General features: G+C 55.7%; 95 protein-coding genes, 1 pseudogene and 1 riboswitch (1 of these 97 running past the window's edge). Of the genes and pseudogenes, 56 read left to right on the forward strand and 40 right to left on the reverse strand.

Annotation, left to right across the window (positions count from 1 at the left end; all coding sequences use genetic code 11):
- Positions 1-175: 175 nt before the first annotated feature.
- From dnaK to nhaR, 4 genes are all read left to right on the forward strand, one after another.
- Positions 176-2089: a molecular chaperone DnaK gene (dnaK, locus tag ELK40_RS04000; protein ID WP_008502041.1), complete on the forward strand. Its 1914-nt coding sequence runs from the start codon at positions 176-178 to the stop codon at positions 2087-2089.
- Between the two features lie 87 nt (positions 2090-2176).
- Complete coding sequence (gene dnaJ, locus ELK40_RS04005; protein ID WP_014830600.1) at positions 2177-3322, forward strand: molecular chaperone DnaJ; 1146 nt, start codon at positions 2177-2179, stop codon at positions 3320-3322.
- 171 nt (positions 3323-3493) lie between these two features.
- Complete coding sequence (gene nhaA / locus ELK40_RS04010; protein WP_115876467.1) at positions 3494-4669, forward strand: Na+/H+ antiporter NhaA; 1176 nt, start codon at positions 3494-3496, stop codon at positions 4667-4669.
- Between the two features lie 58 nt (positions 4670-4727).
- Entirely contained in the window at positions 4728-5627 is a 900-nt protein-coding gene (gene nhaR / locus ELK40_RS04015) for a transcriptional activator NhaR (protein WP_032660752.1), read from the forward strand.
- A gap of 57 nt (positions 5628-5684) precedes the next feature.
- Here the strand turns inward: nhaR and rpsT are convergent, their stop codons facing one another.
- On the reverse strand, positions 5685-5948 hold the full coding sequence (rpsT, locus tag ELK40_RS04020) for a 30S ribosomal protein S20 (protein WP_003856458.1): 264 nt from the start codon (positions 5946-5948) through the stop codon (positions 5685-5687).
- 101 nt (positions 5949-6049) lie between these two features.
- On the opposite strand from rpsT, the pseudogene ELK40_RS22845 reads away from it, so the two are divergent.
- From ELK40_RS22845 to folA, 13 genes and pseudogenes are all read left to right on the forward strand, one after another.
- Positions 6050-6268: pseudogene (locus ELK40_RS22845) on the forward strand (DUF2575 domain-containing protein).
- Between the two features lie 7 nt (positions 6269-6275).
- Positions 6276-7202 (forward strand): bifunctional riboflavin kinase/FAD synthetase, encoded by a 927-nt coding sequence (gene ribF, locus ELK40_RS04035; protein ID WP_032644021.1) that lies wholly within the window; start codon positions 6276-6278, stop codon positions 7200-7202.
- Positions 7203-7247: 45 nt separating this feature from the next.
- Entirely contained in the window at positions 7248-10064 is a 2817-nt protein-coding gene (gene ileS / locus ELK40_RS04040; protein WP_115876466.1) for an isoleucine--tRNA ligase, read from the forward strand.
- Positions 10064-10564: a signal peptidase II gene (gene lspA, locus ELK40_RS04045; RefSeq protein WP_127729576.1), complete on the forward strand. Its 501-nt coding sequence runs from the start codon at positions 10064-10066 to the stop codon at positions 10562-10564. The genes ileS and lspA overlap by 1 nt, the downstream gene beginning before the upstream one ends.
- 52 nt (positions 10565-10616) lie before the next feature.
- Positions 10617-11066, forward strand: coding sequence for an FKBP-type peptidyl-prolyl cis-trans isomerase (fkpB, locus tag ELK40_RS04050; protein ID WP_003856450.1), 450 nt, complete (start codon positions 10617-10619; stop codon positions 11064-11066).
- 1 nt (position 11067) lies between these two features.
- Complete coding sequence (gene ispH / locus ELK40_RS04055) at positions 11068-12018, forward strand: 4-hydroxy-3-methylbut-2-enyl diphosphate reductase (protein WP_115876464.1); 951 nt, start codon at positions 11068-11070, stop codon at positions 12016-12018.
- Positions 12019-12223: 205 nt separating this feature from the next.
- Complete coding sequence (gene dapB, locus ELK40_RS04060) at positions 12224-13045, forward strand: 4-hydroxy-tetrahydrodipicolinate reductase (protein WP_127729578.1); 822 nt, start codon at positions 12224-12226, stop codon at positions 13043-13045.
- Between the two features lie 454 nt (positions 13046-13499).
- On the forward strand, positions 13500-14648 hold the full coding sequence (gene carA, locus ELK40_RS04065; RefSeq protein ID WP_032642612.1) for a glutamine-hydrolyzing carbamoyl-phosphate synthase small subunit: 1149 nt from the start codon (positions 13500-13502) through the stop codon (positions 14646-14648).
- Positions 14649-14666: 18 nt separating this feature from the next.
- Positions 14667-17891 (forward strand): carbamoyl-phosphate synthase large subunit, encoded by a 3225-nt coding sequence (carB, locus tag ELK40_RS04070; protein ID WP_111964067.1) that lies wholly within the window; start codon positions 14667-14669, stop codon positions 17889-17891.
- A gap of 139 nt (positions 17892-18030) precedes the next feature.
- On the forward strand, positions 18031-18264 hold the full coding sequence (locus tag ELK40_RS04075) for a YgdI/YgdR family lipoprotein (RefSeq protein ID WP_003856439.1): 234 nt from the start codon (positions 18031-18033) through the stop codon (positions 18262-18264).
- A gap of 103 nt (positions 18265-18367) precedes the next feature.
- Positions 18368-18898 carry a glutathione-regulated potassium-efflux system oxidoreductase KefF gene (gene kefF, locus ELK40_RS04080; RefSeq protein ID WP_047173708.1) on the forward strand — a complete coding sequence of 177 codons (531 nt, stop codon included), beginning with the start codon at positions 18368-18370 and terminating at the stop codon, positions 18896-18898.
- The gene (gene kefC, locus ELK40_RS04085) at positions 18891-20756 is read left to right on the forward strand and encodes a glutathione-regulated potassium-efflux system protein KefC (RefSeq protein WP_127729580.1); all 1866 of its coding nucleotides are present in this window, start codon (positions 18891-18893) and stop codon (positions 20754-20756) included. Before kefF ends, kefC begins: the two co-directional genes overlap by 8 nt.
- 114 nt (positions 20757-20870) lie before the next feature.
- Entirely contained in the window at positions 20871-21350 is a 480-nt protein-coding gene (folA, locus tag ELK40_RS04095; protein WP_008502023.1) for a type 3 dihydrofolate reductase, read from the forward strand.
- A 39-nt stretch (positions 21351-21389) separates the two neighbouring features.
- On the opposite strand, the gene apaH is transcribed toward folA, so the two are convergent.
- From apaH to lptD, 6 genes are read right to left on the reverse strand one after another with little or no spacing between them, the layout of a single operon-like run.
- Complete coding sequence (apaH, locus tag ELK40_RS04100; RefSeq protein WP_115876460.1) at positions 21390-22238, reverse strand: bis(5'-nucleosyl)-tetraphosphatase (symmetrical) ApaH; 849 nt, start codon at positions 22236-22238, stop codon at positions 21390-21392.
- 4 nt (positions 22239-22242) lie between these two features.
- Positions 22243-22620 (reverse strand): Co2+/Mg2+ efflux protein ApaG, encoded by a 378-nt coding sequence (apaG, locus tag ELK40_RS04105; RefSeq protein ID WP_008502021.1) that lies wholly within the window; start codon positions 22618-22620, stop codon positions 22243-22245.
- Positions 22621-22623: 3 nt separating this feature from the next.
- A complete protein-coding gene (gene rsmA, locus ELK40_RS04110) occupies positions 22624-23445 on the reverse strand; it encodes a 16S rRNA (adenine(1518)-N(6)/adenine(1519)-N(6))-dimethyltransferase RsmA (protein WP_023310362.1) in 822 nt (273 codons plus the stop codon).
- Positions 23442-24428 (reverse strand): 4-hydroxythreonine-4-phosphate dehydrogenase PdxA, encoded by a 987-nt coding sequence (gene pdxA, locus ELK40_RS04115; protein ID WP_032660737.1) that lies wholly within the window; start codon positions 24426-24428, stop codon positions 23442-23444. The genes rsmA and pdxA overlap by 4 nt, the downstream gene beginning before the upstream one ends.
- Entirely contained in the window at positions 24428-25714 is a 1287-nt protein-coding gene (gene surA / locus ELK40_RS04120; RefSeq protein ID WP_115876459.1) for a peptidylprolyl isomerase SurA, read from the reverse strand. Before surA ends, pdxA begins: the two co-directional genes overlap by 1 nt.
- A gap of 53 nt (positions 25715-25767) precedes the next feature.
- Positions 25768-28119 (reverse strand): LPS assembly protein LptD, encoded by a 2352-nt coding sequence (gene lptD, locus ELK40_RS04125; protein ID WP_127729582.1) that lies wholly within the window; start codon positions 28117-28119, stop codon positions 25768-25770.
- Positions 28120-28358: 239 nt separating this feature from the next.
- Between lptD and djlA the strand changes: the two genes are divergently transcribed.
- Complete coding sequence (djlA, locus tag ELK40_RS04130; protein WP_008502016.1) at positions 28359-29174, forward strand: co-chaperone DjlA; 816 nt, start codon at positions 28359-28361, stop codon at positions 29172-29174.
- 28 nt (positions 29175-29202) lie between these two features.
- On the opposite strand, the gene rluA is transcribed toward djlA, so the two are convergent.
- The 6 genes from rluA to araB all read right to left on the reverse strand — a co-directional run bounded on the left by rluA (position 29203) and on the right by araB (position 39349).
- Complete coding sequence (rluA, locus tag ELK40_RS04135; RefSeq protein WP_008502014.1) at positions 29203-29862, reverse strand: bifunctional tRNA pseudouridine(32) synthase/23S rRNA pseudouridine(746) synthase RluA; 660 nt, start codon at positions 29860-29862, stop codon at positions 29203-29205.
- Positions 29863-29874: 12 nt separating this feature from the next.
- Positions 29875-32781 (reverse strand): RNA polymerase-associated protein RapA, encoded by a 2907-nt coding sequence (gene rapA / locus ELK40_RS04140; protein WP_127729584.1) that lies wholly within the window; start codon positions 32779-32781, stop codon positions 29875-29877.
- Positions 32782-32909: 128 nt separating this feature from the next.
- Positions 32910-35267: a DNA polymerase II gene (polB, locus tag ELK40_RS04145; RefSeq protein WP_127729586.1), complete on the reverse strand. Its 2358-nt coding sequence runs from the start codon at positions 35265-35267 to the stop codon at positions 32910-32912.
- 74 nt (positions 35268-35341) lie between these two features.
- Complete coding sequence (gene araD / locus ELK40_RS04150) at positions 35342-36037, reverse strand: L-ribulose-5-phosphate 4-epimerase (RefSeq protein ID WP_127729588.1); 696 nt, start codon at positions 36035-36037, stop codon at positions 35342-35344.
- 89 nt (positions 36038-36126) lie between these two features.
- Positions 36127-37629, reverse strand: coding sequence for an L-arabinose isomerase (gene araA / locus ELK40_RS04155; protein ID WP_032649842.1), 1503 nt, complete (start codon positions 37627-37629; stop codon positions 36127-36129).
- Between the two features lie 10 nt (positions 37630-37639).
- Positions 37640-39349 (reverse strand): ribulokinase, encoded by a 1710-nt coding sequence (gene araB, locus ELK40_RS04160; RefSeq protein WP_127729590.1) that lies wholly within the window; start codon positions 39347-39349, stop codon positions 37640-37642.
- 337 nt (positions 39350-39686) lie between these two features.
- On the opposite strand from araB, the gene araC reads away from it, so the two are divergent.
- Together araC and ELK40_RS04170 are read left to right on the forward strand one after the other, a co-directional pair.
- Entirely contained in the window at positions 39687-40532 is an 846-nt protein-coding gene (araC, locus tag ELK40_RS04165; protein WP_023293301.1) for an arabinose operon transcriptional regulator AraC, read from the forward strand.
- Between the two features lie 128 nt (positions 40533-40660).
- A complete protein-coding gene (locus ELK40_RS04170) occupies positions 40661-41428 on the forward strand; it encodes a DedA family protein (RefSeq protein ID WP_127729592.1) in 768 nt (255 codons plus the stop codon).
- A gap of 31 nt (positions 41429-41459) precedes the next feature.
- Here ELK40_RS04170 and thiQ read toward each other — a convergent pair whose 3' ends face one another.
- The 4 genes from thiQ to sgrR form a co-directional block, all read right to left on the reverse strand.
- Positions 41460-42161: a thiamine ABC transporter ATP-binding protein ThiQ gene (thiQ, locus tag ELK40_RS04175; RefSeq protein WP_127729594.1), complete on the reverse strand. Its 702-nt coding sequence runs from the start codon at positions 42159-42161 to the stop codon at positions 41460-41462.
- On the reverse strand, positions 42145-43755 hold the full coding sequence (gene thiP / locus ELK40_RS04180) for a thiamine/thiamine pyrophosphate ABC transporter permease ThiP (RefSeq protein WP_127729596.1): 1611 nt from the start codon (positions 43753-43755) through the stop codon (positions 42145-42147). Before thiP ends, thiQ begins: the two co-directional genes overlap by 17 nt.
- On the reverse strand, positions 43731-44714 hold the full coding sequence (thiB, locus tag ELK40_RS04185; protein WP_127729598.1) for a thiamine ABC transporter substrate binding subunit: 984 nt from the start codon (positions 44712-44714) through the stop codon (positions 43731-43733). The genes thiP and thiB overlap by 25 nt, the downstream gene beginning before the upstream one ends.
- Before the next feature lie 31 nt (positions 44715-44745).
- Positions 44746-44846: riboswitch (TPP riboswitch) on the reverse strand.
- A 36-nt stretch (positions 44847-44882) separates the two neighbouring features.
- Positions 44883-46538, reverse strand: a complete 1656-nt coding sequence (gene sgrR / locus ELK40_RS04190; protein ID WP_127729600.1) for an HTH-type transcriptional regulator SgrR — start codon at positions 46536-46538, stop codon at positions 44883-44885.
- Positions 46539-46626: 88 nt separating this feature from the next.
- Here sgrR and sgrT point away from each other — a divergent pair, with 88 nt between their 5' ends.
- Positions 46627-46779 (forward strand): glucose uptake inhibitor SgrT, encoded by a 153-nt coding sequence (gene sgrT / locus ELK40_RS04195; protein ID WP_023334488.1) that lies wholly within the window; start codon positions 46627-46629, stop codon positions 46777-46779.
- Between the two features lie 119 nt (positions 46780-46898).
- Entirely contained in the window at positions 46899-48077 is a 1179-nt protein-coding gene (locus tag ELK40_RS04200; protein WP_111964051.1) for a sugar efflux transporter, read from the forward strand.
- A 48-nt stretch (positions 48078-48125) separates the two neighbouring features.
- Here ELK40_RS04200 and ELK40_RS04205 read toward each other — a convergent pair whose 3' ends face one another.
- From ELK40_RS04205 to leuA, 6 genes are all read right to left on the reverse strand, one after another.
- Entirely contained in the window at positions 48126-48707 is a 582-nt protein-coding gene (locus ELK40_RS04205) for a cytochrome b/b6 domain-containing protein (protein ID WP_111964050.1), read from the reverse strand.
- A gap of 106 nt (positions 48708-48813) precedes the next feature.
- Complete coding sequence (locus tag ELK40_RS04210; RefSeq protein ID WP_127729602.1) at positions 48814-49704, reverse strand: cation diffusion facilitator family transporter; 891 nt, start codon at positions 49702-49704, stop codon at positions 48814-48816.
- 162 nt (positions 49705-49866) lie between these two features.
- Positions 49867-50472 (reverse strand): 3-isopropylmalate dehydratase small subunit, encoded by a 606-nt coding sequence (leuD, locus tag ELK40_RS04215; RefSeq protein WP_029741219.1) that lies wholly within the window; start codon positions 50470-50472, stop codon positions 49867-49869.
- 10 nt (positions 50473-50482) lie between these two features.
- A complete protein-coding gene (gene leuC / locus ELK40_RS04220; RefSeq protein ID WP_127729604.1) occupies positions 50483-51883 on the reverse strand; it encodes a 3-isopropylmalate dehydratase large subunit in 1401 nt (466 codons plus the stop codon).
- 2 nt (positions 51884-51885) lie between these two features.
- Positions 51886-52977, reverse strand: coding sequence for a 3-isopropylmalate dehydrogenase (gene leuB / locus ELK40_RS04225; RefSeq protein ID WP_115876446.1), 1092 nt, complete (start codon positions 52975-52977; stop codon positions 51886-51888).
- Positions 52977-54548 (reverse strand): 2-isopropylmalate synthase, encoded by a 1572-nt coding sequence (gene leuA, locus ELK40_RS04230; protein WP_127729606.1) that lies wholly within the window; start codon positions 54546-54548, stop codon positions 52977-52979. Before leuA ends, leuB begins: the two co-directional genes overlap by 1 nt.
- Before the next feature lie 766 nt (positions 54549-55314).
- On the opposite strand from leuA, the gene leuO reads away from it, so the two are divergent.
- From leuO to mutT, 23 genes are all read left to right on the forward strand, one after another.
- Entirely contained in the window at positions 55315-56277 is a 963-nt protein-coding gene (gene leuO / locus ELK40_RS04240) for a transcriptional regulator LeuO (RefSeq protein ID WP_274242016.1), read from the forward strand.
- A gap of 380 nt (positions 56278-56657) precedes the next feature.
- The gene (ilvI, locus tag ELK40_RS04245; protein WP_115876442.1) at positions 56658-58382 is read left to right on the forward strand and encodes an acetolactate synthase 3 large subunit; all 1725 of its coding nucleotides are present in this window, start codon (positions 56658-56660) and stop codon (positions 58380-58382) included.
- A 1-nt stretch (position 58383) separates the two neighbouring features.
- On the forward strand, positions 58384-58875 hold the full coding sequence (gene ilvN / locus ELK40_RS04250) for an acetolactate synthase small subunit (protein ID WP_045907792.1): 492 nt from the start codon (positions 58384-58386) through the stop codon (positions 58873-58875).
- A gap of 179 nt (positions 58876-59054) precedes the next feature.
- The gene (cra, locus tag ELK40_RS04255; protein ID WP_008501993.1) at positions 59055-60062 is read left to right on the forward strand and encodes a catabolite repressor/activator; all 1008 of its coding nucleotides are present in this window, start codon (positions 59055-59057) and stop codon (positions 60060-60062) included.
- Positions 60063-60661: 599 nt separating this feature from the next.
- Positions 60662-61120, forward strand: a complete 459-nt coding sequence (gene mraZ / locus ELK40_RS04260) for a division/cell wall cluster transcriptional repressor MraZ (protein WP_021240528.1) — start codon at positions 60662-60664, stop codon at positions 61118-61120.
- Between the two features lie 2 nt (positions 61121-61122).
- On the forward strand, positions 61123-62064 hold the full coding sequence (rsmH, locus tag ELK40_RS04265; protein ID WP_021240527.1) for a 16S rRNA (cytosine(1402)-N(4))-methyltransferase RsmH: 942 nt from the start codon (positions 61123-61125) through the stop codon (positions 62062-62064).
- Positions 62061-62426 (forward strand): cell division protein FtsL, encoded by a 366-nt coding sequence (ftsL, locus tag ELK40_RS04270; RefSeq protein ID WP_008501989.1) that lies wholly within the window; start codon positions 62061-62063, stop codon positions 62424-62426. Before rsmH ends, ftsL begins: the two co-directional genes overlap by 4 nt.
- 15 nt (positions 62427-62441) lie before the next feature.
- Positions 62442-64208 carry a peptidoglycan glycosyltransferase FtsI gene (locus ELK40_RS04275; RefSeq protein WP_111964042.1) on the forward strand — a complete coding sequence of 589 codons (1767 nt, stop codon included), beginning with the start codon at positions 62442-62444 and terminating at the stop codon, positions 64206-64208.
- The gene (gene murE, locus ELK40_RS04280) at positions 64195-65682 is read left to right on the forward strand and encodes a UDP-N-acetylmuramoyl-L-alanyl-D-glutamate--2,6-diaminopimelate ligase (RefSeq protein ID WP_048979011.1); all 1488 of its coding nucleotides are present in this window, start codon (positions 64195-64197) and stop codon (positions 65680-65682) included. The genes ELK40_RS04275 and murE overlap by 14 nt, the downstream gene beginning before the upstream one ends.
- Positions 65679-67037, forward strand: coding sequence for a UDP-N-acetylmuramoyl-tripeptide--D-alanyl-D-alanine ligase (gene murF / locus ELK40_RS04285; RefSeq protein ID WP_127729608.1), 1359 nt, complete (start codon positions 65679-65681; stop codon positions 67035-67037). The genes murE and murF overlap by 4 nt, the downstream gene beginning before the upstream one ends.
- Positions 67031-68113, forward strand: coding sequence for a phospho-N-acetylmuramoyl-pentapeptide-transferase (gene mraY, locus ELK40_RS04290; protein ID WP_008501985.1), 1083 nt, complete (start codon positions 67031-67033; stop codon positions 68111-68113). The genes murF and mraY overlap by 7 nt, the downstream gene beginning before the upstream one ends.
- A gap of 2 nt (positions 68114-68115) precedes the next feature.
- Positions 68116-69432, forward strand: a complete 1317-nt coding sequence (gene murD, locus ELK40_RS04295) for a UDP-N-acetylmuramoyl-L-alanine--D-glutamate ligase (protein WP_111964039.1) — start codon at positions 68116-68118, stop codon at positions 69430-69432.
- The gene (gene ftsW, locus ELK40_RS04300; RefSeq protein WP_115876438.1) at positions 69432-70676 is read left to right on the forward strand and encodes a cell division protein FtsW; all 1245 of its coding nucleotides are present in this window, start codon (positions 69432-69434) and stop codon (positions 70674-70676) included. Before murD ends, ftsW begins: the two co-directional genes overlap by 1 nt.
- Entirely contained in the window at positions 70673-71737 is a 1065-nt protein-coding gene (gene murG / locus ELK40_RS04305; RefSeq protein ID WP_127729610.1) for an undecaprenyldiphospho-muramoylpentapeptide beta-N-acetylglucosaminyltransferase, read from the forward strand. Before ftsW ends, murG begins: the two co-directional genes overlap by 4 nt.
- A gap of 56 nt (positions 71738-71793) precedes the next feature.
- Positions 71794-73269, forward strand: coding sequence for a UDP-N-acetylmuramate--L-alanine ligase (gene murC / locus ELK40_RS04310; RefSeq protein ID WP_115876437.1), 1476 nt, complete (start codon positions 71794-71796; stop codon positions 73267-73269).
- Entirely contained in the window at positions 73262-74182 is a 921-nt protein-coding gene (locus tag ELK40_RS04315; protein ID WP_127729612.1) for a D-alanine--D-alanine ligase, read from the forward strand. Before murC ends, ELK40_RS04315 begins: the two co-directional genes overlap by 8 nt.
- A 1-nt stretch (position 74183) precedes the next feature.
- Positions 74184-75026 (forward strand): cell division protein FtsQ, encoded by an 843-nt coding sequence (gene ftsQ / locus ELK40_RS04320; protein ID WP_111964036.1) that lies wholly within the window; start codon positions 74184-74186, stop codon positions 75024-75026.
- Positions 75023-76279, forward strand: coding sequence for a cell division protein FtsA (ftsA, locus tag ELK40_RS04325; RefSeq protein ID WP_023334508.1), 1257 nt, complete (start codon positions 75023-75025; stop codon positions 76277-76279). The genes ftsQ and ftsA overlap by 4 nt, the downstream gene beginning before the upstream one ends.
- A 63-nt stretch (positions 76280-76342) precedes the next feature.
- Positions 76343-77494: a cell division protein FtsZ gene (gene ftsZ, locus ELK40_RS04330; protein WP_008501978.1), complete on the forward strand. Its 1152-nt coding sequence runs from the start codon at positions 76343-76345 to the stop codon at positions 77492-77494.
- 101 nt (positions 77495-77595) lie between these two features.
- Positions 77596-78513 carry a UDP-3-O-acyl-N-acetylglucosamine deacetylase gene (gene lpxC / locus ELK40_RS04335; RefSeq protein ID WP_008501977.1) on the forward strand — a complete coding sequence of 306 codons (918 nt, stop codon included), beginning with the start codon at positions 77596-77598 and terminating at the stop codon, positions 78511-78513.
- 278 nt (positions 78514-78791) lie between these two features.
- Entirely contained in the window at positions 78792-79295 is a 504-nt protein-coding gene (gene secM / locus ELK40_RS04340) for a secA translation cis-regulator SecM (protein ID WP_164850615.1), read from the forward strand.
- Between the two features lie 58 nt (positions 79296-79353).
- A complete protein-coding gene (secA, locus tag ELK40_RS04345) occupies positions 79354-82059 on the forward strand; it encodes a preprotein translocase subunit SecA (protein ID WP_111964034.1) in 2706 nt (901 codons plus the stop codon).
- Between the two features lie 57 nt (positions 82060-82116).
- Positions 82117-82509, forward strand: a complete 393-nt coding sequence (gene mutT / locus ELK40_RS04350; protein WP_045401031.1) for an 8-oxo-dGTP diphosphatase MutT — start codon at positions 82117-82119, stop codon at positions 82507-82509.
- Between the two features lie 34 nt (positions 82510-82543).
- Here mutT and yacG read toward each other — a convergent pair whose 3' ends face one another.
- The 3 genes from yacG to coaE are packed head-to-tail and all read right to left on the reverse strand — an operon-like array spanning position 82544 to position 84111.
- Positions 82544-82738, reverse strand: coding sequence for a DNA gyrase inhibitor YacG (yacG, locus tag ELK40_RS04355; protein WP_127729614.1), 195 nt, complete (start codon positions 82736-82738; stop codon positions 82544-82546).
- A gap of 9 nt (positions 82739-82747) precedes the next feature.
- Positions 82748-83491: a cell division protein ZapD gene (gene zapD / locus ELK40_RS04360; protein WP_047173318.1), complete on the reverse strand. Its 744-nt coding sequence runs from the start codon at positions 83489-83491 to the stop codon at positions 82748-82750.
- Complete coding sequence (gene coaE / locus ELK40_RS04365; protein WP_127729616.1) at positions 83491-84111, reverse strand: dephospho-CoA kinase; 621 nt, start codon at positions 84109-84111, stop codon at positions 83491-83493. The genes zapD and coaE overlap by 1 nt, the downstream gene beginning before the upstream one ends.
- A 228-nt stretch (positions 84112-84339) precedes the next feature.
- On the opposite strand from coaE, the gene ELK40_RS04370 reads away from it, so the two are divergent.
- Entirely contained in the window at positions 84340-85383 is a 1044-nt protein-coding gene (locus tag ELK40_RS04370; protein WP_127729618.1) for a GMP reductase, read from the forward strand.
- Positions 85384-85424: 41 nt separating this feature from the next.
- Here ELK40_RS04370 and hofC read toward each other — a convergent pair whose 3' ends face one another.
- The 4 genes from hofC to nadC all read right to left on the reverse strand — a co-directional run bounded on the left by hofC (position 85425) and on the right by nadC (position 89497).
- Positions 85425-86609, reverse strand: a complete 1185-nt coding sequence (gene hofC, locus ELK40_RS04375; protein ID WP_127729620.1) for a protein transport protein HofC — start codon at positions 86607-86609, stop codon at positions 85425-85427.
- Entirely contained in the window at positions 86599-87981 is a 1383-nt protein-coding gene (gene gspE / locus ELK40_RS04380) for a type II secretion system protein GspE (RefSeq protein WP_127729622.1), read from the reverse strand. The genes hofC and gspE overlap by 11 nt, the downstream gene beginning before the upstream one ends.
- 10 nt (positions 87982-87991) lie before the next feature.
- On the reverse strand, positions 87992-88429 hold the full coding sequence (ppdD, locus tag ELK40_RS04385) for a prepilin peptidase-dependent pilin (RefSeq protein ID WP_111964028.1): 438 nt from the start codon (positions 88427-88429) through the stop codon (positions 87992-87994).
- 174 nt (positions 88430-88603) lie between these two features.
- Positions 88604-89497, reverse strand: coding sequence for a carboxylating nicotinate-nucleotide diphosphorylase (nadC, locus tag ELK40_RS04390; RefSeq protein ID WP_127729624.1), 894 nt, complete (start codon positions 89495-89497; stop codon positions 88604-88606).
- 87 nt (positions 89498-89584) lie between these two features.
- Between nadC and ampD the strand changes: the two genes are divergently transcribed.
- Both ampD and ampE read left to right on the forward strand, forming a co-directional pair.
- Positions 89585-90136: a 1,6-anhydro-N-acetylmuramyl-L-alanine amidase AmpD gene (ampD, locus tag ELK40_RS04395; protein WP_127729626.1), complete on the forward strand. Its 552-nt coding sequence runs from the start codon at positions 89585-89587 to the stop codon at positions 90134-90136.
- A gap of 9 nt (positions 90137-90145) precedes the next feature.
- Entirely contained in the window at positions 90146-91000 is an 855-nt protein-coding gene (ampE, locus tag ELK40_RS04400) for a beta-lactamase regulator AmpE (RefSeq protein ID WP_127729628.1), read from the forward strand.
- Positions 91001-91018: 18 nt separating this feature from the next.
- Here the strand turns inward: ampE and ELK40_RS04405 are convergent, their stop codons facing one another.
- The 4 genes from ELK40_RS04405 to ELK40_RS04420 all read right to left on the reverse strand — a co-directional run bounded on the left by ELK40_RS04405 (position 91019) and on the right by ELK40_RS04420 (position 95186).
- The gene (locus ELK40_RS04405; RefSeq protein WP_127729630.1) at positions 91019-91969 is read right to left on the reverse strand and encodes a family 43 glycosylhydrolase; all 951 of its coding nucleotides are present in this window, start codon (positions 91967-91969) and stop codon (positions 91019-91021) included.
- A gap of 10 nt (positions 91970-91979) precedes the next feature.
- On the reverse strand, positions 91980-93377 hold the full coding sequence (locus tag ELK40_RS04410) for an MFS transporter (RefSeq protein ID WP_115876428.1): 1398 nt from the start codon (positions 93375-93377) through the stop codon (positions 91980-91982).
- Between the two features lie 164 nt (positions 93378-93541).
- Positions 93542-94912 (reverse strand): aromatic amino acid transporter AroP, encoded by a 1371-nt coding sequence (gene aroP, locus ELK40_RS04415; RefSeq protein WP_127729632.1) that lies wholly within the window; start codon positions 94910-94912, stop codon positions 93542-93544.
- 46 nt (positions 94913-94958) lie between these two features.
- Positions 94959-95186, reverse strand: coding sequence for a hypothetical protein (locus tag ELK40_RS04420; protein ID WP_127729634.1), 228 nt, complete (start codon positions 95184-95186; stop codon positions 94959-94961).
- A 263-nt stretch (positions 95187-95449) separates the two neighbouring features.
- Here ELK40_RS04420 and pdhR point away from each other — a divergent pair, with 263 nt between their 5' ends.
- The 4 genes from pdhR (at position 95450) to lpdA (ending at position 102511) form a co-directional block, all read left to right on the forward strand.
- Positions 95450-96214, forward strand: coding sequence for a pyruvate dehydrogenase complex transcriptional repressor PdhR (gene pdhR / locus ELK40_RS04425; protein WP_008501960.1), 765 nt, complete (start codon positions 95450-95452; stop codon positions 96212-96214).
- A gap of 123 nt (positions 96215-96337) precedes the next feature.
- Entirely contained in the window at positions 96338-99001 is a 2664-nt protein-coding gene (aceE, locus tag ELK40_RS04430) for a pyruvate dehydrogenase (acetyl-transferring), homodimeric type (RefSeq protein WP_028015529.1), read from the forward strand.
- A gap of 14 nt (positions 99002-99015) precedes the next feature.
- On the forward strand, positions 99016-100911 hold the full coding sequence (aceF, locus tag ELK40_RS04435; protein WP_111964021.1) for a pyruvate dehydrogenase complex dihydrolipoyllysine-residue acetyltransferase: 1896 nt from the start codon (positions 99016-99018) through the stop codon (positions 100909-100911).
- A gap of 175 nt (positions 100912-101086) precedes the next feature.
- Positions 101087-102511 (forward strand): dihydrolipoyl dehydrogenase, encoded by a 1425-nt coding sequence (lpdA, locus tag ELK40_RS04440; protein ID WP_003856313.1) that lies wholly within the window; start codon positions 101087-101089, stop codon positions 102509-102511.
- A gap of 52 nt (positions 102512-102563) precedes the next feature.
- Here lpdA and ELK40_RS04445 read toward each other — a convergent pair whose 3' ends face one another.
- Positions 102564-103355, reverse strand: a complete 792-nt coding sequence (locus ELK40_RS04445) for a DUF2950 family protein (RefSeq protein WP_127732731.1) — start codon at positions 103353-103355, stop codon at positions 102564-102566.
- 10 nt (positions 103356-103365) lie between these two features.
- Positions 103366-104925, reverse strand: coding sequence for a DUF3300 domain-containing protein (locus ELK40_RS04450; RefSeq protein ID WP_127729636.1), 1560 nt, complete (start codon positions 104923-104925; stop codon positions 103366-103368).
- 398 nt (positions 104926-105323) lie between these two features.
- On the opposite strand from ELK40_RS04450, the gene acnB reads away from it, so the two are divergent.
- Both acnB and yacL read left to right on the forward strand, forming a co-directional pair.
- Positions 105324-107921, forward strand: a complete 2598-nt coding sequence (gene acnB, locus ELK40_RS04455; RefSeq protein WP_032645211.1) for a bifunctional aconitate hydratase 2/2-methylisocitrate dehydratase — start codon at positions 105324-105326, stop codon at positions 107919-107921.
- A 190-nt stretch (positions 107922-108111) separates the two neighbouring features.
- Positions 108112-108474 (forward strand): protein YacL, encoded by a 363-nt coding sequence (gene yacL / locus ELK40_RS04460; protein ID WP_115876426.1) that lies wholly within the window; start codon positions 108112-108114, stop codon positions 108472-108474.
- A gap of 31 nt (positions 108475-108505) precedes the next feature.
- Here the strand turns inward: yacL and speD are convergent, their stop codons facing one another.
- The 3 genes from speD to ELK40_RS04475 all read right to left on the reverse strand — a co-directional run bounded on the left by speD (position 108506) and on the right by ELK40_RS04475 (position 110632).
- Complete coding sequence (gene speD / locus ELK40_RS04465) at positions 108506-109300, reverse strand: adenosylmethionine decarboxylase (protein ID WP_008501953.1); 795 nt, start codon at positions 109298-109300, stop codon at positions 108506-108508.
- On the reverse strand, positions 109301-110170 hold the full coding sequence (speE, locus tag ELK40_RS04470) for a polyamine aminopropyltransferase (RefSeq protein WP_039265690.1): 870 nt from the start codon (positions 110168-110170) through the stop codon (positions 109301-109303).
- 114 nt (positions 110171-110284) lie between these two features.
- Complete coding sequence (locus ELK40_RS04475; protein ID WP_014882582.1) at positions 110285-110632, reverse strand: YacC family pilotin-like protein; 348 nt, start codon at positions 110630-110632, stop codon at positions 110285-110287.
- A 145-nt stretch (positions 110633-110777) separates the two neighbouring features.
- Here ELK40_RS04475 and cueO point away from each other — a divergent pair, with 145 nt between their 5' ends.
- Complete coding sequence (gene cueO, locus ELK40_RS04480) at positions 110778-112346, forward strand: multicopper oxidase CueO (RefSeq protein ID WP_127729638.1); 1569 nt, start codon at positions 110778-110780, stop codon at positions 112344-112346.
- 87 nt (positions 112347-112433) lie between these two features.
- Here cueO and ELK40_RS04485 read toward each other — a convergent pair whose 3' ends face one another.
- Positions 112434-114824, reverse strand: coding sequence for a glucose/quinate/shikimate family membrane-bound PQQ-dependent dehydrogenase (locus ELK40_RS04485; protein ID WP_115876424.1), 2391 nt, complete (start codon positions 114822-114824; stop codon positions 112434-112436).
- 208 nt (positions 114825-115032) lie between these two features.
- Here ELK40_RS04485 and hpt point away from each other — a divergent pair, with 208 nt between their 5' ends.
- Positions 115033-115343: the 5' portion of a hypoxanthine phosphoribosyltransferase gene (gene hpt, locus ELK40_RS04490; protein ID WP_008501948.1), read on the forward strand. 226 nt of this gene lie beyond the right edge of the window; 311 of the gene's 537 nt are visible here — the first part of the coding sequence; the start codon lies at positions 115033-115035; its stop codon lies beyond the right edge, outside the window.

The following is a 115343-nucleotide window of genomic DNA, read 5'->3' on the forward strand; positions in this document are numbered from 1 at the left end:
ATTAAAATTTTTTTTATGCTTGCCCCTTGATGGATGCCGTCGCGACCCCATCTTGTAGTCAACCGCAGTGTGTGGACCTGAAAAAAATCAAATCTGGGCAGTTGAAAAAGCACGTTCTGCCCTTATTACAGGTACACAACCACATGTTGACTGAATTTTTAGTGGAGACGTTTAGATGGGTAAAATTATTGGTATCGACCTGGGTACTACCAACTCTTGTGTAGCGATTATGGATGGCACTACTGCACGCGTGCTGGAGAACGCCGAGGGCGATCGCACCACGCCTTCTATCATTGCTTATACCCAGGATGGTGAAACTCTGGTTGGTCAGCCGGCTAAACGTCAGGCAGTGACAAACCCGCAAAACACCCTGTTTGCGATTAAACGCCTGATCGGTCGCCGCTTCCAGGACGAAGAAGTTCAGCGTGACGTTTCCATCATGCCTTACAAAATCATCGCGGCAGATAACGGCGATGCATGGCTTGATGTGAAAGGCACCAAAACTGCACCACCGCAGATTTCTGCTGAAGTGCTGAAAAAAATGAAGAAAACCGCTGAAGATTACCTGGGTGAGCCGGTAACTGAAGCTGTTATCACCGTACCTGCCTACTTCAACGATGCTCAGCGTCAGGCAACCAAAGATGCTGGCCGTATCGCAGGTCTGGAAGTAAAACGTATCATCAACGAACCAACCGCGGCTGCACTGGCTTACGGTCTGGATAAAGAAGTCGGCAACCGTACTATCGCGGTTTACGACCTGGGTGGTGGTACCTTCGATATCTCTATTATCGAAATCGACGAAGTTGACGGCGAAAAAACCTTCGAAGTTCTGGCAACCAACGGTGATACCCACCTGGGTGGTGAAGACTTCGATACCCGTCTGATCAACTACCTCGTTGACGAGTTCAAGAAAGATCAGGGCATTGACCTGCGTAACGACCCGCTGGCTATGCAGCGCCTGAAAGAAGCCGCTGAGAAAGCGAAGATCGAGCTGTCTTCTGCTCAGCAGACCGACGTTAACCTGCCGTACATCACTGCAGACGCGACCGGTCCTAAACACATGAACATCAAAGTGACCCGTGCGAAACTGGAAAGCCTGGTAGAAGACCTGGTGAACCGTTCTATCGAGCCGCTGAAAGTTGCTCTGCAGGACGCTGGCCTGTCCGTGTCTGATATCAACGACGTTATCCTCGTTGGTGGCCAGACCCGTATGCCAATGGTGCAGAAGAAAGTGGCTGAGTTCTTTGGTAAAGAGCCACGTAAAGACGTTAACCCGGACGAAGCAGTGGCTATCGGTGCTGCGGTTCAGGGTGGCGTACTGACCGGTGAAGTTAAAGACGTACTGCTGCTGGACGTTACCCCGCTGTCTCTGGGTATCGAAACCATGGGCGGTGTGATGACTGCGCTCATCAACAAAAACACCACCATCCCAACCAAGCACAGCCAGGTGTTCTCTACCGCTGAAGACAACCAGTCTGCGGTAACCATCCATGTGCTGCAGGGTGAGCGTAAGCGTGCGGCGGATAACAAATCTCTGGGTCAGTTCAACCTGGACGGTATTAACCCGGCACCGCGCGGCATGCCGCAGATCGAAGTCACCTTCGATATCGATGCTGACGGTATCCTGCACGTGTCTGCGAAAGACAAAAACAGCGGTAAAGAGCAGAAGATCACCATCAAGGCATCTTCTGGCCTGAACGAAGCTGAAATCGAAAAAATGGTTCGCGATGCCGAAGCTAACGCGGAATCCGACCGTAAGTTCGAAGAGCTGGTTCAGACCCGTAACCAGGGTGACCATCTGCTGCACAGCACCCGTAAGCAGGTTGAAGAAGCAGGCGATAAACTGCCAGCGGAAGACAAGACTGCTATCGAAGCTGCACTGAGTGCGCTGGAATCCTCACTGAAAGGTGAAGATAAAGCGGACATCGAAGCGAAGATGCAGGAACTGGCACAGGCTTCTCAGAAGCTGATGGAAATCGCTCAGCAGCAGCACGCTCAACAGCAGGCGGGCGCTGACGCTTCGGCGAACAACGCGAAAGACGACGACGTTGTCGACGCTGAGTTCGAAGAAGTTAAAGATAAAAAATAATCGCCCTGATGCAGGGTAATTAATCGGCACGGGCGTAGGAGAACTCTCCACGCCCGTGCTCGCATGTTAAGGGGCTTAAAAAAACCAATGGCAAAGCAAGACTATTACGAGATTTTAGGCGTTCCGAAAACTGCGGAAGAGCGTGAAATCAAAAAGGCGTATAAGCGCCTGGCCATGAAATTCCACCCGGACCGTAATCAGGGTGACAAAGAGGCTGAAGCCAAATTTAAAGAGATCAAAGAAGCCTACGAAGTCCTGACCGATGCACAAAAACGTGCGGCCTATGACCAGTACGGTCACGCAGCCTTTGAACAGGGCGGCATGGGCGGCGGTGGATTCGGCGGTGGCGGCTTTGGCGGCGGCGCTGACTTCAGCGATATCTTTGGCGATGTGTTCGGCGATATCTTCGGCGGCGGCCGTGGTCGTCAGCGCGCGGCGCGCGGCGCGGACCTGCGCTACAACATGGAGCTGACGCTGGAAGAGGCCGTTCGCGGCGTCACCAAAGAGATCCGTATTCCAACGCTGGAAGAGTGTGACGTTTGCCACGGCAGCGGTGCGAAAGCGGGTACGCAGCCACAAACCTGTCCAACCTGTCACGGTTCGGGTCAGGTACAGATGCGTCAGGGCTTCTTTGCGGTGCAGCAGGCCTGTCCGCACTGTCACGGTCGCGGTACGCTGATCAAAGATCCGTGCACCAAATGCCACGGCCACGGTCGCGTTGAGAAAACCAAGACCCTGTCCGTTAAGATCCCGGCCGGCGTGGATACGGGCGACCGCATCCGTCTGGCAGGTGAGGGCGAAGCAGGCGAGCACGGCGCACCGGCAGGCGATCTGTACGTCCAGGTGCAGGTGAAACAGCACGCTATCTTTGAGCGTGAAGGGAACAACCTGTACTGCGAAGTGCCGATCAACTTTGCGATGGCGGCACTGGGCGGTGAAATCGAAGTACCGACGCTGGATGGTCGCGTCAATCTGAAGATCCCGGGCGAGACCCAGACCGGTAAGCTGTTCCGCATGCGCGGCAAAGGCGTTAAATCCGTTCGTGGTGGTGCGCAGGGCGACCTGCTTTGCCGCGTCGTCGTGGAAACGCCGGTTGGCCTGAACGACAAGCAGAAACAGCTGCTGAAAGAGCTGCAGGAGAGCTTCGGCGGCCCGACGGGTGAGAAAAACAGCCCGCGCTCCAAAAGCTTCTTCGATGGCGTCAAAAAATTCTTCGATGATTTAACCCGCTAATCGATCAGCTGGTTTTCATCCGCAAAAGCCCGGAAGCGATTCCGGGCTTTTTTATTTGCGCGTATAGCTCGGTTAAACTGAGTTTATACTCAATATTAATCTGTTTTTGCCGAGCTATTAGGCTTGGTATTATGGTTTTATCGAGGTATTGTTGTAAAAGAGAGAACTTAAATGAAATTACTACACCGTTTCTTTAGCAGTGAGGCGTCCGGTGGCGTGATCCTGATTATTGCCGCAGCGGCCGCGATGGTGCTGGCTAACCTTGGCATCACGCAGGATCTCTACCATGCATTTCTGGAAACGCCCGTTGAGCTGAAGGTCGGGGCGCTGGAAATTAACAAGAACATGCTGCTGTGGATCAACGATGCGCTAATGGCGGTGTTCTTCCTGCTGGTGGGGCTTGAGGTTAAGCGTGAGCTGGTACTGGGCTCGCTAGCCAGCCGCCAGCGCGCGGCGTTCCCGGTCATTGCCGCGCTCGGTGGGATGGTGGTGCCGGCGCTGCTCTTCCTGGCATTCACCTGGCAGGATCCGATTGCACGTCACGGCTGGGCGATCCCGGCTGCGACGGATATCGCCTTTGCGCTCGGTGTCTTAGCCTTACTCGGTAGCCGCGTGCCGGTAGCCCTGAAAATCTTCCTGATGGCGCTGGCGATCATCGATGACCTGGGCGCCATTGTGATTATCGCGCTGTTCTACACCAGCGATCTGTCGATCCTGTCCCTGAGCGTCGCTGCCGGGGCGATTGCGGTGCTGGCGCTGCTGAACATCTTCAATGTTCGCCGCATCGGTATCTATATCCTGGTGGGGATGGTGCTGTGGACGGCGGTGCTGAAATCGGGCGTGCACGCTACGCTGGCAGGTGTGATCGTCGGCTTCTTCGTGCCGCTTAAGCCGCAGGACGGCAAGTCGCCTGCCAAACAGCTGGAGCACGTGCTGCACCCGTGGGTTGCCTTTATGATCCTGCCGCTGTTTGCGTTTGCCAACGCGGGCGTTTCCCTCGGCGGCGTGACGCTGGACGGGCTGACGTCCGTGCTGCCGCTAGGCATTATTGCCGGGCTGTTTATCGGTAAGCCGCTGGGCATTAGCCTCTTCTGCTGGCTGGCGACGAAGCTGAAGCTGGCGTCATTGCCGCACGGCACAACCTTTGGTCAAATTATGGCCGTCGGCGTGCTGTGTGGAATCGGGTTTACGATGTCGATCTTTATCTCGACCCTTGCGTTTGGCGCGCATGCGCCTGAGCTGATCGTCTGGGCGAAACTCGGCATTCTTATTGGGTCATTACTGGCCGCGGTAATCGGTTATACCTTGCTGAAGGTAAAATTGTCCGGACAGGCCGTCCGGGCATAACGGAACACCGGGAGGAGGCGATCCTTCTCCCGATACACACTCAGGGAGAGAAGACGCGATGTCTCATTTAAATTACAACCATCTGTACTACTTCTGGCACGTCTATAAGCAGGGCTCGGTGGTAGGAGCGGCAGAGGCGCTCTATCTGACGCCGCAAACCATCACCGGGCAAATCAAGGCGCTGGAAGAGCGTTTGCAGGGCAAGCTGTTCAAGCGTAAGGGGCGTGGGATTGAACCCAGCGAACTGGGCGAGCTGGTGTTTCGCTACGCGGACAAGATGTTCACCCTGAGCCAGGAGATGCTGGATATTGTCAACTACCGCAAAGAGTCGAACCTGCTCTTTGACGTGGGCGTGGCGGATGCGCTGTCCAAACGGCTGGTGAGCGGCGTGCTGGACGCGGCGGTGGTTGAAGATGAACAAATTCATCTGCGCTGCTTTGAATCCACCCACGAGATGCTGCTGGAACAGCTAAGCCAGCACAAGCTGGATATGATTATCTCGGATTGTCCGATTGATTCCACCCAGCAGGAAGGGCTGTTCTCGGTAAAAATTGGCGAATGCGGCGTGAGCTTCTGGTGCATTAATCCGCCGCCGGAAAAACCGTTCCCCGCGTGCCTTGAAGAGCGCCGCCTGCTGGTGCCGGGAAGGCGCTCAATGCTGGGACGCAAGCTGCTGAACTGGTTTAACTCGCAGGGGCTAAAGGTCGAAATTCTCGGAGAGTTTGACGATGCGGCGCTGATGAAAGCCTTTGGCGAAGCGCATAACGCCATCTTCGTTGCGCCGACGCTGTACGCGCACGATCTCTATTCGGACGATAAGATTACGGAGATAGGCAGAGTGGATAACGTGATGGAGGAGTATCACGCCATATTTGCCGAAAGGATGATTCAGCACCCGGCGGTGCAGCGAATCTGTAACCGTGACTACTCGGCGCTGTTTACGCCACCGGCAATCTGAAGGCATAAAAAAACCCGCGTTAAGCGGGTTCTTTAAACAAGCAACAACAAGTAGCGATTAAGCCAGTTTGTTGATCTGCGCGGTCAGGTTTGCTTTATGACGCGCTGCTTTGTTTTTGTGGATCAGACCTTTAGCAGCCTGACGATCCACGATTGGTTGCATTTCGTTAAATGCGTTCTGCGCTGCAGCTTTGTCGCCTGCTTCGATTGCTGCGTATACTTTCTTGATGAAAGTACGCATCATAGAGCGACGGCTTGCGTTGTGCTTACGAGCCTTTTCAGACTGAACGGCACGTTTCTTAGCTGATTTGATATTAGCCAAGTCCAACTCCCAAATATGTTCTATGTGGACAATTCAAAGGCCGAGGAATATGCCCTCTTTGCCTTCTTTTGTCAATGGATTTGTGCAAATAAGCGCCGTTAATTAGCGACGCTACGTTACGTAGTGATGGCGCAGGATTCTACCAGCTTGTCTTCCCTGAATACAGCCTTTCGGCATAAAAATCGCAGTTCACGAGCAGATTTTTTCGCTGCGAAAGGTCAGCCTGATGAAATCATTACGGCTTTCTGTTTTGCGCGAACAATCGCCGGTTAACCTTAACCGCTGTACAAGGTATACTTTGGCGATTTTCACTGTTTTGAGCCAGACATGAAGCTGATACGCGGCATACATAATCTCAGCAGCGCACCGCACGGGTGCGTGCTGACTATTGGTAATTTCGACGGCGTGCATCGTGGTCATCAGGCGCTGTTGCAGGGATTGCGTAAAGAAGGGGAGGCCCGCGGCCTGCCTGTTGTAGTGATGATTTTCGAGCCGCAGCCGCTGGAGCTGTTCGCGGGCGATAAATCTCCCGCCCGCCTCACTCGCCTGCGCGAGAAGTTGCGCTATCTGGCGGAGTCCGGCGTGGACTATGTATTGTGTGTACGTTTCGATCGCCGCTTTGCCGCGCTGACAGCACAAAATTTCGTCAGCGACCTGCTGGTTAAGCGCCTTGGCGTGCAGTTTCTCGCCGTGGGCGATGATTTCCGCTTTGGCGCTGGTCGTCAGGGCGATTTCTTGCTATTACAGAAGGCTGGTCTGGAGTACGGTTTTGACGTCACCAGCGCGATGACCTTCTGCGAAGGCGGCGTGCGCGTCAGCAGCACGGCGGTTCGCCGGGCACTGGCCGATGATGAACTGGATACGGCTGAAACCCTGCTGGGGCATCCGTTTACTATCTCTGGTCGCGTGGTCCATGGCGATGCGCTGGGCCGCACGATAGGCTTCCCGACGGCGAATATACCGCTGCGTCGTCAGGTTTCCCCGGTTAAAGGGGTTTATGCGGTGGAAGTGGCAGGACTGGGCGATAAGCCGTTCTACGGCGTCGCCAACATTGGCACGCGTCCGACCGTCGCGGGTGTGCGTCAACAGCTAGAAGTGCACCTGCTGGACGTTGTAATGGACCTGTATGGTCGCCATATAGATGTGATACTGCGTAAAAAAATACGCAACGAGCAGCGATTTGGTTCGCTGGATGAACTAAAAGCGCAAATTGCGCGAGATGAATTGACGGCCCGCGAGTTTTTTGGGCTTTGAACCCGGCTTAACTGCCTACGTGATAAATACGGAACCGAGAATCTGATGAGTGACTATAAATCAACCCTGAATTTGCCGGAAACAGGGTTCCCGATGCGCGGCGATCTCGCCAAGCGCGAACCGGGAATGCTGGCGCGTTGGACCGATGATGACCTGTACGGCATCATTCGTGCAGCCAAAAAAGGCAAAAAAACCTTCATTCTGCATGATGGCCCTCCATATGCGAATGGCAGCATTCATATTGGTCACTCGGTTAACAAGATTCTGAAAGACATTATCGTGAAGTCCAAAGGGCTCACGGGCTATGACTCGCCTTACGTTCCAGGCTGGGACTGCCACGGTCTGCCAATCGAGCTGAAAGTGGAGCAAGAGTTCGGCAAGCCGGGTGAGAAGTTCACCGCCGCCGAGTTCCGTGCGAAGTGTCGCGAATATGCAGCCACGCAGGTCGACGGTCAGCGCGCTGACTTCATCCGTCTGGGCGTGCTAGGCGACTGGTCGCACCCGTACCTGACCATGGATTTCAAAACTGAAGCCAACATTATCCGTGCGCTGGGCAAAATCATCGGTAACGGTCACCTGCATAAAGGCGCTAAGCCGGTGCACTGGTGCGTGGACTGCCGCTCTGCGCTGGCAGAAGCGGAAGTGGAGTATTACGACAAAACTTCCCCATCTATCGACGTGGCGTTCCATGCCGTCGATCAGGATGCGGTGAAGGCTAAATTTGGCGTCTCCTCGGTAAACGGCCCGATCTCTCTGGTGATCTGGACCACCACTCCGTGGACTCTGCCTGCCAACCGTGCGATCTCCCTGTCCGGTGAGTTCGAATACGCACTGGTGCAGATTGACGGTCAGGCGGTTATCTTGGCGAAAGATCTGGTTGAGAGCGTGCTGAAGCGCGCGCATATCAGTGACTACACCGTGCTGGGCACCGTGAAAGGTGACGCCCTGGAGCTGATGCGCTTCAAGCACCCGTTCCTGGACTTCGACGTTCCGGCGATCCTGGGCGATCACGTGACGCTGGAAGCGGGTACCGGTGCGGTGCATACCGCCGGTGGCCACGGTCCTGACGACTACAACATCAGCCTGAAGTACGGTCTGGAAATCGCTAACCCGGTCGGCCCGGACGGTTCTTACCTGCCTGGCACCTACCCGGCGCTGGATGGTATCAACGTCTTCAAAGCGAACGACATTATCGTCGACATGCTGCGTACCAGCGGCGCGCTGCTGCACGTAGAAAAAATGCAGCACAGCTATCCGTGCTGCTGGCGTCACAAAACCCCAATCATCTTCCGTGCGACCCCGCAGTGGTTCGTCAGTATGGATCAGAAAGGCCTGCGCGAGCAGTCTCTGAAAGAGATCAAAGGCGTGCAGTGGATCCCTGACTGGGGCCAGGCGCGTATCGAATCCATGGTAGCTAACCGTCCTGACTGGTGTATCTCCCGTCAGCGTACCTGGGGTGTACCGATGTCTCTGTTCGTGCACAAAGAGACGCAGGAGCTGCACCCGAACACCCTGGAACTGATGGAAGAAGTAGCGAAGCGCGTCGAAGTTGACGGCATTCAGGCGTGGTGGGATCTCGACGCCCGCGACATCCTGGGCGCTGATGCAGATAACTACGAGAAAGTGCCGGATACCCTGGACGTGTGGTTCGACTCCGGGTCGACCCACTCCTCCGTGGTTGACGTGCGTCCGGAATTCGCCGGTCACGCTGCCGATATGTATCTGGAAGGGTCGGACCAACACCGCGGCTGGTTCATGTCATCTCTGATGATCTCCACCGCCATGAAGGGTAAAGCGCCTTACCGTCAGGTACTGACTCACGGCTTCACCGTGGATGGTCAGGGCCGTAAGATGTCCAAATCTATCGGTAACACCGTTTCTCCGCAGGATGTGATGAACAAACTGGGCGCAGACATCCTGCGTCTGTGGGTGGCGTCGACCGACTACACCGGCGAAATGGCGGTGTCTGACGAGATCCTGAAGCGTGCTGCCGACAGCTATCGTCGTATCCGTAACACCGCGCGCTTCCTGCTGGCGAACCTGAACGGGTTCGATCCGGCAAAAGACATGGTGAAACCGGAAGAGATGGTGGTGCTGGACCGCTGGGCGGTAGGCTGTGCGAAAGCGGCGCAGGACGATATCCTGAAAGCCTATGAGTCTTACGACTTCCACGAAGTGGTGCAGCGCCTGATGCGCTTCTGCTCCATCGAGATGGGCTCGTTCTACCTCGACATCATCAAAGACCGCCAGTACACCGCGAAAGCGGACAGCGTGGCGCGTCGTAGCTGCCAGACCGCGCTGTTCCACATCGCAGAAGCGCTGGTACGCTGGATGGCGCCGATCATGTCCTTCACCGCGGATGAAATCTGGGGCTATCTGCCTGGCGACCGTGAGAAGTATGTCTTCACGGGTGAGTGGTACGAAGGTCTGTTCGATCTCTCCAGCACCGAAGCGATGAACGATGCCTTCTGGGACGAGCTGCTGAAGGTGCGTGGCGAAGTGAACAAGGTTATCGAGCAGGCGCGTGCAGACAAGAAAGTCGGCGGCTCTCTGGAAGCGGCAGTCACGCTGTACGCTGAACCGGAGCTGGCGGCGAAGCTGATCGCGCTGGGCGATGAATTACGATTTGTCCTGTTGACCTCCGGTGCGAAAGTTGCAGATTATGCCGAGGCTTCTGCTGATGCTCAGCAGAGCGAACTGCTCAAAGGACTGAAAGTCGCGCTGAGCAAAGCCGACGGTGAGAAATGCCCGCGTTGCTGGCATTACACTACCGATGTCGGTCAGGTGGCGGAACACGCAGACATCTGCGGACGCTGTGTAAGCAACGTCGCCGGTGACGGCGAAAAACGTAAGTTTGCCTGATGAGTAAAACTCTCTGTTCAACAGGACTGCGCTGGCTGTGGCTGGTTGTGGTGGTGCTGATTATCGATCTGGGCAGCAAATTCCTGATACTCCAGAATTTTTCTCTGGGGGAGACGGTCCCGCTGTTCCCGTCGCTTAACCTGCACTACGCGCGTAACTACGGCGCAGCGTTTAGTTTCCTTGCCGACAGCGGTGGCTGGCAGCGCTGGTTCTTTGCAGGTATCGCTCTCGGTATCTGCGTGATCCTGGCGGTGCTGATGTACCGCTCGAAGGCCACGCAAAAGCTGAATAACATCGCCTACGCGCTGATCATTGGCGGCGCGCTGGGCAACCTGTTTGACCGCCTGTGGCACGGCTTTGTGGTCGATATGATTGACTTCTACGTCGGCGACTGGCATTTCGCGACCTTTAACCTGGCCGATACGGCAATTTGTATCGGTGCGGCGTTAATCGTGCTGGAAGGCTTCTTGCCTAAACCGGCTGCGAAAGAGCAGGCGTAACACACTCGCCCGGTGGTGTAATGCCACCGGGCAAAACAAGCGAGCAATTTGCATGTCTAAATCCGTACAGAGCAACAGCGCGGTTCTCGTTCACTTCACGCTGAAGCTGGATGACGGCTCTACGGCCGAATCCACCCGCAACAACGGCAAACCGGCCCTGTTTCGTCTTGGTGATACCTCCCTGTCTGAAGGTCTTGAGCAGCAGCTTCTCGGTCTGAAAGAGGGTGAGAAAAAAGCCTTTTCGCTGGAGCCGGATGCCGCGTTTGGCGTGCCGAGTCCGGACCTGATCCAGTATTTCTCGCGCCGCGAATTTATGGACGCAGGTGAACCGGAAATCGGCGCGATTATGCTCTTTACCGCTATGGACGGCAGCGAAATGCCTGGCGTGATCCGCGAAATCAACGGCGACTCTATTACCGTTGACTTCAACCATCCGCTTGCCGGGCGTACCGTTCATTTTGATGTTGAAGTGCTGGAAATCGATCCTGCGCTGGAGGCCTGAAATGCAGATCCTGTTGGCTAACCCGCGCGGCTTCTGCGCCGGTGTAGACCGCGCTATCAGCATTGTTGAAAACGCGCTGGAGATTTACGGCGCGCCGATTTATGTGCGTCACGAAGTGGTTCATAACCGCTATGTGGTCGACAGCCTGCGCGAGCGCGGCGCAATTTTTATTGAGCAGATCAGCGAAGTACCGGACGGTGCGATTCTGATCTTCTCCGCGCACGGTGTCTCTCAGGCGGTCCGTAACGAAGCAAAAAGCCGCGACCTGACCGTCTTCGATGCTACCTGTCCGCTGGTGACAAAAGTGCATATGGAAGTGGCGCGCGCCAGCCGTCGTGGTGAAGAGTCGATTTTGATTGGCCATGCCGGTCATCCGGAAGTCGAAGGCACCATGGGCCAGTACAGCAACCCGGAAGGGGGGATGTATCTGGTTGAGTCGCCTGAAGATGTCCTTACGCTGAACGTGAAAAACGAAGCGCGTCTGTCGTTTATGACCCAGACGACGCTCTCCGTAGACGATACCTCAGACGTGATTGACGCCCTGCGTCAGCGCTTCCCGAAAATCGTCGGCCCGCGTAAGGATGATATCTGCTACGCAACCACTAACCGTCAGGAAGCGGTGCGCGCGCTGGCTGAACAGGCGGATGTGGTGCTCGTGGTCGGCTCCAAAAACTCATCTAACTCCAACCGTCTGGCCGAACTGGCGCAACGCATGGGGAAAATGGCTTTCCTGATTGATGACGCGTCGGATATTCAGGAAGCGTGGGTTAAAGACGCGGCCTGTGTCGGCGTGACGGCCGGGGCGTCTGCGCCAGATATTCTGGTTCAGAACGTCATTTCCCGTCTGCAGGAGCTGGGCGGTGGCGAAGCGGTGCCGCTGGAAGGTCGTGAAGAGAACATCGTTTTCGAAGTCCCGAAAGAACTGCGCATCGACGCCCGCGAAGTTGAATAGTCCTTTTTCTGATGAAAGGCCAGCACCTCCTGTGCTGGCCTTTTTTTTACCCGTTACTTTATCGTGACGACAAAATCATGTCTTTTACTGATATTTAAGTCGGTTTCACGTTAAATTCTAATTATCGGTGTTTTCAGTTGGCAGTGCTTCTCAAGGCTGGTTAATCTGAAAACGGTTTACATCATTTTAACGTAAGAGAATAACTATGCATGATGCACAGATCCGTGTCGCCATTGCGGGCGCGGGTGGACGTATGGGCCGTCAGCTTATTCAGGCGGCACTTCAGATGGATGGCGTAGCGCTTGGCGCGGCACTGGAGCGAGAAGGTTCTTCGCTTCTGGGGACCGATGCCGGTGAGCTGGCGGGCGCTGGCCACACGGGTGTTACCGTGCAAAGCAGTCTGGAAGCGGTAAAAGAGGACTTCGATGTATTCATCGATTTTACCCGCCCGGAAGGGACGCTCACGCATCTGGCGTTTTGTCGTCAACACGGCAAGGGGATGGTGATCGGCACCACCGGTTTTGACGATGCGGGCAAACAGGCTATCCAGGATGCATCAAAAGAGATTGCGATTGTCTTCGCGGCAAACTTCAGCGTGGGCGTTAACGTCATGCTGAAGCTTCTGGAGAAGGCCGCGAAGGTGATGGGCAATTATACCGATATCGAGATTGTAGAAGCTCACCACCGTTACAAGGTTGATGCGCCATCTGGCACGGCGCTGGCGATGGGCGAAGCGATTGCTCATGCACTTGATAAAGATTTAAAAGACTGCGCGGTCTATACCCGCGAAGGTTACACCGGCGAACGCGTGCCTGGCACCATTGGTTTCGCAACCGTGCGAGCGGGTGACATCGTCGGCGAACACACGGCGATGTTCGCCGATATTGGCGAACGTGTCGAAATTACGCATAAAGCCTCAAGTCGAATGACGTTCGCCAACGGCGCCGTACGTTCCGCTTTGTGGCTTAAAAGTAAGAAAAGCGGTCTTTTTGATATGCGAGATGTGCTCGATCTCAACAATTTGTAAGCATTATTACCCATCGTGATGTGGTTATTGCAGTCGTAATTGTTTGATTGCATAGGGCAATATTTTATTGCCCTTTTATTTTATCTGTTTCATGTGTTATTTTTAATTAAGCCTCTAAATTTCTTTATCTTGTAGCGTTTTAACGTTGCTGAAATGTAAATTTTGACCATCCAGTCCACTTTTTCATGCTCCAACACGACATTTTTTATTAAACCAGGCGCGCAAGCGTTTTCCGCGGTGATTTACATGATCTTTTTGTCGCTTAAGCTGCAATACCCTCGCCAGGGCTGCAAAACACTAAACAAAATATCCGTTTTAAGTTGACTTTTACCCACCAAATCTCCAGAATGCCGCCGTTTGCCAAAAATCCGCTGGCAACACATTTGCATTGATTCATGACACGGTTATGAATTAATATGCAAATAAAGTGAGTGAATATTCTCTGGAGGGTGTTTTGATTAAGTCAGCGCTATTGGTTCTGGAAGACGGAACCCAGTTTATCGGTCGGGCCATAGGGGCAACGGGTTCGGCGGTTGGGGAAGTCGTTTTCAATACTTCAATGACCGGTTATCAAGAAATCCTCACTGATCCTTCCTATTCTCGCCAAATCGTTACTCTTACTTATCCTCATATCGGCAATGTCGGCACCAATGCGGCTGACGAAGAATCCTCTCAGGTACATGCGCAAGGCTTGGTCATCCGCGACCTGCCGCTGATTGCCAGCAACTTCCGCAATACCGAAGATCTTTCTTCTTACCTGAAGCGCCATAACATCGTGGCGATTGCCGATATCGATACCCGTAAGCTAACGCGTCTGCTGCGCGAGAAGGGTGCACAGAACGGCTGCATCATCGCGGGTGATAACCTCGATGCGGCGCTGGCGCTGGAAAAAGCGAAAGCCTTCCCTGGCCTGAACGGCATGGACCTGGCGAAAGAAGTGACTACTGCTGAAGCCTACAGCTGGACTCAGGGTAGCTGGACGCTGGAAGGCGACCTGCCGGAAGCGAAAAAAGAGAGCGAGCTGCCGTTCCACGTGGTGGCCTACGATTTCGGCGCCAAGCGCAACATCCTGCGCATGCTGGTTGACCGCGGCTGCCGCCTGACGGTGGTTCCGGCACAAACGTCTGCCGAAGACGTGCTGAAGATGAATCCGGACGGTATTTTCCTGTCCAACGGTCCTGGCGACCCGGCGCCGTGCGATTACGCCATCGCCGCCATCAAGTCCTTCCTGGAAACCGACATCCCGGTATTCGGCATCTGCCTCGGCCATCAGCTGCTGGCGCTGGCGAGCGGTGCGAACACCGTTAAGATGAAGTTCGGCCACCACGGTGGTAACCACCCGGTGAAAGACATCGATAACAACACGGTGATGATCACCGCGCAGAACCACGGCTTTGCCGTCGACGAAGCCTCAATGCCGGCTAACCTGCGCGTGACCCATAAGTCGCTGTTCGATGGCACCCTGCAGGGTATCCACCGTACCGATAAGCCAGCATTCAGCTTCCAGGGCCACCCTGAAGCCAGCCCGGGCCCACACGACGCCGCGCCGCTGTTCGATCACTTCATCGAACTTATCGAGCAATACCGTAAGACAGCTAAATAATCAGGAGCCGAGAAGACAATGCCAAAACGTACAGACATAAAAAGCATCCTGATCCTTGGCGCTGGCCCGATCGTGATCGGCCAGGCCTGCGAATTCGACTATTCCGGCGCGCAGGCGTGTAAAGCCCTGCGCGAAGAGGGTTACCGCGTTATCCTGGTGAACTCCAACCCGGCAACCATCATGACCGACCCGGAAATGGCAGATGCAACCTACATCGAGCCGATTCACTGGGAAGTCGTGCGTAAAATCATCGAGAAAGAGCGTCCGGACGCGGTGCTGCCAACCATGGGCGGCCAGACGGCGCTGAACTGTGCGCTGGAGCTGGAGCGTCAGGGCGTGCTGGAAGAGTTCGGCGTGACCATGATCGGCGCGACCGCCGACGCCATTGATAAAGCAGAAGACCGTCGCCGCTTCGACGTGGCGATGAAGAAAATCGGCCTCGACACCGCGCGTTCCGGTATCGCACATAACATGGAAGAAGCGCTGGCCGTTGCCGCTGAAGTGGGTTATCCGTGCATCATCCGTCCATCGTTCACCATGGGCGGCACCGGCGGCGGTATCGCCTACAACCGTGAAGAGTTCGAAGAGATTTGTGAGCGCGGTCTTGATCTCTCCCCAACCAAAGAGCTGCTGATTGACGAGTCGCTGATTGGCTGGAAAGAGTACGAGATGGAAGTGGTGCGTGATAAAAACGACAACTGTATCATCGTCTGCTCCATCGAAAACTTCGATGCGATGGGTATTCACACCGGTGACTCCATCACCGTTGCGCCAGCCCAGACCCTGACCGACAAAGAGTATCAAATCATGCGTAACGCCTCGATGGCGGTACTGCGTGAAATCGGCGTGGAAACCGGCGGTTCTAACGTGCAATTCTCGGTTAACCCGAAAACAGGCCGCCTGATTGTTATCGAAATGAACCCGCGCGTGTCCCGTTCCTCCGCGCTGGCCTCTAAAGCGACCGGCTTCCCGATTGCGAAAGTGGCGGCGAAACTGGCGGTGGGTTACACCCTCGACGAGCTGATGAACGACATCACCGGTGGCCGCACGCCTGCGTCCTTCGAGCCGTCCATCGACTACGTTGTGACCAAAATTCCTCGCTTCAACTTCGAGAAATTCGCGGGCGCGAACGACCGTCTGACCACCCAGATGAAATCTGTCGGTGAAGTGATGGCGATTGGCCGCACCCAGCAGGAATCCCTGCAGAAAGCGCTGCGCGGCCTGGAAGTGGGCGCGACCGGCTTTGACCCGAAAGTGAGTCTGGACGACCCGGAAGCGCTGACTAAAATTCGCCGCGAGCTGAAAGACGCGGGCGCAGAGCGTATCTGGTACATCGCCGATGCCTTCCGTGCGGGCCTGTCCGTGGACGGCGTGTTCAACCTGACCAACATCGACCGCTGGTTCCTGGTGCAGATTGAAGAGCTGGTCCGTCTGGAAGAACAGGTTGCCGAGCTGGGCATCACCGGTCTGGACGCTGACTTCCTGCGCGTGCTGAAGCGTAAAGGCTTCGCCGACGCGCGTCTGGCTAAGCTGGCGGGCGTGCGTGAAGCAGAAATCCGCAAGCTGCGCGACCAGTACAACTTGCACCCGGTCTACAAGCGCGTGGACACCTGTGCAGCTGAATTCTCGACCGACACCGCGTACATGTACTCCACCTATGAAGACGAGTGCGAAGCGAACCCGTCAGTCGACCGCGACAAGATTATGGTGCTGGGCGGCGGTCCAAACCGTATCGGCCAGGGCATCGAGTTCGACTACTGCTGCGTACACGCCTCGCTGGCGCTGCGCGAAGACGGTTACGAGACCATCATGGTCAACTGTAACCCTGAAACGGTTTCTACCGACTACGACACCTCTGACCGCCTCTACTTCGAGCCGGTTACCCTGGAAGACGTGCTGGAAATCGTGCGCATCGAGAAGCCAAAAGGCGTTATCGTGCAGTACGGTGGCCAGACTCCGCTGAAGCTGGCGCGCGCGCTGGAAGCGGCGGGCGTACCGGTTATCGGCACCAGCCCGGATGCGATTGACCGCGCGGAAGACCGCGAGCGTTTCCAGCAGGCGGTTGACCGTCTGAAGCTGAAACAGCCGGCGAACGCCACCGTGACCGCTATCGAACAGGCCGTTGAGAAGGCGAAAGAGATTGGCTACCCGCTGGTGGTGCGTCCTTCCTACGTGCTGGGCGGCCGCGCGATGGAAATCGTTTATGACGAAGCCGACCTGCGTCGCTACTTCCAGACCGCAGTGAGCGTTTCCAACGATGCGCCAGTGCTGCTTGACCGCTTCCTCGACGACGCGGTGGAAGTAGACGTTGACGCCATCTGCGATGGCGAAATGGTGCTGATTGGCGGCATCATGGAGCATATCGAGCAGGCAGGCGTGCACTCCGGCGACTCCGCCTGTTCTCTGCCAGCGTACACCCTGAGCCAGGAGATTCAGGACGTGATGCGCCAGCAGGTGCAGAAGCTGGCCTTCGAGCTGCAGGTTCGCGGCCTGATGAACGTCCAGTTCGCGGTGAAAGACAACGAAGTCTACCTGATTGAAGTCAACCCGCGTGCGGCACGTACCGTACCGTTCGTCTCCAAAGCCACCGGCGTACCGCTGGCGAAAGTGGCGGCGCGCGTGATGGCGGGCCAGACGCTGGCGCAGCAGGGTGTGACCAAAGAGATCATTCCACCGTACTACTCGGTGAAAGAAGTGGTGCTGCCGTTCAACAAATTCCCGGGCGTTGACCCGCTGTTAGGGCCAGAAATGCGCTCTACCGGTGAAGTGATGGGCGTGGGCCGCACCTTTGCCGAAGCGTTCGCGAAGGCGCAGCTGGGCAGTAGCTCTACCATGAGAAAATCAGGCCGTGCGCTGCTCTCCGTTCGCGAAGGCGACAAAGAGCGCGTGGTTGACCTGGCCGCCAAGCTGCTGAAACAGGGCTTCGAGCTGGACGCAACCCACGGTACGGCGATTGTGCTGGGTGAAGCCGGTATTAACCCGCGTCTGGTGAACAAGGTGCATGAAGGCCGTCCGCACATCCAGGACCGTATCAAGAATGGCGAATACACCTACATCATCAACACCACCGCAGGCCGCCAGGCGATTGAAGACTCCAAGCTGATTCGCCGCAGCGCGCTGCAGTACAAGGTGCACTACGACACCACCCTGAACGGCGGTTTCGCAACGGCTATGGCGCTGAACGCGGATGCTACCGAGAAGGTGATTTCAGTGCAGGAAATGCACGCGCAGATTAGCAAGTAAGTACAAATGCCCGGTGCCGTTCGGCTGCCGGGCATTCTCCCCATCTTCAGAACCTTCTGGTTTTTCATCCGGTTTCAGTCAGTTAACCTAAAATGGTTAGGTCGATAACGAAATTCAACTGAGAGCAGGGGAAAACACCATGCAAAATAAATTACTGATCGCTTCCGTTCTGGCTGCTACGGCAATGTTTACCGTTGCGGGCTGTTCGTCTAATCAGGCCGTAAAAACCACCGATGGCAAAACCATTGTCACCGACGGCAAACCGCAGGTGGATGACGATACCGGTCTGGTGTCGTACAAAAACGCCGAAACCGGTCAAACCGAGCAGATTAACCGCGACCAGGTGAAATCCATGGGCGAGCTGGATAACTAATTCAGAATTCTGACGTAAGCCCGTCAATAATATTCACTATTAGCCTGTTGAATTACTGACTACACTCTTTTGTTAAAAGAAAGCAGTAACAACAGGCTAATCAATGATTCTGATAATTTATGCCCATCCTTATCCGCAGCACTCGCATGCGAATAAGCGGATGCTTGAGCAGGTAAGGACGCTTGATAACGTAGAGATACGTTCCCTCTATCAACTTTATCCCGATTTTAATATCGATATCGCCGCCGAGCAGGAGGCGCTTTCTCGTGCCGATCTGATTATCTGGCAGCACCCCATGCAGTGGTACAGCACGCCCCCGCTGCTGAAACTGTGGATTGATAAAGTCTTCTCCCACGGCTGGGCGTATGGACACAACGGCCATGCGCTAAAAGGGAAAAGCCTGATGTGGGCGGTCACCACCGGCGGTGGGGAAAGCCATTTTGATATCGGTTCCTTCCCGGGTTTTGACGTCCTGGCGCAGCCGCTGCAGGCGACAGCGCTCTATTGCGGTTTGAACTGGCTCCCGCCTTTTGCGATGCACTGCACGTTTGTTTGCGACGATGAAACGCTACAGGCGCAGGCTCGCCATTATAAACAACGCTTACTTGAGTGGCAGGAGACGCACCATGGATAGCCATACGCTGATACAGGCGCTGATTTACCTCGGCGCGGCGGCGCTGATTGTGCCCGTGGCGGTACGCCTGGGGCTGGGCTCTGTTCTCGGCTATCTGATTGCGGGCTGCGTCATTGGGCCGTGGGGCTTTCGACTGGTCACGGATGCCGAGGCGATTCTCCATTTTGCTGAAATCGGCGTTGTGCTGATGCTGTTTGTGATTGGCCTGGAGCTCGATCCCCAGAGGTTGTGGAAGCTTCGCGCCTCGGTATTTGGCGGAGGGGCACTGCAGATGGTGGCCTGCGGCCTGCTGCTGGGTGGGTTCTGCATCCTGCTGGGTATGGGCTGGAAAGTGGCAGAGCTCATCGGCATGACGCTGGCGCTCTCCTCAACGGCTATTGCCATGCAGGCGATGAACGAGCGAAATCTGACGGTATCCCAGATGGGACGTAGCGCGTTCTCGGTGCTGCTGTTCCAGGATATTGCCGCTATTCCGCTGGTGGCGATGATCCCGCTGCTGGCAGCCAGCGGTTCCTCTACCACGCTGGGCGCTTTCGCGCTGTCGGCACTGAAGGTGGCGGGCGCGCTGGCGCTGGTGGTGCTGCTTGGCCGTTACGTGACCCGCCCGCTGCTGCGGTTTGTTGCCCGTTCAGGCCTGCGCGAAGTGTTCAGCGCCGTGGCGCTGTTCCTGGTGTTTGGCTTTGGTTTGCTGCTGGAGGAAGCCGGGCTGTCGATGGCGATGGGGGCGTTCCTGGCAGGCGTCCTGCTGGCGAGCTCGGAATACCGTCACGCGCTGGAAAGCGATATCGAGCCGTTTAAAGGCTTGCTGCTGGGGCTGTTTTTCATCGGCGTCGGGATGTCCGTCGACTTCGGCACGCTGGTGACGCACCCGCTGCGGATCGTCATCCTGCTCGTCGGCTTCCTGATCATTAAAATGGTAATGCTGTGGCTGATTGCGCGTCCGCTGAAGGTTCCAAATAAGCAGCGCAGCTGGTTTGCGGTTCTGCTGGGGCAGGGGAGCGAATTTGCGTTTGTGGTTTTTGGCGCTGCGCAGATGGCAAACGTGCTCGATCCCGAGTGGGCGAAAGCGCTGACGCTGGCGGTCGCGCTCTCGATGGCCGCAACGCCCGTTCTGCTGGTGGTGCTGACGCGTCTGGAAAAATCGGGTAGCGAGCAGGAGCGCGAAGCCGATGAAATTGACGAAGAACAGCCGCGCGTCATCATTGCCGGATTTGGCCGCTACGGGCAGATCGTTGGCCGTCTGCTGCTGTCCAGCGGGGTGAAGATGGTTATCCTCGATCACGACCCCGACCATGTCGATACTCTGCGTAAATTTGATATGAAGGTATTTTACGGCGATGCGACCCGCGTCGATCTATTGGAATCCGCCGGTGCGGCCAAAGCGGAGGTATTGATTAACGCGATTGACGATCCGGAGACCAGCATGCAGATGGTGGAAATGGCGAAAGAACATTTCCCGGATCTGACCATTATTTCCCGTGCCCGCGATGTGGATCATTATATCCGTCTCAGGCAAGCGGGCGTAGAAGCCCCTGAGCGTGAAACCTTCGAAGGCGCGCTGAAATCCGGCCGTATGGCGCTGGAAAATCTGGGGCTCGGCGCGTATGAAGCGCGTGAGCGTGCGGACCTGTTCCGCCGCTTTAACACCGAGATGGTCGAAGAGATGGCGGCGATGGCCGGGAGTACGGCCACCGAGCGCGCGGCGGTGTTTAAACGCACCAGCGCCATGCTGACGGAAATCATTAACGAGGACCGTAATCACCTGTCGCTGATCCAGCGTCACGGCTGGCAGGGCACGGAAGAGGGCAAGCATACCGGCGATCCGTCTGACGAACCGGAGAGTAAACCTTCCGCGTGAAGTGGAGTTGCCAGCAATATTAAAAAATTTCTTTATCTTTACTCTGCCGCCAGTCGACGAAAGATTAAGCTTTCCGTATAGTGGCGGCAATTTTTTGCATCCGGGAAATTTTCAATGATCAGTCTGATTGCAGCGCTGGCGGTGGACCGCGTTATCGGTATGGAAAATGCCATGCCGTGGAACCTGCCTGCCGATCTCGCATGGTTTAAACGTACTACGTTAAACAAGCCGGTAGTGATGGGCCGCCTGACCTGGGAGTCGATTGGTCGTCCATTGCCGGGCCGTAAGAATATCGTTATCAGCAGCCAGCCGGGCACTGACGATCGCGTCGAATGGGTAAAATCAGTCGACGAGGCGATTGCTGCATGCGGCAATGCCGAAGAGATCATGGTGATCGGCGGTGGGCGCGTGTACGAGCAGTTCCTGCCAAAAGCGCAGAAGCTGTATCTGACCCACATTGATGCAGAAGTGGAAGGGGATACTCATTTCCCGGACTACGATCCGGACGAGTGGGAATCGGTATTCAGTGAATTCCACGACGCGGATGCACAGAACTCCCACAGCTACTGCTTCGAGATTCTGGAACGTCGTTAAGTGATTTTCCCTCTCCCGGCCGGGAGAGGGAATAGCGTATCAGGAGGCGACTGCCTCGCCTTCTCCTAAGTCCAGCTGTCGGTTGGACGGCTGCACAAAGTAAGCTTTATCTTCCCAGCGTAAACAGGTTAACTCTCCGCCCCAGCAGCATCCGGTATCCAGACCGTAAATCCCTTCCGGCGTTCCTTTTCCTTCCAGTGCCGCCCAGTGACCAAATACCACGCTGTACTCGCTTGTCACCGGCCCCGGAATGGCAAACCACGGTTTCAGCGGAGCGGGCGCACTTTCCGGCGTCTCTTTGGAATACATGTCCAGCTGTCCGTTCGGGAAGCAGAAGCGCATGCGGGTAAAGGCGTTGGTGATAAAGCGTAGACGGGCCAGACCGCTGAGATCCTCGCTCCAGTGGTTCGGCATATCGCCGTACATGGCATCGAGGAAGAAAGGATACGAGTCGCTTGCCAGCACCGCCTCAACGTCGCGCGCGCAGGTTTTCGCCGTCTCAAGATCCCATTGCGGGGTGATCCCGGCATGCGCCATGACCAGCTTTTTCTCCTCGTCGACCTGCAGCAGCGGCTGACGGCGAAGCCAGTTAATCAGATCGTCCGCGTCCGGCGCATCCAGCAGCGGAGTGAGGCGATCTTTAGGTTTGTTGCGGCTGATCCCGGCGAACACCGCCAGCAGATGTAAATCGTGATTGCCCAGCACCATGCGGACGCTGTCGCCCAGAGATTTGACGAAACGTAATACTTCAAGGGAGCCGGGGCCACGCGCGACTAAATCGCCCGTCAGCCAGAGCGTGTCCTGTCCTGGCGTAAAGTCGACCTGTTTTAATAATGCGATCAGTTCATCGTAGCAACCGTGAACGTCGCCAATCAGATATGTAGACATTAGATTAATGAATAAGTGTGGTTACGGCGAGACGGAACACGGGAATGGCAACGCGGAAATCATTGCCATCGACATCGACCATTTCATAATGGCCCTGCATCGTACCCATCGGCGTTTCAATCACCGCGCCGCTGGTGTACTGGTACTCTTCGCCAGGTGCGATGTGGGGCTGTTCACCGACCACACCTTCACCCTGAACTTCGATTTCGCGGCCATTGCCGTTGGTAATAAGCCAGTAGCGTCCGCGCAGCTGCACGGGCGTCCGCCCCAGATTGCGAATGGTCACGGTGTAAGCAAAGACAAAACGTTCTTCGTCCGGTGATGACTGTGATTCAACATAGACGCTTTGTACATGGACACATACGCGGGGCGAATCAATCATGGCTTAACTCTCCTTCGGCGGCGCATTATCGCTGATGTAATTAGCCAGCTTGCAGTATTGCTCTACGGAAATGTTCTCCGCACGCATTGCCGGGTCGATTCCCAGTTCGGCTAGCACCTCAACGGTAAAGGAATTGCTGAGGCTGTTACGGATCGTTTTACGACGCTGGTTAAAGGCTTCAGTGGTAATGCGGCTCAGTACACGCAGATCTTTAACCGGATACGGTTTCGTTTTGTGCGGTACAAGGCGCACAACCGCTGAATCCACTTTCGGTGGTGGTGTGAACGCTGACGGCGGTACTTCGAGTACCGGGATCACGTTGCAGTAATATTGTGCCATCACGCTTAAACGACCATACGCTTTACTGTTCGGGCCTGCAACCAGACGGTTAACAACCTCTTTTTGCAACATGAAGTGCATGTCGGCAATGGCATCAGTATAGCTAAAGAGGTGGAACATGAGCGGCGTGGAGATGTTGTACGGCAGGTTGCCGAAGACGCGCAGCGGCTGGCCCATTTTTTCCGACAGTTCGCCAAAGTTCATGGTCATGGCGTCCTGCTGATAGATGGTCAGCTTCGGCCCGAGGAACGGGTGCGTTTGCAGGCGAGCTGCCAGATCGCGGTCCAGTTCGATGACGGTCAGCTCGTCAAGGCGTTCGCCTACCGGCTCGGTCAGCGCGGCAAGACCCGGGCCGATTTCGACCATCGCCTGACCTTTTTGCGGATTAATAGCCGAGACAATGCTTTCGATCACGAACTGATCGTTAAGGAAGTTTTGCCCGAAACGTTTACGGGCTAAGTGGCCCTGATGGACTCGATTAGTCATTGAGTATTAACAATCATTTTGATGGCGAGATTAAGCGCCGTAATAAAACTGCCGACATCCGCTTTCCCCTGGCCTGCCAGATCCAGCGCAGTACCGTGGTCAACGGACGTTCGAATAAAGGGTAAACCGAGGGTGATATTCACCCCGCGGCCAAAGCCCTGGTATTTTAGCACGGGCAGGCCCTGATCGTGGTACATCGCGAGCACGGCGTCGGCATTATCCAGGTATTTCGGCTGGAAAAGAGTATCTGCAGGGAGCGGCCCGCTGAGGTTCATCCCCTTCGCCCGCATTTCGTTGAGCACCGGAATAATGGTGTCGATCTCTTCGGTGCCCATGTGCCCGCCTTCGCCGGCGTGCGGATTCAGGCCACAGACCAGCACATGCGGCTGCGGTATCCCAAACTTTGTCTGCAGATCGTGGTGCAAAATCCCGATGATCTCGCGCAGGAGTTCAGGGGTGATCGCATCCGGAATGGCTTTGATCGGCAGATGGGTGGTCACCAGCGCAACGCGCATTTCCTCCGTCGCCAGCATCATCACCACTTTCGGGCTACGTGAGCGCTCTTCGAAGAACTCCGTATGCCCGGTAAACGGTATACCCGCTTCGTTGATGACGCCTTTATGGACGGGACCGGTAATAAGGGCGGCAAATTCGCCCTTCAGGCAACCGTCGCAGGCGCGCGCCAGGGTTTCCACGACATAGTGGCCGTTTTCCGTGCTGAGTTGTCCCGGAATAACCGGTGTACGAAGCGGAACAGAAAGAAGGGTGAGTGTACCGGCTTGCTGCGGTGCAGGCTGTTGGCCTTCAACGTAAGGGATAAGCGTTAAAGGCAGACCGAGCAGCGTTGCCCGGTCTTGTAACAGTGTTGCATCGGCGCAGACAACAAGTTCTACAGGCCAGCTGCGCTGGGCGAGCTGGACAACGAGGTCAGGCCCAATCCCGGCGGGTTCGCCGGGCGTGATCACAACACGATGCTGTTTCATTAGTTGCTCAGAATTTTCACGTATGCGCTGGCGCGTTGTTCCTGCATCCAGGTGGCTGCTTCTTCAGAGAACTTGCGGTTAAACAGCATACGGTAGGCTCTGTCTTTCTGTGCCGCATCCGTTTTATCAACGTTACGGGTGTCCATCAGCTCGATCAGATGCCAGCCAAACGAAGAGTGGACAGGCGCACTGATCTGGCCTTTGTTCAGCTTCATCAACGCATCGCGGAAGGCAGGATCGTAAATATCCGCAGCCGCCCAGCCCAGATCGCCGCCCTGGTTAGCAGAGCCTGGATCCTGAGAGAACTCTTTTGCTGCCTTCTCAAAAGAGGTTTTACCGCTCTTAATGTCTGCTGCAATCTGTTCCAGTTTCGCACGCGCCTGATCGTCAGTCATGATCGGTGACGGTTTCAGAAGAATGTGGCGAGCGTGAACTTCGGTGACGGAGATATTTTGGCTCTGGCCACGCAGATCGTTCACCTTCAGAATGTGGAAGCCCACGCCTGAACGGATTGGACCCACGATATCCCCTTTCTTCGCCGTGCTCAGGGCCTGGGCAAAGATGGATGGCAGCTCCTGAATACGTCCCCAGCCCATCTGGCCGCCTTTCAGCGCCTGTTGGTCAGCGGAGTAGGTGATAGCCAGCTTGCCAAAGTCTCCGCCGTTACGCGCCTGTTCGACAATAGAACGCGCCTGGCTTTCAGCTTCCGCAGCCTGATCGGAAGTTGGGTTCTCTGGCAGTGGGATCAGGATGTGGCTCAGGTTCAGCTCTGTGCTCGCATCGTTCTGGTTACCCACCTGTTTTGCCAGCGCGTCCACTTCCTGAGGCAGGATAGTCACGCGGCGACGCACTTCGTTGTTACGCACTTCCGAAATCAGCATCTCTTTACGGATCTGATTACGGTAGGTGGCGTAGCTGATGCCGTCATAGGCCAGACGGCTGCGCATCTGGTCTAAAGACATATTGTTCTGCTTCGCGATGTTAGCGATCGCCTGATCGAGCTGCTCGTCAGTGATCTTCACACCCATTTTCTGCCCCATCTGCAGAACGATCTGATCCATGATCAGACGCTCCAGGATCTGGTGGCGCAGCGTGGCGTCATCCGGAAGCTGTTGACCGGCTTCACCCGAATTGAGCTTCACCGATTTCATCAGACCGTCAACGTCACTTTCAAGCACGACGCCGTTGTTAACCACAGCAGCGACTTTATCAACAACCTGGGGGGCGGCGAAGCTGGTATTCGCAACCATAGCGACACCGAGCAGCAGCGTTTTCCAGTTCTTCATACTTTTTCCATTTCAATTAACCGCAAAGCGGATTACGTTGCAAATCAAGCACATTACAAGGCGCTACTGTACGGCAGAATATTCGAGCGCAGCATTTTCTGCGTACCCAGACCGTAGTTGGAACTCAGGCCGCGTAACTCGAAGTTAAAGCCAATCACGTTGTCGTATTTGCTCTGATTGTTTTCACTGTTCCAGCCGTTAAGCTTACGTTCGTAGCCGAGACGCAGCGCGTAACAGCAGGAGTTATACTGCAGGCCCACCATCTGGTCAGCAGGTTTACTGGTGTTGGTATCAAAGTAGTAAGCCCCTACGATTGACCAGCGGTCGGCGATTGGCCAACTCGCTGCGCCACCCACCTGCGAAATACCGTCTTTATACTGCTCGGCAGTACCATAGTTCGGTAGCGTCGCCTGAATATATTCCGGGCTGGCATAACGATAGGTCAACTGCACCATACGATCTTCATCCCGGCGATACTCAATCGCCGCCGTACTGTTGGCGATATTGTCGAGACGGGTGTCATATTGGACGCCGCCGCGCAGACCCCAACGATCGGTCATACGCCAGTAGGTGTCACCAGCCCAAATCAGCGAACCTGTCTTGTTATCTTTCTCCCACTTAATATTGTCATCGCCCGTGCGAGACTCGGTGAAATAGTAGATTTGACCAACAGAAACGTTAAAACGTTCAACGGCAGCGTCATCATAAACGCGCGATGTGACCCCGGTCGTTAACTGGTTCGCTGAGGCGATGCGGTCAAGGCCGCCGTAGGTACGATCGCGGAACAGGCCGCTATAGTCAGATTGCAGTAAAGAGGAGTCGTAGTTATTGATGTTGCTCTGGTCGCGATAAGGCACGTACAGGTACTGCATACGTGGCTCCAGCGTCTGGGTATAGCCATCCGCCAGAAGTGCCATATTGCGTTCGAAGATCAGCTTACCGTCCATTTTGAACTGCGGAAGCGTACGGTTTACGGATTCCTCAAGATGGGCGTTGTTGCTGGTATTGTAATCATCAATATTTTTTTGCTGATAATGGGTCGCCATCAGCTTGGCTTCCGTATTCAGGCTTGCCCAGTCATTCGACCATGGCAAGTTGATAACGGGCTCCAGGTGAACACGGGTGGCTTCCGGCATATTGGAATTGGTGTTCACAAAATGCACGGCCTGGCCATAAATACGAGTGTCGAACGGACCCACGTCATTCTGGTACCAGTTAACGTCCAGCTGAGGCTCGGCGCCATAGGTACTTGCCGTCTGGCTGGAGAATACCTGGAACTGTTTGTTGGTTACCGTCGCATCGAAGTTCTGAACCGCGTAGCCAACGCTGAAAATCTGTGTGGCATAGCCATCGGTACTCGAACCGTATTTGGATGAGAAATCATTGAAGTAGTTCGGGTCACTGACTTTGGTGTAGTTGACGTTGAAACGCCAGACCTTGTCCATCACCCCGGAATGCTGCCAGAAATACATCCAGCGGTGCTTATCGCCTTCGGTTGGATGCTCGTCCTGGAAAACTTTATCCGACGGCAGATAATCCAGCTCCATCAGACCCGCACCAGCCTGGGTCAGATAGCGGAACTCATTCTCCCACATGATGTTGCCGCGCTTGTGGATATAGTGCGGCGTGATCGTCGCATCCATGTTTGGCGCGATGTTCCAGTAATACGGCAGGTAGAACTCAAAGTAGTTCGTGGTGCTGTATTTGGCATTCGGGATCAGGAAACCGGAGCGACGTTTGTCACCCACGGGAAGCTGCAGATAAGGGCTATAGAATATGGGCACCGGACCCAGCTTGAAGCGGGCGTTCCAGATCTCTGCGACCTGTTCTTCGCGGTCATGGATAACCTCGCTCCCGACCACGCTCCAGGTATTTGAACCCGGCAGACATGACGTGAACGTACCGTTTTCCAGGATCGTATAGCGGTTTTCACCGCGCTGTTTCATCAGGTCTGCGTCACCGCGCCCCTGGCGACCCACCATCTGGTAATCACCTTTCCAGACGTTGGTATCTTTCGTATTCAGGTTTGACCAGGCTTTCGGACCTTTCAGGATGACCTGATTGTCGTCATAGTGCACATTACCCAGCGCATCCACCGTTCGTACCGGCTCGGCCGCACCTTCCGGTTGTTTCTGGTGCAGTTGCACTTCATCTGCCTGCAGGCGGCTATTGCCCTGGTTAATATCGACATTGCCCGTAAACGTGGCATTGTCAGGGTAAGTCCCTTTTGAACTGTCGGCAGTAATAGTTACCGGCAAGCTATTTGTATCGCCACTCACCAGTGGGCGATTATAACTTGGGACGCCAAGCATACACTGCGAGGCGAGATCGGCCGCCAGACCCTGTTGACTGTACAGGGCGGAGCCAATCATTGTGGCCAGGAGGGTGGGGATACGTTTTTTCATACGTTGTATTTTATTGTTCCGTCATCAGTGGCTACGGCTTATAAACGCTCAGAGACTATCTTACTCATCTGCGCAGTACCAGCGTTAATCCTGCCCGTTTGCGTGCCAGAGTGTTAGGCTCGCTATCGAATGACGAGTATGATAAAGCAAATTATAGGCGATGTCCTTCAATTGACCGTGACTTGAACACAGTGATGATGACGTTGCGTCGGCAAGGAATATGACTATCCGGGGAGTATATGCAGTATTGGGGTAAAATAATCGGCGTTGCGTTCGCCATCATCATGGGTGCCGGGTTCTGGGGAATTGTGCTGGGGCTTATTATTGGCCATATGTTTGATAAGGCGCGCAGCCGCAAAATGGCCTGGTTTGCCAATCAGCGCGAGCGTCAGTCACTCTTTTTCTCCACCACCTTTGAGGTCATGGGGCACTTAACCAAATCCAAAGGGCGTGTCACAGAAGCCGATATTCAGATTGCCAGCGTTTTTATGGATCGCATGAATCTGCACGGCGACTCCCGTCTGGAAGCGCAAAATGCGTTTCGCATCGGGAAATCCGATAACTATCCGCTTCGCGAAAAAATGCGTCAGTTCCGCAGCATCTGTTTTGGACGTTTTGATTTAATTCGGATGTTTCTGGAAATTCAAATCCAGGCGGCCTTCGCGGACGGTTCACTACACCCTAATGAGCGTGACGTGCTCTACGTCATTGCGGAAGAGCTGGGCATCTCCCGTATGCAGTTCGACCAGTTCCTGCGCATGATGCAGGGCGGGGCACAGTTTGGCGGTGGCTATCATCAGCAGTCGTCCGGCGGTGCCTGGCAGCAGGCGCAGCGTGGTCCAACGCTGGAAGATGCCTGCAATGTGCTTGGCGTTAAGCCCTCTGACGATCAGACCACGATCAAACGTGCCTATCGTAAGCTTATGAGCGAGCACCATCCGGACAAGCTGGTCGCGAAAGGCTTACCGCCAGAAATGATGGAGATGGCGAAGCAAAAAGCGCAGGAAATTCAGAAAGCGTACGAACTGATTAAAGAGAAGAAAGGTTTCAAATAGAAAAAGCCCGACGATGTCGGGCTTTTTCTTAGAAGTCCACCGGGGCTTTAAACGTCATCGCGTTACCGAAGGCCGGATGGGTGATGGTGAGCGTCTGCGCGTGCAGCTGCAGACGTGGCGCTAAGGCCAGCGCTTCAGGCGGCGCGTAAAACCTGTCGCCCAGAATCGGATGACCCAGCGCAAGCATATGCACGCGCAGCTGGTGCGAGCGTCCGGTAATCGGCTTTAGCAGGACGCGCGCGGTATTATCCGGCGCGTACTCAAGCACTTCATACTCGGTCTGCGCGGCCTTGCCGGTTTCATAACACACCTTCTGCTTTGGCCGGTTCGGCCAGTCGCAGATCAGCGGTAAATCCACCAGCCCTTCGGCCTGCGCCGGGTGACCCCAGACGCGGGCGACATACTGCTTCTTCGGCTCGCGCTCGCGGAACTGGCGCTTCAGCTCGCGTTCCGCCGCTTTGTTCAGCGCCACCACAATCACGCCGCTGGTCGCCATGTCCAGGCGATGGACAGACTCCGCCTGAGGATAATCGCGCTGAATGCGCGTCATCACGCTGTCTTTGTGCTCGTCCAGACGACCCGGCACGGACAACAGCCCGCTGGGCTTGTTGACCACCATAATGTGTTCATCCTGATACAGAATGACCAGCCAGGGATCCTGCGGCGGATTGTACGGCTCCATCACCATCTTGCGCTCCGGTTACTGATGCGTCACAACGATAAGACGCAGGGCATCCAGGCGCCAGCTAGCCTGATTGAGGCTTTCCAGCACCTGCTGACGGTTGCTTTCAATCGCTGCCAGTTCGTCGTCACGGATGTTAGGGTTCACGGCCTTCAACGCTTCCAGACGCGACAGCTCAGCAGACAGTTTCTCGTCGGCTTCCGCGCGCGCGGCATCAATCAGCGCTCTGGCCGCTTTCTCAATCTGGGTTTCGCCCTGTTGCAGAATAGCGTGCACGTCCTGCTGGACCGCGTTAACCAGCTTGCTTCCGGTATGGCGGTTCACCGCGCTCAGCTGTCGGTTGAAGCTCTCGAATTCAACCTGTCCCGCCAGGTTCGTACCGTTTTTGTCCAGCAGCAGGCGGACAGGCGTTGGCGGCAGGAAGCGGTTGAGCTGCAGCTGTTTCGGCGCCTGCGCTTCCACAACGTAGATCAGCTCCAGCAGCAGGGTACCCACCGGAAGCGCCTTGTTCTTCAACAGGGAGATGGTGCTGCTGCCGGTATCGCCGGAGAGGATCAGGTCCAGACCGTTGCGGATCAGCGGGTGCTCCCAGGTGATAAACTGGGCGTCTTCGCGGGACAGCGCCACATCGCGCTCGAAGGTGATGGTACAGCCATCTTCCGGCAGGCCCGGGAAATCCGGAACCAGCATGTGATCCGACGGGGTCAGGACAATCAGGTTCTCGCCGCGGTCGTCCTGGTTAATGCCGACGATGTCGAACAGGTTCATGGAGAAGCTGATCAGACTGGTGTCATCATCTTGTTCTTCAATGCTTTCGGCAAGCGCCTGCGCTTTTTCACCGCCGTTGGAGTGGATCTCAAGCAGGCGGTCGCGGCCCTGTTCCAGCTGCGCTTTTAGCGCGTCGTGCTTCTCACGACAGGACTTAATCAGATCGTCAAAGCCGTCGGTGTTTTCCGGCGCGGCCAGGTAGCCGATCAGATCGCCATGCACCTGATCGTAAATGGTGCGGCCCGTCGGGCAGGTATGTTCAAACGCGTCCAGACCTTCGTGGAACCAGCGCACCAGCACGGACTGGGCCGTTTTTTCCAGATACGGCACGTGGATCTGAATATCATGGGCCTGACCGATACGGTCCAGACGGCCGATACGCTGCTCCAGCAGATCGGGGTTAAACGGCAGATCGAACATCACCAGGTTGCTGGCGAACTGGAAGTTACGGCCTTCAGAACCGATTTCAGAGCAAAGCATAACCTGAGCGCCGCTGTCCTCTTCGGCAAACCACGCCGCGGCGCGGTCGCGTTCAACGATGGACATGCCTTCGTGGAACACGGCGGCGCGAATGCCTTCGCGCTCGCGCAGGACCTGCTCCAGCTGCAGCGCGGTGGCCGCCTTGGCGCAGATCACCAGCACCTTCTGGGAACGGTGCGCGGTCAGGTAGCCCATCAGCCACTCTACGCGCGGATCGAAGTTCCACCAGGTGCCGGTATCGCCTTCAAATTCCTGGTAGATTTGTTCCGGGTAGAGCATGTCGCGAGCGCGCTCTTCCTGCGTTTTGCGCGCGCCCATAATGCCGGAAACTTTAATGGCCGTCTGATATTGCGTCGGCAGCGGCAGCTTGATGGTGTGCAGCTCGCGTTTCGGGAAGCCTTTGACGCCGTTACGGGTGTTACGGAACAGCACGCGGCTGGTGCCGTGGCGATCCATCAGCATGTCGATCAGTTCTTTGCGCGCGGATTCCGCGTTGTCGCTGTCGCTGTTAGCGGCCTGCAAAAGCGGCTCGATATCCTGCTCGCCGATCAGATCGCTCAGGGTGTTGAGTTCGTCATCAGAAAGACGCTTGCCCGCCAGCAGCAGCGCGACGGCATCCGCCACCGGACGGTAGTTATTCTGTTCTTCCACAAATTGCCCGAAGTCGTGGAAACGGTTTGGATCGAGCAGGCGCAGACGGGCGAAGTGGCTTTCCAGACCCAGCTGTTCCGGCGTTGCGGTCAGCAGCAGGACGCCAGGCACGCGCTCGGCAAGCTGCTCGATAGCCATATATTCGCGGCTCGGCGCGTCTTCGCTCCAGACCAGGTGGTGCGCTTCGTCGACCACCATCAGATCCCACTCGGCATCGCACAGGTGCTCAAGACGCTGCTTGCTGCGGCGCACGAAGTCCAGGGAACAGATCACCAGCTGTTCGGTTTCAAACGGGTTGTCCGCATCATGCTGCGCTTCGGCATAGCGTTCGTCGTCGAACAGGGAGAAACGCAGGTTAAAGCGGCGCAGCATTTCAACCAGCCACTGGTGCTGCAGGGTTTCTGGCACCACAATCAGCACGCGTTCGGCAGCGCCGGAAAGCAGCTGTTGATGCAGGATCATGCCCGCTTCAATGGTTTTACCCAGCCCCACCTCATCTGCCAGCAGCACGCGCGGCGCGTGACGACGGCCCACGTCATGGGCGATGTTCAGCTGGTGGGGGATCAGGCTGGTGCGCTGGCCGCGCAGACCGCTCCACGGCATGCGGTACTGTTCACTCTGGAACTTACGCGCGCGATAGCGCAGGGAGAAGCGATCCATACGGTCGATTTGCCCGGCAAACAGGCGGTCCTGCGGCTTGCTGAACACCAGCTTGCTGTCGAGCAACACTTCACGCAGGATGACATTTGACTCGTCGGTGTCCAGGCGAGTCCCGATGTAGGCGAGCAGTCCATTCTCTTCTTTTACGTCTTCAATCTTGAGCTGCCAGCCGTCATGGCTGGTCACGGTGTCACCCGGATTAAACATCACGCGGGTTACAGGGGAGTCATTGCGAGCGTACAGACGGTTTTCACCGGTGGCAGGGAAGAGGAGGGTAACCATACGCGTATCGATTGCTACGACGGTTCCTAATCCAAGTTCGCTTTCTGTATCGCTGATCCAGCGTTGACCAAGTGTAAAAGGCATAGTTGTTCGGCTCTAATCTTTAATTGCAGGCAATAGTTCGACTACCGTCAGAAAAAACGGTCATCGAAAAATGGGTCCGGGAATGGAAAGGGCGCTATGGTACTGGATGGCAGCCATTTCGTCACGCGTCAAAATAGGCCAAGTTGCCCTGTAACCAGTGTAGCAAAATCATCGTCGATGAAGGGCAAAATTCCGTCGGCAACCGGCTGAAGCTGACGCGTCAGATAGTGTTCATAATCCAGAGGCGAGTGCTGATAATCCACAGGTTCCGGGCCGTTAATCGTCCAGACGTATTTGATGGTCCCCCGGTTCTGATACTGCGGCGCGCGGCCGCGGCGGACGTTTTCTTCATCCGCCAGGCGCGCGGCGCGGACGTGCGGAGGAACGTTACGCTGGTACTCCGCCAGCGGACGGCGCAGACGCTTGCGGTACACCAGCTGCGCGTCAAGTTCGCCCGCCATCAGGCTGGCTATCGTCTCGCGCACGTAGTCCTGATACGGCTCATTGCGGAACACCCGCAGATAAAGCGTCTGCTGGAACTGCTGCGCCAGCGGCGTCCAGTCGGTACGTACCGTCTCCAGCCCTTTGAAGACCATCCGCTGCGCGTCGCCTTCCTGAATCAGCCCGGCGTAGCGCTTCTTGCTGCCCTGATCGGTACCGCGAATGGTGGGCATTAAAAAGCGGGCAAAATGGGTTTCAAATTCCAGCTCCAGCGCGCTGGTTAAGCGCGCTTTCTGCAGATGTTCCTGCCACCAGTTGTTCACGAAGGCAACCAGCGCTTTGCCGATTTGCGCGGCGTCTTCTTCTGAATGAGTGCCCTTAAGCCATACAAAGGTGGAGTCCGTGTCGCCGTAGATGACGTCATAGCCCCGGGACTCAATCAGCGCTTTAGTCTGGCGCATGATCTCGTGTCCGCGCATGGTGATCGACGACGCCAGCCGCGGGTCAAAGAAGCGGCAGGCGCTGGTGCCCAGCACGCCGTAAAAGGCGTTCATGATGATTTTCAGCGCCTGCGATAGCGGCTTGTTGCCGTGGCGCTTGGCCTCATCTCGGCCGTGCCAGATGTTTCCCACTATCTCAGGCAGACAGTGTTTTTCCCGCGAGAAGCGTGCGCCGAGGAAGCCTTCGGTGCTGTGTTCATCATCCGGCTGGGCCAGGCCTTCCACCAGCCCGACGGGGTCGATCAGGAAGGTGCGAATTATCGACGGGTAGAGGCTTTTGTAGTCCAGCACCAGAACGGAGTCATACAATCCTGGCCGGGAGTCCATGACATATCCGCCGGGGCTGGCCTGCGGCGGCACGTCCCCAAGGTTGGGGGCGACGTATCCTGCCCGGTGCATCCGCGGAAAATAGAGGTGGCTGAAAGCCGCCACGGAGCCGCCGTGTCTGTCAGCTGCCAGGCCGTTCACCGTCGCGCGCTCCAGCAGGAACGGCATAATCTCGGTTTTATGGAATATCTGCGTGACCAGCTCGCAGTCTTTCAGGTTATAGGTGGCGAGCGCCGGTTTGTCTTCGTTAAAGCGCCGGTCGATCTCGTCCATTCTGTCCCAGGGGTTGTCGATGGATTTACCTTCACCAAGCAGCTCCTGCGCCACCGCTTCGAGGGAGAATGAAGAGAAGTTCCAGAAGGCGGATTTCAGCGCCTCAATGCCGTCGATAATCAGGCGACCGTTCGCCTGTGCGAAGAAGACGCCGTTCTTAAAACCGTGCTCGCGCCATTCCAGCTCGCTGTTGCCGCGCCCGAGCATCAGCGGAATGCGGTAACGCTCGGCGTGCTTTTGCAGCACGCGCAGATCGAACTGCACCACGTTCCAGCCGATCAGGACGTCGGGATCGTAGTCGGCAAACCACTGGTTAAGCTTTTCCAGCAGCTGCGGGCGGCTGCTGACGTACTCAAGCCGGAAATCCAGCGCGGAGGCATTACCATTCGGCGGCCCGAGCATATAGACAACCCGATCGCCGCAGCCTTCCAGACCGATGCAGTACAGTTCGCCGTGGCGGGTGGTTTCGATATCCAGTGATACCCACTTCAGCGGCGGGCGGTAGTGCGGGTTCGGCTTCAGCCGCGCATTAACGAGGCTGCCGTTATGCGCGGTGCCGTCCACCCAGACGGGCGCGGTAATAAACCGCTCCATCAGAAAGCGTTCCGGTGGGCGGATATCCGCTTCGTAGAGCGTCACGTCTGCTTCGCGCAGCAGTTTTTCATAGCGCATCAGCTGACGATGGGCGCGACAGTAGAGGCCGTAAACCGGCTGACGGTGGAAATCTTTCAGCTCAAGCGGAGTGATGCGCCAGCCGTTTTCGCCGCGCAGCAGCTCTTTCACTTTTTCGACGTGAGCTTCCGGAATAAAAGCCACGGATTCCTGCGGGGGGAGCGTCACGTGCAGCGGACCGTTGTCCGTCGCCAGCCAGAACGCGACCTCGGTGCCCTGAGGGGTATCCCGCCAGTGTCGGGTCAGTAAAAAGCCTTCTTGCACCTGCGCCACGCCGTTATCCCAGAAAACAAAACCAGGCCTGATTATAGCCTGGTTAAGATTTTAATGCTGGGTTTATATACAGTTTACTGCCCGTAGTAGGCCTTCGCGCCGTGCTTGCGCAGGTAATGCTTATCCAGCAGGGTTTGCTGCATATCCGGCAGCTGCGGCGCCAGCTGGCGACAGAAGATCCCCATATAGGCGATCTCTTCGAGTACGATGGCGTTATGCACCGCGTCTTCTGCGTTTTTCCCCCAGGCAAACGGGCCGTGGGAGTGCACCAGCACGCCGGGCATTTGCGCCGCGTCGATTCCCCGTTTTTCGAAGGTTTCAACGATCACGTTGCCGGTTTCCCACTCATACTCGCCGTTGATTTCTGCATCGGTCATCAGACGCGTGCAGGGAATAGTGCCGTAAAAGTAATCCGCGTGGGTGGTGCCGGTCGCCGGGATGGACTGGCCCGCCTGCGCCCAGATGGTGGCATGGCGTGAATGGGTATGCACGATACCGCCGATGGTCGGGAATGAGCGGTACAGCAGGCGGTGGGTTGGCGTATCGGAGGAGGGCTTTTTGTTCCCTTCCACTACTTCACCCGTTTCGATGCTGACAACGACCATATCGTCTGCGGTCATTACCGAGTAATCGACGCCGGAAGGCTTGATCACGAACACGCCTTTTTCGCGGTCAACGGCGCTGACGTTGCCCCAGGTCAGGGTCACCAGATTATGTTTCGGCAGCGCCAGGTTGGCTTCGAGCAGCTGGCGTTTGAGCTCTTCTAACATTGTTGTCTCCAGTGCCGGATGGCGCTTCGCTTATCCGGCCTACAGGATCGTAGGCCCGGTAAACGCGGCGCCATCGGGCATTCCGTGCTTTAGCGTTTTGAACCGTAATAGACTTCATTCCAGCGCAGCGCGTCCTTAAAGGCGGGCAGGCGGGTATCGTTATCAATCACGGTCAGCTCGATATCGTGCAGCTCGGCAAACTGACGCATGTCGTTCAGATCCAGCGCGTGGCTGAAGACGGTGTGGTGCGCGCCACCTGCGAGGATCCAGGCTTCTGAAGCGGTCGGCAGATCCGGCTGTGCTTTCCACAGGGCGTTGGCGACCGGCAGTTTCGGTAGAGAATGTGGGGTTTCAACCGCATCGACGCAGTTCACCAGCAGGCGGAAACGATCGCCGAGATCGATCAGGCTGGCGTTGATGGCCGGGCCCGTGCGGGTGTTGAAGATCAGACGCGCCGGATCGGCTTTCCCGCCAATACCGAGGTACTGCACGTCCAGGATCGGTTTTTCCTCTACCGCGATGGAAGGGCAGACTTCCAGCATGTGTGAGCCGAGCACCAGATCGTTGCCGTTTTCGAAGTGGTAGGTGTAGTCCTCCATAAAGGAGGTGCCGCCCTGCAGACCGGTCGACATCACCTTCATGATGCGAAGCAGAGCGGCAGTTTTCCAGTCGCCTTCGCCCGCAAAGCCGTAGCCCTGCTGCATCAGGCGTTGTACTGCCAGACCCGGCAGTTGTTTCAGACCGTGGAGATCTTCAAAGGTGGTGGTAAAGGCGTGGAAGCCGCCCTGTTCCAGGAAGCGCTTCATGCCCAGCTCGATGCGCGCCGCGTCCAGCACGTTCTGGCGCTTGTCGCCGTTGATTTGTGCCGCAGGCGTCAGGCGGTAGCTGCTTTCGTATTCGTCCACCAGCGCGCTCACGTCGCCATCGCTGATTTCATTCACCACCTGCACCAGGTCGCCCACGGCCCAGGTATTCACGGAGAAGCCGAACTTGATCTGCGCGGCCACTTTGTCGCCGTCGGTGACCGCCACTTCACGCATGTTGTCGCCGAAACGCACCACTTTCAGGTGGCGGGTATCCTGCTTAGAGACTGCCTGGCGCATCCAGGAGCCGATACGTTGTTGCGCTTTGCCATCCTGCCAGTGGCCAGTCACGACCGCATGCTGCTGACGCATACGCGCGCCGATGAAGCCGAACTCGCGGCCGCCGTGCGCGGTCTGGTTCAGGTTCATAAAGTCCATGTCGATGCTGTCCCACGGCAGGGAGGCGTTGAACTGGGTGTGGAACTGCAGCAGCGGTTTGTTGAGGATAGACAGGCCGTTGATCCACATTTTTGCGGGGGAGAAGGTGTGCAGCCACACCACCAGACCGGCGCATTTATCGTCGTAGTTGGCGTCGCGGCAGATGTGAGTGATTTCGTCCGGCGTTGTGCCCAGCGGTTTCAGCACCAGTTTGCACGGCAGCTTGGCTTCCGCATTCAGCGCGTTAACGACGTGCTCCGCGTGTTTTGTCACCTGCTGCAGCGCTTCCGGTCCGTACAGATGCTGGCTGCCAATCACAAACCACACTTCATAGTTATTAAAAATGGTCATCATCGTGTCCTTAATGGGTCAGGGTTGCCGTAGTGTCCGCGGTGCTTTTGGCCGGGGCGGCGACAGGGAGATAGTGAAGTTCGGCGCTTTTTGCCCATTGCTGGTAGCGCTGATAAAGCTGTTCAAAGCGTTGTGCCTGCTGGGCACGCGGCTGGAGCGTATTTTCGACAGCGCTCGCCATATGCTGCTGCGCGGTCGGGATATCCGCATGGACCCCTGCGGCCACGGCGGCGAAAATCGCCGCGCCCAGCGCGCAGCACTGATCGGAGGCCACAATCTGAAGCGGACGGTTCAGCACGTCGCAGCAGGCCTGCATGATCACCGGGTTTTTACGGGCAATACCGCCCAGCGCCATCACGTTATTCACGTCGATGCCCTGCCCGGTGAAGCACTCCATAATCGCGCGGGCGCCGAAGGCCGTTGCGGCAATCAGGCCGCCGAACAGCGCAGGCGCGTCGGTTGCCAGGTTGAGATCCGCGATCACCCCTTTCAGACGCTGGTTGGCGAACGGCGTACGACGGCCGTTAAACCAGTCCAGCACTACCGGGAGGTGATCGAGAGAAGGATTTTTTGCCCAGGCTTCGGTGAGCTGCGGCAGGAGCTGCTTTTTGCTCTCGGCTATCTGTGTTTTCAGTTCAGGATGCGCCGCCGCCAGCTGGTCCAGCGGCCAGCCCAGCACGCGGCCAAACCAGGCGTAGATATCGCCAAAAGCGGACTGACCGGCTTCCAGGCCGATGAAGTCCGGCACCACGCTGCCGTCAACCTGTCCGCAGATGCCTTTCACCGCGCGATCGCCGACGGTGGCTTTATCCGCCGTCAGGATGTCGCAGGTGGAAGTCCCGATGACTTTGACCAGCGTGTTTGGCTGTGCGCCCGCGCCCACGGCGCCCATATGGCAGTCAAAGGCGCCGCCGGAGATCGCCACGTTTCGCGGCAGGCCGAGGCGCGTCGCCCACTCTTCGCAGAGGGTGCCGACGGGAACATCGGCGGTGAAGGTGTCGGTAAACAGCGGGTATGTCAGGCTCTTGTTGATAATCGGGTCGAGTTCATCGAAGAAGGCTGCCGGAGGCAGGCCGCCCCAGCTTTCATGCCACAGGGATTTATGCCCGGCGCTGCAGCGACCGCGGCGGATATCCTGCGGGCGGGTGGTGCCGGAGAGCAGGGCAGGCACCCAGTCGCACAGCTCAACCCATGACGCGGCAGCTTGCGCAACGGAGTCGTCGGCACGGGTGACGTGGAGGATCTTGGCCCAGAACCATTCGCTGGAGTAAATCCCGCCGATGTAGCGCGAGTAGTCCGTTTTGCCCGGCTGATGGCACAGGCGGGTGATGGCTTCGGCCTCTTCCACGGCGGTATGGTCTTTCCACAGCACGAACATGGCGTTCGGGTTGTCGGCAAACTCCGGGCGCAGCGCCAGCACGCGTCCTTCGGCATCCACAGGGGCTGGCGTGGAGCCGGTGCTGTCGACGCCAATCCCGACAATCTCAGATCGCTGGGCGTCGGTCAGTTCGGCCAGGACGGTTTTGATCGCCGCTTCCATCGACTCGATATAGTCACGCGGGTGGTGGCGGAACTGATTGTTCGGCGCATCACAGTAGCGCCCCTCTTGCCAGCGCGGGTACCACTCAACGCTGGTTGCTATCTCCTGGCCGGACGTACAGTCCACTGCCAGCGCGCGAACCGAATCGCTGCCAAAATCGAGGCCAATCGCAATTGCCATGGTGTTGCTCCATCGAAAAAACAGGTATGGAAGAACATTAGAGACTGGGGGAAAAAGTCGTCAGGCAGGATCCGCTAATCTTATGGACTAAATTGCTGTTACAACGGAAAGTGTGACGCCGTGCAAATATTCAATGTGGACATTTCTGCCGCACTTATAGACACTTTTGTTACTGGTTATCTGTCTGCTCTGGCGGAGAAATCAGGGGGAAAGGCTGAAACATGGCGGACGTAAAAGCGGCGTGATGCTTTTTGGATCTTTTCGCGGGCCATTTTTAACCTGCATTTAGTGATATGGACAATTGGTTTCCTTCAGGACCCTTGGGAGAACTGAATCTATGGCCGAAACGCAGAACGATCCCCTGCTGCCGGGATACTCGTTTAACGCGCACCTTGTGGCGGGGCTGACCCCTATCGAGGCTGAGGGATATCTCGACTTTTACGTCGACCGACCGCTCGGAATGAAAGGGTATATCCTCAACCTGACCGTGCGGGGGGAAGGGATCATCAAGAACGGTGACCAGCAGTTCGTCTGCCGCCCGGGGGATATCCTGCTGTTCCCGCCGGGGGAGATCCACCACTATGGCCGTCATCCGGATGCCAAAGAGTGGTATCACCAGTGGGTCTACTTCCGTCCGCGCGCCTACTGGCAGGAGTGGCTTTCCTGGCCGGCTATTTTTGCACACACCGGGTTTTATCGCCCGGATGAGGTGCATCTGGCGCAGTTTCGCGAGCTTTTTGCGCAAATTATCGAGGCGGGGCAGGCTGGTGGACGCTATGCCGAACTGCTGGCGATAAACCTCCTTGAACAGCTGCTGCTGCGGCGGATGGAGGCGATTAACGCGTCGCTTAACCCACCGCTGGATAACCGCGTGCGCGACGCCTGCCAGTACATCAGCGACCACCTGGCCGATAGCCAGTTTGATATCGCCAGCGTTGCTCAGCACGTCTGCCTGTCGCCGTCGCGGCTGTCGCATCTGTTCCGCCAGCAGCTGGGCGTCAGCGTATTGAGCTGGCGTGAAGATCAGCGCATCAGCCAGGCGAAACTGTTGCTCAGCACCACCCGGATGCCCATCGCCACCGTGGGACGCAACGTAGGCTTTGAGGATCAGCTCTATTTCTCCCGCGTATTTAAAAAATGTACCGGTGCCAGTCCGAGTGAATTCCGCGCGGGATGTGAATAATCGGTAAAAAAAGATAAACAAACAGGTGAATGCGGAAAGCAACCTGTAAACTATTCAGACAATTGTTGCCTTGACGCGGTGCGGGGCGCTAAGCAGAATCGCTGATTCGTTTTCTGACCGGAATAGTTATGCAGGCATTGCTGGAACACTTTATTACCCAGTCCGTTATGTACTCGCTCATCGCCGTGGCGCTGGTGGCGTTTCTGGAATCACTGGCGCTTGTCGGGTTAATTCTGCCCGGCACCGTAATGATGGCAGGGCTTGGTGCGCTGATTGGCAGCGGCGAGGTTAATTTCTGGCAGGCGTGGCTGGCCGGGATTATCGGCTGCCTGCTCGGCGACTGGATCTCCTTCTGGCTGGGCTGGCGCTTTAAGAAGCCGCTGCACCGCTGGTCGTTCATGAAAAAGAACAAAGCCTTGCTGGATAAAACCGAGCATGCGCTGCATCAGCACAGCATGTTTACCATCCTCGTCGGACGCTTTGTCGGGCCAACGCGTCCGCTGGTGCCGATGGTGGCCGGGATGCTGGATCTGCCCGTCGCGAAATTCGTGGTGCCGAACATTATCGGCTGCGTCTTCTGGCCCCCGTTCTACTTCCTGCCGGGGATCCTCGCGGGTGCTGCCATTGATATTCCTGACGGGATGCAAAGCGGTGAGTTTAAGTGGCTGCTGCTGGGCACGGCGCTGCTGCTGTGGCTGGCGGTCTGGCTCTGCTGGCGACTGTGGCGCAGCGCGAAAGCCAGTGTCGATCGCCTGACGCGCTATCTCCCGCGTTCTCGCCTGCTCTGGCTGGCCCCGCTGACGCTGGGTGTGGCTGCGGTAGCCCTGGTCGCGCTGATTCGTCACCCGCTGATGCCGGTGTACGGTGAGATCCTGTTGAAGGTGGTGAGCCGTTAAGGTGTTTTCCCTCTCCCTGTGGGAGAGGGCATCAGGTCGCACGAATGCCCAACAGTGAAGACGCGGTAGCTTTACCACTCAGCAGTTCTTCTGTACTTCCATCCCACAAAATACGTCCTTCGGCAACCACCACCGATCTCGGCGCAATCCGTGCGGCATCTTCGATACTGTGCGAAACCATCAGCATCGTAAGCTGCTGGCGCTGGCAGACGTCCTGCACCAGGGCGAGCATCTCCTGGCGCAGCGCGGGATCGAGCGCCGAGAACGGCTCATCCAGCAGCAGCAGCGGCTGCTCGCGCACCAGACAACGCGCCAGCGCCACGCGCTGACGCTGGCCGCCGGAGAGCTCGCCCGGCAGCCTGTCGATGAATTCAGCGATCCCCATCTGTGCGGCAATCACTTCAAGTTTTTCGCGTTGGGCATCGTTCAGCCTGAGCCCCGGATGCATTCCCAGCGCGATGTTTTGCCGCACCGTCAGATGGGTGAAGAGGTTATTTTCCTGAAACAGCATCGACACAGGACGTTTAGCCGGAGGGGCGTTGGTGAAATCACGATTATCGATGGCTATCGACCCGCTGGCAGGTTGCAGAAAGCCGGCGATCAAATTGAGCAAGGTGCTTTTCCCGGCACCGCTTGGGCCAAGCACCGCAATCCGCTCGCCCTGCTGAACGGAGAGCGTGAAGCGCATCGGCAGATGCTGATAGAGCCAGGTTACATCAGTCAGTTTTAACATCACGCCCCGGGAGTTTTTCGATAACGGTAAATAAGGCAAAGCACAGCAGCAGCAGTAACAGCGCGGTAACCGCGCCATCCTGACTGCGGTAAGAGCCGATTTGCTGATAAAGCCAGTACGGCAGCGTGCGGAAATCGTCATTGCCGAACAGCGCCACGACGCCGAAGTCTCCAATGGAGAGCACGCAGGCAAACGCCAGCGCCTGCGCCAGCGGACGTTTTAGCGCGCGCAGTTCCACAACCTTCAGCCGCTGCCAGCCCTGCATGCCCAGCGACTGACACAGCAAACCGTAGCGGCTGTTGACGTCGCGCATCGGGTTTTCCAGCACCTTAAGCGCGTAGGGGATGGCCATTAAGGCGTTAGTGAAAATCACAATGCCATCGGCCCTTTCCGGCAGGCCGAGGGTGCTGTTGAACAGTAAAAAGAAGCCCGTTGCCAGCACGATACCCGGCATCGCCAGTATCAGCATGCCCGTCAGTTCCAGCATTTGTCCGGCTTTTTGCGCCTGGCGGGCGTAGAGCTCACGGCTGCTCCACAGCAGCATCATGGTCAGCATAACGCACAGCAGTCCGGCAGCCAGCGCTATGCGTACCGAGGTCCAGGTCGCCTGCCAGAGAACGGGCTGTTGTAGGACGGACATAAGATTGAGGTTCAGGCCGTCAACGATAACGGCCAGCAGCGGCGGCAGCAGCAGCAACAGCGCCAGCGCGATCAGGATAACATCGCTGATGCGGCTGTGCAGGCTGTCCTGCGGATCGCGCCAGCCGGTTATTTGATGACTACCTGCGGGAATGGCTTTACTCAGCCGCTGGCTCAACAGCACCAGCACCAGACAGCACGCCATCTGGACTATCGCCAGCAGCGCGGCGCGACCGGGATCGTAGTCGTAACTCAGCGCCTGGTAAATCGCCAGCTCAATGGTGGTGGCCTGCGGCCCGCCGCCAAGTGACAGCACGGTGGCAAAGCTGGCAAAGCAGAGCATAAAGATTAATGCCGCCACGGGCGGGAGCTGGCGGCGCAGCCACGGCCATTCGACAAAACGGAAGAACGACCAGCCGCGCATGCCGAGCTGGGCGGCAATCTGACGCTGTTCGCCGGGAATATTTTCCAGCGCCTGCAAAAAGAGGCGCGTTGCCATCGGCATATTGAAAAATACGTGCGCCAGCAGAATGCCCTGCAGTCCGTAAGGCGAGAATGACCATTCCAGACCAAGCTGACCGAACAGTGAAGCCAGCCAGCCCTGACGACCGTAAACGCTCAGAATACCAAATACCGCCACCAGCACGGGCAGGATCAGCGTCATGGCGCACAGGCGCAGCAGGGCCTGCCTGCCGGGAAATCGCCGTCGATACAGAGCGCGTGCCAGAAAAATAGCCGGGATCACCGACAGCAGGGCAGAAAGAGACGCCTGCCAGAAGGAGAACCGGATAACGTGCCAGAGGTAGCTGTCGTGCCAGAGGGCGAGCAGGTCGCTCTCTGGCGCGTTAAACCACAATGCAAGAAAAGCCCCCAGGCTGACCGCTACCATCACGGCGGCGGCGAGCAGCCCGGGAAGTAACCAGCCGGGAATCAACGGCTGACGGCGCGTTGCCATTCGCTTACCCATGCTGCACGCTGCGCGGCGACCTGCTGCGGCGTAAACTCCAGCGAGGTTTTCGGTTTGGTCAACTGCTCGAAACCTGCGGGCAGCGCAACGTTAGTAACCGGATACATCCAGTTGCCCGCTGGAATGGCTTTCTGGAACGCCGGTGAAACCATAAACTTCAGGAACTTCTCGGCCAGCTCCGGCTGTTTGCTGGCAGCGGTACGCGCGGCCACTTCCACCTGCAGATAGTGCCCTTCCGCAAAATCTGCGGCTGCATAGTTGTCTTTCTTCTCGGCGATAATGTGGTAGGCCGGGGAGGTGGTGTAGCTCAGCACCAGGTCGCTTTCGCCTTTGAGGAACAGGCCGTAGGCTTCGCTCCAGCCTTTGGTCACGGTGACGGTTTTGGCGGCCAGCTTCTGCCATGCTTCCGGTGCTTTATCCCCGTAGACCTTTTGCATCCATAGCAGCAGGCCCAGGCCCGGCGTGCTGGTACGCGGATCTTCGTAAATTACGCGCCACTTCTGATCGCTTTCGACCAGCTCTTTCAGGCTTTTTGGCGGGTTTTTCAGCTTATTTTTGTCGTAAACAAAAGCAAAGTAGCCGTAGTCGAACGGCACAAAGGTGTCGTTCTTCCAGCCGCCCGGCACGTTAACGGCATCTGCCGCGACGCCGCTTTTGGCAAACAGTTTGGTTTGCGAGGCGGCTTCCAGCAGGTTGTTATCCAGCCCGAGTACCACGTCGGCTTTACTGTTTTTTCCTTCCATGCGCAGACGGTTGAGCAGCGACACGCCATCTTCAAGCGCCACGAACTTCAGCTCGCAGTTGCAGTCCGCTTCAAAGGCTTTTTTGACAACCGGGCCAGGGCCCCAGTCGGCAGAGAAGGAGTCGTAGGTGTAGACCGTCAGGACGGGTTTGGCAAAAGCAGGCAGCGCGAACAGCGCCAGCAGGGGGAGAACTTTTTTTAACACTTTGCACCTCAGGGTTGAGTGGCAAAGGATTTTGAGCGACAGCCTCAAATCCCTTCGCCGGCGTTATCCGGATCAGGTTCGACGGGTATTATCTCAGCGCACATCTGTGATGCAGCACCCCGTTGAGAACGGCGCTATTGTAATGATTTGGTGAATATTACGAAAGCGTTATGGCTCCGGTGGCGCAAACCAGGCGGATTTAAAATCAAACCAGCCCAGGGTGTTCATCCGCAGGCCGCGCATGCTGCGCTGGCCCTGGATCATCAGCCAGTGGTGGATCAGCGGGACGATCGCCTGCTTGGCCAGCAGCTGCTGGCACCAAACGGCAAGGTTCATCTCGCCCGATCGCCATAGGGCGGCGTCCTGCTGCCAGTCCCGATCGATGCAGTGCTGGATCAGCGGGACTTCATACAGGTGTGAAAATAATGAAAAATCGAGCGGCAGGGTAAAATTAGCGCTGTTGAGCCAGATATCGCTGGCGATCTCTCCCTGATGCCATTCGTCATAGTCCACTTCTCTTACCTCTAACTTGACCCCCTCGGCTGCCAGCAGGCGGGTCATGATCCTCGCGATAAAACGATGCTCCACGTGCTCGCGGTAGTAGGTCAGGGTGATGGACTCCAGCCCTGCGGGTTTGTCGCAGTGCGACGGCCGGGCGTGGTGCCAGCGCGGAAGCAGGCCGTAGGCCGGAAACCAGTATGTCTGGTACTGCTCTTCCGCATGGTAGATCAGATTGGAAGGGGACAGCACGTGGCTGATCCACTTGCGGACGCCCTGGTTTGCCCCGCGGTGGGTGCGGCGGTCAAACAGGAGATAGTAGCATCCTTCCTCCAGGCGGCTCTCCACGGCCTTTTCTCCGGTGGTGGGGCCTTCAAGCGTCAGACCGCAGCTCAGGTCTTCATTGAGGTCAGGCAATACCCACACGTTCACTTCGTCGATCAGCGCCCGATAGCCAAAGTAGTCATCGAACGCGCGGATTTTCAGCTGGTTGCTGTTATTGCGGGACACGGAGTAGGGCCCGGTGCCAATCGGCAGGCTGGCAAAATTGTTCAATGATTCCCACTCGCCGGGCAAAATCATCGACGGTACATAGCCCAGCAGCCAGGGAAGCCACTTGTCCTGCTGCGACAGCTCAATGTCCAGCGTCCAGGCCGTGGGGGAGTGGATGCGCGAAATATGCGAGTAGAGCGGCAGCCTGCGGGCGCGTTCCAGAGAGGCGATGACGTCGTGCATCTCCAGCTCGCGGCCGTGGTGAAAGTGGATGCCGGGGCGTAAGAAGAAGCGCCAGTGGCGCGGGGAAAGCTGCTGCCAGTGATGGGCAATATCCGCCTCCAGTTCCCCGTTTTCCTCATTTATGCGCGTCAGGCCGCTGAAGATTTGTCGGGCCATGTGGGTTTCCGAGCGGCGTAACGCCGTACCGGGCAACAGATTTTTCATCGGACGGTAGTAGAGCACCCGCAGAATGTGTCGGCCCTGACGAAAGCTGCGTCCGAGATGGGAGACCAGCATCTGGCGCACGGCGGCCTTGTCGCCCACCAGCTGGACCAGCTGATCGATGCGGTCCTGTTCGAGCAGATCTTCTGCGCGCTGCTGCTGCAACGCCAGTCCGGTATACAGGAAGGTCAGTCGCGAGCGTTTGCCGCGTCCCGCTTCCGCTTCCCAGCTTAACCACCCCTGCTGCTGCATGGTGTTGAGAAGCGTGCGCATATGACGGCGGGAACAGCTAAGCAGGTCCGCCAGCTCGTTGAGCGTGGTCTCCTGCGATTGCCCCTCGCAGCACTGCCAGAGGCGGATAAACTGTTGTTGCAGACGACCGGAAGGCATAAAAGGGGAACTCCTGACAAAAAACCAGCAATTTATTTATCCCTATATTAGGCCAATAATTCTCCTCGATGAAGCGAGGAGGTAAATTATGAAGAGGTCTACCGCACGTCAGTTTTATCAGCAGTACTTTTCAGCGACAAAAGGATCGTCCTGGCTGGCCCGCCGGTGTGCAGAGCAACGGCTGAAAACGTTAGAAGAACTGATGCAGTGGGACGTTACGACACCGACCTCTTCCCGCTAACTCGCCTCGATCATGTGTGACTGAGTATTGGTGCTTATCACCCGCCAGCAAAATGTTTTTGCTGGCTTTTTTCGTTTACTATTCACCTAATTTCGATTCGCTTTCACAAGGACTTGCGCATGCTGTGGTTGATGACGATGGGGCGACGCCTGAACGGCGTGTATGCCGCTTTTATGCTGGTGGCCTTTATGATGGGCGTGGCGGGGGCGCTTCAGGCGCCGACGCTGAGCCTGTTTCTCAGCCGCGAGGTAGGGGCGCAGCCGTTTTGGGTCGGCCTGTTTTATACCGTCAACGCCATTGCCGGGATCCTGGTCAGCCTCGCGCTGGCGAAACGATCGGACAGCCAGGGCGATCGCCGCAAGCTGATCCTCTTTTGCTGCGCCATGGCCGTGGGTAACGCGCTGCTCTTTGCCTTCAATCGTCATTATCTGACGCTCATTACCTGCGGCGTGCTGTTGGCGTCGCTGGCGAACACCGCTATGCCGCAGCTGTTCGCCCTGGCCCGTGAATATGCGGATAACTCCGCGCGGGAAGTGGTGATGTTCAGCTCGGTGATGCGTGCCCAGCTCTCGCTGGCGTGGGTCATTGGTCCGCCGCTGGCCTTTATGCTGGCGTTGAACTATGGCTTTACCACCATGTTCTCCATTGCGGCAGGCATTTTTGTCATCAGCCTGGCGCTGATAGCCTTCGCACTGCCGTCCGTGGCCCGCGTCGAACAGGCGACGGATAAACCTGTTACCCAGGTGAGCGGCTGGCAGGACAAGAACGTCCGCATGTTGTTTATTGCCTCGACGCTGATGTGGACCTGCAATACCATGTACATTATTGATATGCCGCTGTGGATCAGCAGCGATCTGGGCTTACCGGACAAGCTCGCGGGGATCTTAATGGGGACCGCCGCCGGGCTGGAAATTCCGGCGATGATTCTGGCGGGCTATTACGTTAAGCGCTTTGGAAAGCGTCGGATGATGATCGTCGCCGTGGCGGCCGGGGTACTGTTCTACGCGGGGTTGATCCTTTTCCATTCGCGTGAAGCGTTGCTGGCGCTGCAGCTGTTTAACGCCGTGTTTATTGGAATTGTTGCCGGGATCGGCATGCTCTGGTTCCAGGATCTGATGCCCGGCCGTGCAGGCTCGGCAACGACGCTTTTTACCAACAGTATTTCAACCGGCGTGATCCTGGCGGGCGTGATTCAGGGGGCGCTGGCGCAAAGCTATGGTCATGCGTCGGTCTACTGGATGATTGCGGCGCTATCCGTCGTGACGCTCCTGCTGACCTGCCGCGTAAAAGACGTGTGATCGGATGAGTGAAACGGAGCCCGGGAGCACCGGGCTCTGTGAAGCGTTTTATTCGGAATACTGATATTTACGCTGCGCGCGTAGCGTCAGGTACATATGAACGAGTCCCATGAAGCCGTGTGCCCAGAAATATGTCTCAATAAAAACTGTCAGGAATTTATGCAAATCTAAGACGGATTCCGTGACGGACGAAACCGGCCCAAGCGTGGCGTTCAGCACGAACCAGGCCGCGCCGCAGAGTGCAACGCCCAGCAGCGCCAGCACACCCAGACCTTGCACCGTTGCCGCCATACCGCCAGCATGCGCGTCAGGTAACTGACGCTGCGCGAGGGTGCGAATATCTTCAACGATTCCACGAAAATCCAGCGCCAGCCAGGCGTAGTAATACTTAAATCCGCGCTGGGTTAACATCCATGCCATCATGGCAATACCACAAAAAATTAAACCAAACCCTGAGATAACATGGATCCAGGTGACAATTCCGTTCAGTCCGGATTCGTGGAGGGCCTCGCTTTCGGTGAAATTAGAATTGATAATTTGGGCCAGCACCAGTATGGCTACAAGAATGTGCAGTACGCGAAGAAAAGGTGTTTCTTTATGGGGAAGCGTATTACGTAGCGTTGGGTTCATCGCTTTTTACCTCAATAATGAGAGAGCTGATGCGATGCAGTGTGACGCAGATTAATTAACGAAACCTTAACGATGAGTAGCGTCACACTGTATTTATGCGTTCTGATTAGCGAGCAGGATCAATATGCGTCATCACGTTCAGCACATTGAATTTTTGCATCACGTTGTTTCTGGCATTGACGGCAATCTGATGCCCTTCTTTTACGCTTAATTCGCCGTTCACTTCCAGATGGACATCGACAAGGGCTAAATCGCCCATCTTGCGGGTTTTTAAATCATGGAGTCCGGTGACGCCTTCGGTTGAGAGAAGACACGTTTTGATATCGTGCTCCAGCTCGGGTTCAAGCGAACGGTCCATCAGATCGTGCAGGGCATCGGCAGAGAATTTGTAACCCATATGGGCGATGAACACTCCGACAATCAGGGCCGCAATCAGGTCCATCGCGTGAAAACCCACTAAATTTCCGGCAATACCGATGGCGACAACCACTGACGACGCTGCGTCAGAACGGGCATGCCAGGCATTGGCTATCAGCAGCGAGGACTGAATACGTTTTCCCGTGGCAAACATGTATCTGAACAGACTCTCCTTCACCACCAGCGCCAGTATCGCCACCCACAAAGCGGCCCCTTTTACTATCTGATGCGTCTCGGGATTAAGCAGTTTATTGCCAGCGGACCAGAGCATCCCGACCCCCACGAGCAGCAGAATAGCGCCAATAATAAGCTTTGCACCGTTTTCGAAACGCAGATGACCGTAATGATGATCGTTATCAGAGGTTTTCTGACTCTTTTTATTCGCAATCAGAACGACAAAGTCAGAAGATAAATCGGAAAGAGAATGAATCCCATCAGCAATTAATCCCTGTGAACCGGAGAATATTCCTGCAACTATCTGAAAGCAGGTGAGTAAAATATTTATTATCACGCTTACTAATGTGCATTTGTGTATTTCCCGAGAACGGATGTGAGACTCATTGCCATTTTTCTTTTCCATGATGATTTCCGCTACCAACTGATTGAGCGATTATTCTGCGCAGGAAACATTAAATTGACGTTAAATATAATGTCATTATTGGCTGGGTTTGGGAATATTTACAGAAGGAGGGCGGGTATTGGGATAAAACGCGGCCTGCAGAGTGCACTGCAGGCCGGAGGATTACTTCATAAATGCAGGTTGTTTGTTTTCGTAAGTGGCAATCGCCGCTTCGTGCTGGAGAGTTAAACCTATGCTGTCCAGACCGTTCAGCATGCAGTGACGGCGGAACGCATCAATGCTGAAGCTGTAGGTTTTATCCCCGGCTTTCACCACTTCCGCTTCCAGATCCACTTCAAACGAAATACCCGGATTCGCCTTAACCAGCGCGAACAACTCATCGACCTGTTCATCGCTCAGCGTCACCGGCAGCAGCTGGTTGTTGAAGCTGTTACCGTAAAAAATATCCGCGAAGCTTGGGGCGATGACCACTTTGAAGCCGTAATCGGTGAGCGCCCACGGCGCGTGTTCGCGGGATGAGCCGCAGCCAAAGTTTTCTCGGGCCAGTAAAATGGAGGCGCCTTTGTACTCAGGGAAGTTCAGAACGAATTCCGGATTAGGCACTTCGCCTTTGTCGTCCAGGAAACGCCAGTCGTTGAACAGGTGCGCGCCAAAGCCGGTACGCGTCACCTTCTGCAGAAACTGTTTGGGAATAATAGCGTCAGTATCGACGTTAGCGGCATCCAGCGGGACAACCCGGCCCGTATGTTGGGTAAATTTCTCTGCCATGATTGTCTCCTTATTTCAGGCTGCGAATATCGGCGAAATGGCCGGTGACTGCCGCAGCGGCGGCCATTGCCGGGCTGACCAGATGGGTACGCCCACCGCGGCCCTGACGGCCTTCAAAGTTACGGTTGCTGGTGGAGGCGCAGCGCTCACCCGGATTCAGGCGATCGTTATTCATGGCCAGACACATCGAGCAGCCAGGCAGACGCCACTCGAAGCCCGCTTCGATAAAGATCTTATCTAGACCTTCGGCTTCCGCCTGGGCCTTCACCGGGCCAGAGCCTGGAACCACCAGCGCCTGCACGCCCGGCGCGACTTTACGGCCTTTGGCAATCTCTGCCGCCGCGCGCAAATCTTCGATACGGGAGTTAGTGCAAGAACCGATAAAGACTTTATCAATGGTCACGTCGGTCAACGGCACGCCGGGCTTCAGCCCCATATAGGCCAGCGCTTTTTCCGCACTGGCGCGCTCGACCGGATCTGCAAAGGAAGCAGGATCTGGAATGGCGTCGTTGACGGAAATCACCTGACCCGGGTTTGTCCCCCAGGTCACCTGCGGCGCAATCTCTTCTGCCTGCAGCGTGACAACGGTATCAAACGTCGCCCCATCGTCGGTTTTCAGGGTTTTCCAGTATGCTACCGCGTCGTCAAAATCGTGACCTTTCGGCGCGTGCAGACGGCCCTTCACATAGTTGAAGGTCGTTTCATCTGGCGCGACCAGACCGGCTTTGGCGCCCATCTCAATGGCCATGTTGCACAGGGTCATGCGGCCCTCCATGCTCAGCGCCTGGATAGCGTCTCCGCAGAACTCAACGACGTGGCCTGTACCGCCTGCGCTGCCGGTTTTACCGATAATCGCCAGCACGATATCTTTCGCGGTAATGCCAGGTGCCGCTTTGCCCTTCACTTCAATCTTCATCGTTTTGGCACGGCCCTGCTTCAGGGTCTGCGTCGCCAGAACGTGTTCAACCTCTGAGGTGCCAATCCCGAACGCCAGAGCGCCAAACGCGCCGTGTGTTGCGGTATGGGAGTCACCGCAGACGATGGTCATGCCCGGCAGGGTGATCCCTTGCTCAGGCCCCATCACGTGGACGATGCCCTGATAAGGATGGTTCAGGTCGTACAGCTCAACGCCAAATTCTTTACAGTTCTTAATCAGCTCCTGCATCTGGATACGCGCCATCTCACCCGAGGCATTAATGTCTTTGGTCTGGGTGGAAACGTTGTGATCCATCGTCGCGAAGGTTTTACCCGGCTGACGTACCGGACGCTTCTGCGCGCGCAGGCCGTCAAATGCCTGAGGAGAGGTCACTTCGTGTACCAGATGACGGTCAATGTACAGCAGCGGGGTTTCGTTTGGTGCCTCGTAAACAACGTGCGCATCAAACAACTTTTCATATAACGTTTTAGCCATGATTACACCCCTTCAGCGACATAGCGGGCAATGATGTCGCCCATTTCATCGGTACTGACTGCCGCCGTGCCGCGTGCTAAATCGCCGGTACGGACGCCTTCTTCTAACGCCCGGTTAATGGCGTGTTCAATTGCGGTTGCTGCATCGTCTGCATCCAGGCTGTAGCGCAGCAGCAGGGCCAGGGAGAGGATCTGCGCAATCGGGTTGGCAATGTTCTTGCCGGCGATATCCGGCGCGGAGCCGCCCGCAGGCTCGTACAGGCCAAAACCTTCTTCATTCAGGCTTGCGGATGGCAGCATTCCCATGGAGCCGGTGATCATTGCGCACTCGTCAGAGAGAATATCGCCGAACAGGTTGGAGCACAGCAGCACGTCAAACTGGGACGGATCCTTAATCAGCTGCATGGTCGCGTTATCGATGTACATGTGCGACAGCGTGACGTCCGGGTACTGCTTAGCGACTTCGCTGACGATCTCGCGCCACAGAATAGAAGACTGCAGCACGTTCGCTTTGTCAATGGAGGTCACCTTGTGGCGGCGTTTGCGCGCAGACTCAAAGGCGATATGGGCGATACGTTCAATTTCGAAACGGTGATACACCTCGGTGTCGAACGCTTTTTCATGCTGACCGCTGCCTTCGCGCCCTTTTGGCTGACCGAAATAGATCCCGCCGGTCAGTTCACGCACGCACAGAATGTCGAAACCGTTGGCGGCGATATCCGCGCGCAGCGGGCAGAACTCTTCCAGACCCTGATACAGCTTCGCCGGACGCAGGTTGCTGAACAGCTTGAAGTGTTTACGCAGCGGCAGCAGCGCGCCGCGCTCTGGCTGCTCTGCTGGCGGCAGGTGTTCCCATTTTGGACCACCGACGGAACCAAACAGCACGGCATCGGCATTTTCACAGCCTTCCACGGTCGCTTTTGGCAGTGGCGTACCGTGGTTATCAATCGCAATACCGCCCACATCGTAGTGGCTGGTGGTGATTTTCATCGCAAAACGCGCGCGAACGGCTTCCAGTACTTTCAGCGCCTGTGCCATCACTTCTGGGCCAATACCGTCACCCGGCAACACAGCAATATGGTAATTCTTCGACATTACACGGTTTCCTTGTTGTTCTCTTTATTCTGAGCTTTGCGTTGCAACTCTTTTTCGACTTCGGCGGCGCGCCAGATGTTGTTCAGAACATGCACCATCGCCTTCGCGGAGGATTCAACGATATCTGTCGCCAGGCCCACGCCATGGAAGCGGCGGCCATTGTAATTGACCACGATATCAACCTGACCCAGCGCATCTTTGCCGTGGCCCTTGGCCGTCAGGTCATATTTGACCAGCTCAACGTCGTACTCGGTGACGCGATTAATCGCCTGGTAAATCGCATCGACAGGGCCGTTACCGTTAGCTGCCTCTGCTTTAATTTCATCTCCGCAGGCCAGCTTGACCGAGGCGGTAGCGATGTCGCTGGACCCGGACTGCACGTTGAAGTAATCCAGACGGAAGTGCTCCGGCTCTTCCTGCTGTTTGTTGATAAAGGCCAGTGCTTCCAGGTCGTAGTCGAAGACCTGGCCTTTTTTGTCGGCCAGCTTCAGGAACGCGTCATACAGCTGATCCATGTTGTAATCGCTGTCCTTATAACCCATCTCTTCCATACGGTGCTTAACCGCCGCGCGACCAGAGCGGGAGGTCAGGTTCAACTGCACCTGATTCAGGCCGATGGATTCCGGGGTCATGATTTCGTAGTTTTCACGATTCTTCAGGACGCCATCCTGGTGAATACCGGAGGAGTGTGCGAAGGCGCCAGTGCCGACAATCGCTTTGTTGGCCGGAATGGGCATGTTGCAAATCTGGCTGACGGTCTGGCTGGTGCGCCAGATTTCGTTGTGATTGATGCGGGTGTGCACGTTCATGATGTCTTTGCGCACTTTGATCGCCATGACCACTTCTTCCAGCGAACAGTTGCCCGCACGTTCGCCGATGCCGTTCATCGCGCCTTCAACCTGACGCGCCCCGGCGTGGACGGCGGCGATGGCATTACCCACGGCCAGACCCAAATCATCGTGGGTGTGGACGGAGATAATTGCCTTATCAATATTTGGTACGCGGTCATACAGGCCGGTGATGATGTTGGAGAACTCAAACGGCATGGTGTAGCCGACGGTGTCCGGAATGTTGATGGTTTTCGCGCCCGCGTTGATGGCGGCTTCGACGACGCGCGCCAGGTCTTCGATTGGCGTACGGCCCGCATCTTCACAGGAGAATTCAACGTCATCGGTATAGTTGCGTGCGCGCTTAACCATGTAAACCGCGCGCTCAATCACCTCATCCAGCGTGCTGCGCAGCTTGGTTGCGATGTGCATGGGCGAGGTCGCAATAAAGGTGTGGATACGGAACGCTTCGGCCACCTTCAATGACTCGGCGGCAACGTCGATATCTTTCTCTACGCAGCGCGCCAGGGCACACACGCGGCTGTTTTTAATGGTGCGGGCGATAGTCTGGACGGATTCGAAATCACCCGGAGACGAGACAGGGAAACCGACCTCCATCACGTCGACACCCATACGTTCGAGAGCCAGCGCGATCTGCAGTTTCTCTTTAACACTCAGGCTTGCCTGTAATGCCTGTTCACCGTCACGTAAAGTAGTATCGAAAATAATGACTTGCTGGCTCATGGGTTAGGTCCTTGTCAGTCTTAGGGCGCCTTGCTACGAGCATAAAAAAACCCGCGCAGTGGCGCGGGTTTTTAGTCTTACTGGTGACGATTCAACGCTGAATTTCGCCCGCCAGTCTACCGCGCACAGTGGATGCGTTTAGTAGTAGTAGACCGGTGAAACGAATGGTGCGTGTCATGAATCGTGCTCCGTTAAATTCAATATGCTTTTAGTGGTACTGGATACGGCTGTTCATGTCAACCCCTGAAGATGAAAACGGGCCCGAGAGACGGAATCAACAGGTTATTAACTTTAGCTAATTGTGCTGGTTTTAGCTTTCGTAGCCCGACTAATTGTCTAATTTTGGACTTAATAAAAGAGTTGCAGAAACAAATAAATATAATTGTTTAAAATGAGTGAAATGTGTTGAAGAGAATGCTTTGTGCTTAAAGAGTTTGGATATCATTAAGTTATAAATACAGTGAATCTATTCCAGAACGTTGAAAAACGAAAAGAGATAACAGGTTGTTAAGTAACTGTAGATCGATAGCATTAACAGTTTAATAATACTTAAGTCATCGTTAACCTGATGGTAATTGTATATTTGTTTAGTTTATGGTTTCATTCAGATCCTAAAGTCAAACATATCATTTGCGCTCATTAATTTTCATTTATATAGAGTCTTTATATATTCCGAATTTTAAATAATTCTCTTTCGCTGATCGTATTTGCATGATAAATCATATTTTTCGAGATTATTACCGTACGATGGCAAAGGGAGTGTAGCGTGACAGTGGAGTCAGAAGTGCCAGAAAATAATATTAAACAACCTCAAGCTACTGATGGGATTAAACCGCAGTTACGCACGGTGGATCTGAATCTTCTGACGGTGTTTGATGCTGTCATGCAGGAACAGAATATCACCCGAGCGGCCCAAACGTTGGGGATGTCACAACCCGCCGTGAGTAATGCTGTTGCCAGACTTAAGCTCATGTTTAACGACGAATTATTCGTTCGCTACGGGAGGGGTATCCAGCCTACGGCTCGCGCGTTCCAGCTGTTCGGGTCTATTCGCCAGGCGTTGCAACTGGTCCAAAATGAGCTGCCGGGATCGGGCTTTGAACCCTTAAGCAGCGAGCGCGTATTCCATCTTTGTGTCTGTAGCCCATTAGATAATTATTTAACGTCAATTATTTATAATAAAGTTGAAGAGATCGCACCAAATATCAATCTTGTTTTTAAATCATCCCTGAATCAAAACACGGAACATCAGTTACGCTATCAGGAGATCGAGTTCGTTCTCGGGTATGAAGAGTTCCGTCGTCCGGAATTCTCCTGCGTGCCGCTGTTTAAAGATGAAATGGTTCTGGTCGCCAGTAAAAAACACCCACGCCTGAATTCTCCGCTGCGCGAAAACGATGTTTATAACGAGCAGCATGCCGTTGTTGCACTCGACAGATATGCTTCCTTTAGCCTGCCGTGGTATGACACTGCGGATAAACAGGCAAGCGTGGCTTATCAGGGCATGGCTATGGTCAGCGTATTAAACGTGGTCTCACAGACACAGCTGGTGGCGATTGCGCCGCGCTGGCTGGCAGAAGAGTTTTCTGACTCTCTAAATCTGCAAATTTTACCTCTGCCACTCAAACTAAATAGCCGTACCTGTTATCTTTCCTGGCATGAAGCAGCGGGGCGGGATAAAGGACATCAGTGGATGGAAGAGCTGCTGGTGGGCATTTGCCGTCGGTAAACGCATCAGGATAAATTGCATCGGATTATGTGATTTATCCTGATTTTTTTTAGATAATTGATATTTTGTTCTGTTGTTCTTTTTTTTGGGCTGCTCTCCGGCTCGCAAAAATAGATGATTTCCTGCGTTGTCGCGCTTTTCAGTGATGATTTATCACCCCATCCTCTATTCCCAGAGGAATTAACCATATCTTCAGTTAACGGCTGCTTTTTCTGCTTTACGCACCGTTTATCTCTCCAGGTTTGCTAATTGCCTGCCTCATAACGAGCGGTTAAGGTAAAGAACACTCTGCAAAATATAAGATTGGTTTCTCCCAATCGTAAGACGGTGCGGAAATGAATTCGGCATTCCGTCTATAACAAAATGCCTGGAGGCAAACCATGGAGATGTTGTCTGGCGCGGAAATGGTCGTTCGGTCGCTGATCGATCAGGGCGTAAAGCAAGTGTTCGGCTACCCTGGCGGTGCGGTTCTCGATATTTATGATGCGCTGCACACGGTAGGGGGCATTGACCATGTTCTGGTACGTCACGAGCAGGCGGCGGTACACATGGCTGACGGTCTGGCGCGGGCGACGGGTGAAGTGGGCGTGGTGTTAGTCACTTCCGGCCCCGGCGCGACAAACGCCATTACCGGCATTGCGACAGCGTATATGGACTCTATCCCGCTGGTGATCCTCTCCGGGCAGGTGGCAACCTCACTGATCGGTTACGATGCGTTTCAGGAGTGCGACATGGTCGGGATTTCACGTCCCGTTGTGAAGCACAGCTTCCTGGTCAAGCAAACGGAAGACATTCCCGGCGTACTGAAGAAAGCTTTCTGGCTGGCGGCGAGCGGACGCCCTGGACCGGTGGTGGTCGATCTGCCTAAAGATATCCTCAACCCGGCAAACAAGCTGCCTTATGTCTGGCCGGAAGCGGTCAGCATGCGCTCTTATAACCCAACAACGCAGGGGCACAAAGGGCAGATCAAGCGGGCGTTGCAAACGCTTCTGGCAGCCAAAAAACCGGTGGTCTATGTCGGAGGCGGTGCGATCAACGCTGCCTGTGAAGCCCAGCTTCGCGAGTTGGTTGAAAAACTCAACCTTCCTGTGGCGTCGTCGCTGATGGGACTGGGGGCGTTCCCCGCAACCCATCGTCAGGCGCTGGGTATGCTGGGTATGCACGGTACCTATGAAGCCAACATGACGATGCATCATTCCGATGTGATTTTTGCCGTCGGCGTGCGTTTTGACGATCGCACCACAAACAACCTGGCGAAGTATTGCCCTAACGCCACCGTGCTGCATATTGATATCGATCCAACGTCAATTTCAAAAACGGTATCGGCTGATGTGCCTATCGTCGGTGATGCCCGGCAGGTTCTGGAGCAAATGCTGGATCTGCTGGCTCAGGAGAGTGCGACCCAGCCGCTGGATGAGATCCGCGACTGGTGGCAGCAGATTGAACAGTGGCGCGCGCGTCAGTGCCTGAAATATGACACACAAAGTGAAAATATTAAGCCGCAGGCGGTCATTGAAGCGGTGTGGCGACTGACGAAAGGTGAGGCGTACGTAACCTCCGATGTGGGGCAGCATCAGATGTTTGCCGCCCTGTATTACCCGTTTGATAAACCGCGACACTGGATCAACTCCGGTGGTTTAGGAACAATGGGCTTTGGTCTGCCTGCCGCGTTGGGCGTGAAGCTGGCGCTGCCGAATGAAACCGTCGTCTGCGTAACGGGGGACGGCAGTATTCAGATGAACATTCAGGAGCTGTCTACTGCGCTGCAATATGAACTGCCGGTACTGGTGCTGAACCTGAATAACGGGTATCTCGGTATGGTGAAGCAGTGGCAGGATATGATCTACTCTGGCCGTCACTCTCAATCCTACATGAAATCGCTGCCAGATTTTGTTCGCCTTGCTGAAGCTTACGGCCATGTTGGCATGCGGGTGACCGATCCGGCAGAGCTGGAAACAAAGCTCGCGCAAGCGCTTGAGCACGTTAAAAACAACCGCCTCGTCTTTATGGATGTGATTGTTGATGGGACCGAGCACGTTTATCCGATGCATATTCGTGGAGGCGGTATGGATGAAATGTGGTTAAGCAAAACGGAGAGAACCTGATATGCGCCGGATATTATCGGTTTTACTGGAAAATGAGTCTGGCGCACTGTCGCGCGTCATTGGCCTTTTTGCGCAGCGCGGCTATAACATTGAAAGCCTGACCGTTGCCCCGACGGAAGATCCAACGCTGTCACGCATGACGATCCAAACTGTCGGCGATGCCAAAGTGCTAGAACAGATTGAAAAACAGCTGCATAAGCTGGTTGATGTGCTGCGCGTGAGCGAGCTGGGGCAGGGGGCCTATGTTGAACGTGAGGTCATGCTGGTGAAAATCCAGGCCAGCGGCTACGGGCGCGAAGAAGTTAAACGTAATGCGGATATTTTCCGCGGACAAATTATCGACGTTACGCCTTCTCTTTATACGGTTCAGCTGGTCGGGACAAGTGACAAGCTGGATGCTTTCCTGACGTCCGTGCGGGATGTGGCAAAAATTGTCGAGGTCGCGAGATCGGGTGTAGTGGGTCTGTCACGCGGCGAGAAAATCATGCGTTAGTTGTCAAAAAGGTTCGCCTCTTTCTGCCCGGTCACCAAAGCCGGGCTTTTTTTTGCGTAATCAGCCGACAACGCAGATAAAAGCGGTTGCCGCGAAGGCTTTTCTGCGTTTAGATGTTAAAAGATTTAACCATAACCTTGACAGGGCCATGGACTCTTTTCTTTTTTTAAGGGGCAATTGTGAAACTGGATGAAATCGCCCGGCTAGCCGGCGTGTCACGAACAACGGCCAGCTATGTGATTAACGGTAAAGCAAAGCAGTACCGTGTCAGCGACAAGACCGTTGAAAAAGTTATGGCGGTGGTTCGTGAGCATAACTACCATCCGAATGCTGTCGCAGCCGGTCTGCGCGCCGGGCGCACCCGCTCTATTGGTCTGGTGATCCCTGACCTGGAAAATACCAGCTATACCCGTATCGCCAACTATCTCGAACGTCAGGCGCGCCAGCGCGGCTATCAATTGCTGATTGCCTGCTCTGAAGATCAGCCCGACAACGAGATGCGCTGCATTGAACATCTTCTCCAGCGCCAGGTGGATGCCATTATTGTTTCGACCTCCCTACCGCCAGAACATCCGTTCTACCAGCGCTGGGCGAACGACCCGTTCCCAATCGTTGCGCTGGATCGTGCGCTCGATCGCGAGCATTTCACCAGCGTCGTGGGTGCGGATCAGGACGATGCAGAAATGCTGGCCGCAGAGCTGCGAACTTTCCCCGCTGAAACTGTGCTGTATCTTGGCGCGCTGCCCGAGCTTTCCGTTAGCTTCCTGCGTGAGCAGGGGTTCAGAACCGCCTGGAAAGACGATCCGCGCGAGGTTCACTACCTCTATGCCAACAGTTACGAGCGTGAAGCCGCAGCGCAGCTGTTCGAAAAATGGCTGGAGACACACCCGATGCCGCAGGCGCTATTCACCACGTCGTTTGCGCTGTTGCAGGGTGTCATGGATGTAACCTTACGCCGTGAAGGTAAACTCCCCTCTGATCTGGCGATTGCCACGTTTGGGGATAACGAGCTGCTCGACTTCCTCCAGTGTCCGGTGCTGGCGGTAGCACAGCGTCACCGTGATGTGGCTGAACGCGTGCTGGAGATTGTGCTGGCAAGCCTGGATGAGCCGCGCAAACCGAAGCCGGGCCTGACGCGTATCAAACGTAATCTCTATCATCGCGGAATTTTAAGCCGCCAAAAATGAAATGACCGGGGCGGGGAAATCTGCCCCATTTTGCTGCGATAAATCGTGCGGATAATTCCCGGAGAGAAATTAGGATAATTCTTGTGAGATCATAATCGCCTATTTTTCTTAATTCATTTTGGCTCTTAAATTGTCCTTTAAAGAACATCTCAGCGATTTTAAACAGCTATCTTTGTATTATTTTGTTACAAACCCTATTCGGCCGATGAATATTCAGACGTTTTTCCTCCTCCTGTAGCTGCTTACGTGGCAACTGCCGCGCTTACCCGGTGCCAGAGTGAATCTGGCGCTGTTATCCCCTGAGAATCTGTCATAAAATGCTGCCCGCGTCGCAAACTGACACTTTATATTTACCTGCGATGATATTGAGTGAGCTTTAACGCTAGTGTGCATATTCGGTTTTTTTCTTACAAATATTCATAACGTTAATTTTGCCTCGCCAGTTGTGCAGTTATTAACCAGGACTGTTTAACTCTGTAAATAGAGGGCTTTCGAGTCCTTACAGGGAGAGTCCTGGCTTGACAAGCTTTTCCCTCGCTCCGTAAACTCCTTTAGGTGGGAATTTGTGGGTTAAAGTGGTGAGGAGGGGTGAGACTGGCATGTTCCGTGGAGCAACGTTAGTCAATCTCGACAGCAAAGGGCGTTTATCGGTACCAACCCGATACCGCGACCAGCTGATTGAGAACGCTGCGGGTCAAATGGTTTGCACCATTGACATTAACTCCCCCTGCCTGCTGCTTTACCCCTTGCCTGAATGGGAAATTATTGAGCAAAAGCTGTCGCGACTGTCGAGCATGAACCCGCAGGAACGCCGCGTGCAGCGTCTGTTATTGGGACATGCCAGTGAATGTCAGATGGATAACGCAGGGCGGTTACTGATTGCCCCTGTGTTACGGCAACATGCCGGTCTGACCAAAGAAGTGATGCTGGTCGGGCAGTTCAACAAATTTGAACTGTGGGATGAAACGACCTGGTATCAACAGGTCAAGGAAGATATCGACGCTGAGCAGTCTGATTCCGCGACATTATCGGAACGGCTGCAGGACTTGTCTCTATAAATATGATGGAAAATTATAAACATAAAACGGTGTTACTGGACGAGGCCGTAAACGGTCTGAATATTCGTCCGGATGGCATCTACATTGATGGCACGTTTGGCCGCGGTGGTCACTCGCGTTTGATTCTCTCCCAGCTTGGAGAGGAAGGACGTCTGCTGGCAATCGATCGCGATCCGCAGGCAATTGCGGTTGCACAGACCATCAATGACCCACGCTTTTCCATCGTGCATGGACCTTTCTCTGCGCTCGCAGATTATGTTGCTGAGCGCGGCCTGACGGGCAAGATCGATGGGATTCTCCTCGATCTTGGCGTCTCTTCACCCCAACTTGATGATGCCGAACGTGGTTTCTCCTTTATGCGTGATGGTCCGCTGGATATGCGGATGGATCCGACGCGCGGTCAGTCTGCCGCTGAGTGGTTACAGACCGCTGACGAAGCCGATATTGCATGGGTCATCAAAACGTTTGGCGAAGAGCGCTTTGGCAAACGAATCGCGCGCGCCATCGTTGAGCGTAATCGCATTGAACCAATGACCCGCACCAAAGAGTTGGCCGAAGTGATCGCGGCGGCGACACCGGTGAAGGATAAGCACAAACATCCCGCGACCCGTACCTTCCAGGCGGTTCGCATCTGGGTAAACAGTGAACTGGAGGAAATAGAGCTGGCGCTAAAAAGCTCGCTCGACGTGCTGGCCCCGGGGGGGCGGTTATCCATCATCAGCTTCCATTCGCTGGAAGACCGTATTGTGAAACGCTTTATGCGTGAACAAAGCCGCGGTCCACAGGTACCAGCGGGGCTGCCGATGACGGAAGAACAACTCAGGAAGCTGGGTGGCCGTCAGTTGCGAGCATTAGGCAAGTTGATGCCGGGCGAAGAAGAAGTGGCAGAGAATCCACGCGCCCGTAGTTCAGTGCTGCGTGTTGCAGAGAGGACGAACGCATGATCGGCAGAGTGACAGAGACCCTAAGCAAAGTTAAGGATTCGTTAGGAAGCAACGAGCGCCATGCCTTGCCTGGCGTGATCGGCGACGATCTTTTGCGGTTTGGGAAACTGCCACTCTGTCTGTTCATTTGCATCATTGTCACGGCAGTTACGGTGGTGACCACCGCCCACCATACACGTTTATTGACTGCGCAACGCGAGCAGATGGTACTGGAACGCGATGCGCTGGATATTGAATGGCGAAATCTGATCCTTGAAGAAAACGCGCTCGGCGATCACAGCCGGGTTGAACGGATCGCAACGGAAAAGCTGCAACTGCAGCATGTTGATCCTTCGCAGGAAAATATCGTAGTACAAAAATAAGGGAAAACGCGACGCATGAAAGCAGCGGCAAAAACGCTAAAACCAAAACGTCAGGAAGAACAGGCCAACTTTATCAGTTGGCGTTTTGCGTTGCTATGCGGCTGCATTTTACTCGCTCTGGGTTTTCTGCTTGGACGCGTGGCCTGGCTACAAATCATCGCTCCTGACATGCTTGTACGCCAGGGTGACATGCGTTCCCTGCGCGTTCAGGAAGTGTCGACATCCCGTGGGATGATTACCGATCGCTCTGGGCGTCCGCTAGCGGTGAGCGTGCCGGTGAAGGCGATTTGGGCCGATCCTAAAGAACTGCATGATGCTGGCGGTATCACACTTGATAACCGCTGGAAGGCCCTTGCGGATGCGCTGAAGATGCCGTTGGACCAGTTAGCTTCACGCGTGAATACGAACCCGAGAGGGCGCTTTATCTATCTGGCACGTCAGGTGAACCCTGACATGGCGGACTACATCAAAAAATTGAAGCTGCCGGGGATCCATCTGCGTGAAGAATCCCGTCGTTACTATCCATCCGGCGAAGTGACTGCTCACCTCATTGGCTTTACTAACGTTGATAGCCAGGGGATTGAAGGCGTTGAAAAAAGCTTTGATAAATGGCTTACCGGCCAGCCCGGCGAGCGCATTGTGCGTAAAGACCGCTATGGTCGCGTGATCGAGGATATTTCCTCAACGGACAGCCAGGCCGCACACAACCTTGCGCTGAGTATCGATGAGCGATTACAGGCGCTGGTTTACCGCGAGCTGAACAATGCCGTGGCCTTCAACAAAGCGGAATCGGGCAGTGCTGTGTTAGTTGATGTCAGTACGGGTGAAGTGCTGGCGATGGCCAATAGCCCGTCCTACAACCCTAATAATCTTACCGGCACGCAGAAGGATGTTATGCGTAACCGTACCATCACCGACGTGTTCGAACCGGGTTCGACGGTTAAGCCGATGGTGGTCATGACTGCACTTCAGCGCGGTATCGTCAACGAAAATACCGTACTGAATACCATTCCATACCGAATTAACGGTCACGAAATCAAAGACGTGGCACGCTACAGCGAATTGACCCTGACCGGGGTATTACAGAAGTCGAGTAACGTCGGCGTTTCAAAGCTGGCGTTAGCGATGCCGTCCTCAGCGTTAGTAGAGACTTACTCACGTTTTGGACTTGGAAAGGCGACCAATTTGGGGTTGGTCGGAGAACGCAGTGGCTTATATCCTCAAAAACAACGGTGGTCTGACATAGAGAGGGCCACCTTCTCTTTCGGCTACGGGCTAATGGTAACTCCGTTACAGCTAGCGCGAGTCTATGCAACGATTGGCAGCTATGGCGTCTATCGTCCGCTGTCGATTACTAAAGTTGATCCACCGGTTCCGGGCGAGCGTATCTTCCCGGAATCTGTCGTTCGTACCGTGGTGCACATGATGGAAAGCGTGGCGCTGCCTGGCGGCGGCGGCGTGAAGGCGGCGATCAAAGGTTATCGCATTGCCATCAAGACCGGTACTGCGAAAAAGGTGGGGCCAGACGGCCGCTACATCAACAAATATATTGCCTATACCGCAGGCGTTGCGCCTGCAAGCAATCCGCGTTTTGCGCTGGTGGTCGTAATAAACGATCCACAGGCGGGTAAATACTACGGCGGCGCCGTCTCCGCGCCTGTGTTCGGGGCTATCATGGGCGGCGTGTTACGCACCATGAACATTGAACCGGATGCGCTGGCGACGGGCGAAAAAAGTGAATTTGTAATTAATCAAGGCGAGGGTACAGGTGGCAGATCGTAATTTGCGCGACCTTCTCGCTCCGTGGGTGCCAAATGCACCGGAGCGAGCACTGCGAGAGATGGTACTGGACAGCCGCGTGGCTGCTTCTGGCGATCTTTTTGTGGCGGTGGTCGGTCATCAGGCGGACGGGCGTCGTTATATCCCGCAGGCGATTGCGCAAGGTGTGGCTGCCATTATTGCTGAGGCCAAAGATGAGGCAACCGACGGTGAGATCCGTGAAATGCACGGGGTGCCGGTTATCTATCTCAGCCAGTTAAACGAGCGTCTCTCCGCGCTGGCGGGACGTTTTTATCACGAACCTTCCGACCAGCTGCGTCTGGTCGGCGTGACGGGCACGAACGGTAAAACCACCACCACGCAGCTGATGGCGCAGTGGGCCCAGCTGTTGGGTGAAACCGGTGCAGTGATGGGTACCGTAGGTAACGGCCTGCTGGGCAAAGTGAGCCCGACGGAAAACACCACCGGCTCGGCGGTAGACGTACAGCATGTGCTTGCAGGTCTGGCTGGGCAGGGGGCAACCTTTGCTGCGATGGAGGTCTCTTCGCACGGTCTGGTACAGCATCGGGTTGCGGCGCTGAAATTTGCCGCTTCAGTGTTTACTAACCTGAGTCGCGATCATCTTGATTATCATGGTGATATGGAGCATTACGAAGCCGCGAAATGGCTGCTGTTCTCCACTCACCATTACGGACAAGCCATCATCAACGCCGACGACGAAGTGGGCCGCCGCTGGCTGGCGAAGCTGCCGGATGCGGTTGCGGTGTCGATGGAAGACCATATCAATCCGAACTGCCACGGCCGCTGGCTGAAGGCGGTTGAGGTGAATTACCACGACAGCGGGGCGACAATCCGCTTTGCCTCTTCCTGGGGTGAAGGCGAAATTGAAAGCCGCCTGATGGGCGCGTTCAACGTCAGCAACCTGCTGCTGGCGCTGGCGACGCTGCTGGCACTGGGTTATCCGATGGCTGAACTGCTGAAAACCTCAGCGCGTCTGCAGCCGGTTTGCGGCCGTATGGAAGTGTTCAGCGCGCCGGGCAAACCGACCGTTGTGGTTGATTACGCCCACACGCCGGATGCGCTGGAAAAAGCGCTCGAAGCGGCGCGCCTGCACTGCGCCGGGAAGCTCTGGTGCGTGTTTGGCTGCGGCGGCGATCGCGATAAAGGCAAACGCCCGCTGATGGGGGCTATTGCCGAGCAGTTCGCAGATATTCCGGTAGTAACCGATGACAACCCGCGTACGGAAGAGCCGCGCGCCATCATCAATGACATTCTGGCGGGCATGCTGGACGCGGGCCGCGCTCGCGTGGTGGAAGGCCGTGCGGAAGCCGTGACCAATACCATTATGCAGGCGCAGGAGAATGATGTTGTCCTGTTAGCGGGCAAAGGGCATGAAGATTATCAGATCGTTGGCAATCGCCGTCTGGACTACTCGGACCGCGTAACGGCAGCTCGTCTGCTGGGAGTCGTGGCATGATTAGCATCACGTTACGTCAGGCCGCTGCAATCCTGAAGGGCGACCTGCACGGGCAAGACCTGACCATTGATGCCGTAACGACGGACACCCGCAAAATCGCTGCAGGCTGTTTGTTTGTGGCGCTGAAAGGCGAACGTTTTGACGCGCATGATTTTGCTGAACAGGCCAAAGAGAACGGCGCCGGTGCGCTGCTGGTCAGCCGCAAGCTCGATATCGATCTGCCGCAAATTGTGGTGAAAGATACGCGCCTCGCGTTCGGTGAGCTGGCTGCCTGGGTGCGTCAGCAGGTGCCTGCTCGCGTCGTCGCGCTGACCGGCTCATCCGGCAAAACGTCGGTGAAAGAGATGACGGCGGCGATCCTCGGCCAGTGCGGCAATACGCTTTATACCGCGGGCAACCTCAATAATGACGTCGGCGTGCCGATGACATTGCTTCGCCTGACCAAAGAACATGACTATGCGGTGATCGAGTTAGGAGCAAACCACCAGGGCGAAATCGCCTGGACCGTGAGCCTGACTCGCCCGGAAGCTGCGCTGGTGAATAACCTCGCGGCTGCGCACCTGGAAGGTTTTGGCTCGCTGGAAGGCGTGGCGAAAGCGAAAGGTGAGATTTATACCGGCCTGCCGGATAACGGTATCGCTATTCTGAACGCCGATAACAACGACTGGCTGAACTGGCAGAGCATCATTGGCTCGCGTAAAACCTGGCGCTTCTCGCCAAATGCGGCCAACAGTGATTTTACGGCGACCAATATCCATGTGACGTCCCACGGCACCGAGTTCACCCTCACGACCCCAACGGGGGGCGTGGAGGTTCTGCTGCCGCTGCCGGGTCGCCATAACATCGCCAATGCCCTTGCGGCGGCGGCGCTGTCAACGGCGGTGGGCGCTACACATGAGGCGATCAAAGCCGGGCTGGCGAACCTGAAAGCCGTGCCGGGTCGTCTGTTCCCGATTCAGCTTTCGGAAAACAAACTGCTGCTGGATGACTCCTACAACGCGAACGTTGGTTCAATGACGGCGGCGGTGCAGGTGTTATCAGAAATGCCGGGCTACCGCATCATGGTGGTTGGCGACATGGCAGAGCTGGGCGACGAAAGCGAAGCCTGTCATACCCAGGTTGGCGAAGCGGCGAAAGCTGCGGGGCTGGACTGTGTACTGAGCGCAGGAAAACTGAGCCAGGCGATTAGCCAGGCCAGCGGCGTTGGCGAGCATTTTGCCGATAAAACCGCGTTGATTGAGCGCCTTAAGGCATTAATTACAGAAAAACAAATTGTGACTGTATTAGTTAAAGGTTCACGTAGTGCCGCCATGGAAGAGGTTGTGCACGCATTACAGGAGAACGGGACATGTTAGTTTGGCTGGCCGAACATTTGGTCAAATATTATTCAGGCTTTAACGTCTTTTCGTATCTGACGTTTCGCGCCATCGTCAGCCTGCTGACTGCGCTGTTCATCTCGTTGTGGATGGGCCCGCGCATGATTGCCCGTCTGCAAAAACTCTCTTTCGGCCAGGTTGTGCGTAACGACGGTCCGGAATCGCACTTCAGCAAACGCGGTACCCCGACCATGGGCGGGATCATGATCCTGACCGCCATCGTCGTTTCCGTGCTGCTGTGGGCGTATCCCTCCAACCCGTACGTCTGGTGCGTTCTGACGGTACTGGTGGGTTATGGGATCATCGGTTTTGTTGATGATTACCGCAAAGTCGTTCGTAAAGATACTAAGGGCCTGATCGCGCGCTGGAAATATTTCTGGATGTCGGTGATCGCGCTTGGCGTAGCCTTCGCGCTGTATCTGGCAGGCAAAGACACACCTGCCACCGAGCTGGTTGTGCCGTTCTTCAAAGACGTTATGCCGCAGTTGGGGCTGTTCTACATTCTGCTGGCCTACTTTGTGATTGTCGGCACCGGCAACGCCGTTAACCTGACCGACGGTCTGGATGGCCTGGCCATTATGCCAACCGTCTTTGTGGCCGCCGGTTTTGCGCTTGTGGCGTGGGCGACCGGTAACATGAATTTCGCGAACTATCTGCACATCCCTTATCTGCGCCATGCGGGTGAGCTGGTGATCGTTTGTACCGCGATTGTCGGCGCGGGGCTGGGCTTCCTGTGGTTCAACACCTATCCGGCTCAGGTCTTTATGGGTGACGTCGGTTCTCTGGCTTTGGGCGGTGCGCTCGGCATTATCGCCGTACTGCTGCGTCAGGAGTTCCTGCTGGTGATCATGGGCGGCGTGTTTGTGGTTGAAACCCTGTCGGTGATTTTGCAGGTCGGTTCCTTCAAGCTGCGCGGTCAGCGCATCTTCCGCATGGCGCCGATTCACCACCACTATGAACTGAAAGGCTGGCCGGAGCCGCGCGTTATTGTGCGCTTCTGGATTATTTCGCTGATGCTGGTGCTGATTGGCCTGGCAACGCTGAAGGTACGTTAATCATGGCAGATTACCAGGGCAAAAAAGTCGTTATCATCGGGTTGGGCCTTACGGGGCTCTCCTGCGTGGACTTTTTCCTCGCACGCGGCGTGACGCCACGCGTGATGGATACGCGTGTCTCTCCGCCGGGTCTGGACAAACTGCCGGAACAGGTTGAACGCCACCTTGGTGGTCTGAATGATGACTGGCTGCTGGCAGCCGATCTGATTGTCGCAAGCCCAGGTATGGCGCTGGCGCATCCTTCGCTGAGCGCTGCCGCGGATGCGGGTGTGGAAATTGTCGGCGATATCGAGCTGTTCTGCCGTGAAGTGCAGGCGCCCGTTATCGCGATTACCGGTTCTAACGGTAAAAGCACCGTCACCACTCTGGTGGGTGAAATGGCGAAAGCGGCAGGCATGAACGTCGGCGTTGGCGGTAACATTGGTTTACCTGCTCTGATGCTGCTGGACAAAGGCTGTGAGCTGTTCGTGCTGGAACTCTCCAGCTTCCAGCTGGAAACGACTTCCAGCCTGCATGCTGCGGCTGCGACGATCCTCAACGTGACTGAAGATCATATGGACAGGTATCCATTTGGCCTGCAGCAGTACCGTGCCGCTAAGCTCCGCGTTTATGAAAATGCCAAAGTCTGCGTTGTTAATGCCGATGACGCGCTGACCATGCCGGTGCGTGGCGCAGACGATCGCTGTATCAGCTTCGGTATCACGATGGGGGATTATCATCTGAACCGCCAACTGGGTGAAACCTGGCTGCGCGTGAAGGGTGAGAAAGTGCTGAACGTGAAAGAGATGAAGCTCACAGGTCAGCACAACTACACCAATGCCCTGGCGGCGCTGGCGCTGGCGGATGCTGTAGGGCTGCCGCGCTCCTCCAGCCTGAAAGCGTTAACCACGTTTTCAGGTCTGGCGCACCGTTTCCAGCTGGCGCTGGAGCACAACGGCGTGCGCTGGATCAACGACTCCAAAGCCACCAATGTGGGCAGCACGGAGGCCGCGCTGAACGGGCTGCACGTTGACGGCACCCTGCATCTGCTGCTGGGCGGCGACGGTAAGTCTGCTGATTTCTCGTCCCTGAAGCCGTATCTCTCCGGCGATAACATCCGCCTGTACTGCTTCGGCCGTGACGGCAGCGAGCTTGCTGAACTGCGCCCTGAGGTTGCCGAGCAAACTGAAACCATGGAACAGGCGATGCGGCTGATTGCCCCTCGCGTGAAGCCAGGCGATATGGTGCTGCTCTCTCCGGCCTGTGCCAGCCTCGATCAATTCAAGAATTTCGAACAGCGTGGTGATGTCTTTACCCGCCTGGCGAAGGAGTTAGGCTGATGCGTTTATCTCTCCCTCGCCTGAAAATGCCGCGCCTGCCAGGATTTGGGATCCTGGCATGGCTGTTTGCGGCGCTCAAAGGCTGGGTGATGGGCTCTCGTCAAAAAGATAACGACAGCCTGATCATGTACGACCGCACGCTGTTCTGGCTCACGATGGGGCTGGCGGCGGTAGGCTTTATTATGGTGACGTCGGCATCAATGCCCGTCGGGCAGCGTCTGGCGAACGATCCTTTCCTGTTTGCCAAACGTGATGGTCTTTACATCATCCTGGCGTTCTGTCTGGCGCTGGTGACCTTGCGTCTGCCGATGGAGTTCTGGCAGCGGCACAGCACGGCGATGCTGATCGCGTCGATTATTATGCTGCTGATCGTACTGGTGGTGGGCAGCTCCGTTAACGGGGCATCCCGCTGGATCGCCTTCGGTCCGCTGCGTATTCAGCCTGCGGAATTTACCAAGCTCTCCCTGTTCTGCTACCTGGCTAACTACCTGGTGCGTAAGGTAGATGAGGTGCGTAACAACCTGCGCGGCTTCTTAAAACCGATGGGCGTGATTCTGGTGCTGGCGGTATTACTGCTGGCGCAGCCTGACCTCGGTACCGTTGTCGTGCTGTTCGTTACCACCCTGGCCATGCTGTTCCTGGCGGGCGCGAAACTGTGGCAGTTCATCGCTATTATCGGGATGGGGATTTCGGCGGTTGTGCTGCTGATCCTCGCCGAGCCTTACCGTATTCGCCGTGTGACCTCGTTCTGGAACCCCTGGGAAGATCCGTTCGGCAGCGGTTATCAGCTGACGCAGTCGCTGATGGCCTTTGGTCGCGGTGAAGTCTGGGGACAGGGGCTGGGGAACTCGGTACAGAAACTCGAGTATTTACCGGAAGCGCATACTGACTTCATCTTCTCCATTATTGCGGAAGAACTGGGTTATATCGGTGTGGTATTAGCGCTATTAATGGTATTCTTCGTCGCTTTCCGCGCCATGTCCATCGGCCGGAAAGCGCTGGAGATCGATCACCGCTTCTCAGGCTTCCTGGCCTGCTCAATTGGTATCTGGTTTAGCTTCCAGGCATTGGTTAACGTCGGGGCCGCAGCGGGTATGCTGCCGACCAAAGGTCTGACGTTGCCGTTGATCAGTTATGGTGGTTCCAGTCTGTTGATTATGTCGACGGCCATCATGCTGTTGTTGCGCATAGATTATGAAACGCGTCTGGAAAAAGCCCAGGCGTTTACACGAGGTTCACGATGAATCAACCGAAGCGGTTAATGGTGATGGCTGGCGGTACCGGCGGACACGTGTTCCCGGGGCTTGCGGTTGCGCACCATTTAATGGATCAGGGCTGGCAGGTACGCTGGCTGGGAACCGCAGACCGCATGGAGGCCGACCTGGTACCGAAACACGGTATCGAGATCGACTTTATTCGTATTTCCGGCCTTCGGGGCAAAGGCCTCAAGGCAATGCTGCTGGCACCGGTGAGTATTTTTAACGCCTGGCGTCAGGCGCGCACCATTATGAAGCGCTTTAAGCCCGATGTGGTGCTGGGCATGGGGGGCTATGTCTCGGGTCCTGGCGGGCTGGCGGCATGGTCGTTAGGCATTCCCGTTGTGCTGCATGAACAGAACGGTATTGCCGGTCTGACTAACAAATGGCTAGCGAAAATCGCCACTAAAGTCATGCAGGCGTTTCCCGGCGCGTTCCCAAAAGCGGACGTAGTGGGTAATCCGGTGCGTGTCGACGTGCTGGCGCTGCCGCTGCCGGACGCTCGCCTGACGGGCCGTGAAGGGCCGGTTCGTGTGCTGGTCGTCGGCGGCTCTCAGGGCGCGCGTATCTTGAACCAGACGATGCCGCAGGTAGCTGCAAAGCTGGGCGATACCGTGACCATCTGGCACCAGAGCGGTAAAGGCGCTCAGCAGACCGTTGAGCAGGCTTACGCAGACGAAGGTCAGCCGCAGCATAAAGTCACAGAGTTTATCGACGACATGGCGGCAGCGTATGCCTGGGCCGATGTCGTGGTCTGTCGCTCAGGCGCGCTGACGGTGAGTGAGATCGCCGCCGCGGGTCTGCCGGCCCTGTTTGTGCCGTTCCAGCACAAAGACAGACAGCAGTACTGGAATGCGCTGCCGCTTGAGAAAGCCGGTGCCGCGAAAATTTTTGAGCAGCCACAATTTACCGCCGACGCGGTCGCCACCACCCTGGCGGGCTGGAACAGAGACGCACTGCTGGAGATGGCACAACGCGCGCGCGCGGCCGCTATCCCTGATGCGACGGAACGGGTGGCAAAAGAAGTGAGCCTGGCAGCCCAGGCTTAACCCTCGCAGCGCGTGTTGCGCTGCACGAATTTTAAGTAGTCGATGGCGTTTAGAGAATGAATACACAACAACTGGCAAAACTGCGTTCAATCGTGCCCGAGATGCGTCGCGTCCGGCACATTCACTTTGTTGGCATCGGTGGTGCTGGCATGGGCGGTATTGCCGAAGTGTTAGCTAACGAAGGCTATCAGATCAGCGGGTCTGACCTGGCGCCAAACCCTGTTACGCAGCAGCTGGCGTCGCTTGGGGCGACTATCTATTTCAACCATCGTCCGGAAAACGTGCGCGATGCGAGCGTGGTGGTGGTCTCAAGCGCCATCTCCTCTGACAACCCTGAAATCGTTGCTGCGCACGAAGCGCGGATTCCGGTGATCCGCCGTGCAGAAATGCTGGCGGAACTGATGCGTTTTCGTCACGGCATCGCCATTGCCGGGACCCACGGTAAAACCACGACCACGGCGATGGTTTCCAGTATTTATGCGGAAGCGGGGCTCGATCCGACGTTCGTCAACGGCGGTCTGGTCAAAGCCGCAGGCGTGCATGCACGTCTGGGCCACAGTCGTTATCTGATTGCCGAAGCGGATGAGAGCGACGCGTCGTTCCTGCACCTGCAGCCGATGGTGGCGATTGTCACTAACATCGAAGCTGACCATATGGATACATACCAGGGTGACTTCGAGAACTTAAAGCAGACCTTCATCAACTTCCTGCACAACCTGCCGTTCTATGGACGTGCGGTAATGTGCGTAGACGATCCGGTGATCCGCGAGCTGCTGCCGCGCGTGGGTCGTCAAATCACCACCTACGGCTTCAGCGAAGACGCTGACGTTCGCGTGGAGGAGTACAAACAGATTGGCGCGCAGGGACACTTCACGCTGGCGCGTCAGGACAAAGAGCTGCTGCACGTCACGCTGAATGCACCAGGGCGCCATAACGCCCTCAATGCCGCAGCGGCAGTGGCCGTCGCGACGGAAGAAGGCATTGATGATGATGCGATTCTGCGCGCGCTGGAAAGCTTCCAGGGCACCGGTCGCCGTTTCGACTTCCTCGGTGAATTCCCGCTGGATGCCGTGAACGGTAAAGCCGGTTCGGCGATGCTGGTGGACGACTACGGCCACCATCCGACCGAAGTGGACGCCACCATTAAAGCCGCACGCGCGGGCTGGCCTGACAAAAATCTGGTGATGATCTTCCAGCCGCACCGCTTCACGCGTACGCGCGATCTGTATGACGATTTCGCCAGCGTCCTGTCACAGGTAGACACCCTGTTAATGCTGGACGTATACGCCGCAGGCGAGACGCCGATTCCAGGGGCTGACAGCCGCTCCCTGTGCCGTACAATCCGTGGACGCGGTAAGGTTGACCCTATTCTGGTTTCTGACCCTGCGCAGGTGGCGGAAATTCTGGCACCGGTCCTGACGGGTAACGATTTGATTCTGATTCAGGGCGCGGGAAATATCGGCAAAATCGCCCGTACCTTAGCTGAAATCAAACTGAAGCCGCAAACCCAGGAGGATGAGCATCATGGCTGATAAGATTGCTGTCCTGTCTGGCGGCACCTCTGCTGAACGCGAGGTTTCCCTGAATTCCGGCGCGGCTGTGCTGGCGGGCCTGCGGGAGGGTGGCGTCAACGCGCACCTGGTCGACCCAAAAGAGGTCGACGTGACGCAATTAAAAGCCATGGGCTTCGATAAAGTCTTTATCGCTTTGCATGGTCGTGGTGGTGAAGACGGAACCCTGCAGGGGCTTCTTGATCTGATCGGCCTGCCGTACACCGGCAGCGGCGTGATGGCTTCCGCTATCTCAATGGACAAACTGCGCAGCAAGCTGCTGTGGCAGGGGGCAGGGTTACCTGTCGCACCGTGGGTGGCGCTGACGCGTCGCGAATTTGAATTGGGCCTTTCGGATAGCGTTAATGCACGCATTGCTGAACTGGGCTTACCGGTTATTGTAAAGCCCAGCCGGGAAGGCTCCAGCGTGGGAATGTCCAAAGTCGACAAAGCTGAAGATCTTTCGTCCGCTTTAGCACTGGCATTTCAACATGATGAAGAAGTTCTGATTGAAAAATGGCTTAGCGGGCCGGAATTTACCGTCGCGATGCTCGGCGAAGAAATTTTACCGTCAATCCGTATCCAACCCGCCGGAGTCTTCTATGATTATGAGGCGAAGTATCTCTCTGATGAGACGCAATATTTCTGCCCAAGTGGTCTTGAAGCTGAGCGTGAAGCCGATTTACAGTCCCTGGTGCTTAAAGCCTGGCATATTCTGGGTTGTCAGGGCTGGGGACGCATCGACGTGATGCAGGACGGTGATGGACAATTTTATCTGCTGGAAGCCAATACCTCTCCGGGAATGACCAGCCACAGCCTTGTGCCGATGGCCGCGCGTCAGGCGGGGATGAGTTTCTCGCAGTTAGTCGTACGCATTCTGGACCAGGCGGGCTGATATGTCTCAGGCTGCATTGAACACGCGCAACCGCGATGACGAGGACGAATACACCTCTTCACGCCGCAGTAATGGAACGCGTCTTGCAGGCATCATTTTCCTGCTCGGGGTGCTGTGCACCGTGTTTATCAGCGGCTGGATGGTCCTGGGCTGGATGGAAGATGCGCAGCGGTTGCCGCTCTCTAAGCTGGTGGTCACCGGTGAGCGTCACTATACGCGTAACGATGATATTCGCCAGTCAATACTGGCGCTGGGCTCGCCTGGCACTTTCATGACTCAGGACGTCAATATTATCCAGAGCCAGATTGAACGTCTGCCATGGATAAAACAGGCGAGCGTAAGAAAGCAATGGCCTGATGAATTGAAGATTCATCTGGTTGAATATGTGCCCATTGCGCGTTGGAATGATCAGCACATGGTTGACGCAGACGGAAATTCCTTCAGCGTCCCGGCCGATCGTGTCAACAAGCAAAATTTACCGATGTTGTATGGCCCTGAAGGCAGCGAAAACGAAGTGTTACAGGGTTTTCGCGAAATGGGTCAGGTGCTGGCGAAGGACAGGTTTACGTTAAAAGATGCTGCCATGACGGCGCGCCGTTCCTGGCAGCTGACGTTAACGAACGGCATTAAGCTCAACCTGGGACGCGGGGACACCATGAAGCGTCTGGCGCGTTTTGTCGAACTTTACCCGGTTTTACAGCAGCAGGCACAGACTGACGGCAAACGGATAAGCTACGTTGATTTGCGCTATGACTCAGGCGCAGCAGTCGGTTGGGTACCGGCTCCGGTCGAGGAACCTAATCAGCAACAGAATCAGGCACAGGTACAGGCAGAACAACAATGATCAAGGCGACGGACAGAAAACTGGTAGTTGGACTGGAGATTGGCACTGCGAAGGTTGCCGCTTTAGTAGGGGAAGTTCTGCCCGACGGTATGGTCAATATCATTGGCGTAGGCAGTTGCCCTTCCCGTGGTATGGATAAAGGTGGGGTAAACGATCTTGAATCGGTGGTGAAATGCGTTCAGCGCGCCATCGATCAGGCTGAACTGATGGCAGATTGCCAGATTTCTTCTGTCTATCTGGCCCTTTCTGGTAAGCACATTAGCTGCCAGAACGAAATTGGTATGGTGCCGATTTCCGAAGAAGAAGTGACGCAGGAAGATGTTGAAAACGTAGTGCACACGGCGAAATCCGTGCGTGTCCGCGATGAGCATCGCGTATTGCACGTGATCCCGCAGGAATATGCGATTGACTACCAGGAAGGGATCAAGAACCCGGTCGGTCTTTCTGGCGTACGTATGCAGGCAAAAGTGCACCTGATCACATGTCACAACGATATGGCGAAGAACATTGTAAAAGCCGTTGAACGTTGTGGCCTGAAAGTTGACCAACTTATTTTCGCGGGTCTGGCGGCAAGTTATTCCGTGCTGACAGAAGATGAACGTGAACTGGGTGTCTGTGTGGTCGATATTGGTGGTGGTACAATGGATATCGCCGTCTATACCGGCGGTGCGTTGCGCCACACTAAAGTGATCCCTTATGCCGGGAACGTTGTGACCAGCGATATTGCTTACGCTTTTGGTACGCCGCCGAGCGATGCAGAAGCGATTAAAGTGCGCCACGGCTGTGCGCTGGGGTCTATCGTTGGCAAAGATGAGAGCGTTGAAGTGCCGAGCGTCGGTGGTCGTCCACCGCGTAGCCTGCAGCGCCAGACGTTGGCAGAGGTGATTGAGCCGCGCTATACCGAGCTGCTCAACCTGGTCAACGAAGAGATTTTACAGTTACAGGAACAGCTTCGTCAGCAGGGTGTTAAGCATCATCTTGCGGCGGGGATTGTATTAACCGGCGGTGCAGCGCAAATTGAAGGTCTTGCGGCCTGTGCTCAGCGCGTGTTCCATACGCAGGTGCGTATTGGTGCGCCGCTGAATATCACCGGTTTAACGGATTATGCTCAGGAGCCGTATTATTCAACGGCTGTGGGCCTGCTTCACTACGGGAAGGAATCTCATCTCAGTGGTGAAGCAGAAGTGGAAAAACGCGTCTCAGTGGGGTCGTGGGTCAAACGACTGAACAACTGGTTGCGAAAAGAGTTTTAATTTTTTTAAGAGACCGGAGAGAATTAGCGGTCTCGGGCGACAGGCACAACGGAGAGAGAAATTATGTTTGAACCTATGGAACTGACCAACGACGCGGTGATTAAAGTCATCGGCGTCGGTGGCGGCGGCGGTAACGCCGTAGAGCATATGGTGCGTGAACGCATTGAAGGTGTTGAATTCTTCGCAGTTAACACCGATGCGCAGGCACTGCGTAAGACGGCTGTAGGCCAGACTATCCAGATCGGCGGTGGTATCACCAAAGGGCTGGGAGCAGGGGCTAACCCGGAAGTTGGTCGCAATGCGGCTGAAGAAGATCGTGAAGCGCTGCGCGCTGCACTGGAAGGTGCGGACATGGTCTTCATCGCAGCAGGTATGGGTGGCGGTACGGGTACCGGCGCAGCACCTGTTGTAGCTGAAGTAGCTAAAGATTTAGGTATCCTGACCGTTGCTGTCGTGACCAAGCCTTTCAACTTTGAAGGCAAGAAGCGTATGGCATTCGCGGAGCAGGGTATCACCGAGCTGTCCAAGCATGTGGACTCGCTGATCACCATCCCTAACGACAAGCTGTTGAAGGTTCTGGGGCGCGGTATCTCCCTGCTGGACGCATTCGGTGCAGCAAACGACGTGCTGAAAGGCGCGGTCCAGGGTATCGCTGAACTGATTACCCGTCCTGGCCTGATGAACGTTGACTTTGCAGACGTTCGCACCGTGATGTCCGAAATGGGCTACGCGATGATGGGCTCTGGCGTGGCGAGCGGTGAAGATCGTGCAGAAGAAGCGGCTGAAATGGCCATCTCTTCTCCACTGCTGGAAGATATCGATCTGTCTGGTGCGCGCGGCGTGCTGGTCAACATTACCGCTGGCTTTGACCTGCGTCTGGATGAGTTCGAAACCGTGGGTAACACTATCCGTGCGTTCGCCTCTGACAACGCTACCGTGGTAATCGGTACTTCTCTTGACCCTGAAATGAACGACGAGCTGCGTGTTACCGTTGTTGCTACCGGTATCGGCATGGACAAACGTCCTGAGATCACCTTAGTGACTAACAAGCAGACTCAGCAACCGGTAATGGATCGTTACCAGCAGCACGGTATGTCTCCTCTGACTCAGGAGCAGAAACCGGCCGCGAAAGTGGTGAACGACCCAACGCCGCAAACGGCGAAAGAGCCAGATTATCTGGATATCCCGGCGTTCCTGCGTAAGCAAGCTGACTAAGAATTGGCTGGAATTTGGGGATTTGCGCTCTTTGTGCTAAACTGGCCCACCGTTAGTGATATACACTCTCGGTTGGATAGTTAATTTGGCGAGATTATACGATGATCAAACAAAGGACACTTAAACGTATCGTTCAGGCGACGGGTGTCGGTTTACATACCGGCAAGAAAGTCACGCTGACGTTACGCCCTGCGCCGGCCAATACCGGGGTCATCTATCGTCGCACCGACTTGAATCCACCGGTAGATTTTCCGGCCGATGCCAAATCTGTGCGTGATACTATGCTCTGTACTTGTCTGGTGAACGAGCATGACGTGCGGATTTCTACCGTTGAGCACCTGAACGCCGCCCTGGCGGGGCTGGGTATCGACAACATTATTGTTGAAGTCGATGCGCCAGAAATCCCGATTATGGATGGCAGTGCTGCACCGTTCGTCTATCTGTTGCTGGATGCTGGCATCGAAGAACTGAACTGCGCGAAGAAATTTGTTCGCATCAAAGAGACCGTTCGCGTCGAAGATGGCGACAAATGGGCTGAATTCAAACCGTACAATGGTTTCTCGTTGGACTTTACCATCGACTTTAACCATCCGGCGATTGACTCCAGCACCCAACGCTATGCGATGAACTTCTCTGCCGATGCGTTTATGCGCCAGATCAGCCGAGCCCGTACGTTTGGCTTCATGCGTGATATCGAATATCTGCAGTCCCGCGGCCTGTGCCTGGGCGGCAGCTTCGATTGTGCCATCGTTGTTGACGATTATCGCGTACTGAACGAAGACGGCCTGCGTTTCGAAGATGAATTCGTTCGTCACAAAATGCTGGATGCTATCGGCGACCTGTTCATGTGTGGTCACAACATCATTGGTGCATTTACCGCGTTCAAATCCGGTCATGCGCTGAACAACAAACTGTTGCAGGCCGTCCTGGCAAAACAGGAAGCCTGGGAATATGTGACCTTCGAAGACGAAGCTGAGCTGCCGCTGGCTTTCAAAGCACCGAGCATGGTTCTGGCGTAACGGTTCACGCCGTTTCGTAAAAAAATCGACTGGTTAACCTGGTACTCTCTCCGACCAGGAAGACCAGTCGTTTTTATTTTTACCCTTCTTAGTTTGCCCCAGCGTTATCTCTTGTTTGTCTTTCGCAGAAAATATGTGCGTTAGCTGCATTCTTGACCGTTTTTCCCCGCGGCGGCACCTCATTCCTGCTGATGTGCATTGGCTTTAGTGATACTATCTGGGCGCTAAAAGAATAACTGAACTCAGCCTCTGCAAGGCTGGCTTATAGGGTGGAGCAGGTGAGCGGAATACTGACGCGCTGGCGACAATTTGGCAGACGTTACTTCTGGCCGCATCTCTTATTAGGGATGGTCGCGGCGAGCTTTGGCTTGCCTGCGCTCAGCAACAGTGCCGAAGCGGCGACGCCCGCAAAAACCTCCACGACTAAACACGATTTCAACACGCGGGTTAACTTTACTAACCTTGCGTGGCTTGAAGCCAGCCGCCGTCCAAACTTCACCGTCGATTACTGGCACCAGCACGCTATCCGCACGGTTATCCGCCATCTGTCGTTTGCGATGGCACCGCAGGCCATGCCTGTTGCGGAAGAGGCGCTGCCGGTGCAGGCTCAGCATCTTGCCCTGCTGGACACGCTTAACGCGCTGCTCACGCAGGACAGCCAGCCGCCGGTCATAGTTCGTCAGTCGACGCAACGTGAGTTTGTTTCACCTGTTTCATTCTCTGTTTCAACCTGGATTAGCCAGGCTCACGGCATTCGCGCCGGGCCGCAACGCCTCAGCTAAATTAACTTTTTCAATACCTTAATTTATCTGCCCACAATGGGGCGTTTGAGAATTTATTATGCTAATCAAATTGTTAACTAAAGTTTTTGGTAGTCGTAACGATCGTACCCTGCGCCGTATGCGCAAAGCAGTTGCCGTCATCAACGGTATGGAACCGGCGATGGAGAAGCTCTCTGATGACGAGCTTAAAGCGAAAACAGCGGAATTTCGTGCGCGTCTGGAAAAAGGTGAAACCTTAGAAAGCCTGATCCCGGAAGCGTTTGCTGTCGTGCGCGAAGCGAGTAAGCGTGTATTCGGCATGCGTCACTTCGACGTTCAGCTGCTGGGTGGTATGGTGCTCAACGAGCGCTGCATCGCGGAAATGCGTACCGGTGAAGGTAAAACCCTGACCGCAACGCTGCCGGCTTACCTGAACGCGCTGACCGGTAAAGGCGTTCACGTCGTTACCGTCAACGACTATCTGGCACAGCGTGACGCCGAAAACAACCGTCCACTTTTCGAATTCCTCGGTATGACTGTCGGCATCAACATGTCCGGCCTGCCTGCGCCAGCCAAGCGTGAAGCGTATAACGCGGATATTACCTACGGCACCAACAACGAATACGGCTTCGACTACCTGCGTGACAACATGGCGTTCAGCCCTGAAGAGCGCGTCCAGCGTAAGCTGCACTACGCGCTGGTGGATGAGGTGGACTCCATCCTGATCGATGAAGCGCGTACTCCGCTTATCATCTCCGGCCCGGCTGAAGACAGCTCCGAGATGTACCGTAAAGTCGACAAAATCATTCCACACCTGCTGCGTCAGGAGAAAGAGGACTCCGACACCTTCCAGGGTGAAGGCCACTTCTCCGTTGATGAAAAAGCGCGCCAGGTTAACCTGACCGAACGCGGTCTGGTGAAAATTGAAGAGCTGCTGGTCGCTGAAGGCATCATGGAAGAGGGTGAGTCCCTGTACTCCCCAAGCAACATTATGTTGATGCACCACGTGACCGCTGCACTGCGTGCGCACGCGTTGTTTACCCGCGACGTCGATTACATCGTGAAAGACGGTGAAGTGATCATCGTCGATGAACACACCGGCCGTACTATGCAGGGACGTCGCTGGTCTGACGGTCTGCACCAGGCTGTGGAAGCCAAAGAAGGTGTGGATATTCAGAATGAAAACCAGACGCTGGCGTCTATCACCTTCCAGAACTACTTCCGTCTGTACGAGAAGCTGGCAGGGATGACCGGTACCGCCGATACCGAAGCGTTTGAATTCAGCTCCATCTACAAGCTGGATACCGTGGTTGTTCCAACCAACCGTCCGATGATCCGTAAGGATATGCCGGATCTGGTGTACATGACCGAAGCGGAAAAAATCCAGGCAATCATTGAAGACATTCGCGAACGTACCGCAAAAGGCCAGCCGGTTCTGGTGGGGACCATCTCCATCGAGAAATCTGAAGTGGTTTCCAACGAGCTGACCAAAGCAGGCATCAAGCACAACGTTCTGAACGCCAAGTTCCACGCTAAAGAGGCAGACATTGTTGCGCAGGCGGGTTATCCGGCTGCCGTCACCATCGCCACCAACATGGCGGGTCGTGGTACCGATATTATGCTGGGCGGTAGCTGGCAGGCTGAAGTGGCTGAGCTGGAAAACCCAACGCCAGAACAGATTGCGCAGATCAAAGCCGACTGGCAGGTTCGTCATGACGCCGTTCTGGCTTCCGGCGGTCTGCACATCATCGGTACGGAGCGTCACGAATCGCGTCGTATTGATAACCAGCTGCGTGGTCGTGCGGGTCGTCAGGGTGATGCCGGTTCATCCCGCTTCTACCTGTCTATGGAAGATGCGCTGATGCGTATTTTTGCCTCCGACCGCGTGTCCGGCATGATGCGTAAGCTGGGGATGAAACCTGGCGAAGCCATTGAGCACCCGTGGGTGACCAAAGCGATCGCGAACGCACAGCGTAAAGTGGAAAGCCGCAACTTTGATATTCGTAAGCAGCTGCTGGAATATGATGACGTGGCTAACGATCAGCGTCGTGCGATCTACACCCAGCGTAACGAACTGCTGGACGTCTCCGACGTGAGCGAAACCATTAACAGCATTCGTGAAGATGTGTTTAAAGCCACCATCGACGCGCATATTCCACCGCAGTCTCTGGAAGAAATGTGGGATATCGAAGGCCTGCAGGAACGCCTGAAAAACGACTTTGACCTCGATCTGCCAATCAAAGAGTGGCTGGATAAAGAGCCTGAGCTACACGAAGAGACCCTGCGTGAACGTATCTTTGAAACCGCGCTGGACGTATACAAGCGTAAGGAAGAGGTCGTTGGCGCTGAGATGATGCGTCACTTCGAAAAAGGCGTGATGCTGCAGACCCTGGATTCCCTGTGGAAAGAGCACCTGGCGGCTATGGACTACCTGCGTCAGGGTATCCACCTGCGTGGCTATGCGCAGAAAGATCCGAAGCAGGAATACAAGCGTGAATCCTTCTCCATGTTTGCGTCTATGCTGGAGTCGCTGAAGTATGAAGTGATCAGCACCCTGAGCAAGGTTCAGGTGCGTATGCCGGAAGAGGTAGAAGCGATGGAGCAACAGCGTCGTGAAGAAGCCGAGCGTCTGGCACAAATGCAACAGCTGAGCCACCAGACCGACGACAGCGAAGCCGCAGCGGCGATCGCCGCGCAGACCGGCGATCGTAAAGTGGGTCGTAACGATCCGTGCCCGTGTGGTTCCGGTAAAAAGTACAAGGCGTGCCACGGCCGCCTGAGCTAAGTTCATAAAAAAACAAAAAGGCGCAGAAATCTGCGCCTTTTTTATGGAAGTGACAATATGAAAATACTGCAAATTGCCGTCGGGATTATTCGCAACCCGCAAAACCAAATCTTCATCACCCAGCGCGCTGCCGACGCCCATATGGCGAACAAGTGGGAGTTTCCAGGCGGTAAAATCGAGTCAGGTGAAACGCCGGAAGAGGCGCTGGTTCGGGAGCTTCAGGAAGAGGTGGGGATCACTCCGCTTGGCGCAACGCTGTTTGATAAGCTTGAGTACCAGTTTCCGGACAGGCACATCACGCTGTGGTTCTGGCTGGTGGAAAACTGGGAAGGTGAACCCTGGGGAAAAGAGGGACAGCCGGGTAACTGGGTAGAGCTTCAGGCATGTGATGCCGAAAAATTCCCGCCAGCTAATGAGCCCGTGATCCTGCGGTTAGTCGCACAACCGTAGGCCTGCTGAGCGAAGCGCCAGCAGGCTTTACAGATTACTGCTGGGTTTCACTCCAGTCATCGCTGTCCGAGAGATCGCCTTTGCTTGGAATGCGTTTCTCTTCCGCCGCCCATTCGCCCAGGTCAATGAGCTGACAGCGCTTGCAGCAGAATGGGCGGAACGGACTGACTTCGCCCCAGACAATGGTTTTACCACAGGTTGGGCAGCTTACGGTGGTGACATCAGACATCGGCACTCCTTAACAACAGGCCAGTTCAAAATCGAGACGTTCCGGCACGGTGCCATTTTCACTGTCCAGCGGCATAAAGCGAATCGCAAAACGGCTCTTATGCCCGGAAATCTGCGGGTAAAGCTGTTCGCCAAGCGATAAATTCAGGCGCAGAAGATCGGCATCATCACCGTTATCCTGGTAGAAACCATTCAGGCTGGTTTGCTTGCGGAACGGCGCAGAGTTACGTATCAGGTCGAGGATCAGCGACAGCGTCTGGTGCATTGGCTCCAGGCTTGCCAGCCAGCTGTTCACTTGTGCGTCACGCTGCGCCTGTGGCATATGTAGCCACATATGCAGCGTCGGCAGGTCGAAGCTGCAGCAGCCGCCAGGGATGCTCAGACGCTGGCGCACCAGGCCAATCAGGCGGTCTTCGCGCAAAAACTGCCCGACGCGTGGCGCGGCCATCAGGACGGCGCTACTGCTTTTCAACTGCTGGCGGAGCGCGTCGATACGGCTCTGATCTACGCCGGGGACTTCTGTCCATGCCTGCAATTTACGCTGCTGGCGCTCCAGCTCTTTGAGTAATTCTGTGCGGACATCACCGCGTTCAATCACATCCAGCAGATCGCCTACGTTGCGGAAGAAGTGCAATGCGGTGGCATGATCGTTAACCGGCAGATGTTGTGAAAGTTGTTGAATAAGAAATTCGATACGCAGCCAGGTGCGCATTTTTTCATTGAGCGGATGCTCAAAAAGGATGTGTGTCGACATTATGGTTTTTCCTGTGCAACGGCCTGCGCGGCGAACGTCAGATACTGCGCGTGCAGACGGGCAACATCCGATGCAATGGCATCTGGTGCGCCGTTATTATCAATAACATCATCCGCCACGGCAAGACGCTGAGCGCGCGTAGCCTGAGCGGCAAGAATTTGTTCAGCATGCTCCCGCGAAACGCGATCGCGCGTCATGGTTCTCTGGATTTGCGTTTCGGGGTCAACATCAATCACCAGCACCCGATCGGCTTTCTGATGCAGCTGATTTTCCACCAGCAGCGGGACCACCCACAGGACATAGGGCGAGCGGGCTGCGGCTATCTGACGCTGAGTTTCCTGGTGGATGATGGGGTGGAGCAGGGCATTAAGCCAGGCTTTTTCCGCAGAATCAGAAAAAATCCATTCGCGAAGCTGACGGCGATTCAGTGTGCCGTCGGCATTGATGATTGCCTGACCAAAATGTTCTGCTATGGCCTTTAGCGCGGGTGTATTGGGCTCTACCACCTGGCGGGCAATGATATCGGCATCAATAATCGTGATACCCAAACGAGAAAACGCGTCCGCAACGGTACTTTTACCACTACCGATGCCGCCGGTTAATGCAACGATATACCCCATTAAATCAAATCCTGGGAATTATTCATTATTAAAATCAGTGGATTAAAACTCTCAGATGCGCCAGCAACTGTTTAGCCCTGTTTACCGGCTTTTGACCAGGTAAATTTATAGGATTGTAGCGTAAAAAAAGAGAATTTCGCAGTCTTGCGGAGCAGGTATTAGTGCGTATGATAGCGTCACTGGAGTTGTGCTTTTAACATATTTGCCTCTAACCCCAGGAATCCGCACATGCGTATCGAAGAAGATCTGAAGTTAGGTTTCAAAGACGTTCTTATCCGCCCTAAACGCTCTACACTGAAAAGTCGCTCAGACGTTGAACTCGAACGTCAATTCACCTTTAAGCATTCCGGTCAGACCTGGTCTGGCGTGCCGATCATCGCTGCCAACATGGATACTGTGGGTACCTTTGAGATGGCAACCGCCCTGGCACAGTTTGATATTCTCACCGCCGTGCACAAACATTACAGCCCTGAAGAGTGGAATGCGTTTGTCGCGTCCACATCTGCTGACGTAGTGAAGCATGTGATGGTTTCTACCGGCACCTCCGATGCGGATTTCGAGAAGACCAAACAGATCCTGAACGCTAACCCGGCGCTCAACTTCGTTTGTATTGACGTGGCGAACGGTTACTCCGAGCACTTCGTGCAGTTCGTCAGCAAGGCGCGTGAGGCCTGGCCGACGAAAACCATCATCGCGGGCAATGTGGTGACCGGTGAAATGTGTGAAGAGCTGATCCTCTCCGGTGCCGATATCGTGAAAGTGGGCATTGGTCCGGGCTCTGTATGCACGACACGCGTCAAAACCGGCGTCGGTTATCCGCAGCTCTCCGCCGTCATTGAATGTGCCGATGCGGCGCACGGGCTGGGCGGACAGATCATCAGCGACGGCGGTTGCACCATGCCGGGTGATGTCGCAAAGGCTTTCGGCGGCGGCGCGGACTTCGTGATGCTCGGCGGTATGCTGGCAGGTCACGAAGAGAGCGGTGGTACCGTAGTTGAAGAGAACGGCGAGAAATTCATGCTGTTCTACGGCATGAGCTCTGAGTCTGCGATGACCCGTCACGTCGGTGGCGTAGCAAAATACCGTGCGGCAGAAGGCAAAACCGTGAAGCTGCCTCTGCGCGGCCCGGTTGAAAACACCGCACGCGATATCCTCGGCGGCCTGCGCTCTGCCTGCACCTACGTTGGAGCATCCCGTCTGAAAGAGCTGACAAAGCGTACGACGTTTATTCGCGTTCAGGAACAAGAAAACCGCGTATTCAATAGCCTGTAATGGCTTTCGCTGGCGCATGCCCGTGCGCCAGCCCTGCTGTACTATCCCGCACTCAACGCATCCCCCAGATGGAAAATCGGCAGGTACATTGCCACCACCAGCGTGCCGATGATGACCCCTGTCACAATCAGAAGCACCGGTTCCAGAAGGGCCGCCAGGCTATCTGCTCGTTGAAAGGTCTGTTCCGTGTGATGCCGGGCGAGGTTTGCCAGCATGATATCCAGCGCACCTGATATTTCGCCGGTTCGTAAAAGCTGAATACACAGCGGGGTAAAGATGCCCGCTTTATTAAAGGATGACCAGACGGGGAGACCTTTTTCAATGTCCTCCCGAACGCCACGGAGTATTCCCTGCCAGTACCGACTTTCAACGGTCTCCTCTGCACTCTCCAGGCCCTGTAGAAAGGGGATTCCAGACTGCTGCGTGAGTGACAGCACGGTAAAGATGTGTCCCAGTTTTTGCCCTTTTGCCAGCGCGCCCATCACGGGCGTATACATCAGCATGCGCTGCCAGCGAGGGTTCTGCCGCAGAGCCCAGGCAGCGGCCAAGGGCGCTAATAACGCGGCGAACAACGCGAGGGCATAGGACTGGATAAAGGCGGCCATCCCCATGACCATCTGTGTCAGCAGGGGAAGCGGAGCGTTAAACGTTTTATAGATCGCGGCAAACTCGGGCAAGACCAGGACAACCATCGCCAGCACCACGAGCACGGCCAGCGTCAGGACAATCGCCGGATAGCGCAGGGCTTTTTTTACCTTTGCTCTGAGCTCCTGCTGCGCTTTTTGCTGCTGCGCGAGCTGGCGACAACACTCCTCCAGTTTCCCTGTGAGCTCACCGGTTTTCACCATCGAGACATGCAGTGGGCTAAAAACGGCTGGCCACTTTTTTAGCGACTCAGAAAAGGGGGCTCCCTCACCGAGCTCATCGGCAATACTTTGCAGCAGTGCCTGCCACGGTTTTAACGGATGTTGCTCTGCCAGCATCTGCAGGCTGTGGGACAACGTCAGCCCGGCCTGCAGAAGCGTTGCAAGCTGGCGAAACATCTCGTAGCAGTGATGTGGCCGCCAGCGGTGTTGCTGAGCGCATCGGGTCAGCGTCAAAGGATGGAGATCGCTCCGCACTAGCCGGGTGAAGGCGGCATTGCGGTCTGTGGCCCAGAGTGTCCCGCTTCGGAGTTCACCTTCTTTGGTGAGCGCTCGCCAGCGCCAGAGTTGATTAGCCGCCATTTGGCATTCCCAGCACGCGCACCAGTTCTTCGAGCGTGGTCAGCCCTTGTTCGACGGCCATGCAACCGTGCTCGAAAAGAGAAATCATTCCCGCCTGCCGGGCGCTCGCTTCTATCACTTCTGTTCCCGCTCCGCTGGCAATGGCCTGCCGCAGCGCATTGTCGACCGCGAGTACTTCAAAAATAGCCACGCGGCCATAAAAACCGTGATAACAGCGATCGCAGCCGGTGGACTGCCAGCGAGGAAGTGGTCTGGACCATACGGCGCGCGGTAATTCAGCATGCTCGCTGGCTTCCCGACGACAATGTGGGCACAGGCGCCGGACCAGTCGCTGGGCAATCACCATCGACAGCGCGGAAGATATCATCCAGCGCGCGACGCCCATCTGCTCCAGTCGAATCAGGGTTTCTGTCGTCGAGTTGGTGTGCAGGGTCGACAGCACCAGGTGCCCGGTCTGGGCGGCATTAATGGCAATTTCTGCCGTTTCACCGTCACGGATTTCGCCGACCATAATGATGTCGGGATCCTGACGTAGCAGCGCCCTTAACACGCTCTGGAATGTTAAACCCGCCCGGGGATTAATCTGCGTCTGGTTTAAACCCGCAAGGGGGATCTCAATGGGATCCTCCACGCTGCATATGTTGACGTCAGGGGTGTTACGCGCCTGCAACGCGCTGTACAGCGTCACGGTTTTGCCGCTGCCGGTAGGGCCGGTGACCAGAATCAGCCCCTGCGGCTGGTGGAGCACCTCGTTGAAACGGGCCAGTTGTTCAGCACTCATACCAAGCGCTTCAGGCTCAAGGGCCTGCTGAACCTGATGCAAGAGACGCAGCACAATTTTCTCACCACCGCTGCAGGGAAGCGTCGCGATCCGAAATGAGACCGGCTCGTTTGCCAGCTCAATCGTAAACTGACCGTCCTGGGGCAAACGACGTTCTGCAATATCCAGGTTACCCAGCACCTTTAAACGTGCGCTTAACAGGCTTGCCAGTTCAGCGGCAAGGGGAGGCTGAGGGCAAAGTACGCCGTCGATACGCAAACGAATCTGGCACGCGTGCTCCATCGGTTCGATATGAATATCAGAGGCGCGTCGGTTGATTGCCTGCTGCAGCGTGTGGTTGAGGACATCAACTGTTGAGTATGTTTGCGTAATGCCGGGCAGATGCGATTGGGACGTTATCTGCCGGTGTTTTTCCATGCGCTCAGCGCTCCAGCACTCAATATCAATTCGTTTCTGGGTCGCGAAGCGCAGCGCCTCCATGAGTTCAGCCGCGGGGCTTCCCACGACGGCAATGCTGACCATGTCACTGTCGCTGGTGAGCAGCAGCGCGCGGTGGCGCAGACAAAGCGCCACGAGTTGCTCGGTATTCATTATCCGCTCCTCAGTTGTTGTCGAAGCGGAAAACGTCTTCGCAGGCCTGTTTCAGGGCGCTATCAGCACCGATCTTACAGTCGCGCGTCCAGCCCGTCATACCGTTGCCGTCGTTCCACCGTGGCGTCATGGTTACCGTCAGCCCGTTAAGACTCTCCTGTCCTGTTAAGGTCACGGTCCCTTTTGCCACGCTCATTCCTGAAACGTAGCGTGTCGTGGTGGGGGAAGGGATACCGTTGCTGCCGGCATCGCAGCTCTCCACGCCTCCGTGATCAAGTGCGCAAAGCTCAATGGCCGTGCGGTAAGGAACGAAGGTTTGCAGCATATCGGTCAGCGCCGCTTTGCGCAGGTAGTTCTGATAGGCTGGTACGCCGATGGCGCTCAGAATCGCGATAATGCCGATGACCACCATCAGCTCAATGAGAGTGAATCCGTGTTGTCTGTTCATATCTGCTCCTTACGTTTAGTGGCGCTACTCTGTCAGCGCGAAAGGGCAGATACGAGGGGCAAAAAAGTGAACGGGAAAGCACATTCAGAGAATTTATGCCGCGTTGCAGGGAAGAACAGCGGATATGCGAGCGGGGCTGAAATTCCCCTCTCCGGGCGGAGAGGGGAGAATGCATTATTTGAAGCGCATTGAGAGGTCGAGGGCGCGAACGTGTTTGGTCAGCGCGCCGACGGAGATGTAATCCACGCCGGTTTCGGCGAATTCACGGATCGTTTCGAAGGTGACGTTCCCGGACACTTCAAGCTGGGCCCGGCCGTTAGTCAATTTTACCGCCTCGCGCATCTGCTCGGTTTCGAAGTTATCGAGCATGATGATATCGGCCCCGGCCTTAATCGCCTGCTCCAGCTCGTCCAGGTTTTCCACTTCCACTTCAACCGGCACGTCCGGATGCAGCCAGAAGGCCTTCTCCACTGCCTGACGCACGGAGCCAGAGGCAATAATATGGTTTTCTTTAATAAGGAAGGCGTCGGACAGGCCCAGACGATGGTTTGCGCCACCGCCGCACAGCACCGCATACTTCAGCGCCGTGCGCAGGCCCGGCAGCGTTTTGCGGGTATCCAGCAGCTGGGTGCGGGTGCCTGCCAGCAGGTCAACGTAGCGACGCACTTCACTGGAGACACCAGAGAGCGTTTGTACAAAGTTGAGCGCGGTACGTTCGCCAGTCAGCAAGACGCGGGAAGGACCGTCCAGTTCAAACAGCGGCTGGTTTGCCGTAATCGCATCGCCGTCTTCAACGTGCCAGATAATCTGCACATCATCACCCGCCAGTTGAGTAAAGACCTCTTCAACCCAGCGCTTGCCGCAAAAAACACCCTCTTCGCGGGTGATAATGACCGCGTGGGAGCGCGTCTCTTTCGGCAACAATTGTGCGGTAATATCCTTTTCGGCATTAACATCACCGCCCAGATCTTCTTTCAAAGCATGGGAGACGCTTGCCGGAATATCCATATTAATACGTTCCAGAAGCGCTTCACGTCGGTGGTCGGGGTTGTAGCGGCGAGGCGGCATGATAAAACTCCAAATTGGTAACGAATCATAATATTGAAACATGCTACTCTGAACCGAGTCATTGCACCATACAGAAGGAGTTCCAGCATGTTGTTAGAAAACGGATGGCTGGTGGATGCGCGGCGTGTGCCCTCGCCGCACCACGATTGCCGCCCGGAGGATGAAAAGCCCACACTGCTGGTGGTTCATAATATTAGTCTCCCGCCGGGTGAATTTGGCGGCCCGTGGATTGATGCGTTATTCACGGGAACGATTGATCCCGATGCTCATCCCTTCTTTGCTGAAATTGCACATCTGCGCGTATCGGCTCACTGCCTGATTCGTCGCGATGGTGAAGTGGTTCAGTATGTTCCTTTTGATAAGCGCGCCTGGCATGCCGGGGTGTCGGTGTATCACGGGCGCGAGCGGTGCAATGATTTTTCTATCGGGATCGAACTGGAAGGCACGGATACCACGCCCTACACCGATTCACAGTATCAACAGCTAGCGGCTGTGACCCGCACGCTTATCGGACTCTACCCGACCATTGCCGACAATATTACGGGACACAGCGATATTGCCCCGGCGAGAAAAACCGATCCCGGCCCGGCATTCGACTGGCCCCGCTTTCGCGCCATGCTCATCGCGTCGTCAGAATAAGGAGATACCATGACGTTGTTTACCATGCTGCTGGTCATCATCGCTGAACGCCTGTTCAAGCTCGGTGAGCACTGGCATCTGGATCACCGGCTGGAGGTGTTTTTCCGCCGGATTAAGCATTTTTCCATGTTGCGCACGCTGCTGATGATGGCAGGGGTGATGGTCATTACGTTCCTGCTCCTGCGCTCGCTGTACGGACTGTTTTTCAACGTGCCGCTGCTGGTGGTGTGGATCCTGCTCGGCGTGCTGTGCATTGGTGCGGGCAAGGTGCGTTTGCACTATCACGCCTACCTGAAAGCCGCCTCCCGTGATGATGCCCATGCGCGCAGTGCCATGGCGAGCGAACTAACCATGATCCACGGCGTGCCGCCTGACTGCGACGAGCGCGAGTTTCTGCGCGAGCTGCAAAACGCGCTGCTGTGGATTAACTTCCGTTACTACCTGGCGCCGCTGTTCTGGTTCGTAGTGGGCGGCCCGTGGGGGCCGGTACTGCTGATGGGGTATGCGTTCCTGCGCGCCTGGCAGACCTGGCTTGCCCGCTATCTGACGCCGCATGAACGCCTGCTGTCCGGCATCGATGCCATCCTGCACGTGCTCGACTGGCTCCCGGTGCGTCTGGTGGGCGTGGTTTATGCGTTAATTGGCCACGGTGAAAAAGCGTTGCCCGCATGGTTCGCTTCTCTTGCCGATCGCCATACGTCGCAGTATCAGGTGCTAACGCGTCTTGCGCAGTTCTCGCTGGCACGTGAGCCGCATACCGACAAGATTGAAACGCCGAAAGCCGCTGTCTCCATGGCGAAGAAGACGTCGTTTGTGGTGGTGGTTATCGTGGCGCTGCTGACTATCTACGGCACGCTGGTGTAAGCCAGCGCGCCGCAAAGTTTAAAGCGTATCCGCGGGCGGGATGCCGAAATCAGGCATCCCGTTTTCATTCCAGCGGACAAGCTTCAGGCGGGTATGGCGATTCGGATCGTACAGCGGATCGCCCTCAATTTCGGTGTAATTCCGCGCGTGATACACCAGCACATCGTCCCCTTCCGGCGTTTGCGTAAAGCTGTTATGGCCCGGGCCGTACTGGCGATTTTCGTAGCTGGTAACGAATACGGGATGCGGAGATTTTTGCCAGTTCAATGGGTTTTGCGGATCCGCGTTCAGGTCTATCCACAGCAGCCCCATGCAGTAGTTCTCGTCGGTAGCGCTGGCGGAATAGCTGATAAACAGCTTATCGCCGTGAACCAGTACCGCCGGGCCTTCGTTGACCCAAAACCCGCGACACTCCCAGTCGTATTCCGGCTTGCTGAGCATCACCGGCTCGCCTTTCAGCGTACACGGGTCCGCCATTTCACACAGATAAAGGTTGGAGTTTCCGGTGATATCCGGCGCTTTTTGCGCCCACAGATACCAGCGTTTCCCCTGATGCAAAAAGGTGGTGGCGTCCAGGGCGAAGGTATCGAAAGGCGTTTTGATCTGCCCTTTTTCCACCCACGTGCCGGTAAGCGGATCGCTGTCGGCACATTCAATGGCAAACATGCGGTGCTGGAACATCCCGAGCGCGTCGAGCGCCTGGGTGTGCGCCGCAGCAAAATAGATGTACCACTTCCCGTCAATGTGGTGCAGTTCCGGCGCCCAAATCAGCTGGCTCATTGGTCCGGTCTCGGGTTTACGCCAGACCACCACTTCTTCGGCATGACGTAAGCCTTCCAGCGACGCTGCGCGGCGGATCGCCAGCCTGTCGTACTCCGGCACGGAGGCGATAAAATAGTACTGCCCCTCGTGATGTAAAATGTACGGATCGGCGCGTTGTTCGATAAACGGGTTTGGCCAGGTTTGCATTCGGCTTTCCTTATTTAGTCTCAGCAGCTTTCAGTTCCTGATAATCGTTCAGCTCTTGATAGTTGTTGCGGCGTTTTTCCAGATCGGACTGGATCTGCTTCATGGTTTCACGATCCACCTTCAGCAGTCGTACTACACCCGCGGTAATTAAGTATCCAATGCCGGGAATGACGGTAAAGAGCAGCACGATCCCGTTAATGGCGTCCGCGCTCTGCGCTTTTGCTCCCGCATCATAACCGTACCAGGAGAGCAGGAAGCCGACCATCGCCCCGGCAATCGCCAGCCCCAGCTTCAGGAAGAAGATGTTGCCGGAGAAGCTGATCCCGGTGATGCGCTTACCGGTCTTCCACTCGCCGTAGTCGTCCACGTCGGCCATCAGCGACCAGTGCAGCGGAGACGGGATCTGGTGCAGGATGTTCAGCAGGAAGTAGAGCACCACGATGGTGACGGTGGCTTTCGGGTCGAAGAAATAAAAGGCGCAGGAGAAAATCGCCAGTACGATATTGGTCCAGAAGAAGACCTTTAGTTTGCACCAGCGGTCGGTCAGCACTTTTGCCAGCACGCTGCCGAGCATCATGCCGACAACGCCCAGGCTGATAAACAGCGTGGCGAAATGAGTGCTCTGACCCATCACCCAGGTCACGTAATACATGGTGGCCGCCATGCGGATAAAGCCCGGGCAGACGTTGCAGAGCGTCAGCAGCAGAATGCGCACCCACTGGTCGTTTTTCCACACGTCTTTCAGGTCATTTTTCAGCTGGTCATTGGTCTGCACTGCCGGACGCACGCGCTCGCGCACGGTGGCGAAGCAGAACAGGAACATGCATGTGCCAATCAGCGCCAGAACGGTCATCGCCATCTGGTAGCCTTTGGCTTTGTTGTCCCCGCCAAACCAGTCGGCCATCGGCAGCAGCGTTAATGAGAGCAGCAGCGTGGCGATGCCGACCAGCACGAAGCGATAGGACTGGCAGGCCACACGTTCTTTTGGATCGTTGGTGATCACCCCGCCCAGCGAGCAATAGGGGATGTTGATGGCGGTGTAGGTAAGCGACAGCAGGAAATAGGTGACAAACGCATAGATAACTTTGCTGTTATAGCTCCACTCAGGCGTGGTGAACATCAGGATGCTGAACAGCGCGTAGGGGAAGGCGATCCACAGCAGCCATGGACGAAACCGGCCATATTTGCTGCGGGTACGGTCAGCAATCGCGCCCATGATCGGGTCCGTTACGGCGTCAATCACGCGCACGGAAAGCAGCAGCACGCCGACCAGCGCAGGGGCAAGGCCAAAAATATCCGTATAAAAATAGTTAACAAACAGCATGATGGCGCCAAAGATGATGTTGCATCCCGCGTCGCCCATCCCATAGCCGATCTTTTCTTTTACTGACAGTTTGTTGTTATCCATCGACAGCTCTCCGGTTTACGGTATGGAGAGAATTATTTGCTGGCAAAGGAATATATGCGTTGCAGTATCAGGGCGGTGATATGGATAAATGCGCTGTGGACGTGAAAGTGTGAAGGAGGTAACAACGCGCGGCACCCGTAAAAGCAGGTGCCGCGAAGAGAGGCTTAGTGTGCCTTCATGGCATTACGGCTTTTCTGACTGAACAGATAGCCCACGCCCAGGATCGCAATCCAGACCGGGATCAGGTAGACGGAAATCGCCATACCCGGGGTGATCAGCATAATCACCAGCACGGCTGCCATAAACAGCAGGCAGATCCAGTTACCCAGAGGATAGAGCAGGGCAGGGAAGTGCGTGGTGACGCCCTGCTGCTGTTTTGCGCGGCGGAACTTCATGTGCGCCAGGCTGATCATCGCCCAGTTGATGACCAGGGCAGAGACCACCAGCGCCATCAGCAGGCCAAACGCCGATTCCGGTGCCATGTAGTTAATGAGCACACACAGCGCGGTCACGACCGCCGAAACAAGAATCGTGTTTACCGGCACGCCGCGCTTATCGACGTTGAGCAGCGCTTTTGGCGCGTTACCCTGCTGGGCCAGGCCGAACAGCATGCGGCTATTGCAGTATACGCAGCTATTGTAAACGGAGAGCGCGGCGGTGAGTACCACGATGTTCAGGGCGTTGGCGACAAAGGTGTCGCCCAGCTCGTGGAAGATCAGCACAAACGGGCTAGTGTCGGCGGTGACGCGCGTCCACGGCAGCAGGGAGAGCAGCACGGCCAATGAGCCCACATAGAAGATCAGAATGCGGTAGATAACCTGGTTAGTGGCTTTCGGGATGCTCTGCTCCGGGTTGTCGGCTTCAGCGGCGGTGATACCCACGAGTTCCAGACCGCCGAAGGAGAACATGATAATGGCCATCATCATTACCAGACCGGTCATACCGTGAGGCAGGAATCCGCCCTGTTCCCAGAGGTTGCGCACGGTGGCCTGCGGGCCGCCGTTGCCGCTGAACAGCAGCCAGCCGCCAAAGATAATCATCGCCACCACGGCAATGACCTTGATGATGGCAAACCAGAACTCCATCTCCCCGAACACTTTAACGTTCGTCAGGTTAATGGCGTTGATAATGACGAAGAAGGCTGCAGCAGAAGCCCAGGTTGGGATTTCTGGGTACCAGAACTGAATGTACTTCCCGACGGCGGTAAGCTCAGCCATGGCAACCAGAACGTACAGCACCCAGTAGTTCCAGCCCGAGGCGAAACCGGCAAAGCTGCCCCAGTATTTATAGGCAAAGTGGCTGAAGGAGCCGGCGACCGGCTCTTCAACCACCATTTCGCCCAGCTGGCGCATGATCAGAAAAGCAATGAAACCCGCAATCGCGTAACCCAAAATAATGCCCGGACCGGCTGACTGGATAACGGATGCGCTGCCCAGAAACAGGCCGGTACCAATCGCACCGCCCAGTGCGATGAGCTGTATATGGCGGTTTTTAAGCCCGCGCTTTAGCTGATCGCCGTGCTGTTGAGCTTCCATTTGAAACCTCGTGTGTGGTTGTTATGTTCACGCTGAGCGTGTGTAATTATGAAAATCCATATTCTGTATTTATTTCTTTACGGTTAACGAGACCGAAAAAAGCGGAGGTGACTTCCGTAAGCGCCAGAATAGTGGTAAGTGCCTGCGAATGCACCTGCTTTATGAAGGGGTGATGACGACTTGAATAAAAAGAAAGCATTTGTAAATCGGCCCGCTCGTTGTTCCTCTCCCAACCTATAGAATAGAAATGCTCCGTAAGTGGGCGAATTTTCATTATTTGCCTTGTTGAATCGCTTCAGATTGCAAAAGCCCTCGTTTCATTATGGTTAAAACTCCCTCTTTGGGAGTAATCAACTCATTTGTGCAAAGTTACATTTCTGAAACGTTATTTCTGTAAGGTTGTTAAAATGTGCAGGGTTTACTGATTTCAATCAAAACCAATATGGACAGAAGGTGAATACTTTGTTACTTTAGCGATACGAAATAGAAATTGGTAAGACCAATTGACTCCGGGCAAAAAGGCGTAAGACAGGGAATATGGCCTACAGCAAAATTCGCCAACCAAAACTATCTGATGTGATTGAGCAGCAGCTGGAGTTTTTAATCCTCGAAGGGACTCTGCGCCCGGGTGAGAAACTTCCGCCAGAACGCGAGCTGGCAAAACAGTTCGACGTTTCACGTCCTTCTCTGCGTGAGGCGATTCAACGTCTCGAAGCAAAGGGCTTGCTGCTTCGTCGCCAGGGCGGCGGAACCTTTGTGCAAAACAGCCTGTGGCAGAGCTTCAGCGATCCGCTGGTAGAACTTCTCTCTGACCACCCAGAATCCCAGTTTGATCTGCTTGAGACCCGTCACGCGCTGGAAGGTATTGCGGCCTATTACGCCGCCCTTCGCAGCACTGATGAAGATCGCGTGCGTATCCGCGAACTGCATCAGGCCATTGAACGGGCACAGCAGTCCGGCGATTTAGACGCCGAGTCCAGCGCCGTCGTCCAGTATCAAATCGCCGTCACCGAAGCGGCCCACAACGTGGTGCTCCTCCATCTGCTACGCTGCATGGAGCCGATGCTGGCCCAGAACGTTCGTCAAAATTTTGAATTGTTGTATGCCCGTCGGGACATGCTCCCACTGGTAAGCAACCATCGCACCCGAGTATTCGAGGCGATAATGGCCGGGGAACCGGAGCAGGCGCGCGAAGCGTCGCACCGCCATCTGGCTTTCATTGAGGAAATCTTGCTGGACCGCAGCCGTGAACAATCGCGTCGCGAACGTTCATTACGCCGCATACAGCAACGAAAGGATTAAGCGCCAGGTACTTTTAGAGCGCGGCAACTAAACGCAGAACCTGTCTTATTGTGTTCTTGCCCAAGAGCACAATGGGACAGGTTCCAGACAAATCAACGTATTAGATAGATAAGGAATACCCCCATGTCAGAACGTCTCCAAAATGACGTGGATCCGATCGAAACTCGCGACTGGCTACAGGCGATCGAATCGGTCATCCGTGAAGAAGGTGTTGAGCGCGCTCAGTATCTGATTGATCAGCTGCTTTCTGAAGCCCGCAAAGGCGGCGTGAAGGTTGCTTCAGGTGCAGGGGCTAGCAACTACGTAAACACGATTGCCGTCGAAGACGAACCGGAATACCCGGGCAATCTGGATCTGGAACGTCGTATCCGTTCTGCAATCCGCTGGAACGCCATTATGACCGTTCTGCGCGCATCCAAGAAAGACCTGGAACTGGGTGGCCACATGGCGTCCTTCCAGTCTTCTGCGACCGTTTACGAAGTGTGCTTCAACCACTTCTTCCGTGCAGCGAACGAGAAAGACGGCGGCGATCTGGTGTACTTCCAGGGCCACATCTCTCCGGGCATCTATGCACGTGCATTCCTGGAAGGTCGTCTGACTGAAGAGCAGATGAACAACTTCCGTCAGGAAGTTCACGGTAAAGGTCTGTCTTCTTACCCGCACCCTAAACTGATGCCTGAATTCTGGCAGTTCCCGACCGTATCTATGGGTCTGGGCCCAATCGGTGCGATCTACCAGGCGAAATTCCTGAAGTATCTGGAACACCGTGGTCTGAAGGACACCTCTGAGCAGACCGTATACGCCTTCCTGGGCGACGGCGAAATGGATGAGCCAGAATCCAAAGGTGCGATCACCATCGCAACCCGTGAGAAGCTGGACAACCTGTGCTTCATCATCAACTGTAACCTGCAGCGTCTGGATGGTCCGGTAACCGGTAACGGCAAGATCATCAACGAACTGGAAGGCATCTTCGCAGGTGCTGGCTGGAACGTGATCAAAGTGATGTGGGGTTCCCGTTGGGACGAACTGCTGCGTAAAGACACCAGCGGTAAACTGATCCAGCTGATGAACGAAACCGTTGACGGTGACTACCAGACCTTCAAATCCAAAGACGGTGCCTACGTGCGTGAGCACTTCTTCGGCAAATATCCAGAAACCGCAGCCCTGGTTGCAGACTGGACTGATGAGCAGATCTGGGCCCTGAACCGCGGTGGTCACGATCCTAAGAAAATCTACGCTGCACTGAAAAAAGCGCGTGAAACCAAAGGTAAAGCGACTGTAATCCTGGCCCACACCATCAAAGGTTACGGCATGGGTGATACCGCAGAAGGTAAAAACATCGCTCACCAGGTTAAGAAAATGAACATGGACGGTGTGCGTTATATCCGCGACCGTTTCAACGTTCCAGTCACCGATGAGCAGGTAGAAAACCTGTCTTACATCACCTTCCCGGAAGGTTCTGAAGAGCACAAGTACCTGCACGAACGTCGTCAGGCGCTGAAAGGCTACCTGCCAGCTCGTCAGCCTAACTTCACCGAGAAGCTGGAACTGCCAGCGCTGGAAGACTTCTCTCAGCTGCTGGAAGAGCAGAACAAAGAGATCTCTACCACTATCGCTTTCGTTCGTGCTCTGAACGTGATGCTGAAGAACAAGTCGATCAAAGATCGCCTGGTGCCAATCATCGCCGACGAAGCGCGTACTTTCGGTATGGAAGGTCTGTTCCGTCAGATCGGTATCTACAGCCCGAACGGCCAGCAGTACACCCCGCAGGACCGTGAGCAGGTTGCATACTACAAAGAAGACGAGAAAGGTCAGATCCTGCAGGAAGGTATCAACGAGCTGGGCGCAGGCGCATCCTGGCTGGCTGCTGCGACCTCTTACAGCACCAACAACCTGCCGATGATCCCGTTCTACATTTACTACTCCATGTTCGGGTTCCAGCGTATCGGTGACCTGTGCTGGCAGGCAGGCGACCAGCAGGCTCGCGGCTTCCTGATCGGTGGTACTTCCGGTCGTACGACCCTGAACGGTGAAGGTCTGCAGCACGAAGATGGTCACAGCCATATTCAGTCTCTGACTATCCCTAACTGTATCTCTTACGACCCGTCTTACGCGTACGAAGTGGCGGTCATCATGCATGACGGTCTGCAGCGCATGTACGGTGAAGCGCAGGAGAACATTTACTACTACATCACCACCCTGAACGAAAACTACCACATGCCGGCAATGCCAGCAGGTGCCGAGGAAGGTATCCGTAAAGGTATCTACAAACTCGAAACCATCGAAGGTAGCAAAGGTAAAGTTCAGCTGCTGGGCTCCGGTTCTATCCTGCGTCACGTTCGTGAAGCAGCGCAGATCCTGGCGAAAGACTACGGTGTCGGTTCCGATGTGTACTCTGTTACCTCCTTCACTGAACTGGCGCGTGATGGCCAGGATTGTGAGCGCTGGAACATGCTGCACCCAATGGAAACCCCACGCGTTCCTTACATCGCTCAGGTGATGAACGACGCGCCAGCGGTGGCGTCTACTGACTACATGAAACTGTTCGCTGAGCAGGTTCGTACTTACGTTCCAGCTGATGATTATCGCGTACTGGGTACTGACGGCTTCGGTCGTTCTGACAGCCGCGAAAACCTGCGTCACCACTTCGAAGTTGATGCTTCTTACGTGGTTGTAGCAGCACTGGGCGAACTGGCTAAACGTGGCGAAATCGATAAGAAAGTGGTTGCAGACGCAATCACCAAATTCAACATCGATGCAGAAAAAGTTAACCCGCGTCTGGCGTAAGAGGTAAAAGAATAATGGCTATCGAAATCAATGTACCGGACATCGGGGCTGATGAAGTTGAAATCACCGAGATCCTGGTCAAAGTAGGCGACAAAGTTGAAGCTGAACAGTCGCTGATCACCGTAGAAGGCGACAAAGCCTCTATGGAAGTCCCGTCTCCTCAGGCTGGCATCGTTAAAGAGATCAAAGTCTCTGTTGGCGATAAAACCGAGACTGGCAAACTGATCATGATTTTCGATTCCGCCGACGGTGCAGCAGCTGCTGCACCTGCGCAGGAAGAGAAGAAAGCCGCTCCGGCCGCCGCTGCTCCAGCAGCTGCCGCAGCTGCAAAAGAAGTGAACGTGCCGGATATCGGCGGTGACGAAGTTGAAGTCACTGAGATCCTGGTGAAAGTGGGCGATACCGTTGCGGCAGAGCAGTCACTGATCACCGTAGAAGGCGACAAAGCCTCTATGGAAGTGCCGGCTCCGTTCGCGGGTACCGTTAAAGAGATCAAGATCAACACCGGCGACAAAGTGTCTACCGGCTCCCTGATCATGATCTTCGAAGTGGCGGGTGCTGCCCCTGCTGCCGCGCCTGCACAGGCCGCTGCTCCGGCTCCGGCCGCAGCACCAGCCGCTGCTGGCGGCGCGAAAGACGTTAACGTACCGGACATCGGCGGTGACGAAGTTGAAGTCACCGAAGTGATGGTAAAAGTGGGCGACAAAGTTGCCGCTGAACAGTCACTGATCACCGTTGAAGGCGACAAGGCTTCTATGGAAGTCCCTGCGCCATTCGCGGGTACCGTTAAAGAGATCAAAATCAGCACCGGCGACAAAGTGTCTACCGGCTCTCTGATCATGGTCTTCGAAGTGGAAGGCGCTGCGCCTGCCGCTGCTCCGGCTGCCGCGGCTGCTCCAGCACCGGCTGCTGCACCGGCTCAGGCTGCTAAACCAGCCGCTGCCCCTGCTGCAAAAGCAGAAAAATCAGAGTTCGCTGAAAACGACGCTTACGTCCACGCTACCCCGCTGATTCGTCGCCTGGCGCGCGAATTCGGTGTTAACCTGGCGAAAGTGAAAGGGACCGGCCGTAAGGGTCGTATCCTGCGCGAAGACGTTCAGACCTACGTGAAAGACGCGGTGAAACGCGCCGAAGCTGCACCAGCTGCAGCCGCTGGCGGCGGTATCCCGGGCATGCTGCCATGGCCGAAAGTGGACTTCAGCAAGTTCGGCGAAATCGAAGAAGTGGAGCTGGGCCGTATCCAGAAAATCTCTGGTGCGAACCTGAGCCGTAACTGGGTGATGATCCCGCACGTTACGCACTTCGATAAGACCGATATCACCGATCTGGAAGCGTTCCGTAAACAGCAGAACGCCGAAGCTGAGAAGCGTAAACTGGACGTGAAATTCACCCCAGTGGTCTTCATCATGAAAGCGGTTGCTGCGGCTCTTGAACAAATGCCACGCTTCAACAGCTCCCTGTCCGAAGACGGCCAGAAGCTGACGCTGAAGAAATACATCAACATCGGTGTTGCGGTTGATACGCCAAATGGTCTGGTTGTTCCGGTCTTCAAAGACGTGAACAAGAAGAGCATCACTGAGCTGTCCCGTGAACTGACCGTGATCTCCAAGAAAGCGCGCGATGGTAAGCTGACTGCCGGCGAAATGCAGGGCGGCTGCTTCACTATCTCCAGCATCGGCGGCCTGGGTACCACCCACTTCGCGCCGATTGTGAACGCGCCGGAAGTGGCTATCCTCGGTGTGTCTAAGTCCGCGATGGAGCCGGTGTGGAATGGCAAAGAGTTCGTACCGCGTCTGATGATGCCAATCTCTCTGTCCTTCGACCACCGCGTGATCGACGGTGCTGATGGTGCGCGCTTCATCACCATCATCAACAACATGCTGAGCGACATTCGCCGCCTGGTGATGTAATCGAAAAGCCGGCCAGTCGGCCGGCTTTTTTCTGATAATCTCATGGTGTTTGTGAGGTTATTGGCGAAAGCGACAATTCGTGAGCCGTTTGTTGTTTCAAAATTGTTAACAATTTTGTAAACTGCGGGCGGATAGAACGACCCGGTGGACGACGGGTATAAATTAAGAGGTCATGATGAGCACAGAAATCAAAACTCAGGTCGTAGTACTTGGGGCAGGCCCGGCAGGTTACTCCGCAGCATTCCGCGCCGCGGATTTAGGTCTGGAAACCGTCATCGTAGAACGTTACAGCACCCTCGGCGGTGTTTGTCTGAACGTCGGCTGTATCCCTTCTAAAGCGCTGCTGCACGTAGCGAAAGTTATCGAAGAAGCCAAAGCGCTGGCTGAACACGGTATCGTCTTCGGCGAGCCGAAAACCGATATCGACAAAATTCGTACCTGGAAAGAGAAAGTTATCACTCAGCTGACCGGCGGTCTGGCGGGTATGGCCAAAGGCCGTAAAGTGAAAGTGGTAAACGGTCTGGGTAAATTCACCGGTGCGAACACCCTGGAAGTGGAAGGCGAAAACGGCAAAACCGTGATCAACTTCGACAACGCGATCATCGCGGCAGGTTCTCGCCCAATCGAACTGCCATTCATTCCGCATGAAGATCCACGCGTGTGGGATTCCACCGATGCGCTGGAGCTGAAAACCGTTCCTAAGCGTCTGCTGGTTATGGGCGGCGGTATCATCGGTCTGGAAATGGGTACCGTGTACCATGCGCTGGGTTCAGAGATCGACGTGGTTGAAATGTTCGACCAGGTTATCCCGGCTGCCGACAAAGACATCGTTAAAGTCTTCACCAAACGCATCAGCAAGAAATTCAACCTGATGCTGGAAACCAAAGTGACTGCCGTTGAAGCGAAAGAAGACGGTATTTACGTTTCCATGGAAGGCAAAAAAGCCCCATCCGAACCACAGCGTTACGACGCCGTGCTGGTGGCTATCGGTCGTGTACCGAACGGTAAAAACCTCGACGCGGGCAAAGCTGGCGTGGAAGTGGACGACCGTGGCTTCATCCGCGTTGACAAACAGCTGCGCACCAACGTGCCGCACATCTTTGCTATCGGCGATATCGTCGGTCAGCCAATGCTGGCGCACAAAGGTGTTCACGAAGGTCACGTTGCCGCTGAAGTTATCGCCGGCATGAAGCACTACTTCGATCCGAAAGTGATCCCATCTATCGCGTACACCGAGCCAGAAGTGGCATGGGTTGGTCTGACTGAGAAAGAAGCGAAAGAGAAAGGCATCAGCTACGAAACCGCCACCTTCCCGTGGGCTGCTTCTGGCCGTGCTATCGCATCCGACTGCGCAGACGGTATGACCAAACTGATCTTCGACAAAGAGACTCACCGTGTGATCGGTGGTGCGATTGTCGGTACCAACGGCGGCGAGCTGCTGGGTGAAATCGGTCTGGCTATCGAAATGGGCTGTGACGCTGAAGACATCGCGCTGACCATCCACGCTCACCCGACTCTGCACGAGTCCGTGGGCCTGGCGGCAGAAGTGTTTGAAGGCAGCATCACCGACCTGCCAAACGCGAAAGCGAAGAAGAAATAAGTTTCTTCAGATGAAAAAAGCGGCCAATGGCCGCTTTTTTTATGCGCTGCGTTCAGGGTGCTACAGGCTGCCAGGTTTTATCAGGGCTATAGGCGGCTAGCGCACGGGCTTTCTGCTCTGAATCGCTGCCGAGATCGGACTGGTACACCTTGTCGTCCTGGTTTATCAAAAAGCTCATGACGCCCGTCTGGCCGTAGCTGACCGGCCAGCCCACCATCGCGAAACCGTTATTATCCGGCAGGATGCGGAAGCGATAGCCGTGATAGCCGGTACCTGGCTCTTTTGGGCTAAATGCCGGTCCGAGCGGACTGGGCGCTTCGCCGGGGGAGGCGGGCCAGTACAAACCGTCTTTTTTCCCCTTCGAGCTGACAATCTTCTGCGCGTATTTCTGGTTCATCGCAAAGTAGCTTTGCTGCGCATCAACATAGGCATGTAAGGCTTCAATGGCGGCGAGCTCGTTACGCCCAATTTCGCGGGTCAGGATTTCTTCAGCCCCTTCTTTGATATCGAACTGCCAGCCTGCAGTGGTTTTGATCACCGGGATAGGAAGCTGCCAGCCGCTGTCTCCGACAACCAGATGCGCCGTATCCCCTTCGATAACGGTCTTATGACGGACTTTCCAGTCGCGCAGGAAGCGATCGACGGCATCAGGATCAACGCCTTCAGGGGGCAGAAAATCGCGCCAGTTCTCTCCAAGCAGATTGCTCATCGCGCTCTCATTTTGCTCACTGATGGCGTTGGCCAGCGCATCGGTCGCCCGATCGGGCGTGCTGAAGGACTGCTGCGCCATCACCGGGGCCGAAAGCATGAACAACACCATTCCGCTGAGTAGTTTACTTTTCATGTCGGTTCCCTTAGCGATGTCGAATTTCACGGCGTTCAGCGCGTCCACCAGACGCCTGACGCTGCTGCTGGCGCGCAGCGAACTGTCTGCTTTGCGCACCGCGCTGCTGCTGCGCCTGCCAGTTCGCGGAGCGGCTGTCGTTGCCGCTCAGCGCATTGGCCCGGGGCTGGCTGTTTCGCTGCTGCAGAGTGCGTTGCTGCGCGGGCTGCGATACCCGTTTCTCTTGTCTCTGAGCGGTGGTCTGGCGATTTTCTCGCTGCTGCGTGGTGCTCCGCCTCGTCGTCTGAGGTTTGGTGTCGTAGCCACGGTAGTTATTGCGCTGGGAAATCTGCTTCAGCTGTTCACTTGAGGCCTGACGCTGAACATCTTTCGTGCCGGTGCGCGCCGTTTGGGGGAAGGTTTTACCCGTGGACTTCTCCATCTGGCTCAGGGCAGCCTGACGCTGGCTGTCCCGGTTAACCTGTTTTTGCTGCGTTGAGCTTAGCCCGGTAGCCGTGCTGGTGGAGTGGAAACGGTTGTTGAGCTGGTTAGTCGGATAGGGCACGCCTTCCCGATAGGCCGGGTTGTGCTGCCAGGTACGGTTGGCGTCCGTCAGATGCTGTCCGCTGATTTTATTGAAGTTCTCAACGTTGATATTGATGTTGTTATCACCGTTGCGGTTATAGCCGCCGTGATTATCCCAGTCACCGTCATGATGGTGGTCCCAGTCATCGTCGTCGTCCCAGTCGATGTTGCTGAAGATGGCATAGGTTGTGGCAACGCCCAGGCTGAAACCTAAGCCGTTAACGAAGCTGTTGCCAAACTGCTCTCCGGGCGTGGGCGGGAGATAGGTGGGAGGATACGCGGTGTTGGGCCAGGTCCCGTAAACCGTGTTGGGGTTATAGGTGGGGACGTAAACGACCTGCGGATCGGCAGATTCAATTTTGATAACCGTAGGGGCGGGCGCAGACGTGGTTGTTGTTGTTGCCTCGGTGGCGCTGGTTTTCGCTGGTGCCGGTTTAGTCACGGTGGTAACCGTCTGCTGAGGCGTGGATTGTAAAGCGCCGGTCTTTTGTGCCAGCGCGCGCAGGCGCTGAACGGAATCCATTACGTCTTTCGGCTGCGCGAGAAACGCATCGCCCAGATTTTGTACCCACGGCGGGTTTTCACCCATCAGGGACATAAGCTGAGGAAACGCGACCAGCGATTTCACGCTCGGATCCCAGGGCTGGCTGGCAACGGCCTGAATCGCGGCGTCTCCTTCCATTTTAGGGTTGTCTTTGGACCACTGCGCCGCCTGAATCACGTTGGCCGGGTAAGTCGAGGCCATCAGAATTTGTGAAAGCAGGGCGTCAGGGTAGAGCGCAATGGGGGCAACCCACTGATCGATTTGTGCGGCTGTGTAGGTTGGCGCGACAGCAAGGGCGGGCTGCGCTGCGGCAGGCACCGTCGGTGCAGCCGGCTGTTGTGCGACGGGGGCTGTCGCAACGGGTTCCGTTGCGCGGCTTTTGACAAACATGACGCCCGAGGCGGCAAACAGCCCGGCACTGCACAGTAGGACGAGCAGATGTGGCTTAAAGGGCAACTTCATAAAATGACTCCAACGAGACAAGCGCTGTGCCGTGAGGCGTTACGGTTGGCGTGAGTATTATTCACCCGCCTTTTACCGTTTTGACTTTTATTGGGAAGCGTCCGGTACGTCCGGATAAAGAGTGTGAGTATTTATTACACAATTATATCTGATGAAGGAAAAACTGAAGCGTCACGGTGCAGAAGAAACCGCAAATGATGGCCTAAATCCCCGCTACACCATGCTTAACGATTCAGCAAATTTTTTAATGTTGCTTTTTTGTAAACGGATTAACACTGTGCAGAAATCCTGCTATGCTGCCCGACGCGGTATCGGGCATTTACCCTACAAACTGCTGTCTCACAGGAGCGTGAAGAGAACGCCCGCCGCATATGACAATGAGAGCGAGGAGAACCGTCGTGCTAGAAGAATACCGTAAGCACGTAGCAGAACGTGCCGCCGAGGGAATTGTACCCAAACCTTTAGATGCAACCCAAATGGCCGCGCTCGTCGAGCTGCTGAAGAACCCGCCTAAGGGCGAAGAAGAATTCCTGTTAGATCTGTTGATCAACCGCGTACCGCCTGGCGTAGATGAAGCTGCCTACGTAAAAGCCGGATTCCTTGCTGCTATCGCCAAAGGCGAAGCCACCTCCCCACTGGTTACTCCTGAAAAAGCCATTGAACTGCTCGGCACCATGCAGGGTGGTTACAACATTCATCCGCTGATTGACGCGCTGGATAACGACAAGCTGGCACCGATTGCCGCTAAAGCGCTCTCGTCTACGCTGCTGATGTTCGATAACTTCTACGATGTGGAAGAAAAAGCCAAAGCTGGCAACGTCTATGCGAAACAGGTGATGCAGTCCTGGGCTGATGCCGAATGGTTCCTGAACCGTCCAGCGCTGGCTGAAAAAATCACCGTTACCGTCTTCAAAGTGACCGGTGAAACCAACACCGATGACCTCTCTCCGGCACCGGACGCGTGGTCTCGCCCGGATATCCCTCTGCACGCCCTGGCGATGCTGAAAAACGCCCGTGAAGGCATTGAGCCGGATCAGCCTGGCAGCGTTGGCCCGATCAAACAGATCGAAGCCCTGCAGAAAAAAGGGTTCCCGCTGGCCTACGTGGGTGACGTTGTGGGTACCGGTTCTTCCCGTAAGTCCGCGACCAACTCCGTGCTGTGGTTCATGGGCGACGATATTCCGCACGTGCCAAACAAGCGCGGCGGCGGTCTGTGCCTCGGCGGCAAAATTGCACCAATCTTCTTCAACACCATGGAAGATGCGGGCGCACTGCCGATCGAAGTGGACGTCTCTAACCTGAACATGGGCGACGTGATTGACGTTTACCCGTACAAAGGTGAAGTGCGTAACCACGAAACCAACGAACTGCTGGCAAGCTTTGAGCTGAAAACCGACGTGCTGATCGATGAAGTGCGCGCCGGTGGTCGTATTCCGCTGATCATCGGCCGTGGCCTGACCACCAAAGCGCGTGAAGCGCTGGGTCTGCCGCACAGTGATGTATTCCGTCACGCGAAAGACGTGGCGGAAAGCAATCGCGGTTACTCTCTGGCACAGAAAATGGTCGGTCGCGCCTGCGGCGTCGCCGGCGTTCGTCCTGGCGCATACTGCGAGCCGAAGATGACCTCCGTAGGTTCTCAGGACACCACTGGCCCAATGACTCGCGACGAACTGAAGGACCTGGCGTGCCTGGGCTTCTCTTCCGATCTGGTGATGCAGTCCTTCTGCCACACTGCGGCGTATCCGAAGCCGGTTGACGTGACCACGCACCACACGCTGCCAGACTTCATCATGAACCGCGGCGGTGTTTCCCTGCGTCCGGGTGACGGCGTAATCCACTCCTGGCTGAACCGTATGCTGCTGCCGGATACCGTGGGTACCGGCGGTGACTCCCATACCCGTTTCCCAATCGGTATCTCCTTCCCGGCGGGTTCCGGTCTGGTGGCGTTTGCTGCGGCGACCGGCGTAATGCCGCTGGATATGCCGGAATCGGTGCTGGTGCGCTTCAAAGGTAAAATGCAGCCGGGTATCACCCTGCGCGACCTGGTTCACGCGATCCCGCTGTATGCGATTAAACAGGGTCTGCTGACCGTTGAGAAGAAAGGGAAGAAAAACATCTTCTCTGGCCGTATCCTGGAAATTGAAGGTCTGCCGGATCTGAAGGTTGAGCAGGCGTTCGAGCTGACCGATGCCTCCGCCGAGCGTTCAGCTGCGGGCTGTACCATCAAGCTGAACAAAGAGCCTATCATTGAGTACCTGAACTCTAACATCGTGCTGCTGAAGTGGATGATTGCAGAAGGCTACGGCGACCGTCGTACGCTGGAGCGTCGTATCCAGGGCATGGAAAAATGGCTGGCCGATCCGCAGCTGCTTGAAGCCGATGCCGACGCAGAGTACGCGGCGGTGATCGACATCGATCTGGCGGATATCAAAGAGCCAATCCTGTGTGCACCGAACGATCCGGACGACGCGCGTCCGCTGTCTGAAGTTCAGGGCGAGAAGATCGACGAAGTGTTCATCGGATCCTGCATGACCAACATCGGTCACTTCCGCGCAGCCGGTAAGCTGCTGGATACCCACAAAGGACAGCTGCCAACCCGTCTGTGGGTGGCTCCGCCGACCCGTATGGATGCGGCTCAGCTGACCGAAGAGGGATACTACAGCGTGTTTGGTAAGAGCGGTGCGCGTATCGAAATTCCTGGCTGTTCCCTGTGTATGGGTAACCAGGCGCGCGTAGCCGACGGCGCGACCGTGGTCTCCACCTCGACCCGTAACTTCCCGAACCGTTTAGGTACCGGTGCGAACGTCTTCCTGGCTTCTGCTGAGCTGGCGGCGGTTGCGGCGCTGATTGGCAAACTGCCAACGCCGGAAGAGTACCAGACCTTCGTGGCTCAGGTGGATAAGACTGCGGTTGATACCTATCGCTACCTGAACTTCGACCAGCTCTCTCAGTACACCGAGAAGGCTGACGGGGTTATCTTCCAGACGGCAGTATAAACAGCAAAACCGTCTCTACGAGACGGTTTTTAGTGTTTGCCCCCTCTCCTGTGGGAGAGGGACGGGGTGAGGGCATCAGGCCGCAGGGTCTTGCTCTCACCTTTTTATTTTCATTCCTCCCACCTCTCACGCTTTTTTTCTTCCTCGCTGCTGCGATAATTACCTTAATGGCTTTGCAGAGGAAAACACTATGGATTACGAATTTCTGCGCGACATCACCGGAGTGGTGAAAGTGCGTATGTCGATGGGCCACGAAGCCGTTGGACACTGGTTTAACGAAGAGGTGAAAGAAAATCTCGCACTTCTTGATGAGGTTGAAGAGGCGGCAAATACGGTAAAAGGCAGTGAACGATCCTGGCAGCGCGCCGGGCATGAATATACGCTGTGGATGGATGGTGAAGAGGTCATGGTGCGTGCCAACCAGCTCGAGTTTTCAGGTGACGAGATGGAAGAGGGGATGAGCTACTATGACGAAGAGAGCCTGTCGATGTGTGGCGTAGAAGACTTCCTTCAGGTGGTGAACGCATACCGTGATTTCATGAAACAGAAATAACAGCCCGGAGCATCCCTGCTCCGGCTTGTTCTTACACGGCCGGAATATTGCGACCGTAGTAAATCTCGCGCATCTCTTTCCAGAGCAGGTCAGTAATAGCCTTACGCTCTTCTTCGCTTAAATCTTCCGGTTTCGTGTGGAACATATAGTGCTTAAGGTCGAACTCCTTAAGTAACATCTTGGTATGGAAGATGTTTTCCTGATACACGTTCACGTCCATCATGTCGTACAGCGATTTCATGTCCTCGGACATAAAGTTCTGTATGGAGTTGATCTCGTGGTCAATGAAGTGCTTCATGCCGTTGACGTCACGAGTAAAACCGCGCACGCGATAATCAATCGTGACGATATCCGATTCCAGCTGGTGGATGAGATAGTTCAGCGCGTTCAGCGGGGAAATCACGCCGCAGGTCGACACTTCAATATCGGCGCGGAACGTACACAGCCCACCTTCCGGGTGACTCTCCGGGTAGGTATGGACGCAGATATGGCTTTTATCCAGGTGGGCAACAACCACTTCCGGCAGCGGGCCCGGATGTTCCGTTTTGTCGATAAGCTTCGGGTCAACCGGCTCTTCGCTGACCAGAATGGTCACGCTCGCGCCCTGGGGTTCATAATCCTGTCGGGCGATATTCAGGATATTTGCGCCGATAATGGAACAGGTTTCTGACAGGATCTCGGTCAGACGGTTGGCGTTGTAGAGTTCGTCGATATAGGCGATGTAACCATCGCGTTCTTCCGCTGTTTTGGCATAGCAGATATCGTAAATACAAAAACTCAGGCTTTTGGTCAGATTGTTAAAGCCATGCAGTTTAAGCTTTTTCAATTAGCTCACCCCCTTAGTGGATAATGCGTCTTGCAGGTACTGCGGCAGAGCAAACGCTGCGGTATGAATAGCCGGATTGTAGTATCGGCACTGTAGACCTGCCTGATGGAAGCGGGCCTGAATAATTTCGGTGGAGAGATGGCGTAATACGTCGTTATCCGTTGCCCAGGCAAAGGTCATGATCCCGCCGTAGTACGTCGGAATGGCCGCCTGATAGAAGCTGACATCCTCGAAATAGGTGCTGAGCTTGCGATGGCTGTCCAGCGCTTCATCCTGCTGCAGGAAGCAGACGCCGTTTTGTGCGACGAAGATTCCGCCCGGGTTCAGGCAGCGCTTGCAGCCTTCGTAGAACGAGGAAGTGAACAGCGATGCGCCAGGGCCAATAGGGTCGGTGCAGTCGGAGATAATCACGTCAAAGGTCTGCGAGGTCTGGTTAACAAAGTTAACGCCGTCGTCAATCACCAGGCTAAAGCGCGGATCGTCATAGCTGCCGGCATTGTGGTTGGGCAGGTACTGGCGGCAGAAAGAGACGACGCCCGCATCGATTTCCACCATGGTGATGGTTTCAATGGAACGATGGCGGGACACTTCACGCAGCATTGCGCCGTCGCCGCCGCCGATAATCAGAACATGCTTCGCGTGACCGTGCGCCAGGAGCGGGACGTGGGTCATCATTTCATGATAAATAAACTCGTCGCGCTCGGTGGTTTGCACAACGCCGTCCAGCGCCATCACGCGGCCAAAGGCAGCATTCTCGAAGATGATCAGATCCTGGTGATCGGTTTTCTCATGATAGAGCACGTTATCAACGGCAAAGTACTGACCAAACTGGTCATGCAATGTTTCATGCCACAACGTGTGGTCGGCCATAGCGAACTCCTCCTGTGTAAACATCCGTTACGCTCGCAAAAAATGAGCGAAACATGATAGCTAACTCTAACCGTGGTTGCACGGCCAGAGGTTCAACAGGAGGCGTCGGGAAGGTTATTTAACGTAGGCGAGCAGGCTGAGTGAGTCGCGAGCCAGCGCTTTGCATTTTTTAGCAGTGGGAATGCCAATACCGCTTAAGTCACGGTAGCTGTCTTCGCCGAGCGCCTTCATGTCGAAGCTGTCGTAGTTGCTGAGATCCCACTGGTTCTGCTGGGCAAAAAAGACCAGCGCGCGGCGAATCTGCCCGTTGGGTAAATTCTGGTAGCCACAATCATTTTTCAGGAATACAAAAACCGCCGTTAAATCGGCCATATCTTCCGCTTCATTTTCACTTAGCGCATAGCTGTTCGCACACATTGCCATCAGGCTACCGAACAAAATTGTCCTGAAAAACGTCTTCATTGCTTCTACCACTTCTTCACGGAAAATTAACGTTAGCATACTTGATGCCAGTGCGACGATCTTTATTATTGCCGCTTTACTTGACCTTCCGGTAAGGGGAGGGTTTATGCTCAAAAGATCGCCTGCTGGAAATAAGGAAATGAACATGCAACGTCGTGATTTTTTAAAATATTCCGCTGTGCTGGGGGCTGCCAGCGCATTACCCCTCTGGAGCCGCGCGGTTTTCGCGGCTGACAGGCCTGCCTTACCCATCCCTGACCTGGTGACCGCTGACGCCCGCAGCCGTATCCAGCTTGTGGTTCAGGCAGGCAAAACAACATTCGGTGCGCACAACGCCACGACGTGGGGCTATAACGGCAATCTGCTCGGCCCGGCGCTGCAGCTGCGTAAAGGGAAAGCGGTGACGGTGGATATCCACAACACGCTCGCCGAAGAGACGACGCTGCACTGGCACGGGCTGGAAGTACCAGGCGAGGTAGACGGCGGGCCGCAGGGCATCATCAAAGCGGGCGGCTCGCGCAGCGTCACCTTTACGCCCGACCAGCGCGCGGCGACCTGCTGGTTCCATCCGCATCAGCATGGTAAGACGGGCCATCAGGTGGCGATGGGGCTGGCGGGGCTGGTGCTGATTGAAGACGACGAAAGCCGCCTGCTGCGCCTGCCGAAGCAGTGGGGCATCGACGATGTGCCGGTGATTGTGCAGGACAAGAAATTCACCGCTGACGGGCAAATTGACTACCAGCTGGATGTGATGAGCGCGGCGGTAGGCTGGTTTGGCGACACGCTGCTGACCAACGGCGCCATTTATCCTCAGCACGCCGCGCCGAAAGGCTGGCTGCGCCTGCGTCTGCTTAACGGCTGTAACGCGCGTTCCCTCAATTTTGCTACCAGCGATAAGCGTCCGCTGTACGTGGTCGCCAGCGACGGCGGGCTGCTGCCTGAGCCGGTGAAAGTGAGCGAGCTGCCGATGCTGATGGGCGAACGCTTTGAGGTGCTGGTGGACATCAGCGACGGCAAGGCGTTTGACCTCGTGACGCTGCCGGTTAGCCAGATGGGGATGGCGGTCGCGCCGTTTGACAAGCCGCATCCGGTGCTGCGTATCCAGCCTTTACTGGTGACCGCTTCCGGCACGCTCCCTGATACGTTAACCACTATGCCGGCACTTCCGTCGCTTGATGGGCTTACGCAACGCAAGCTGCAGCTCTCTATGAACCCGATGCTCGATATGATGGGCATGCAGGCGCTGATGGCGAAATATGGCGATACGGCGATGGCGGGAATGCATCACGGGCAGATGATGGGCCATATGAATATGGACCATGGAAAAATGGGCGGCATGGGGAACATGAATCACGGCGACCATGGCTTTGATTTCCACAACGCCAATATGATCAACGGCAAGGCGTTCGACATGAATACGCCGATGTTTGCTGCGACAAAGGGCCAGTTTGAGCGCTGGGTGATTTCAGGCGAAGGGGACATGATGCTGCATCCGTTCCATATCCACGGCACCCAGTTCCGCATTCTCTCTGAGAACGGTAAAGCGCCGGACGCGCATCGCGCGGGCTGGAAGGATACGGTGAAGGTGGAGGGCGGCGTCAGCGAGGTGCTGGTGAAGTTTGACCACGACGCGCCGAAGGAGTTTGCCTACATGGCGCACTGCCATCTGCTGGAACATGAAGATACGGGGATGATGCTGGGCTTTACCGTGTAAAAAAGCCGGGTGGCGGCTTCGCCTTACCCGGCCTACATAGCGTATCCATAGGCCCGGTAAGCGCGTAAGCGCCACCGGGCTTTTCAGTTACTTGTTTTCGTCAGGCAGCGCATACGCGACAATATAGTCGCCCATCTTCGTGCCAAACGAACCGTGACCGCCCGCAGAGATGACAACGTATTGCTTGCCATTCACTTCATAGGTCATCGGCGTGGCTTGTCCACCCGCAGGCAGACGGCCCTGCCACAGTTTCTCACCGTTGGTCATGTTGTACGCGCGCAGGTAGTTATCTGCGGTTGCCGCGATGAACAGCACGTTACCGGCGGTGGAAATTGGGCCACCCAGCATTGGCATACCCATATTGAACGGCACCGGAACCGGCATCGGGAACGGCATGCTGTCCTGTGGCGTACCAATACGTTTTTTCCACACGATCTGGTTGGTTTTCAGATCCAGACCGGAGATGTAACCCCAGGCAGGCTGTTTACACGGCAGACCAAACGGAGACAGGAACGGGTTCAGCGTTACGCCGAACGGTACGCCGTACTGCGGCTGAATGCCGGCTTCGGTACCGCTGCCTTTCGCGTCTTTCGGCTGTTCCATTGGGTTGCCCGGACCGCGTGGGATCAGACGGGAAACGAACGGCAGCGCCATCGGGTTAGCAATCGCTACCTGACGGTTAGGGTCAACGGAGATCCCGCCCCACTCGAACATCCCCAGGTTACCCGGGAAGACCAGCGTGCCCTGCTCAGAAGGCGGCGTGAAGATGCCTTCATAGCGCAGCTGATGGAACATCACGCGGCACACCAGCTGGTCAAACATCGTGGCGCCCCACATGTCTGCCCCGCTGAGGTCTTTCTTCGGACGGAAGCTCAGGTCGGAGAACGGCTGGGTTTTGCTGACGTAGTCGCCTTTCGCCGCACCCTGCGGTACCGGTTTTTCCGGGGCAGGCACAACCAGCTTGCCGTTGCTGCGATCCAGCACGAAGATGTTGCCGGTTTTGGCCGGGGCGTAAATCACCGGAACGGTTTTGCCGTTAACGGTAATGTCCGCCAGCGTCGGCTGGGACGGCATATCCATATCCCACAGATCGTGGTGTACGGTCTGATAGCTCCAGGCCAGCTTACCGGTGGTTGCGTTCAACGCCACGATAGCGCTGGCATAACGTTCCTGCTCCGGCGTGCGGTTACCGCCCCAGATATCTGGCGTAGTAACGCCCATTGGCAGGTAGACCAGGTCCAGCTTCGCGTCATACGCCGCTGGCGCCCAGGAATTTGGCGAGTTAAAGGTAAAGGTGTGCTCGTCAGACGGGATCGCGTTTGGATCTTTCGCGCCCGGGTCGAAGGCCCACAGCAGTTTACCGGTATTCACGTCGAAACCACGGATAACGCCGGAGGTTTCACGCGTGGAGAAGTTATCCGTTACCGAACCGGCAATCACGATGGTTTTATCGGTGATGATTGGCGGTGAGGTTGGCTCATACAGACCCGGCGTGGTGTCAGGCATGTTGGTCTGCAGATTCAGGATACCTTTGTTGGCAAAGGTTTCGCACAGCTTGCCCGTTTCGGCATTGATGGCGAACAGGCGACCATCGTTGACCGGCAGCATGATGCGGCGAGGACAGTCGGCAATGACTTCCGGGCTCGCATTATCCGGGCGCGCTTCGTGGTAAGAGACGCCACGGCAGGTCACGTGCTGGAAGGACGGGTTGGAGTTCAGCTGCGGATCGAAGTGCCATTTCTCTTTACCGGTGGCCGCGTCGAGCGCGAACAGACGCTGGTGCGCCGTACACAGATAAAGCATATCGCCGACTTTGATTGGCGTCACTTCGTTGGTCAGTTCACCCGGATCGTTCGGCATCTTAAGGTCGCCGGTACGGAATACCCAGGCTTCTTTCAGGTTTTTAACGTTGTCCGCGTTGATCTGCTTCAGCGGGGAGTAACGCTGGCCTTCCTGGTTACGACCATAGGCAGGCCAGTCGCCGTCAGCGACCTGTGAGATCGCCGCCGCAGGCGTCGATTCTGCATTCAGCGTACCGTTGATCTCCTGCGGGTCGTTAAAGCCGGCCCAGGTCAGGATACCGCCGCTGATCAGCAGGGCTACTACCAGCGCCGCAACGGCACCGCTGGACGGCACGATCAGGCGACGCCAGACAAACGGCAGGATCAGCCATATACCGAAGAAGACCAGAATATCGCTGCGCGGCGTCAGCGCCCAGAAGTCAAAGCCGACTTCCCAGACGCCCCAGATCATGGTGGCAAGAAGGAATGCGGCATACAGCCACAGTGCGGATTGTTTTCTACGCAACAGCAGGACGGTTACGGCAACCATCACCAGGCCCGCAATCGGGTAGTACCAGGAGCCGCCTAAAGCGACCAGCCAGACGCCACCGATTAACAGATACAGCGCGCAGAAGGCTGCGAACGCTGCTGTTAATGTTACCAGTAGACGCGGCTGTTTAGAGTTTGTTTCAGCCATAGAAAGTGTACTCGTCAGTTTTTGTTAATAATTTGCTAGCAACTAATTATAGGTATTAACAAGTGTGATCGGAATCACAATATTTGCTTTTTATAACTCATACGCCAGGCTTATCCATTTGCTGATATAATGAGGGACTTGCGTATCAGTGCTGGATATTAACTCGTCCGTATTGAGAGATTTTCATTAAAATCATTTGGTTAGTAATATGAAACATACTGTTGAAGTGATGATCCCGGAAGCCGAGATCAAAGCGCGTATCGCCGAACTGGGTCGTCAAATCACCGAACATTACAAGGACAGCGGCAGTGAAATGGTGCTGGTCGGTCTGTTGCGCGGCTCTTTCATGTTCATGGCAGACCTGTGCCGTGAAGTGCATGTGCCCCACGAAGTCGATTTTATGACCGCCTCCAGCTACGGCAGCGGCATGTCCACCACCCGTGATGTGAAAATCCTGAAAGACCTGGATGAAGATATTCGTGGCAAAGATGTGTTGATCGTTGAGGACATTATCGACTC

Origin of the sequence: Enterobacter sp. N18-03635 (assembly GCF_004006055.1) — a bacterium.
Taxonomy (GTDB): domain Bacteria; phylum Pseudomonadota; class Gammaproteobacteria; order Enterobacterales; family Enterobacteriaceae; genus Enterobacter; species Enterobacter vonholyi.

Bases quoted from the DNA above. Each gene is read 5' to 3' on its own strand.
- dnaK (WP_008502041.1), top strand. From the start codon at position 176: ATGGGTAAAATTATTGGTATCGACCTGGGTACTACCAACTCTTGTGTA.
- dnaJ (WP_014830600.1), top strand. From the start codon at position 2,177: ATGGCAAAGCAAGACTATTACGAGATTTTAGGCGTTCCGAAAACTGCG.
- nhaA (WP_115876467.1), top strand. From the start codon at position 3,494: ATGAAATTACTACACCGTTTCTTTAGCAGTGAGGCGTCCGGTGGCGTG.
- nhaR (WP_032660752.1), top strand. From the start codon at position 4,728: ATGTCTCATTTAAATTACAACCATCTGTACTACTTCTGGCACGTCTAT.
- ribF (WP_032644021.1), top strand. From the start codon at position 6,276: ATGAAGCTGATACGCGGCATACATAATCTCAGCAGCGCACCGCACGGG.
- ileS (WP_115876466.1), top strand. From the start codon at position 7,248: ATGAGTGACTATAAATCAACCCTGAATTTGCCGGAAACAGGGTTCCCG.
- lspA (WP_127729576.1), top strand. From the start codon at position 10,064: ATGAGTAAAACTCTCTGTTCAACAGGACTGCGCTGGCTGTGGCTGGTT.
- fkpB (WP_003856450.1), top strand. From the start codon at position 10,617: ATGTCTAAATCCGTACAGAGCAACAGCGCGGTTCTCGTTCACTTCACG.
- ispH (WP_115876464.1), top strand. From the start codon at position 11,068: ATGCAGATCCTGTTGGCTAACCCGCGCGGCTTCTGCGCCGGTGTAGAC.
- dapB (WP_127729578.1), top strand. From the start codon at position 12,224: ATGCATGATGCACAGATCCGTGTCGCCATTGCGGGCGCGGGTGGACGT.
- carB (WP_111964067.1), top strand. From the start codon at position 14,667: ATGCCAAAACGTACAGACATAAAAAGCATCCTGATCCTTGGCGCTGGC.
- ELK40_RS04075 (WP_003856439.1), top strand. From the start codon at position 18,031: ATGCAAAATAAATTACTGATCGCTTCCGTTCTGGCTGCTACGGCAATG.
- kefF (WP_047173708.1), top strand. From the start codon at position 18,368: ATGATTCTGATAATTTATGCCCATCCTTATCCGCAGCACTCGCATGCG.
- kefC (WP_127729580.1), top strand. From the start codon at position 18,891: ATGGATAGCCATACGCTGATACAGGCGCTGATTTACCTCGGCGCGGCG.
- folA (WP_008502023.1), top strand. From the start codon at position 20,871: ATGATCAGTCTGATTGCAGCGCTGGCGGTGGACCGCGTTATCGGTATG.
- apaH (WP_115876460.1), bottom strand. From the start codon at position 22,238: ATGTCTACATATCTGATTGGCGACGTTCACGGTTGCTACGATGAACTG.
- apaG (WP_008502021.1), bottom strand. From the start codon at position 22,620: ATGATTGATTCGCCCCGCGTATGTGTCCATGTACAAAGCGTCTATGTT.
- rsmA (WP_023310362.1), bottom strand. From the start codon at position 23,445: ATGACTAATCGAGTCCATCAGGGCCACTTAGCCCGTAAACGTTTCGGG.
- pdxA (WP_032660737.1), bottom strand. From the start codon at position 24,428: ATGAAACAGCATCGTGTTGTGATCACGCCCGGCGAACCCGCCGGGATT.
- surA (WP_115876459.1), bottom strand. From the start codon at position 25,714: ATGAAGAACTGGAAAACGCTGCTGCTCGGTGTCGCTATGGTTGCGAAT.
- lptD (WP_127729582.1), bottom strand. From the start codon at position 28,119: ATGAAAAAACGTATCCCCACCCTCCTGGCCACAATGATTGGCTCCGCC.
- djlA (WP_008502016.1), top strand. From the start codon at position 28,359: ATGCAGTATTGGGGTAAAATAATCGGCGTTGCGTTCGCCATCATCATG.
- rluA (WP_008502014.1), bottom strand. From the start codon at position 29,862: ATGGTGATGGAGCCGTACAATCCGCCGCAGGATCCCTGGCTGGTCATT.
- rapA (WP_127729584.1), bottom strand. From the start codon at position 32,781: ATGCCTTTTACACTTGGTCAACGCTGGATCAGCGATACAGAAAGCGAA.
- araD (WP_127729588.1), bottom strand. From the start codon at position 36,037: ATGTTAGAAGAGCTCAAACGCCAGCTGCTCGAAGCCAACCTGGCGCTG.
- araA (WP_032649842.1), bottom strand. From the start codon at position 37,629: ATGACCATTTTTAATAACTATGAAGTGTGGTTTGTGATTGGCAGCCAG.
- araB (WP_127729590.1), bottom strand. From the start codon at position 39,349: ATGGCAATTGCGATTGGCCTCGATTTTGGCAGCGATTCGGTTCGCGCG.
- araC (WP_023293301.1), top strand. From the start codon at position 39,687: ATGGCCGAAACGCAGAACGATCCCCTGCTGCCGGGATACTCGTTTAAC.
- ELK40_RS04170 (WP_127729592.1), top strand. From the start codon at position 40,661: ATGCAGGCATTGCTGGAACACTTTATTACCCAGTCCGTTATGTACTCG.
- thiQ (WP_127729594.1), bottom strand. From the start codon at position 42,161: ATGTTAAAACTGACTGATGTAACCTGGCTCTATCAGCATCTGCCGATG.
- thiP (WP_127729596.1), bottom strand. From the start codon at position 43,755: ATGGCAACGCGCCGTCAGCCGTTGATTCCCGGCTGGTTACTTCCCGGG.
- sgrR (WP_127729600.1), bottom strand. From the start codon at position 46,538: ATGCCTTCCGGTCGTCTGCAACAACAGTTTATCCGCCTCTGGCAGTGC.
- sgrT (WP_023334488.1), top strand. From the start codon at position 46,627: ATGAAGAGGTCTACCGCACGTCAGTTTTATCAGCAGTACTTTTCAGCG.
- ELK40_RS04200 (WP_111964051.1), top strand. From the start codon at position 46,899: ATGCTGTGGTTGATGACGATGGGGCGACGCCTGAACGGCGTGTATGCC.
- ELK40_RS04205 (WP_111964050.1), bottom strand. From the start codon at position 48,707: ATGAACCCAACGCTACGTAATACGCTTCCCCATAAAGAAACACCTTTT.
- ELK40_RS04210 (WP_127729602.1), bottom strand. From the start codon at position 49,704: ATGGAAAAGAAAAATGGCAATGAGTCTCACATCCGTTCTCGGGAAATA.
- leuD (WP_029741219.1), bottom strand. From the start codon at position 50,472: ATGGCAGAGAAATTTACCCAACATACGGGCCGGGTTGTCCCGCTGGAT.
- leuC (WP_127729604.1), bottom strand. From the start codon at position 51,883: ATGGCTAAAACGTTATATGAAAAGTTGTTTGATGCGCACGTTGTTTAC.
- leuB (WP_115876446.1), bottom strand. From the start codon at position 52,977: ATGTCGAAGAATTACCATATTGCTGTGTTGCCGGGTGACGGTATTGGC.
- leuA (WP_127729606.1), bottom strand. From the start codon at position 54,548: ATGAGCCAGCAAGTCATTATTTTCGATACTACTTTACGTGACGGTGAA.
- ilvI (WP_115876442.1), top strand. From the start codon at position 56,658: ATGGAGATGTTGTCTGGCGCGGAAATGGTCGTTCGGTCGCTGATCGAT.
- ilvN (WP_045907792.1), top strand. From the start codon at position 58,384: ATGCGCCGGATATTATCGGTTTTACTGGAAAATGAGTCTGGCGCACTG.
- mraZ (WP_021240528.1), top strand. From the start codon at position 60,662: ATGTTCCGTGGAGCAACGTTAGTCAATCTCGACAGCAAAGGGCGTTTA.
- rsmH (WP_021240527.1), top strand. From the start codon at position 61,123: ATGATGGAAAATTATAAACATAAAACGGTGTTACTGGACGAGGCCGTA.
- ftsL (WP_008501989.1), top strand. From the start codon at position 62,061: ATGATCGGCAGAGTGACAGAGACCCTAAGCAAAGTTAAGGATTCGTTA.
- ELK40_RS04275 (WP_111964042.1), top strand. From the start codon at position 62,442: ATGAAAGCAGCGGCAAAAACGCTAAAACCAAAACGTCAGGAAGAACAG.
- murF (WP_127729608.1), top strand. From the start codon at position 65,679: ATGATTAGCATCACGTTACGTCAGGCCGCTGCAATCCTGAAGGGCGAC.
- mraY (WP_008501985.1), top strand. From the start codon at position 67,031: ATGTTAGTTTGGCTGGCCGAACATTTGGTCAAATATTATTCAGGCTTT.
- murD (WP_111964039.1), top strand. From the start codon at position 68,116: ATGGCAGATTACCAGGGCAAAAAAGTCGTTATCATCGGGTTGGGCCTT.
- ftsW (WP_115876438.1), top strand. From the start codon at position 69,432: ATGCGTTTATCTCTCCCTCGCCTGAAAATGCCGCGCCTGCCAGGATTT.
- murG (WP_127729610.1), top strand. From the start codon at position 70,673: ATGAATCAACCGAAGCGGTTAATGGTGATGGCTGGCGGTACCGGCGGA.
- murC (WP_115876437.1), top strand. From the start codon at position 71,794: ATGAATACACAACAACTGGCAAAACTGCGTTCAATCGTGCCCGAGATG.
- ELK40_RS04315 (WP_127729612.1), top strand. From the start codon at position 73,262: ATGGCTGATAAGATTGCTGTCCTGTCTGGCGGCACCTCTGCTGAACGC.
- ftsQ (WP_111964036.1), top strand. From the start codon at position 74,184: ATGTCTCAGGCTGCATTGAACACGCGCAACCGCGATGACGAGGACGAA.
- ftsA (WP_023334508.1), top strand. From the start codon at position 75,023: ATGATCAAGGCGACGGACAGAAAACTGGTAGTTGGACTGGAGATTGGC.
- ftsZ (WP_008501978.1), top strand. From the start codon at position 76,343: ATGTTTGAACCTATGGAACTGACCAACGACGCGGTGATTAAAGTCATC.
- lpxC (WP_008501977.1), top strand. From the start codon at position 77,596: ATGATCAAACAAAGGACACTTAAACGTATCGTTCAGGCGACGGGTGTC.
- secA (WP_111964034.1), top strand. From the start codon at position 79,354: ATGCTAATCAAATTGTTAACTAAAGTTTTTGGTAGTCGTAACGATCGT.
- mutT (WP_045401031.1), top strand. From the start codon at position 82,117: ATGAAAATACTGCAAATTGCCGTCGGGATTATTCGCAACCCGCAAAAC.
- yacG (WP_127729614.1), bottom strand. From the start codon at position 82,738: ATGTCTGATGTCACCACCGTAAGCTGCCCAACCTGTGGTAAAACCATT.
- zapD (WP_047173318.1), bottom strand. From the start codon at position 83,491: ATGTCGACACACATCCTTTTTGAGCATCCGCTCAATGAAAAAATGCGC.
- coaE (WP_127729616.1), bottom strand. From the start codon at position 84,111: ATGGGGTATATCGTTGCATTAACCGGCGGCATCGGTAGTGGTAAAAGT.
- ELK40_RS04370 (WP_127729618.1), top strand. From the start codon at position 84,340: ATGCGTATCGAAGAAGATCTGAAGTTAGGTTTCAAAGACGTTCTTATC.
- hofC (WP_127729620.1), bottom strand. From the start codon at position 86,609: ATGGCGGCTAATCAACTCTGGCGCTGGCGAGCGCTCACCAAAGAAGGT.
- gspE (WP_127729622.1), bottom strand. From the start codon at position 87,981: ATGAATACCGAGCAACTCGTGGCGCTTTGTCTGCGCCACCGCGCGCTG.
- ppdD (WP_111964028.1), bottom strand. From the start codon at position 88,429: ATGAACAGACAACACGGATTCACTCTCATTGAGCTGATGGTGGTCATC.
- nadC (WP_127729624.1), bottom strand. From the start codon at position 89,497: ATGCCGCCTCGCCGCTACAACCCCGACCACCGACGTGAAGCGCTTCTG.
- ampD (WP_127729626.1), top strand. From the start codon at position 89,585: ATGTTGTTAGAAAACGGATGGCTGGTGGATGCGCGGCGTGTGCCCTCG.
- ampE (WP_127729628.1), top strand. From the start codon at position 90,146: ATGACGTTGTTTACCATGCTGCTGGTCATCATCGCTGAACGCCTGTTC.
- ELK40_RS04405 (WP_127729630.1), bottom strand. From the start codon at position 91,969: ATGCAAACCTGGCCAAACCCGTTTATCGAACAACGCGCCGATCCGTAC.
- ELK40_RS04410 (WP_115876428.1), bottom strand. From the start codon at position 93,377: ATGGATAACAACAAACTGTCAGTAAAAGAAAAGATCGGCTATGGGATG.
- aroP (WP_127729632.1), bottom strand. From the start codon at position 94,912: ATGGAAGCTCAACAGCACGGCGATCAGCTAAAGCGCGGGCTTAAAAAC.
- ELK40_RS04420 (WP_127729634.1), bottom strand. From the start codon at position 95,186: ATGAAAATTCGCCCACTTACGGAGCATTTCTATTCTATAGGTTGGGAG.
- pdhR (WP_008501960.1), top strand. From the start codon at position 95,450: ATGGCCTACAGCAAAATTCGCCAACCAAAACTATCTGATGTGATTGAG.
- aceE (WP_028015529.1), top strand. From the start codon at position 96,338: ATGTCAGAACGTCTCCAAAATGACGTGGATCCGATCGAAACTCGCGAC.
- aceF (WP_111964021.1), top strand. From the start codon at position 99,016: ATGGCTATCGAAATCAATGTACCGGACATCGGGGCTGATGAAGTTGAA.
- lpdA (WP_003856313.1), top strand. From the start codon at position 101,087: ATGAGCACAGAAATCAAAACTCAGGTCGTAGTACTTGGGGCAGGCCCG.
- ELK40_RS04445 (WP_127732731.1), bottom strand. From the start codon at position 103,355: ATGAAAAGTAAACTACTCAGCGGAATGGTGTTGTTCATGCTTTCGGCC.
- ELK40_RS04450 (WP_127729636.1), bottom strand. From the start codon at position 104,925: ATGAAGTTGCCCTTTAAGCCACATCTGCTCGTCCTACTGTGCAGTGCC.
- yacL (WP_115876426.1), top strand. From the start codon at position 108,112: ATGGATTACGAATTTCTGCGCGACATCACCGGAGTGGTGAAAGTGCGT.
- speE (WP_039265690.1), bottom strand. From the start codon at position 110,170: ATGGCCGACCACACGTTGTGGCATGAAACATTGCATGACCAGTTTGGT.
- ELK40_RS04475 (WP_014882582.1), bottom strand. From the start codon at position 110,632: ATGAAGACGTTTTTCAGGACAATTTTGTTCGGTAGCCTGATGGCAATG.
- cueO (WP_127729638.1), top strand. From the start codon at position 110,778: ATGCAACGTCGTGATTTTTTAAAATATTCCGCTGTGCTGGGGGCTGCC.
- ELK40_RS04485 (WP_115876424.1), bottom strand. From the start codon at position 114,824: ATGGCTGAAACAAACTCTAAACAGCCGCGTCTACTGGTAACATTAACA.